Below are 112,253 nucleotides of genomic sequence, written 5' to 3'. Positions count from 1 at the left end.
CATGCGGGTGACCGGATAGCTGCGGCGCTCCGGCGTCAGGGTGGCGATGTGCTTGCCGTCCTTGGTGACGGTGAAGACGCCCTCGTCCGCAGTGAAGTTCGGACCCTGTCGCACGCCGATGCTGTCGAAGCTGATGGAGTAGCCGGCCACGGTCGCCGTCTGGCCCGGCTTCATGGCCTCGATCACCTCCGACTGCCAGGCCGAAGTGCCGGTCATGCCGGCGATGGCGATGCCCATGAAGGCGTGCGCGATGGTCATGCCCCAGGCGCTGCGCGGCAGGTTGACGGCGCGGTTCCAGCTGTCCTTCAGGGGCACGCGGAACAGGCGGATGCGCTCCGCGAACTCGGCCAGCGAGCCGAAGAAGGCCCAGGCGGCCAGCGCCACGCCGACCAGCGCCAGCAGCGGCCCGCCGCCGTTCGTGATGTAGGCGGCGATGGCGACGCACACCGTCGTGGCGACGGCGGCGCTCCACAGGCGGGTCAGGGCGCCGGTCAGGTCGGCGCGCTTCCAGGCCAGGAAGGGACCGACGACCATGGCGATGATCATCGGGATCGCAACCGGGATGAAGGTGGCGTTGAAGAAGGGCGGGCCGACCGACACCTTGCCCAGATTCAGCACGTCGAGGAACAGCGGGTACAGCGTGCCGATGAACACCGTCGCCGTCGCCGTGGACAGCAGCAGGTTGTTCAGCACCAGCGAGCCCTCGCGGCTGATCGGCGCGAACAGGCCGCCTGCCTTCAGGGTCGGCGCGCGCAGGCTGTAGAGCAGCAGCGAACCGCCGGTGGCGATGCCCAGCAGGACCAGGATGAACACGCCGCGCGCCGGGTCCACCGCGAAGGCGTGCACCGAGGTCAGGATGCCCGAGCGCACCAGGAAGGTGCCCATCAGCGACAGCGAGAAGGTGAGGATCGCCAGCAGGATGGTCCAGGTCTTCAGCGCGTCGCGCTTCTCCACCACGATGGCGGAGTGCAGCAGCGCCGTGCCGGCCAGCCAGGGCATGAAGGAGGCGTTCTCGACCGGGTCCCAGTACCACCAGCCGCCCCAGCCCAGCTCGTAATAGGCCCACCAGGAGCCCAGCGCGATGCCGGCGGTCAGGGTGGACCAGGCGGCCAGCGTCCAGGGGCGCACCCAGCGCGCCCAGGCCGGGTCCACGCGCCCCTCGATCAGGGCGGCGACCGCGAAGGAGAAGGCCATGGAGAAGCCGACATAGCCCGCGTAGAGGAACGGCGGGTGGAAGGCGAGTCCGGGATCCTGAAGCAGCGGGTTCAGGTCGTTGCCGTCGAGCGGCGCCGGGATCACGCGGATGAAGGGGTTGGAGGTGACCAGGATGAACAGAAGGAAGCCGACCCCGATCATGCCCTGCACGGCGATGACGCGCGCCTTCAGCGTCGGCGGCAGGTTGCGGCCGAAGAGCGCCACAGCCGCGCCGAACGCGGTCAGCATGACGACCCACAGCATCATCGAGCCCTCGTGGTTCCCCCACACGCCCGAGACCTTGTAGAGCATCGGCTTCAGCGAGTGGCTGTTGGCAACCACGTTCGACACGCTGAAATCGGACACCACATGCGCCCAGGTCAGCGCGCCATAGGCCACCAGCACCAGCAGCAGCTGGGCGATGGCGGCGGGGCGGGCGACGCCCATCCAGGCGGCGTTGCCGGTGGCGGCGCCGACGAGCGGAACGCCGGACTGCACCAGCGCCACGAACAGCGCCAGCACCAGCGCGTAATGGCCGAGTTCGGGGATCACGGTCCCGCTACTCCTTCTTCACCGTCTCGGTTTTCAACGGTTGGGTGGTCGCCTTGAAGTGTTCGGCCTCTTTCAGCGCGTCGGCCACTTCGGGCGGCATATAGTTTTCGTCGTGCTTGGCCAGCACCTCGCGCGCCTGGAAGACGCCGCCGGCCATCCTGCCTTCGGTCACCACGCCCTGGCCCTCGCGGAACAGGTCGGGCAGCTGGCCGCGGTAGGTGACGGCGACCGTGTTGACCGTGTCGGTCACGCGGAATTCGGTGGTGACGCCGTCGGGGAGCTTCTTGACGCTACCCTCCTCGACCAGCCCGCCCAGGCGGAAATTGCGGTCGCCGACGTCCTGCGTCTGCAACTGCGTCGGGCTGAAGAAGAAGACGATGTTGTCCTCGAACGCGGTCAGCGTCAGGGCGGTGGCCGTGCCGAGGCCCAGCAGGGCGAGGCCAAGCATGTAAAGGCGGCGTTTCTTGCGGGTCATCCTTCACCAACCTCCGCCGCGCCGACCTTGGGGGAGGTCGCTGCGGCATCGTTGCGGCGCGGGCGGCGGCGGGCCGGACGACTGCCTTCCAGCGCCTTCAGCGTCGTCTCGGACGAACGCAGGGTCTTGAAGGTGGCGACCAGGAGCCCGATCAGCACCAGCGCCGCCACCCCGTAGGCCGGCCAGACGAACGCGGCATAGCCGCCCATCGCGAAAAAATCGGACATGGTTCAGCCTTCCTGCCTTCAGCCCTGCGCCTCGGTCAGGCGCATCGTCTGGATCTTGCGCTGGACGATCTCCGCCTTCAGGCGCAGCAGGACCACCGTGATAAAATAGGTGGTGAAGCCGAACGCCATGACCAGAAGCGGGGTCAGCATCGTGCCGTCGATGGTCGGGCCGCCCATGCGGATCACGCTGGAGGGCTGGTGCAGGGTGTTCCACCAGTCCACCGAGAACTTGATGATCGGCACGTTCACGATGCCGACCAGAAGCAGCACGTTGCCCGCGCGCATGCCGCGCTGCGGATCGTCGAATGCGTTCACCAGCGCCATGTAGCCCAGGTACAGGAAGAACAGGATCAGCACGCTGGTCAGCCGCGCGTCCCACACCCACCACGTCCCCCACATCGGCGCGCCCCACAGCGAGCCGGTGACGAGGCAGATGAAGGTGAAGCCGGCGCCGACGGGTGCGGCGGCCTTGGCGAACAGGTCGGCCAGCGGATGCTTCCAGACGAGGCCGCAGGCGGCGGCGATGGCCATGTTGACGTACACGAACAGGCTCATCCACGCGGCGGGCACGTGGATGTACATGATCCGCACCGTCTCGCCCTGCTGGTAGTCGGGCGGCGAGCTGAACAGCGAGAAGTACAGCCCCACGATCAGCAGGACGACGGTCGCTCCGGCGCTCCACGGCAGAATCGCCGAGGACAGGCGCTGGAAACGGGCAGGGTTGGCGAAACGATGCATAGGACCTTTGGGCCTCTGGTCGCGTTCCGGACGATATAAGCGCACACATGCCAGAGCGCGAGGGGTTTCGCCTTGATCTTCGTCACGAAGCGTGGCGGTTTCAGGGCGGCTCAGCCTAAAGACCAAACGAGGCTCAACGTGATCGGGGCGCGGGGGCTTCTTCCACTGCTCGTTTCACCGCGGCCAGAAGACGGCGGCGAATGAAGCCGCTGAAGGGCCGGATGACCATCCAATAGGGCGCGAAACGGCGCCGGGACGGGGCGTCCGGACAAAAGACCCGCGTTTCCGTCGCCAGGAGGATCGCGCCGTTTTCCGGCGTGGCCGTAAAATTCAACGCCAGCTTGGGGACGCCCGGCTGATCGAAGGCGGCGAAGGCGGCCGCGTCCGCCATGGGAACGAGATCGAAATTCATCCGCCAGAAGCGTCCCACCAACCCATAGGCGACCTCGCGATCGCCATTGCGGCCGAGCGGCACGAAGTCGGCCATGCCGAACGGGCGCTGATCCACCGTCGTCATCTCGACGCCGAAGACACCGGCGATCCGCGCTGGAAGCTCCCGAGCCGCCATGATGCGGCGAACCAGGGGATCATCCGCCGGATCGAAGGCGACAGCCGCGTCCAGAACCCGCGCCGCCGTGGACGCGACCCGAATGTGGTGCCGTTCGGCGAACTGATGGTCGGGCAGATAATGCGACAGCAGTGACGCGGGCAGGGACATGGCGCCCCTACTCCAGCGCCTGCCTGAGCGCCGCAGCGCCCGCCCACGGCGCCAGCGGAAGCGCGCCGGCCAGCAGGCCGCCCAGCAGCAGCAGGTGCGGGCGCGGGGTGAGGCCGTTCAGCGCGGCATCGATGGCGCCGGCTCCGAAGATCAGCACGGGGATGTAAAGCGGCAGGATCAGCAGCGACAGCAGCACGCCGCCGCGCCGGGCGCCCAGCGTCAGGGCAGCGCCGATGCTGCCGATCAGGCTGAGGATCGGGGTGCCGACCGACAGGGTCAGGACCAGGACGCCGAAGCCCTCCGCGTCCATGTTCAGCAGGACCGCCAGCAACGGGGCGGCGACGATCAGCGGCACGCCGGTGACCAGCCAGTGGGCCAGCGTCTTCGCCAGAACCACCGCCTCCATGGGCAGGGTGGAGAGCGACAGAAGCTCCAGCGAGCCGTCCTCGTAATCGTTCTGGAACAGGCGTTCGAGCGACAGCAGCGAGGCCAGCAGGGCCGCCACCCAGATCACGCCGGCCGCGATGCGGGCGAGGATGTTGGGCTCCGGCCCGACGCCGAAGGGGAACAGGACCACGCACAGGACGAAGAACATCACGGCGATGGTGGCGTCGGAGCCCTGGCGCAGGGCCAGCCGCAGGTCGCGCGCGACAAGGCGCAGGAAGCGGGTCATGCCGCGTCCTCCTCATGCATGTCGTCTTCGTCGTGCTCGTCGTGGTAGGGAGTGAAGTCGTCCAGATGCAGGTCGCGCGCGCCGGGGGTTGCGATGTCCGTGTGGGTGGACAGCGCCACCATGCCGCCGGCCGCCCGGTGTTCGGCGATCATCCCCTCAAACAGGGCGATTGCTGCGCGGTCCAGCGCCACGGTCGGCTCGTCCAGCAGCCACAGGGTGGCCGGGGCGGCGATGATGCGGGCGAGGTTCAGGCGGCGCTTCTGCCCGGCCGACAGATAACGGCCCGGCACGTTGGCGATGTGCGGCACGCCTAGGCGGTCGAGCGCGGCCAGGGCGCTGGCGCGCGGATCGGGGGCGCCGCCCAGATTGGCCCAGAAGGTCAGGTTCTCCACCGCGCTCAACACCGGCTTCACGGCGTCAAGGTGGCCGACGTAATGGATTTTCGCGCGATGGCCGTCGGGATCGTCGGGAACCGGGACGCCGTCCCAGGAGAGCTGGCCGCGAAAGGGCTTCAGCAAGCCGGCCATGACGCGCAGCAAGCTCGACTTGCCGCTGCCGTTGGGGCCGAGCAGGACCAGCGCCTCCCCCGGCCCGATTCGGAAATCCAGCCCGGTGAAGACCAGCCGGTCGCCGCGAAGGCAGGTCAGCTCGGAACCGGCGAAGACGGGCATGGGCGGGGGCGCGCTCTCTCGATGAATGGGCAGGGAGCTATAGCACAGGGATTCCGGAGGCCCAAAAGAAACGGATTCCAAAAGAAACGGCCGCCGCAAGGGGGTTCTTGCGGCGGCCGCGGAACCAGCCGGGGCCTGGCTGGTGGCGCCGTGGGGCTGGCGCCCGTGGTCGCAGAGGTGGGATCGCGGGGGTCACGTCCCATGGCTTCTTAAGGTGCCAAAATGGCTGCGTTCCTTCTATGCGAAGAAAGTGGCGAAATTTTGATGGGCTGCGGTGGACGGATCGGTTGGGCCGGGTTGACCGTTGCTCCGGGCGGCTTGTCCAGGCATTCATAGCAACCACGAACGCGCGAACCGAAACAGTCCGGAAACGCCCCATGACCCTGCTGCTCGACCTGTTCAATGGGCTGCCCGACATCGCCCGCCTCATGCTGGTGCTGAGCGCCATCGCGGCGGCGGGGCTGGCCTTTGGCCAGATCAAGGTGAAGGGCGTGGGGCTCGGCATCGGCGGCGTTCTGTTCGCCGGCCTCGCCGCCGGGCACATCGCCAAGCAGGTGGGCGTCGATTTCGACCACCATGTGCTGCACTTCCTGCGTGAATTCGGGCTGATCCTGTTCGTCTACACCATCGGCATCCAGGTCGGACCCGGCTTCTTCGCGGCGCTTCGGCGGTCCGGCCTGACGCTGAACCTGCTGGCGGCGGCGCTGGTGCTGCTGGGCGTGCTGACGGCGGCGGCGATCCACCTGATCGCGGACGTTCCGCTGCCCGCCGTGCTGGGCGTCTTCTCGGGCGCGGTCACCAACACGCCCTCGCTGGGCGCGGCGCAGCAGATTTTGCAGGAGGTCGGGGCGTCCGAGGCCGACATCAGCACGCCCAGCCTGGGCTACGCCGTGGCCTACCCGTTCGGCATCCTGGGCATCCTCATCACCATGGGGCTGGTCCGCTTCGTCTTCCGAATCGACCCGGTGGCCGAGGCCGAGGCGTTCGAGAAGAAGCGCAAGGCGGAGGTGGAGAATCTGGAGACGCTGGACGTCGCCGTGCGCAACCCGGCGGTGGTCGGCACCGCGCTGAAGGACATCCATCTGTTCGGTGACTTGGGCGTGATGGCGTCGCGCATGCTGCGCGAGGGACGGCTTCAGGTGCCGCACCCGGACACCACGATCCAGCCGGGCGACGTGTTCCACCTCGTCGGGCCGCGCACCAAGCTGGAGAAGATGAAGGCCTATCTGGGCCAGGAATCCGACGTGACGCTGACCACCAAGGGCACCGACATGCGGTGGGACCGGCTGGTCGTCACCAACGAGCATGTGCTGGGCAAGACCATTGCGCAGCTGAACCTGGCCGACACCCACCGCGTGGTGGTCAGCCGCGTGAACCGCGCGGGCGTGGAGCTGGTCCCGAACCCGGCGCTGCATCTTCAGTTCGGCGACATCGTCACCGCCATCGGCCGTCCGGCGGATTTGCAGAAGGTCGCCCCGCTGCTCGGCAATTCGCAGAAGCGCCTGCAGCAGGTGGAGTTCATCCCGGTCTTCATCGGCATCCTGCTGGGCGTGATCCTCGGCTCCATCCCGCTGTATGTGCCGGGCATGCCGGCGCCGCTGAAGCTGGGGCTGGCCGGCGGGCCGCTGGTCGCCGCCATCGTGCTCGCGCGAATCGGGCACATCGGGCCGCTGGTGTGGTTCATGCCGCCGGCCGCCAATCTGGCCCTGCGCGAGATCGGCATCGTGATGTTCCTGGCCGTGGTCGGCTTCCTGTCCGGCGGGCGGTTCCTGGAAACGTTGGTGCACGGCGACGGGCTGGCCTGGATGGGCTACGGCGTGCTGGTGACGCTGGTGCCGCTGCTGATCGTCGGCTTCTACGCGCGCGTGGTGAAGAAGCTGAATTACCTGACCATCTGCGGCCTGCTGTCGGGAAGCATGACCGACCCGCCGGCACTGGCCTTCGCCAACGCCATGAGCCCGTCGGAAGCGCCGGCGCTGGCCTACGCCACCGTCTACCCGCTGGTGATGTGCCTGCGCATCCTGTCACCGCAACTTCTGGTCCTCTTCCTTTGGTGAGGGATGAGGATTTCCCAGGGTAGTCGCGCAAAATCCGCGTTGCGGGGGACGGGCCGGCGGTCTAGCCTGTGGCTCAATCCATGATTGGTCACACCATTGGCCCCCACCGACAGCGACGCATGCACCGACATCCGCCCACCAACCCCAACGCGCCCGAAGCCGTCGTCATCGAGGATTTGCACAAACGGTTCGGAGAGTTGGAAGTCCTGAAAGGCGTGTCGCTGACCGCGCGCGAAGGCGACGTCATCACGCTGATCGGCTCCTCCGGTTCGGGCAAGAGCACGCTTCTGCGCTGCATCAACATGCTGGAGGTGCCCGACGAGGGACGCGTCGTCATCGGCGGCGAGGCCATCGGGCTGAAGAAGGGGCGCGGCGGACGCACCGTTCCGGCCGACGTCCGGCAGGTGGACCGCATCCGCACCCGCCTCGGCATGGTGTTCCAGAACTTCAACCTCTGGACCCACATGACGATCCTGGAGAACGTCATCGAGGCGCCCGTGCATGTGCTGGGCGTGTCCAGGGCCGAGGCTATCGACCGCGCCCGCATGCTTCTGGACAAGGTCGGCATCCTGTCCAAGGCCGAGTCCTACCCGATCCAGCTGTCGGGCGGGCAGCAGCAGCGCGCCGCCATCGCGCGGGCGCTGGCCATGCAGCCCAAGGTCATGCTGTTCGACGAGCCGACCTCCGCCCTCGACCCCGAACTGGTGGGCGAGGTGCTGCTGGTCATCCGCCAGCTGGCGGAGGAGGGCAACACCATGATCCTGGTGACGCACGAGATGGGCTTCGCCCGCGAGGTCGCGTCGGAGGTGGTGTTCCTGCACCAGGGCCGGATCGAGGAGCAGGGGCCGCCGGACAAGGTTCTGGTGAACCCCGATTCGGAGCGGGTGCGGCAGTTTCTGTCGCGCCACCTGTCCGGAGCCGCTTGACCAAACTGTAACCCGTCAAAGTTCAAAGACCGGCCCGGCAACAAGGGCCATCCGAACAGAGGAGGTTGATCCGTGAAGAAGATCGTTGCGGCGAAGAAGATCATTGGGGCTCTGGCGCTCGGCGCCATCGTGGCGGCCGCCGGCGGCGCTGCCGAGGCCAAGGAGTGGAAGAAGGTCCGCGTCGCCACCGAGGGCGCCTACGCCCCGTGGAACGCCACCGATCCGTCGGGCAAGCTGATCGGCTTCGAGGTCGATCTGGCCAAGGAACTCTGCAAGAAGATGAACGCCGAGTGCGAGATCGTCGCCCAGGATTGGGACGGCATGATTCCGGCGCTGCAGCAGGGCAAGTACGACGCCATCATGGCCGCCATGTCGATCACCGACGAGCGCGAGAAGGTCATCACCTTCGCCGGCCCCTACGGCACCGAGCCGTCGATGTTCGGCACCATGAAGAACTCGCCGCTGGCGCAGGTGAAGTTCGACGCGGAGCGCATCGACCTCGCCGCCGACGCCCCGGCCAACAAGGCGGCCATCGACAAGATGGCGGAGGCGCTGAAGGGCAAGACGGTGGGCGTGCAGACCTCCACCATCCAGGCCAACTTCATGGAGAAGCACCTGCCGAAGGTGTCGGTCCGCACCTACGACAAGCTGGACAACGCCGGCATCGATCTGGCCGCCGGCCGTGTGGACGCTATCTTCGGCGACCGTTCGGCGACCGAGGCCATCGTGAAGACCAACAAGGACATGACCCTGTTCGGTCCGGGCTTCGCGCGCGGCGTGCTGGGCAAGGGCGTGGGCGTCGGCCTGCGCAAGGCCGATGGCGACCTGAAGGAGCTGTTCAACAAGGCCATCGCTGAGGCCAACAAGGACGGCACCATCACGAAGCTGAGCACGCAGCACTTCGGCTACGACATCTCCATCAAGTAACGTTTTCCCTTCGCTCCTTCGGGGCTTCGCGAAAGCTGTCTTCCTCCGTCATTCCCGCGAAAGCGGGAATCCAGGGCATTCCGGCGAGTGTCCGAGTTGCCCTGGGTCCCTGCCTGCGCGGGGATGACGGGAACGGTGAAGCACACTCCTTTCGCAAGGCCTTCCCGATGGGGAGAGGGAACGGCGCCCGGTGCTCATGTTCGAACTTCTTTCATTCGGTCCAGGCGGGTGGGGCGGACAACTCCTGTCGGGGGCGGCGATGACCGTCGCCGTGTCGCTGTCGTCCTTCGCGCTCGGCATCCTCTTCGGCTCGGCCGGGGCGGCGGCGAAGCTCAGCCACAGCCTGATCCTGAACGGCGTTGCCGAGGTCTACACCACCGTCGTGCGCGGCGTGCCGGAACTGCTGGTCATCTACCTGCTGTTCTTCGGCGGCGGCGGCATGGCCATGGCCTTGGCCGGCGTCTTCGGTTACGAGGGCTACATCGAGCTGAACGCCTTCACCATCGGCGTGCTGGCGGTGGGGCTGATCTCCGGCGCCTATTCGACGGAGGTGATCCGGGGCGCCGTGCAGGCGGTCCCCATGGGCCAGATCGAGGCGGCGCGCGCCTGCGGCATGAGCCGCTGGCTGATCCTGCGCCGCATCCTGGTGCCGCAAACGCTGCGCTACGCGCTGCCGGGGCTCGGCAATGTGTGGCAGCTGACGCTGAAGGACACGGCGCTGATTTCCGTGACGGCGCTGGCCGAGATCATGCGCGTGGCGCATGTGGCGGCGGGGTCCACCCGCCAGCCGTTCCTGTTCTACACCACCGCGGCGGCCCTCTACCTCGTGCTGACGACCGTTTCGACGGCGGCGTTCGAACGGGCGGAGCGCTATGCCAGCCGTGGCGTGCGGAGGGCCTGAACCGGTGAATTGGGAACTGATGTGGGACAGCGTGCCGACCCTGCTGGGCGGCGTCCCGGTGACCCTGGAACTGGTCGGGCTGGCGCTGCTGTTCGGTGCGGTCGTGGCCTTCGCCGTGGCGATGCTGCGCCTGTCCGGCAACCGAATCGCCGAGCGGGCGATGGCCGCCTACGTGTTTGTGTTCCGCGGCACGCCGCTGCTGGTGCAGATTTTTCTCATCTACTACGGGCTTGGGCAGTTTGCGTTCGTTCGCGACAGTTTCCTGTGGCCCTTCCTGCGCGAGCCCTTCTGGTGCGCCATCCTGGCGCTGACCCTCAACACCGGGGCCTACACCAGCGAGATCCTGCGCGGTGCCATCCTGTCGGTCCCGCTGGGGCAGGTGGAGGCGGCGCGCGCCTGCGGCATGTCGCGGACGCTGGTGTTCCGCCGCATCGTGCTGCCGGTCGCCATCCGCCAGATGCTGCCGGCCTACGGCAACGAAATCATCCTGATGGTCAAGGCCAGCTCGCTCGCCAGCACCATCACGCTGCTGGAGATCACCGGCATCGCGCGCAAGGTGATCGCACAGTCCTTCGCCGTGTTTGAGATCTTCATCGTGGCGGGGACGATCTACCTGCTGCTGAACTTCCTCGCCTCGCGCGCCATCCGCTACGCGGAGTGGCGCATGACGCCGTACCTGCGGGCGCGGGGGTAATTCGCATATTTCGCATATGTGCTGTTGGGCCGCCCTTTGGTTGGCCCAACCTGCAATGCGGGCAACAAACGACGCGGGCAACAAAAAAGCGGCCGAAAGGCCGCTTGCGCATTTTACGTCCGGGAAATTGGTGGAGCCGAGGAGGATCGAACTCCCGACCTACGCATTGCGAACGCGTCGCTCTCCCAGCTGAGCTACGGCCCCACACACCGTCACCGGCGTGGGCGGGATAATGGTCATGGCAGGGGGGCGTGTCAAGCCTTCTCGCTCGCATGAGCGTGCTCGCGCGAAAGAGGTGTGGGTGCACCCTCCGCGCGGCACTGGACAGGCGTCAAAGCTTGTGATTAGGGTGCCCCAAAATCGGAACAAAATGGGACGGGCCGGGCATGATTGCACTGTACCTGCTGATCGACACCGTTCTCAGCCTCTTCGTCTGGCTGCTCATCGCATCGGCGGTGTTGAGCTGGCTGGTGGCGTTCAACGTCGTCAACACGCGCAACCGCGCGGTCTACGCGATCGGCGACTTCCTCTACCGGATCACCGAGCCGGTGCTGCGGCCGATCCGCCGGGTCATCCCGAACATGGGCGGCATCGACATTTCGCCGATCGTTCTGATCCTGATCATCTTCTTCATCCGCAACCTGATGGCCGAATACTGGCCGCGCTTCTGATGGCCCTGGATTCGAAGGCGGGTGCGATCGAACCCGTCGCAGACGGCGTCCGGCTGTCGTTGCGCGTGACGCCCAAGGCGTCGCGCAACGCGATTGGTGGGCTGGCCGACACGGCGCCCGGGGGCAAGGTGCTGAAGGTCTCGGTCACCGCCGTGCCGGAAAACGGCAAGGCGAACGAGGCGGTGGTGAAGCTGCTGGCGAAGGCGTGGAAACTGCCCAAGACCAGCCTGACGGTGGTGGCCGGCGCCACCGACCGGAACAAGATTGTGCATGTGGCCGGTGACCCGGCCGAGTTGATGCGCCGCCTGCCGGCGCTTGTGGAGACGGAGAATTCCGATGGCTGAAGCCAAGATCATCGACGGCAAGGCATTCGCGGCCGGGCTGCGGTCGCGCGTTGCCGAGGGCGTGGCCGCCCTCAAGGCCAGCCATGGCGTGACCCCCGGCCTCGCCGTCGTGCTGGTGGGCGAGGACCCGGCCAGCCAGGTCTATGTCCGCTCCAAGGAACGCGCCCTGGTCGAGCTGGGCATGAACAGCTTCGACCATCACAAGTCCGCCGACATGACCGAGGCGGACATGCTGGCCCTGATCGACACACTGAACGCCGACCCGGCGGTGCACGGCATCCTGGTGCAGCTGCCGCTGCCCAAGCACATGGACACCCAGAAGGTGCTGGCCCGCATCGCGCCGGAGAAGGACGCCGACGGCTTCCACGTCGTCAACGCCGGCCTGCTGGCGACCGGCAGCCCCGGCGCCACCATCCCCTGCACGCCGCTGGGGTGCCTGCTGCTGATCCGCGACGTGCTGGGCCGTGACCTGTCGGGCAAGCGGGCGCTGGTCATCGGCCGTTCCAACATCGTCGGCAAGCCGATGGCGCAGTTGCTGCTCCAGGCCGACTGCACGGTGACCATGGCCCATTCCCGCACCAAGGATCTGGCCGAGGAATGCCGGCGCGCCGACATCGTCGTGGCGGCGGTTGGCCGGGCGGAGATGGTGCGCGGCGACTGGATCAAGCCGGGTGCCGTGGTGATCGACGTCGGCATGAACCGCATTCCGGCGGCCGAAGAGGGCAAGACGAAGCTGGTCGGCGACGTGGCCTATGATGAGTGCGCCAAGGTGGCGGGCGCCATCACGCCGGTGCCGGGCGGCGTCGGGCCGATGACCATCGCCTGCCTGATGCTGAACACGCTGACGGCGGCCTGCCGCGCGGCTGGGGCTCCGGTCCCGGCCGAAGCTGTTGCATGATCACCGTCTACGCCCGGACCGGCGGTCGGGTCGTCGAGCAGCCGCTCGGCGTCGGCGATCCGCTGCCGCCGGGCACGGTGTGGATCGATCTGCTGCGCCCGGACGAGGCGGAGCGCGCGCATGTGGGGGCGGCCACCGGCTGCGACCTACCGACGCGCGAGGAAATGAAGGAAATCGAGGCGTCGAGCCAGCTCTACACCGAGGGCGACGCGGTCTACCTGACCGCCACCGTCATCGTGCGGGCCGACACGCCCTACCCGGAGCAGGGCGAGCTGACCTTCGTGCTGACGCCCCGGCACGTCATCACGCTGCGCTATTCCGAGCCGCGCTCCGTCGCCACCTTCGCGGCGCGTACCGGGCGCCAGCCGGAGCTGCTGGCGAGCGCGGAGGACGCGCTGCTCGGCCTTCTCGACGCGGTCATCGACCGGCTGGCCGACGTGCTGGAGCTGATCGGTGCGCGCATCGACGGGCTGTCGGCGCGCGTCTTCAACGAATCGCTGGACAGCAAGGGCTTCGGGCGGGCGGCCAAGAAGCCGGACGAATTGCAGGACGTGCTGCGCGGCATCGGGCGCGCCGGTGACCTGACGCACAAGGTGCGGGACAGCCTCGCCGGGCTCGATCGGCTGGTGGCGTTCCTGACCTCGGTCACCGCCGGGCGGCTGAGCAAGGAGCAGAAGGCCGCGCTGAAGACCCTGACGCGCGACCTGCGCTCCCTGAACGAGCATGCGGGGTTCCTGGCGCATGAGTCCAACTTCCTGCTCGACGCCACGCTGGGCCTCATCAACATCGAGCAGAACGCCATCATCAAGATCTTCTCGGTGGTGGCGGTCGCGCTGATGCCGCCGACGCTGATCGCCTCGGCCTACGGGATGAACTTCCACCACATGCCGGAGCTGGACTGGGAGTTCGGCTATCCCATGGCGCTGGTGCTGATGGTACTGTCGGCGGTCGTGCCGCTCTGGTACTTCCGCCGGCGCGGGTGGCTTTAAAGGTCACTTCGGCGCCCAAGGTCACTTCGGCGCCCAAGGTCACTTTGGCGGTGGCGTGATCCCGTCGATGGTCAGGTAGACCAGAGTCTGATTCACCAGCACATAGGCAATCTCGCCGAAGGTCAGCGGTCCGGAGAAGGGCGCTACCGGCGCGCCGGGAAAGCCGGTGTACTGGTAATTGCGGATGCAGTTGCAGGCGAAGACCGGCTCCCCCGACGCCTCGGCCGCCGCCGTGCGGAAGGCGGCGTCGTAATCGTCGAGCGGGGCGGCGAAGCGGTAGGCGATGCCGGGGAACACCGGCGCGTAGAAGCGGACCTGCCCCGCGGCCTCATCGATGCTTTCGATCGAGACGTTGACCGGCGTCCCGAAATAGTCGGCGACCAGCGGCAGTTTCCGATCGATTCCCTGCTCACGGATGTAGCGGACGAGATTGACCGGTTCCCCATCCACCATGCATTCGGACGCGGTGAAGCTGCGCTCGGCGAAGCTGATGGCGGGGCCGTCGCCCTGGCGGAACGGGTTGACAATGCCGACCTTTGCCGACAGCCCGGCCGGCAGGGGCATGTGCATGGCCAGCGCCATGGTCGCGGAGGATTCGCCGGTCGCGCCGTTGAACACCTTTGGCGGGCGCTTGCCGACATCCTCGGCCGCGACGCCGGCGATCCAGCCGACCAGCGGTGCGTTGAAGACCCCCTCGAAGCTGAACACACCCTGGGCGAAGGCGGTGTGCGGTTCCGAAAAGGCGGGGATGATCAGGGCGGTGAAGCCGTTTTCCGGCGTGTTGGCGCCGATGCCGGACAGCGCTTCGGTGCCGTAGAAGCGGATCAGCGGGCTGGTCGCCGGCTCCGGCAGGGCGGCGGCGAAGACGCGGTCGCGACTGGCCACGCCGCCCGTCTCGGTCATGAAATAGGGGATGGTGCCGGCGATCCAGCGGCCGCGCGGCAGGCCGGTCAGCAACGCCTCGTCACCGGCCAGGAGCAGCGTCCGTCCGGATTCGATCAACGTTGCGGCCTCGTCTCGTTCGATCAGTCCAGGCGTCAAGCGGACATCCCCGTTTGCGCGAACAATCTCGTCATTCTGCACGGCGCCGTATGGCGCGCAAGCCGCCATGGCTTAGACCATGGTCGCATGGCAAACGCCTTTACACGCAGACCCAATCATGGTGCCCCGCCATAAAGGAATGGTAAAAGCCCTTGTTGTGTAAGGGATTTGGTGTGGGCTATATAAGATCACTGAGTTGATCTTGCCAGGACGCCATGCGGATTCTGACCGAAGCCGAGATGATGGGCCGCGTGGCGCTCGACAATCCCTGGTGGGACGGCTCACGGCGGGATGGCGGCGCGCCGGAGGCCGAGATGGCGGCCCTGCCTCGCCGAGCCTTCTTCGACACCTTCCTGCGCCGGGTCAGCCGAGCGGAGGGCGCTCCGCCGCTGGTGTTGGCCGGTCCCCGGCGCGTCGGCAAGACGGTGCTGATCCGTCAGGCGATCCAGCGTCTTCTGGAGACCGGCACACCAGCCGACGCCATCGCCTACGCCGCGCTGGACGCTCCGGCGGTGCAGGGACTTTCGCTTGACCGGCTGGTCGTGGCCTTGCGCGGCCGTGCGCCGGGGGCGGGGTTGGTCGTGCTCGACGCCATCCACCACGCGCGCGGCTGGGAGGAGCAATTGCCCGCCATCGCCGCCGCGCATCCGGATGCGCGGATCGTCGCCGTCTCCAGCGGGGGCGCGCGGCGGGAGGTGCCGGCGGGCTGCGAGGAGTTCGTGCTTCCGCCGCTGACTTTCGCCGAATACCTGCGCTTGACCGGGGCGGAGCGCGACCTGATCGAGCCCATGTTCTTCGGCAAGGGGACGCCGATGTATGTGGTGCACGACGTGGCGGCGCTGAACGCGCGCTTCCTGCACTACATCAACGGCGGTGGCTTTCCGGAGGCGCTGCTGCTGCGGTCGCATGGGGATGCCGCGCGCCTGCTGCGGACCGAGGTGCTGGGAGCGCTGCTGCACCAGGACCTGCCGGGGCTGACCAGCATCGGCGGTACGGCGGAGCTGAACGCGTTGCTGCTGCTGCTGGCCCGCAACACGGGGCGCGAGGTGTCCATTGAGGGCATTGCCGAGCGGGCCGGCATCGCCAAGAACACGATCCGCCGCTATCTCGATTACCTGGAGGCATCCTTCCTGATCGTCCGCATGGCGCGGGTGCACCCGGAAGGCGGGCGGTTCCAGCGCATGCGCACCTTCAAGATCCACCTGACGACGCCGTGCCTCTACGCCGCGCTATTCGGGCCGGTGGCGGCGGACGATCCGGTGCTGCCGGCGCTAGCGGAAAGCGCCGTGGTCGGGCAGTGGCTGGCCTCCCGCGAGTTGCCGCGGCTGCATTACGCGCGGCTGCCGGAAGGGCCGGTGGACCTCGTCTCCCTGTCGGCGGAGAACGGGCGGCCGTCCTGGGCCTGCGCGCTGGCCGGAATCGATGCGGCGGTCACCGATGGGGCTACGATCAACGGGCTGATCCAATTCGCCAAGCGTAACGCGCCGCTGCGCTGGGTCGGTGCCACGACGCAGACCGCCGCGTCGCTGAAGGCGCACGACGGGGTGGAGGTCTGGCACCGCCCAGCCAGCCAATACTGCTACGAGGTCGGCCGCCGCGTGGCCGACGAAGTAGGATCAGGAGGCTGATCTTAGCGGTCGTGAACCGGCGCGATCTGGTCCAGGCGGTGGGCGAAGTCCACATCGGCCTGGGTCACGCCGTCCACGGTGCGGGTGTAGAGGATCACCTCCACCCGGCCCATGTCGTTGAACCATTCGGGATGGTGGTCGGCGCGCTCGGCCAACAGGGCGACCTGGCTCATGAAGCCCCAAGCGGCGGGGAAGTTGGGGAAGTGATAGGTCTTGCGGATCGCGTCGCGCTCCAGCACCTCCGACCAGCCGTGCAGTTCTTTCAGGGCCGTCTGGCGCTTGGCGCCCACCAGCTTGTCCGACATCGACCTGTTTCCTCCCCGATGGTTTGAGTGCGAATTCCGGTTTACCGTCGCTTGGCCTCGCGGGCAAGTGTCGCTACCTTTCCCGTCATGACCCGCAAACCGGCACCTTCCCACACCATTCCGCCCTCCATGGACGACCTCGAACGCATGGCCGAGGACGCGCTGGAGACCATTCCGGGTGAGCTTCTGGCCCCGGTCGGCAACGTCATCATCCATGTCGAGGACTTCCCCGACGAGGAGACCGAGCGCGAGATGGAGCTGGAAAGCCCGTTCGACCTGCTGGGCCTCTACCGGGGCGTGGACCTGACGCGGCAGAGCGTCGCGGACGTGCGCAGCACCCCCGACATGATCTTCCTCTACCGCCGCCCCATCCTGGATTATTGGTGCGAGACGGGCGAAGATCTCTTCGCCATCGTCCGTCATGTCCTCATCCACGAGATCGGCCACCATTTCGGCCTGTCCGACGAGGACATGGATCGCATCGAAAGCATGGAGTGAATGCCGGTGGCGACGGAAATGGAGCGTTTTCTGGCCCTGCACGACGGGTTGCCGAGGCAGGCGCCGGGCTCCGACCCCGCCACCCAGGACGCCGTCCGTCGCTTGAGGCCCCATGGCTTGCCGGACGATCCGGCGGTGCTGGACATCGGCTGCGGGCCGGGGCGGTCGCTGATGATGCTGGGCCGCGTCACCGGCGGGCGCGTGACCGGCATCGACCTCCACGAACCTTTCCTGGCCGAGGCCCAGGCCCGCATCGACGAGGCGGGACTCGGCCGCCGGATGTCGGTGCGCAAGCATTCCATGCTGGAGCTGGACGGGTTCGCGGACGGCGGCTTCGACCTGCTGTGGGCGGAGGGCTCCATCTACATCGCCGGTTTCGACGAGGGGCTGCGGCGCTGGCGCCGTTTGCTGAAGCCCGGCGGGCTGGTCGGGCTGACTGAACTAACTTGGTTAGCTAAGGATCGGCCGGGGGAGGCGAAGGCCTTCTGGGACGCCGCCTATCCCGCGATGCGGACCGAGGCGGAGAACCGGACCGCTGCGGAGGCCGCCGGATACACGGTTCTGGACAGCTTTGCCCTGCCGGCCGAGGCGTGGTGGGACGAGTACTATGGCCCGCTGTCGGAGCGCGTCGCGGCCTATCGGCAGCGGCACGCGGGCGATCCGGACTGGACCGCCGTGCTGGACGCGGCGGCGGCGGAAATCGACCTCTATCGGCGCTTCGGGGACAGCTATGGCTACGTCTTCTACCTGCTGAAGCGGGTGGATTAGCCGTCCAACGCCTCCGCCACATGGCGTCGCAGGGCAGGAACCAGCTCTTCCTCGAACCACGGGTTCTTCTTCAGCCACGCGGTGTTGCGCCAGCTGGGGTGCGGCAGGGGCAGAAAGTCCGGCCGATAGTCGCGCCACGCGGCGACGGTCTCGGTCATGGTCCGCCGGCGGCGGTCGCCGAGATAGTGGGCCTGCGCGTACTGCCCGATCAGCAGGGTCAGCCGCACGCCGGTCAGGGCGGCGCGGAGCGGCGGGTGCCACAGCGGCGCGCATTCCGGGCGCGGCGGATAGTCGCCGCCTTTCGGCGCCGTGCCGGGGTAGCACAGGCCCATGGGCACGATGGCGATGCGGGACTCGTCGTAGAAGGCGGCGCGGTCCATGCCCAGCCATTGGCGCAGCCGGTCGCCGGACGGGTCGTTCCAGGGGATGCCCGTGGCGTGCACCCGCGCCCCCGGCGCCTGCCCGACAATCAGCAGGCGCGCGGTGGTGGAGCCGCGCAGGACCGGCCGGCAGCCGTGCGGCAGATGCGCCTCGCACAGCCGGCAGGCGCGCGCCCGCTCCAGAAGCTCCGAAAGCTCGGCCATCACGCCAGGGCGAGAAGGTCTTTGACGAAGGCCGGGACGACTTCGGTTGCCGGGCCGTGGATGGATTCGGCGAACTGGGTGGCGCCGAGCGAGGGTTCCAGGTTCAGTTCCACCGTGTAGGCGCCGGCTGAGCGCGCCTCGGCGACGAAGCCGGCCGCCGGATAGACGTTGCCGGACGTGCCGATGGACACGAACAGGTCGCAGGCGCCCAGGGCGCGGTAGATGCGCTCCATTTGGTAGGGCATCTCGCCGAACCACACGACGTCCGGGCGCATGCCGCCCTTGCGGGTGCAGGTCGGGCAGATGTCGTGCACCGACAGGTCGCCGTTCCAGTGCTCCACCGTGCGGCAATGGGCGCAGAAGACCTTCCGCAGCTCGCCGTGCATGTGGATCAGGTTCTGGGAGCCGGCGCGCTCGTGCAGGTCGTCGATGTTCTGGGTGACGATCAGCACCTCGCCGGGCCAGTTGCGTTCAAGCTCCACCAGGGCGGCATGGGCCGGATTCGGCTGGATCGCCGGGGCGAGCAGGCCGCGGCGGCGGTCGTTGTAGAACTGATGGACCAGGGCCGGATTGCGCTGGAAACCCTCCGGGGTCGCCACGTCCTCCAGATCCACCTTGGCCCAGATGCCGTCGGCGCAGCGGAAGGTGTCGAGGCCCGATTCCTTGGAGATGCCGGCCCCGGTCAGGATGACGATGGAGTCGGTCGGCTTCAGTTGGGTGGTAAACTGCATGGGCGCCCTGGCGGGGTTGGGGTGCGGATGATAGCTCTTTGACCCGGAACGAAAGACACTGGCACGAAAGACGAGGGAGTGGGGATGGTCAAGGTCCTGTTCGTGTGCACGGGCAACATCTGCCGGTCGCCCACCGCGGAAGGTGTGTTCCGCCATCTGGTCCGGCAAGCGGGGCTGGAGGACCGAATCGCCACCGACTCGGCGGGCACCCACGGTTACCACGTCGGCGAGGCGCCCGACCCGCGCAGCCAGAACGCCGCCAAGGCGCGCGGCGTGGACCTGTCGGACCTGCGCGCCCGCAAGGTGACGGCGGGGGATTTCGCCGACTTCGACTACATCCTCGCCATGGACCGGGGGCACTTGACGCAACTCCAGCGCATGGTGACGCAAGAGAGCAGGGCGACCGTCAAGCTGTTCCTGGACTACGCGCCGGGGGCGGCGAAGCGCGAGGTGCCGGACCCCTATTACGGCGAGGGCACGCATTTCACGGAGGTTCTGAACCTCTGTGAGGCCGGGGCGAAGGGGCTGCTGGAGGCGATCCGGCGGGAGAGGCTGTGACCCCGGCGTCCGTCCGGGACGGCATCGAGCGGGCGCTGAGCTGTCCGGTGGCGGCGCTCGACCGGATGGCCGATGGGCACAACACGGTGCTGTGGACGGTGCGGCTCGGCGACGGGCGGCGGTTGGTGGCGAAGGCGGGGACGGGGCTGGAGCCGGAAGGCTTCATGCTCCGGTACCTCGCGGCGAACTCCTCCCTGCCGGTGCCAGCGGTGCATGTCGCCGATGACCGGCTGCTGGTGATGGACCACATCGCCACGGACGGTGGCATCACGGCGCGCGTCGAGGAGCATGCGGCGGAACTGATTGCGGCGCTGCATGGCATCGGGGCGGATGTTTACGGCTTTCCCCGCGACACGCTGATCGGGCCGTTGCCGCAGCCGAACGACGAGGATGCGGACTGGATCACCTTCTTCCGCGACCGGCGGCTGCTGTTCATGGCGCGCAAGGCGCTGGAGGAAGGGCGGATCGACGCCGCCCTGATGGCGGGCATCGAGCGGCTGGCCGGGCGCCTGCCGGACCTGATCGGGGAGCCGGTGCCGCCGTCGCTGATCCACGGCGACCTGTGGGGCGGCAACGTGCTGGCGGGTGGCGGACGCGTGGCGGCCTTCATCGACCCGGCGCTCTATCACGCGGATGCGGAGATCGAGTTGGCCTTCACCACCCTGTTCGGCACCTTTAGCGAGGCGTTTTTCCGCCGCTATGGGGAAATCCGGCCGATCCGTCCGGGATTTTTCGAGCTGCGGCGGGACCTCTACAATCTCTACCCGCTGCTGGTGCATGTGCGGCTGTTCGGCGGATCCTACGTCGGGTCGGTGGAGCGGACGGTGCGGCGTCTGGCTGGGTGATTCCGCACGCGCGGTCGGACAAATCGGTGACATCTGGCGTCTCGCCGTGGGGTGGGGCGATGGGCTATGCTGGCGGGGTAACTCTTCGGAAACGGTCCTTTCCATGCCCAGCCCGCCCGGCGTCCTCGACGGGGTCGCCCTGTTCGAATCCTTCACGCCCGACGAGCGCGAGGCAGTGGCGGCGCGCGGGCGCGTGCTGGAGTTGCCCACGGGCACGGTTCTGATGCGCGAGGGCGACGAGGCCGATGCGCTCTACGTCCTGCTGGACGGCACGGTGCGGGTGATGCGCGCCGACGCGGTCGGCAACCCGGTGGAGGTCGGCTTCCGCCTGACCGGCGAATGCTTCGGCGAGATGGCGCTGATCGACGGCGGCCTGCGTTCCGCCACGGTGGTCGCCGCGTCGCGGGTGCGCGTGTTCGAGTTGGAGCGCGCGCTGTTCATGGAGGTGATGACGCGCGCGCCGGACCTGATGTCCAAGCTGCTGCGCGAACTCAGCCGCAAGATCCGCGACGTGTCGGAACGGGTGGTGCGCGAGGACTTGGAGCGCCGGACCCGCGCCGCCGAGACCGAACTGGCCCGCCACCGCGCCATCACCCAGGTGGTGACCGGGCTGGCGCACGAGATCAACACGCCGCTCGGCATCTGCGTGACGGCGGCCAGCCACTTGCAGGAACTCGCCGAGTCGGAGGCCGCGTCCTTAAGGGAACCGGCGGCCCTGCTGGTCGGCAACCTGGATCGCGCGGCGGGGCTGGTCCAGGCCTTCACCGCCATCGCCGCCTGCCACCACGCCGAACCTCTGGAAACGCTGGACATTCTGGAACTGGCCGAGCAGACGGCGGCGATGTTCGCCATGGAACGGCCGGACGCCGGCATCCTCATCCGCGTCGATGTGGACGGCCCGCGCCCCTGGGTCGGCTACCGCGCCCATCTGGAACGGGCGCTGCACCAGCTGTTCGCCAACGCGGCGGCGCACGCCTATCCCACCGGTTCGGGCGACGGCGTCGTGGAGGTGACGGTGGACAGCGACGCGCTGGACGGCAAGCCGGCGTGGCGCTTGACCGTCCGCGACTCCGGCGTCGGCATCCCGGAGCGCGAGTTGCCCAAGCTGACCGACGCCTTTTACACGACCGCGCGCGGGCGGGGGCACAAGGGGCTTGGCCTGACCATCGCCTTCAACACGGCGACCGGGCCGCTGGCCGGCCGGATGCAGGTGGACAGCGCCCCCGGCGCCGGCACCACGGTGACCATCACCGTCCCGCAAGAGCTTTAATCCTTCCAGAAGGGCCGGCGCGCCTCCATCATCGCGTCGTAGCGGGTGAGGCCGATGTCCTTCAGCTCCCGCTCGGTGAGGGAGAGCAATTGCGCGCGTTCGCGGCGCAGTTCCCACAGGTGGGCGAGGCGCTGGAGAAGGGACGGCACGACGCGGGGCGCGCGGCGGGGAAATTCCAGAACGGCCATGGGGTGCCTCCGGCAACGGGTCCGAACGGCGTTCAGCATCCTCCCGCCGGGCGGCTCCCGGCAAACGAGACCTCCTCACGGTCGGATGAGCGGATTTCACCCGAAGCGGGTCAGCGGATCTCGCCGAACTCCGCCCGCATCCAGGCGCGGAAGGCGGCGACTTCCGGCCGTTGCAGGCTGTCCGGCGCGCAGACCAGCCACCAGGCGGCGCGGGCGCGCGCACGCGGCCCGAGCACCTCCACCAGCCGGCCGGACTCCAGGTCCGGATCGATGGTCGGGCGGCGCCCGATGGCGACGCCGAGCCCTTGCGCCGCCGCGTTCGTCGCCATGTGGAGGGTGTCGAACCGAAGGCCCCCGCCAAGCGCCGAAGCCGGCAGGCCGGCGGCTTCGGCCCAGGCGTTCCAGTCGTCCGAGACGTTGGCGACGTGCAGCAGCGGCAACGCCGCGAGATCGGCGGGCGAGGAAATCCGGGCGGCGACATCGGGCGCGGCGACCGGGACAAGCTCCTCCTCGAACAGCTTCAGCGCGGCGAGGTCCGGCCAGGGACCGTGGGCGAGGCGGATGCCGAAGTCGATGCCGTCGCGCGGGAACTCCACCGGGCGGTGCGACGTGTCGAGATCCACGGTGATGGTCGGGTGCCGCTCGCGAAAGGCGGGCAGGCGGGGTATCAGCCAGCGGACCGCGAAGGTGGGGGCGGAGCTGACCGACAGCCGGCCGCTGGGCGCGCGGCCCGGCACGCTTTCGGTGGCGAGCGCCAGACCGTGCAGGGCGTCCCGCACGCGGGGAAGGTAGGCCGATCCGGCGGGGGTCAGCGACAGGCTGCGGTTGCCGCGCAGGAACAGTTCCACCCCCAGCCAGTCCTCCAGAGTCTGGATGCCGTGGCTGACGGCACTGGGGGTCAGGTGCAGCTCTTCCGCCGCCGCCTTGAAGCTGAGGTGGCGGCCGGCGGCCTCGAACAGGCGCAGGGTGTTGAGGGGCGGCAGACGGTAGGCCATCGCCGGCAGCTTAACGCAAAAAGCCCCGCCGTGGGGCGGGGCTTTTCGACAGGTTCAGCGCTGGGGCGGTCAGGAGAGAGCGCCGTCCACCCACTGGAACAGCGCGCCCTTCGGCAGGGCGCCGATCTTGGTGGCGGCGACGTTGCCGTTCTTGAACAGCATCAGCGTCGGGATGCCGCGCACGCCGTACTTGGTCGGGGTGTTGGGGTTCTCGTCGATGTTCAGCTTGGCAACGGTCACCCTGCCCTGATACTCGGTCGCGAGGTCGTCCAGCGCCGGGGCGATCATCTTGCAGGGGCCGCACCACTCCGCCCAGAAATCGACCAGAACCGGCCCGGACGCCTTCAGAACATCCTGCTCGAAGCTGTCGTCGGTGACCTTGATGGTGGCGCTCATGTGACCTCTTGCCTGGGTTCAGGGGTGTCGCCGTCGGTTGGTGTCCGGTTCGCGGCGAACCCGTCCCTGTCTGTGGAATTCGGGCAAAATGTAGGGCCGTCCCCCCTCCCCGGTCAAGCCACCACGCAAGCCCTTGTGGTTGAGGGGTTATGGTCAGCGGGATTGGCCTGTGCCCGAAACCCCGCCCGCATGAAAAAGTTCCCCCGGCAGTTCCATCAGGAACGGCCCGTCCGTCCACAGCAGCACGCAGCGCACGTCCTTGCCCGGATAGACCGAGGCGAGCGCCCCCCGGTAGGCGGCCATCTGGCGGACATAGACGGCGGGCACCTCCTCCACCCGGCGGGGCGGCGGGCGGTTGGTCTTGTAGTCCACGATCCACACCGTGTCGCCGTCCACCACCAGCCGGTCGATCCGGCCGGACAGAGCGCGCCCCTCCACCACGCCGACCACCGGCACCTCGGCGCGGGAGTTGGGGCCGAACAGGCGGGCGAACTCGGGATGGTTCAGGACGGCAATCGTTTCGGAAGCGATCGCGTCCTGCTGTTCCGGCGGCAGATCGTGCGCCGGGCGGGCGAGGAAGCGGCGGCAGGCGGCCTCCCGCGCGCCGGGCGCCAGATCGGGCAGGGACTGCAACAGCCGGTGCACGAGGATGCCGCGCTTGAAGCGCGCCCCGTCGTCCTCGCCCAGGGGGGAGCGCACCGCCGGCTCGTCCCCATCGGGGCGGGAGGGGGTGAGGGGGCGGGACGGCTCCGGCTCCACCGGCGCCGGCGCGGTCAGCCAGGGTGCCGGGGCGTGCGTGCCGAGAACGCGGCCATGGCCGGCGCCGTCCGGCTTGGGCGCGGCGGTCTGCGGTTCGGACAGGCGCCAGCCGTCGCCGGCCCAGCCGTCGGGGCAGAGCGCGGCGAAGTCGAAGGCGTGCGGGACGCCGACCTCCTGCATCGCCGCCTCGACCAGCTTGTACCAGCAGCTTTCCGCCGGCTCGCGCTTGCCCTGATAGCCGCAGACATACAGCCGGTCCTCCGCGCGGGTCAGCGCGACATACAGCAGGCGGCGGTATTCCTGGTCGCGGCGGCGGTTGGCGCGCCCGCGCGCCTCGGCGCACAGCGCGTCCTCCTGCCCCCGGCGGGCGGCGAAGAGGGGGACGGCGCAGCCCTCGTCCGGCCACAGGATCGGCGGGCTTTGCGTCGGGGACCCCAGCGTGTCGGGCAGGAAGACGATGGGGGCCTGCAAGCCCTTGGATCCGTGCACCGTCATGATGCGCACGCGCCCGCCGCCCTGCTCCAGCTCGCGCTTGATTTCCGCCTCGCTGGCGGCGAGCCAGGCAAGGAAGTTCTGCAACGACGGCGGCTCGGTCTTTTCGAAGGCGAGACAAACCGCCAGGAACTCATCCAGCGGGTCCTGCGCGTCGGGGCCGAGTCGTTTCAGGATGGCGCGGCGGCCCGACCGGGTGTCGGCCGGGCAGGGCGCGGCGAGGATGCCGGCGAACAGCTCGTAGGGCGCGCGGAAGTCGGCACGGCCGAGCTGGTCGCCCAGGTAACGGCGGGCCGGGCGGTAGGCGGGGTTTTCCTCAGCCTTCTTCACCAGCGCGTGCCACAGCGTGCCGCGCCGGCTGTGGGCGAGGTCGAACAGCTCCTCCTCGGTCAGGCCGATCAGCGGGCCTTTCAGGACCGTGGCCAGCGTCAGGTCGTCCTCGGGCAGCAGCAGGAAATCGGCCAGCGCCATCAGGTCCATGACCGCAAGCTGTTCGGTCAGGATCATGCGGTCCACGCCGGCCACCGGCACGGCGCGGTCCTTCAGCGCACGGACCAGCTCCGTGACGAAGCCGGTGCGGCGGCGGACCAGAACCATCACGTCGCCGGGCTGGATCGGCCGGCCGCGCGATTCCAGCGTCTCGCCGCGTTGGGTCCAGTCGCGGATCGTGTCGGCGATGACCGACGCCAGACGCGCGGAGGGCGAATCGGCGGCCTCGCGGGCGACCGGCGGCGCCCAGGCGGGCGGATCCGCGACCTCGGCCGGCTTGACCGGGGGCCACAGCTCGACCAGACCGGCGTGGCCGCGCCGGAAGGCGCGGTGGCGGATCACCGGGTTCGTTTCGGAAGCGACACCATCCTTGGCGGCGTCCAGCCGGAACACCTCGTCCACCGCTTGGAGCACGGCCGAGGTGGAGCGGAAGGAGATGTCCAGGTCCACCGCGTGCCACGTCTTCTCGGCGGCCTTGGCGCGGGTCTGGAAATGGCGGCGCATGCGCGCGAATTCGGCGGGGTCGGCGCGCTGGAAGCTGAAGATCGACTGCTTCTCGTCGCCCACCGCGAAGACGGTGCGGGTGACCGGGGCGCCGTCTTGAACGCCGGTTTCACGGGCGCTGAGGCCGGCGAAGAACTCCTCGGCGATGGAGGCCACGACCTGCCACTGCTCCGGGTTGGTGTCCTGCGCCTCGTCGATCAGGATGTGGTCGAGGCCGCCGTCGAGCTTGAATAGCACCCAGGGAACGGCGGGCACCCCATCCTTGCCGCGCAGCAGGGCGTTGGCCGCCAGGATCAGGTCGTCGTAGTCGAGCAGCGCCTTCCCCTGCTTCTTCGCCTCATAGGCGCGCAGCAGGGCTTCGGCGAGGGTGAGCAGGGCGGACGTCGACGCGGCGACGCCGGCCGACTTCACCCGTTGCATCAGCGAAACGAGCCTTTCCGCCTCGCGCTCCAGCGCGGTCAGGGCGGCGGGGTAGGCGGTTGCCGGCTTCTTGGTGATCAGGGTCTTGCGCGGGCTGCCCTCGGCGGTCAGGAACAGGCGGGTGTAGGCGTGGAAGGCCTTCACGCGGGTCTCGGCGGCGTCCAGCCATTGCTGGATGCCGATGCCGCGCTCCTCGTCCGTCTTGGTGCCGGTGGCGAGCGCCCGGCAGGCCTCGCGCAGGGTCGGCACGTCGAGGGACGCGTCGGAGCAGGCCTCGTGCAGGATCGAGGCTTCGGTCGTGCCGGGCTCGACCTTCAGCGTACGGTAGACCTCGGCGACGGCACCGTCCAGGCCCTTGGAACGCTCGAAAATGCGCTGAATGCGCCCGCGCTCGTTGGCGAGTTCGGCCAGGATGTCGGCGAATTCCTCCGCGTTCAGGTCGGCGGTCAGGCGGGCCATCGCCCTGCCGAGCGGTGTCTCGGGCGCCGCGCGACCGGCGTGCAGCACCTCGTCGCGCGACTCGGTCAGCAGGCCGGCGGCCGTGCGCTCGTCCATCACCTCGAAATGCGGGGCGAGGCCGGCCTCCAGGGGGAAGCGGCGCAGCAGCGACTGGCAGAAGGCGTGGATCGTCTGGATCTTCATGCCGCCGGGGCAGTCCACCACCTGGGCGAACAGGCGGCGGGCGGCGGTGCGCGTCTCCGCGCCGGGGCGCTCGCCGCACAGGTCGTAGAGACGGTCTTCCAGATCGGCGTCGGGCAGGGTCGCCCAGATGCCCAGCGTGCGGTTGATGCGGATCGACATCTCCGCCGCCGCCGCCTTGGTGAAGGTCAGGCAGAGGATACGCGCGGGCGGCGTGCCGGCCAGCATGAGGCGCAGCACGCGGTCGGTCAGCACCTTCGTCTTGCCGGAGCCGGCGGACGCGCCGACCCAGACCGACGACAGCGGGTCGGACGCCCGCCGCTGCGCCACGTTGGGGTCGAGCGGCAGGTCGCGGGCGGGCAGGGTGGTCAGGGTCATGGCGCGGCCTTTGCGGGGGTGGTCGCGGTGGGCCCCCATCCCGACCTTCCCCCACCTTGCGGCGGGGGAAGGAGATCAATTCCCTCCCCCGCCGCAAGGTGGGGGAGGGTTAGGGTGGGGGCCCGCTGGCCGACGCCTGTCTGGAGGCCATGCCGCATCACGCCTCACCCCCGTCGCCACCCGCCGACCATTCCTGAACGCGGGCCAAGTGGGCGTAGTCGGTATAGCGCGGGGCCATGGCGGGGCGGGGGCAGGAGCGGTAGGGGGTGGCCGGGTCGTCGAAGTGGCGGATCAGCTCTTCCAGGCCGGCGCGGGCGTCGGCGGCCAGCGCGGCGGGGTCGCCCTTCACGGGCTTTTCCTCGCCGGCCGGGTCGCCGCCGGACAGGCGCCAGAAGGCCAGCTCGGCGACCCGGTTGGCCGCGACGCCGCCGAAGCCGCCGGCCTCGGCGATGGCGGCCTCCAGGGGAAGCTGCGGGGCGAAGCCAAGCTCGATCTCGCGGGTCGAGGGCGGGGTGCCGGTCTTGTAGTCGATCAGGACCAGCCCTTCGCCGGACGAGTCGATGCGGTCGGCCTTGGCGGTCAGGGTGAAGGGGCCGGCGGGGCCGTTCAGGACCAACTGGCCGGACACCTCGGTCGCCAGGGGCTTGGTGGTCAGGCGGCGGTCGCGCTCCAGCCCGATGAACCATTCGGCGATGCGCTCGAACCGCGGCCACCAGAAGGCCCACACGTCGGGGTGCGTGCGCAGAAGCGGGCCGAACGCCTCGCGGCCCAGGTCGAGCAGGCGGGGCAGGGCGTCGTCGGGCAGCGGGCCGGGATACTCGCGCACGAACCGGTCGAGGGCGGCGTGGATGAACTGGCCCCGGTCGGCGGCACCCGGATCGGCGGCGATGGGGTCGAGCTTCGACAGGCGCAGGACGTGGCGCGCGTAGACGGCGTAGGGGTCGCGCATCCAGGTTTCAATTTGGGTGACCGACAGCTTGCGCGGCCGGGCGGCCACGGGCGGGCGTGGTTCCGGGGGCGGAATGGGCCGCACGGCGTCCGGTTCGTCCAGGCCGCGCGCCCAGGCGAGCCAGGGTTCGCCCGCCAAGTCGATGCGGCCGTCGAGGTTCAGGGCGCGCAGCACGGTTTCCAGGCGCAGCAGCCAGCGGGACGGAACTGTGGGCGTGCCCTCCACACGCTCGGCGCGGGTCAGCACCACCTCGGGCGCGCCGCAGGCGTGGGTGAAGTCGTGGGCGGACAGGCCGACCATGCGCTCCGGGCTGGGCAGGCCGAAGTCGCGGCGCATCGGGCGCGACATCCAGGGGTCAGCGGCGGGGTCGGGCGGCCATGTGCCCTCGTTCAGCCCGCCGAGGATCATCAGGTCGAAATGCTGGAGGCGGGCCTCCATGGGGCCGAGGATCGACAAGCGCGGGTGCCGGCCAAAGCGCGGACGCACCGCGCGCATCGCCATCAGCGCGTCGAGCAGGGCGGGGTAGTCGGTGCCGGGAACGGCGGGGAAGCCGTCGGCGGCTTCCAGCAGTTCGTGGACGAAGCGCGCCGCCTCCTCGCCGTCGTCATGCAGCCAGAGATAGCCGGCGCCGGGCTGCCCGGCCTGGGCGGCGAGCTTCTCGGCGAAGGCGATGTGCGCGCGGACGAGGTCGCCGATGGGGGCGTTGCTGAACAGCACCTCCATGAAGGGGGCGGCGAGGCGGGCGAGGTCCTCCAGCCAGTCGATCAGGATCGCCTGCTGGTCCTTGTGCTCGAACCGCTCCGTGGCCCGGACGGCGGCGAGCAGGCCGTCGAAGCCCTCGGCCGGGCGGGGGCCGCGCAGCACGGTGCGCTCCAGCGCGCGGGCGGCGTGGCGGAAGTCGGACGGGTCGCGCCCGCCGGCCGCCAGCGGGTGCTTGGCGAGCGCCAGGAGATCCAGCGGGTGCGCGCGGCTGGCCGCCAGCTCGGCGGTCAGGCGCAGGTAGGTGCCGGCGGCGGTGTGGACGAGCGGCTGGCCCGCCGAGTCGTCCACCACGATGCCCCAGCGCGACAGCGCCATGGCGACGCGGCGGGCGAGGTTTCGGTCGGGCGTGACCAGCGCCGCGCGCTTTTCCGGCGTTTCCAGCGCGTGGCGCATCAGCAATGCGATGACCGACGCCTCCTCCTCCGACGTCGGGGCGTCGATGCGGGTGAGGTTGGCGAGGGCGGTCTCGTCGAAGCCCTCCAGGTCCCGCCAGCCTTCCGTCGTCGCGGCGGGGCGCATGGCCTCCGCGATCAGGCGGGCGCGAGGCGCGCGCGGTTCCTCGGCATCGTTCCACAGCCGAACCGAATCTCGCGGGGAACCAAGCGTGTCGAGAAGATGGGCAAGCCCGTGCTGCGGGTGCGATTCGTCGCGGCGGATGGCGTCCCAGGTCGTGTCGTCGGCGCTCTGATCCAAGCCCGGCAGGACGACCGCGCCCTGCGGCAGGCGGGCGATGACGGCCAGAAGGTCGGCGGAGGCGGGGATGGAGCCGGTCGAGCCGGCGGCGATGACCAGACCCTGCGGCGGGTCGGCGCGCCACAGCTTGGCCTGGGTTTCCAGCACGATGTTGCGGCGTTGCGCCGGGTCGGTCAGCTCGCTCTCGCCGAGGATCGCCGGCCAGTGCTCGGTGACGATCTTCAGGAATTCCAGCGTGACCTGCCAGTGCTGGGCGTAATCCGCCGGCACCAGCGAACCCAGCCGGTCGAAGGCCACGCGCTCCGTCCACACCGCGTCGATCAGACGGCCGAGGTCGGCGCCGAGGCGCACGGCCTGCGCGGTGGTGGCGGAAACGCCCTTGGCCGACAGGATCAGGCGGGCCAGCATCAGCTGGCGCTTCAGGCCGCTGACCGCGTCCGGCAGTTCCAGGGGCACGCCGGGCAGTTCCTCCGCCGTCAGGCTGAGGGAGTCGGCGTCCAGCTCGCCCAGCGGGCTCATGCGCGGCAGCAGCATCGGCCGGCCGCCGGAGCGGCGCAGGAAAGCGTCCCGCAACGACCGGCAGGACCGGCGGGTCGGCAGCAGGACGGTCACGCCCGCGAGCGCCAGCGGGTCGTCGCCCACGCGCTCCACGATGCCCGCCGCCAGCGTGTCCACGAAGGACACGCCGGACGGAATCGTGAAGACCTTGGCCGCCGGATCGCTCATCATCGGATTCTCAGGATCGGATACTCAGGTGGTGACGACGACGGTGTCGCTCTTCGACAGAAGCGCTTCGGACTCGGCGAGGGCTTCCGGCGTGCCGACGTGGAACCACAGGCCGTCGTGGGCGAGGCCGTAGAGGCGCCCGGCCTCCTGCGCGCGGTCCCAGACGAGGTTGGTGGAGAAGGGGCCGTCCGGCATGTCCTTGAACAGTTCCGGCTTCACGATCTGGACGCCGGCGAAGACGAAGGGGGCGATCTCCATCTCGGCGCGGCGGGTCAGCCGACCCAGCGGGTCCATGTGGTAGTCGCCACGGCCGTCGTAGCCCACCGACTTGGTGGTCGCCATCAGCAGGAGCAGCGCGTCCATCTCGTCCGGGTTCCAGTGCGCCGCCAGACGGCGCAGTGTCGGCGACGGGCCGTCGAGCCACAGGATGTCGGCGTTGACCACATAGATCGGCGCCTTGCCCAGTTGCGGCAGGGCCTTCTTCACGCCGCCGCCGGTTTCCAGCAGAACGTCTTCCGGCGACAGGGTGATGGCCGGCTTTTTCCGGGTCTTCAGATGCTCGGCGATCATCGCGCCTTTGTAATGGCTGTTCACCACGGCGGAGGTCACGCCCGCCTCCTCCAGCCGGTCGAGCGCGTGGTCGAGCATCGGCTTGCCCAGGATGGGGATCAGGGGCTTGGGGCGCTCCAGCGTCAGGGGGCGCATGCGCAGGCCCAGACCGGCGGCCAGCACCATCGCCTTCTTGGGCGCGTTCTTGGGCATAGACACAGCAGAGGACATAATCAATCCGGCTCCGGAACGACAAAGTCCGCGCGGGTTCCCGGCGGAAGATGCCGGGCGAACCAGTCGGCCACTGGGGCAAGCTCGGGCTTCGCGAGCTGGCCTTCCAGCAGCCGCCAGACGCGCGGCAGGTGAACGAGGTATCCGCGGCGGCGCTGTTGCAGCGCCAGCCGCAAGAAGATGGCGACGATGCGCGCGTGCCGGACGGCGCCCAGCACGGCGTAGGACCGGCGGAACGCGTCGGCGTCCAGGTCCGGGAAGGCGGCGAGGTAGCGGTTCAGCAGGGCGGCCGTCAAGTCGGCCGGCACGTCGCGCCGCGCGTCCTCCAGCAGCGACACCAGATCGTAGGCGACGGGGCCGAGCCCGGCGTTCTGGTAATCGATGATGCCGGCGGCCTGGACGCCGGGGCGCGGCAGCCGCATCACGTTGTCCACATGGTAATCGCGCAGCAGCAGCGATTGCGGCCCGGCGCAGGCGGCGGGGATCACCGCGTCCCACGCCGTTTCGAGGTCGGAACGAGCCCTGTCGGACAGCGGTTGTCCGGTCGCGGCGGAGACGTAGACCTCGGCGAACAGGGCGACCTGGGCCTTGAATAGGGCGGCGTCGTAGGTGGGCAGCTCCAGGCGCGCCGCCTCCTCCACCGGAAAGCGGCGGTGCAGCTCGATCAGGACGTCGGTGGCGAGTTCGTAGAGGGCGCGCGGGTCCGCGCCGCCGGCCAGCAGGCGCGACAGGGTGTCGTCGCCGAAATCCTCCTGGATGGCGAGGCCGGCGGGCACGTCCGCCGCCAGGATCCCGGGGACCGAGAAGCCGAGCCGCCGCAAGATGTCGCCGATGGCGATGAAGGGGACCAGATCCTCGGCGGGGGCGGGCGTGTCGACGAGGATGACCGTGCCGCCGCCAGGCTTCTCCACGCGCTCATACCGGCGCGCGGAGGCGTCGCCGGCCAGCGGGTGACGCCTGGCGGCGCCCAGGCCGTGCCGGGCGAGGAAGGCGGCGATGGCCTGCGCGCGGTCGGTCATGGGGCCAACTCCAGGGCGGCGAGGCGTTCGGCCCACGCGCCGTGGCCGGTCAGCTCCGCCTGGCGGGCGGTCGGGCCGGCAAACGTCATGGTGAGGTCCAGCCGGTCGGCGGGCAGCAGGGGGCCCAGCCGGTCCGGCCATTCCACCAGCAGAACGGCTTCGGCGCGGGCTTCGTCCCAGCCGAGTTCGGTGACCTCGTCGGGGCCGGACAGGCGGTAGAGGTCGAAATGCCAGACCGGGCCGATGTCGGTGTCGTAGGTCTGCACCAGCGTGAAGGTGGGGGACGGCACCTCCGCATCCTCCTCCGTCACCGCGCGGATCAGGGCGCGAGACAGCGCGGTCTTGCCGGCGCCTAGGTCGCCGCGCAGCGCCACGAGGTCGCCGGGGCCGAGCGCGCGCGCCAGCCGGCGGGCGAGGTCCACGGTTGCGGCCTCGTCCGGCAAGGGGACGGTGCGGTGAATGGTGGGGTGCGTCATGGCGCCGGATTGTGGGCGAACGGCGGCACCCGCCGCAAGCCGGAAAGGCGGGCTGTTGCAGAGGTCACGGGGCGCAAAAGATGGGCATTGCCTCCCGCACGGGCGCATGGCCGACTCGACGGGGTTGACCGCCGGGCCGAAACCGGACAATTGAAAGCCATTTCGCGGGCTTCCGCCGCACCACCCCCGTCAATAAGGTATCGCGTCCATGTCGCAGACCGTCCACCGCACCGATGTCGTCATCGTCGGCGCCGGCCCCGTGGGCCTGTTCGCCATCTTTGAATGCGGCATGCTGAAGATGAACGTCCATGTCGTGGACGCGCTGGACATGGTGGGCGGCCAGTGCACGGCCCTGTACCCGGAAAAGCCGATCTACGACATCCCGGCCCACCCGGCCATCGAGGCGGCCGACCTGATCGACAGGCTGGCGCAGCAGGCCGCCCCCTTCGCGCCGACCTACCACCTGGGCCAGCAGGTCGAGAAGCTGACCCGCACGGACGAGGGGCGCTGGCTGGTCGAGACCAACATCGGCACCAAGATCGACACCCAGGCGGTCATCATCGCCGCCGGCTGCGGCGCCTTCGGCCCGAACCGCCCGCCGCTGGACGGGCTGGAGCAGTATGAGGGCAAGTCGGTCTTCTACATGGTTCGCCGCCGCCAGGATTTCGCCGGCAAGCGCGTGGTGATCGCGGGCGGCGGCGACTCGGCGGTCGATTGGACGCTGTCGCTGGCCGACGTGGCGGAGAAGGTCTACGTCGTCCACCGCCGGCCGAAGTTCCGCGCCGCCCCGGAAAGCGTCGCCCGCATGGACGTGCTGGCGCGCGAGGGCAAGATCGAGATGGTCGTGCCCTACCAGCTCTCCGGTCTGGTGGGCGAGAACGGGCAGCTGTCGGCGGTGCGCGTCGCCACGCTGGACGGCGAGGAGAAGGACCTGCCGGCCGACGCGCTGCTGGCCTTCTTCGGCCTGTCGATGAACCTGGGACCCATCGCGGATTGGGGCCTGAACCTGGAGCGCAACCACATCGACGTCAGCCTGCCCGGCTGCGCGACCAGCGCCCCCGGCGTCTTCGCCATCGGCGACATCGCCACATACCCCGGCAAGCTGAAGCTGATCCTCTGCGGCTTCTCCGAGGCGGCGCAGGCGGCCCACGCCATCCACCCGCTGGTCCGTCCGGGCGAGGCGCTGCACTTCGAATACTCCACCTCCAAGGGCGTTCCGGGAGCGGAATAAAGCCTGCCGGTCAAAGAAAACGAGCCGCCGGTGGGGGCCGGCGGCTCGCTCTTGCGGTCAGCTGACGGGAGGCACCCGATCAGCCGCCGCGGGGGCCCTGGCCCGGTTCGCCCGGACCGTGGTGGCGCATGCGGTGTTCGCCCATACCGCCACCCATGCCGCCGCCCATACCGCCCATATGGCGGCTGGCGCGGTTCAGGAACTGGTCGGCGGTCTTCTGCTGCTCAGGGGTGAGCTGAGCGTAGAGATCGGTCAACGCCGGACGCACCTGCTGGAGCTGCTGGAGGCGGGCCGACATCATGGCGTCCATCCGCTCAAGCTGCTGCGGCAGGGCCGTCGGCATCGGCTGGTCCTTGTACTTGGTGCAGAGGTCGTCCGTGACCTTCTGGCTCGCCTTCGCGGTGTCGGCGAACTTGGTCCAGGCGGCGCGCTGCTGGTCGGTGATGTTCAGCTTCTTCTCGGCAAAGGCCAGCATGCCGGCCAGACGGGCGTCCTGGTCCTCGCACATGCGGGCGAAGTGGCGGCTGGGGTCGCCGCGGCCGGCACTGGCGCCAGGACCGGGCTGCTGCTGGGCGAACACCGGAGCGGCGATGCCGAGGCCGATCACCAGCGCGGCGGTGGTCATGAGGGCGCGTTTCATGGATGGTGCTCCTTGCTCAAAGGGGAGTGTGCCTTCCCGATGGCCCCAGGATGGGCCCCGAACTTTGCGGGTTGATGTCGGCAAATCCGTCACTTGGTAACGCTGTGTAACAGCCGCCGCGGCCGTAACGTGGCGTTACACATTTTTCCTTCACCCTCGCGCGCGCCCGTTCGATCATGGGGCCATGGACCGCACGCCTCATCTCCTGGTGGTCGATGACGACCGCGAAATCCGCTCCCTCGTCGCGCAGTTCCTGACGCGGCACGGCTACCGCGTCACCGGCGTGAAGGACGGGGCCGAGATGATGCGCGCGCTGGAAACGGCGCGCGTCGATCTGATCGTGCTCGACCTCATGCTGCCGGGCGAGGACGGCCTCAGCCTGTGCCGCCGCCTGCGGGCTACGCCCGACACGGCGCAGACGCCGGTTATCATGCTGACCGCCATGGGCGAGGAGACCGACCGCATCGTCGGGCTGGAGATGGGCGCCGACGACTATCTGGCGAAGCCCTTCAGCCCGCGCGAGCTGCTGGCCCGCATCAAGGCGGTGCTGCGCCGCGCCACCGCGCAGCCCGTGGCCGGCGGGGCGACGGGCAAGACCTTGCAGTTTGAGGGCTGGTCGCTCGACGTGGCGAAGCGGGAGCTTCGGTCGCCGGACGGGGTGCTGGTGCAGCTGTCGGCCGGCGAGTACGACCTGCTGGTCGCCTTCGTCGAGCATCCGCAGCGCGTGCTGACCCGCGACCAGCTGCTCGATCTGGCGCGGGGGCGGTCGGCGGTGCCCTTCGACCGGTCCATCGACGTGCAGGTCAGCCGCCTGCGCCGCAAGATCGAACCCGACCCCGCCGACCCGACGCTGATCAAGACGGTGCGGGGCGGCGGCTACCTGTTCACCCCGGCCGTGGTGGCGAGCCCGTGACGAGGCTGAGCATACGTCGTTTCCTGCCGGACAGCATCGTCGCGCGCATGGCGCTGACGGTGGTGCTGGCGCTGCTGTTGACGCAAGCGGTCAGCGCGCTCGTCTACCTGACCGACCGGCCGGAAGGGCGGCCGGTCCACGGGTTCCGTGTGCTGGTCCAGCGGGTGTCTTCCATCGTCCAACTGGTGGAGAGCACGCCCGTCACCGAGCGGGGGCGGCTGGTGCGGGCCATCGACGATCCGGTGCTGCGGGTTGACTGGCAGCGGGAGAAGCCCCGTTTCGGCGACGTGCGCGAGGGTTTCCCGTTCGAACGACTGCGCCGCGCCGTCCGCAACGCTCTCGATGACCCGCACCGGACCGTGGTGGTGGAAACCCGCCGCGAACGGCCGCTGCCCGGTCCTTTCCCGGTGGAGGAGCATCACTGGGGTACCGATGTGCGCCTGTCGGTGCAGCTGGTGGACGGGACGTGGCTGGTCTTCTCCGGCGGCGACCCGCTGGAAGGGCCGTTCCGGCTGCTGCGCTTCGTTCTGTGGATGGCGGGCATCGTGGCGGCCATCGCGCTGGTCTCGCTGTGGACGGCGCGTCGGCTGACCGCCCCCATTGCCCGCTTCGCCGAAGCGGCCGAGCGGTTGGGCGTGGACGGCGAGGCGCAGCCGCTGCCCGAGGCCGGCCCGCGCGAGCTGCGCGCCGCCACCCGCGCCTTCAACCGGATGCAGGCGCGGCTGGCCCGCTTCGTCGCCGACCGCACGCAGATGCTGGCCGCCATCAGCCACGACCTGCGCACCCCGCTGACCCGCCTGCGCCTGCGCGCCGAGCTGGTCGAGGATCCGGAGATGCAGCGCAAGATGCTCGCCGACCTTGATGAGATGGAGGCGATGATCAAGGCGACGCTGGCCTTTGCCCGCGACGACGCTCAGCGCGAACCGCGAGGGCCCCTCGATCTCGCCGATCTGCTGCAGAGCCTGTGCGACGACCGGGTGGACGCCGGCCACGACGCCGCCTACGAAGGGCCGCCGCACGCCGTGGTGGACGGGCGGCCGGTGGCGTTGCGGCGGGCTTTCGCCAACCTGATGGACAACGCCATCGCCTATGGCGGCGGCTTCACCGTGCGGCTGGTGCCGGAGGACGGGCAGGCCCGCATAGAGATCGAGGACGGCGGCCCCGGCATCCCGGAAGACGAGTTCGAGAAGGTGTTCACCCCCTTCTACCGGCTGGAGCGGTCCAGGTCCCGCGACACGGGCGGCGTCGGGCTGGGCCTGTCCACCGCCCGGACCATCCTGCGCGGGCATGGCGGCGACATCGCCTTGGCCAACCGGGTAGGGGGGGGCTTGCGGGTGACGGTGATGCTGCCGCGCTGATGCCCGGCTGGGTGGCTTCTCCTGTTACCGAAATGCCGCTAGCCCCTATTAGGTCGTGGTGTGATTACCGCGACAAGGTGGCTGTAAATTACAAATACAGAAGTCTGATCAACTCGATAAATCATTTTTAGTTATTTAATTGTGTGTCGCTGTCGTTAATCATGAAGCCGGAGTCTGTAATAAATTTGGGAGTAAACGCCATGGCGACTTTAACGGGCGGTGAGGGAGTTGATCGTATCAAGGGCACGTCCGATGCCGACGTGATCTCCGGGCTTCAAGGGAATGACGTGTTGCTCGGCTGGAGAGGGGATGACTTCGTCAACGGCGGGACGGGCAACGACTATATTCAGGATGGTGATGGCAACGATGTCGTGATTGGCGGTCTGGGGGCGGACACCATCGATGCCGGGAATGGAGCCGATTTCTTCTATCTTGGAGAAAGCGAATTGCTCGGAGACGACGGTGCGGCTGACATCGTCTACGTTGAAAGTTCCCGCTGGGGCACTGGGCAGGACATCGTGAACGGCTTCGTGCTGGAGCAGGACCACGTCAAGGTGAAAGGCGTTAAGTACGCGGATGTGGGGCTTGAAGCCTATGACTACGGAGGCACGGCCAGCACCTTGGTGACCATCGACGAGCAGTCGTCCCTTCTCCTGGTCGGCGTGACCTACGACAGCAATCTTCGAAATATTCTCTTTGCTACGTGATATCGCCGAGCGGAAGTCCTGACACACCTCAAACCGTCATGGCCGGGCTTGACCCGGCCATCCACGTCGTTGCGAATGCGTGCCGGAGCCGCCGTGGATGCCCGGCTCAAGGCCGGGCATGACGATGAAGAAAGAGCGGGTGTGTCAGCGCTTTAGCGCGACGGTATGACACGCTTCCGAGAGGCGAGGGACAAGGCTGCATGTGTCCTTCGACCTCGGCGCCTGCGTCCGATGCGGTGCAACAAAGGGTGGCACGGACGGTTCTTCAGTTGGGATAGTGACCAACTGGAGATTCCGGGCCGTGCCCCATCTCGACCGAACGCCCGCGCCCGTCAATAACAGCCCGCATGTGGTCATCGTGGGCGCTGGCTTCGGCGGGCTGGCTTGCGCGGAGGAATTGGGCGGCACCAACATCCGCGTCACGGTGATTGACCGGCACAATTATCACCTGTTCGTTCCGCTGCTGTACCAGGTGGCGACCGCCGCCCTGTCGCCGGCCGACATCGCCGAGCCGATCCGCCGCATCCTCAGCCGCCACCCCAACATCGACGTGGTGATGGGGGAGGTGACCGGGATCGACCTTGCGCAGAGAAAGGTCATGCTGGCCGACGGCAGCTTCGTCCCCTATGACCGGCTGGTGCTGGCGACGGGGTCTTCCTACAACTACTTCGGCCACGACGAGTGGGCGGAGGTCGCCCCCGGCCTGAAGACCATCGAGAACGCGCGGGCCATTCGCGCCCGGCTGCTGATGAGCTTCGAACAGGCGGAGATGTGCGAGGATCCGGCTCGGCAGACGGCGCTGATGACCTCCATCATCGTCGGGGGCGGACCGACCGGCGTGGAAATGGCCGGGTCCATCGCCGAGTTGGCGCGGCACGCCCTGGCCCGCGACTTCCGCCGCATCGACCCGCGCGCGGCCAAAGTGCTGCTGGTCGAGGCGGGGCCGCGCATCCTCGCCGCCTTTCCGGAAGACCTGTCCAACTACGCCCGGCGGAAGCTGGAGGAGCTTGGGGTGGTGGTACTGACCGGCCAGGCGGTGGAGAAGATCGAGCCGGGCGGGGTCACCATCGGCGGGCGCTTCATTCCGGCCGGGACCATCGTGTGGGGCGCGGGCATTAAAGCGTCTCCGGCCGGGCAATGGCTGGGGGTGGAGACCGACCGCGCCGGTCGCATTCCGGTCGCCCCGGACCTGTCGGTGCCCGGACTGGAGGGCGTCTATGCGCTGGGCGACACGGCCGTCCTCGCGGGCGACGACGGCAAGCCGTTGCCGGGGCTGGCGCAGGTCGCCAAGCAGCAGGGCGAACATCTGGGCCGGGCGCTGGAGGCCAGCCTGTCGCGGGGCGAGGCGATGCCGGCCTTCTGCTTCCACAACCGGGGCAACACGGCCATCGTTGGGCGGAGTGCTGCGGTGTTCGACTTCGGCAAGCGCAGGCTGAAGGGCTGGTTCGCCTGGGTGCTGTGGGCCATCGTCCACGTCTATCTGCTGGTCGGCTTCGAGAAGCGGGTGCTGGTGACCATGCAGTGGCTGTGGCGCTACGTGACCTACCAGCGCGGCGCGCGGCTGATCACGAGGGACGCACCGGCCTCGCCACTGGGGCAGGAGGCCCAGCCCTTCGTCGAACCAAAACGGCGGCAGGGGTAATCACGGGTTTCGGATCGGCAGCACGCAGCAGACGCGGGCGCCGTTGCCGGGCCATTCCTCCACCTCCAGCCGGCCGCCGTGCAGTTCGAGCACGTTGCGGACCAGCGACAGGCCAAGCGCCGCGGCGCCGCGCGGGTCGGTGCGGTCGTAGCGGGACGGCAGGCCCATGGCCTCGGCCGAGGTCACGCCGCCGCTGACGGTCAGGGTCAGGGTGGTGTCGGTGCGCTCGCCGGACAGCAGGATGCGGCGGTCGGTCGGCGGATTGCGGATGGCGCCGACCACCAGGGTGAACAGCGCCTGCTTCAACCGCTTGGCGTCGCCCTCCACCTCGCCCAGCGCGGTCGGGGCCTCGACGTCGAGCTTCAGCCCCTCGCGCCGCGCCCATTCGCGGGTCAGGCCGGCGACCGTCTCGATCAGGTCGGTCACGTCCACCGGGCCGCGCTCCAGCGTCGTCACGCCGGCGCCCAGGCTGGTCATGTCCACCACGTCGTCGATCAGCTCCAAAAGCCGCTCGCCGGCGTTCAGGACGCTCTTCACATACTCCAGCTGGCGGGCGTTCAATTCGCCGAAATACTGGTTCGCCAGCACCTCGGCGAAGCCGATGATGCCGTTCAGCGGTGTGCGCAGGTGGTGGGAGACGTTGGCGATGAACTCGCTCTTCAGCTGGTCGGCGGCCTCCAGCGCGGCGTTGGAGGCGCGCAGCGCCTGCTCCAGCCGGGCGCTGTCGGTCACGTCCAGATAGCTGTTCAGCACCGCCCCGTCCGGCAGCGGCAGGGTCGAGAACTCCACCACCGAGCCGTCCGCCCGCTCCAGCCGGCCGGAGCGCACGGCCCGTTCCAGCGTGGCGCCGATCATCTCGTCCTTCAGGGAATCCCAGTCGCCGCCGTTCTCCAGGAAGGGCCGCATCCGCTCGAACAGGTCGGAGATGTGCGGCTCGCCCTGCAAATCGTCGTCGTGCAGGTCCCAGATGCGGGCGAAGGCGGGGTTGGACAGCTTCAGCCGGCCGTCGCCGCCGAACACGGCGATGCCTTCGGCGAGGTTGTCCAGCGTCTCCTGCTGCACCGCCATCAGCGTGTTGTAGGAGGACTCCAGCGCCAGCGTGTTGGTCACGTCCTCCATGATCAGCATCAGCCCGCCCATGGGGTGGGGCGCGGCCAGAAAGCGCAGCGTCGTGCCGTCGGGGAGGTGCATCATTTCCTCCGCCGGCTCCATCAGGCGGGTGTAGCGGCCGAGCCGTTCGCGCTTGAAGGTCTGGTAGTCGGCGTATTCCGGCAGGCGGCGGCGGGCGCGCAGATCCTCCAGCACCTCAGAATGGGTGGGCTCGCCGCGCAGCCATGCCTCGTCCAGTTCCCACAGCTGGGCGTAGGCGTGGTTGAAGAACGTCAGCCGCATGTCCGGCCCGAAGATGGCGATGGCGGTGCCGAGCTTCTCCAGCACCTCCGCGTGGGCGGCGAGATGGCGGTTCAGCTCCGTCCGCAGTTCCTCCGCCTGGGTGAGGTCGAGGGCGTAGCCGACCACCAACGTGCCGGTCCCGTCCGGGGCGGGCAGCGGGGCCTCGGTCACCTCCAGCAGGCGGCGTTCGGTGCCGACGACCACGGTCACCCGCTCCGACTGGGCCACCCCGGCGTCGCGCGCCCGCTCGGCCAAGGCCCGGCCGGCGCCGGCCGAGGCCAGCTCCGTCCGCGCCTCCAGCACGGCAGCGGGGTCGGCGTCCACGGCGCGGGCGTAGGCGCGGTTGCACCAGGCGAGCCCGAGGTCGGCGCCGCGCAGCCACACCGGCACGGGCAGCGCGTCCATCGCCGCCCGCAAGTCGGCCAGCGCCGACTGGGCGGTGTCGCGCGCCTGGGTCAGTCCTTCCTGTTCGCGGCCCTGCTCGGTCAGGTCTTCCAGCCAGACCACGTCGAGTGAGGAGCCGTTGGCATTCTCGCCAGAGGCCGGGCCAGCGCGCCGCCCGGCAAGGCGCAGGCGGCGGCCGGTCTTCGTCACGGCCTCCAGCCGGAAGCTGTCGCCCTTCGCGCGCAGCCGCCGCACGGCCTCGGCGACGCGGGGGGCGTCGGTTGGGGAGAAGGCGGCGGACAGGTCGCCCGTCACCGTCCCAGTCAAGGCGCCGGTGCCGAGCAGAGTCGCGCAGTCGGGCGAAGCCAAAGTCGTCCCTTCCGCGTCCCAGGCGCACCAAGGGTGGGGGCAGGCGGTCAGCAGGGCTTCCAGCCGCGCGATCTCCGACGACAGCCGGTCGGTGTCGCGGCGGTTCCGCTTGGCGCTCCAGAAGAAGCCGCCGAAGCTGGCGGCCCCGAGCACGCCGGCCATCCCCAGGACGAGCGGCGACGAGGGGTCGGCGGCCGCGCCGAAGCCCGCCGCCAACCCGAGCGCTGCGAGGGCGTATGGTTTGGTAAACGCGTTCACGAGGCAGAGACTAGTCCAGGCCTTTCGTCGGGACAAGCGGGGGTGGCACGACCGTCCGTTCGAGGTAGGGCGCGGTGGTGGCGCGTTACGGCCCCTGCACCCCGAAGAGTTGATCGTAGGCGTTCCGGATGTGCGCCTGCATCGCCGACTTGGCGGCTTCTGCGTTGCGGCCTTGCAGCGCGCCGAGGATGGCGCGATGGTCGGCGCACATGCTGCGGGCCACCGTTTCCCCCGAAAACTGCTTCTCGAAGGCGGCGTAGTGGAGGGATTGCCGCTTCTTCCATAGCAGGTCGGTGATCTCCACGAACACCGGGTTGCCGGTCATGGCGCCGATCAGCTGGTGGAACTGCCGGTCGTGGCCGTGGAAGGCGGCGCGGTCGGCCACCTCGCTCTCCATGACATCGACGAGGCGGGCGATGTCGGCCAGTTGCTCGTCGGTGCCGTTCCGGGCGGCCAGCGCGGCGATTTCGCCCTCGACGACCTCGCGGGCCTCCATCAGGCAGGCGACTCCGACGCTCTCGTCGGACGGGACCTCCGACGCGTCGGGAAGCCGTTGCGACACGAAGACGCCGTGCCCGGTCCGGATCTCCACCCAGCCGTTGATCTCCAGCGCGATCAGCGCCTCGCGGACCGAGGAGCGGCTGACCCCCAGCTGCTTCGCCAAGTCACGCTCGCCCGGCAGCAGCTGTCCGGGCGCGAAGTGGCCCTCGCGGATGTACCGGATGAGGATGTTGGAAATCTGGCGGTACAGACGCTCGACCTTGACCGTCGGCAGATCCATGGCAGGCGACTCCGGAACATGGGGCTCCAAGGCCCAGCGGCGATAGCAATGCGTCTGGACCGGCGCAACATCAAGGGCGATCGCGCCACCAATGCGCCATCGCTTCCATCTTGCGGCAACCGTGCGTGAGGCGTAGGCTGTGGTCCACTGGTCAGGCCAGTAGACCACTGGACCGGTTGGCCGGCAATCGCTCATTCGAGATGGTGCATCATGAAGATGACGTTCCGGTGGTACGGCGACAGCGATCCGATCCCGCTCAGCCACATCCGCCAGATCCCCGGCGTGCAGGGCATCGTGTCCGCCGTGTACGACGTTCCGGTCGGCGAGGCTTGGCCGGTCGAGAACATCCAGGCGCTGAAGGACAAGATCGAAGCGCATGGCCTGACGCTGGAAGTGATCGAGAGCGTCCCGGTCCACGAGGACATCAAGCTGGGCAAGCCGACCCGCGACCGCCTGATCGAGAATTACTGCACGACCCTGAAGAACCTTGCCCGGTGCGGCATCAAGGTTGTCTGCTACAACTTCATGCCGGTGTTCGACTGGACGCGCACCTCGCTGGAGATGCGGCTTCCCGACGGTTCGACGACGTTGTCCTTCGAGGTCGAGACGGTGGACCGGATCGACGTCAGCCAGGGCATTTCCCTGCCGGGCTGGGACGCCAGCTACCGCCCCGAGGAACTGCGCGCCCTGCTGGCCGAGTATGAGGCGGTCGACGAGGAGGCGCTCTGGGGGAACCTGGAGTATTTCCTGAAGAAGGTCATCCCGGTCGCGGCCGAGGCCGGCATCCGCATGGCGATCCACCCGGACGATCCGCCGCGCCCGATCTTCGGTCTGCCGCGCATCGTGAAGAACCGCGCCGACCTGCTGCGCCTGCTCGACATCGTGGACGATCCGGCCAACGGGCTGACGCTGTGCTCCGGCTCGCTGGGCGCCTCGTGCAAGAACGACATTCCGGCGCTGGTGCGGGAATTCGCCGGGCGCAAGCGCATCCACTTCGCGCACCTGCGCAACGTGAAGGTCACCGAGGCGGGCGACTTCTACGAGACCAGCCACCGCTCGGCGGACGGTTCGCTCGACATGGCGGAGATCGTGAAGGCCTATTACGAGGCGGGCTTCGACGGCTACGTCCGCCCGGACCACGGCCGCATGATCTGGGGCGAGACCGGCAAGCCGGGCTATGGGCTCTATGACCGGGCGCTCGGGGCCGTGTACCTGAACGGGCTGTGGGAAGGCATCGCGAAGGCCGAGGGGTAACAGGATCCGCGGCGTGCCTTTCGGGGGAGGGCGGCTTACGGCGCGAAGGCGATGCTGGTCACCCGCCCGCGCCAGAAGGGATGCCGCTCGCCCTTGGCGGCCCGCGCGATCTCGAATCCCATGGGGATCATCATGCCATCGACCAGACGGTAGTCCGTGCGCGTGACGTGCTCGCCGGAGCCGTGATAGGGCGTGTCGAGATCGCCATCGGCCTCGGCGTCGAACCGCTCCAGGCTGCCGTCCGGCCGGAAGGTCGCGACGAGGGTAGCTTCCAGCCCGCCCGAGGACACGACGGCGCGGGCGCGCGTTGCGTCCACCGACTCCCACCGCACCGGGCCGCCCGGCAGCAGCGCCATGGGATAAAGTGGGCTTTCCAGCAGCCAGCGGCGCAGCGACATGCGGTTGAGCGCGTCGTTCTCGCGTTCATCGACCACGGTGACGGTCGACAGGATTCGGGCCTTCATCTCCATCCTGCCATCGGCGAAGGCGTCGTAGGCGCGTGCCCAGACGCCGGGCAGGATCGGTGTCGTGGCGGCGAACAGCAGGGCCGGGGTGCCGACCGCGATGGTCTGTTCGGCGGTGGTCGGCGCGAAGCCCTCGCTGCGCGGGCGGCGGAACTCGCCTTCCTGGGCGAGGGTGACTGTCCGAAACGGACGCGGCGGCTGCGGGAAGGTAAAGCGGAAATAGGCCTGCACGGGAGGCGGCAGCGTGGCGAGCGTCACCGGGTCGAGCGCTGGCGGCAGGGCCGTCCGCGCGGTTTCCTGGACCTTGGCCGCGTGGGCGGCGATGTCGGCTTCGGTCCTGGCCGACGATAAGCCGACCGTGCCGGCGGCGGCGAGGATGGGGGCGGCCACCAGCAAGGCGGCCAGGGACATGCGCATAGGGACCTCCTGTCCGTACGGGGAGCGGGCGGCGTCTCACGGTGGCGGTGCCGGGGGGCGCGTCGCTCCGATCATGTCCATGACCGCATCGACGGTGGCGGTGGCCAGTGCCGTCCGGTCGCCGATGCCGGCGGGAACGCGGTCGCCGATCATCAGCGACGCGGCGCCGTGAACCGTGGACCACAGGGTGAAGGCGACGACATCCGGTTCGCGGCCGGGCAGATAGCCCAGCGCTTGGCACCCGGCGATGCTGGCCCGCAGAAAGCCCAGCAGTCGCAGGCCGATGTCGGTTGCGAACGGGTTGTCTGGCAGGCCGGCGACGGGCGGGGCGTTGAACATCAGCTGATAAAGCGCTGGATTTTCGAGCGCGAAGCGCAGGTAAGCCATGCCGCCCTCACGCAGCCGGGCGATGGCGTCCTTGCCGGTGTTCGCCGCGACCGCGAGTTTTTCCGCGTAGAGCTTTTCGAAGCCCGCGTCATGCACCGCCCGCAGAAGCGCGTCCTTGTTGCGGAAGTGGTTGTAGAGGGCGGGCGCCCGGCAGCCGACCGCGGCGGCCACGTCCGCCATGGTGATCGACCCGACGTCCCGGTGCGCGAGCAGGCGGACGGTTTCCGTTACAGCGCGGGCAGGAATGTCGATCGCCTCTTCCTTGCGGGGCCGGGCCATGCGTGCGCTTTCAGCGTCGTTGGATAAAATGAACGACATTAATTTAATCCCGTTCAGTTTTTACGTCAAGGGAGACGCCGGCCCCTTGTCCCGCCCCGTCATGTCCCCATGTTGCGGGGCATGGTGGGCGGACGCTTCAAATCCGTGGCGACCGCCGCTATGGTGGCGCCTTCCGGGTGCCGTGCGACCCGCTTCAGGCAGTTTCCCAGGCGATGACCAGACCCAACACCTTCCGTTCCGGTCCCGACGAGCGCGGGCATTTCGGCATCTATGGCGGACGTTTCGTCGCCGAGACGCTGATGCCGCTGATCCTTGAGGTGGAGAAAGCCTACAAGGCGGCCAAAGCCGATCCCGCCTTCGAGGGCGAGATCCGCCAGCATCTCAAGCAGTATGTGGGCCGGCCGAACCCGCTCTATTATGCGGAACGGCTGACGGAAAAGCTCGGCGGCGCGAAGATCTACTTCAAGCGCGAGGAGCTGAACCACACCGGCGCGCACAAGATCAACAACTGCATCGGGCAGATCCTGCTGGCCCGCCGCATGGGCAAGACGCGCATCATCGCCGAGACGGGCGCCGGGCAGCATGGCGTGGCGACGGCCACGGTCTGCGCGCTGTTCGACATGCCCTGCGTCATCTACATGGGCGAGACCGACATCGCCCGGCAGCAGCCGAACGTCTTCCGCATGAAGCTGCTGGGGGCGGAGGTCGTTCCCGTCACCTCCGGCGCCAGGACGCTAAAGGACGCGATGAACGAGGCGCTGCGCGACTGGGTCACCAACGTCGCCGACACCTATTACCTGATCGGCACCGCCGCCGGTCCGCACCCGTACCCGGCCATGGTCCGCGACTTCCAGTCCGTCATCGGCGACGAGGTCCGCGTTCAGATGCAGGAACTGGAAGGCCGCTTGCCGGATTCGCTGGTCGCCTGCGTCGGCGGCGGGTCGAACGCCATCGGCCTGTTCCACCCGTTCCTGGACGACCCGTCCGTGGCGATGATCGCGGTCGAGGCCGCCGGCCACGGCATCGAGAAGGGCCCGCTGGAGCACGCCGCCTCCATCACCGGGGGGCGTCCGGGCGTGCTGCACGGCAACCGCACCTACCTGCTGCAGGACGAGGACGGGCAGATCATCGAGGGCCACTCGATCTCCGCCGGCCTCGACTATCCGGGCGTCGGGCCGGAGCACGCGTGGCTGAACGACGTCGGCCGGGTCGAGTATGTCTCGGCCACCGACCAGGAGACGCTGGACGCCTTCCAGCTCTGCGCCCGCACCGAGGGCATCATCCCCGCGCTGGAATCCGCGCACGCGCTGGCCGAAATCGTCAAGCGCGCCCCGAAACTGCCCAAGGACCACCTCATGGTGCTGTGCCTGTCGGGCCGCGGCGACAAGGACATCTTCTCCGTCGCCCAGCACCTGGGAGTGAAGCTGTGAACCACGACACCGGTCGTATTGCCCACCGCTTCGCCAAGCTGCGGGCGGAGGGGCGCGCGGGCCTCGTCACCTTCATCACGGCGGGCGATCCGGACCTGGAGACCTGCCGGACGATCCTGGACGGCCTGCCCGACGCCGGCGCCGACCTGATCGAGCTGGGCCTGCCCTTCTCCGACCCGATGGCCGACGGCCCGGCGATCCAGGCCGCCAGCCTGCGCGCGCTGAACGGCGGCATGACCACGCGCAAGGTCCTCGACCTCGTGCGCGGCTTCCGCGCCAAGGACGGCGCGACGCCGATCATCCTGATGGGCTATTACAACCCCATCCACGCCTACGGCGTGAACCACTTCCTGGCCGACGCGGTGGAAGCGGGGGTCGACGGCCTGATCATCGTCGATCTGCCGCCGGAAGAGGACGAGGAGCTGTGCATCCCGGCGCTGAAGGCCGGGGTGAACTTCATCCGTCTGGCGACGCCGACCACCGATGACCAGCGCCTGCCGGTGGTGCTGCAGAACACGTCGGGCTTCGTTTATTACGTGTCGATCGCCGGCATCACCGGCACGGCCAGCGCCGACAACACGGCCGTCGGCGCGGCGGTGGGGCGGCTGAAGCGCCACACCGACCTGCCAGTCGCCGTCGGTTTCGGCATCAAGACGCCGGATCAGGCCGCCAACATCGCCCGCATCGCCGACGCGGCGGTGGTGGGCTCCGCCATCGTCACCCGCATCGCGGACGGAATCGACGCCGAAGGCAAGGCTCGTCCGGGTCTGGCCGAGGATGTGCTGGGCTTCGTGCGCGAATTGTCGGCCGGCGTGCGCAAGGCGCGCATCTGAGAGCGGGAAAAGAGGAAAGACTTCGATGAACTGGCTGACCAACTACGTCCGCCCCAAGATCCGCGCCCTCTACGCCCGCAAGGAGGTTCCGGACAACCTCTGGCACAAGTGCCCGAACTGCGAGGCGATGCTGTTCCACCGCGATCTGGAAGAGCACCTGAACGTCTGCCAGCACTGCGGCTTCCACATGCGGCTGGACCCGATCAAGCGCCTGACCACGCTGTTCGACGACGGCGCCTACGAGACGGTGGAACTGCCGAAGTCGGTGGTCGATCCGCTGAAGTTCCGCGACCAGAAGCGCTACACCGACCGCCTGAAGGAGGCCCAGTCGAAGACCGGGCGCCATGACGCCATCGTCGTCGGCTCCGGCTTGATCGGTGGGCAGCCGGCGGTCGTCGCGGCCTTCGACTTCGGCTTCATGGGCGGTTCCATGGGCATCGGCGTGGGCGAGGGCATCCTGACCGCCGCCCGCACGGCCATCGCGCTGAATGCGCCGCTGATCGCCGTTCCGGCCTCGGGCGGCGCGCGCATGCAGGAAGGCATCCTGTCGCTGATGCAGATGCCGCGCTCCACCATCGCGGTGGAGATGGTCAAGGAAGCGGGCCTGCCCTACATCGTGGTCCTGACCGACCCGACCACCGGCGGCGTCACGGCCTCCTTCGCCATGATCGGCGACATCCACATCGCCGAGCGCGGCGCGCAGATCGGCTTCGCCGGCGCCCGCGTGATCGAGAGCACGATCCGCGAGACCCTGCCGGAGGGCTTCCAGCGCTCCGAATATTTGCTGGAGCACGGCATGGTGGACATGGTCGTCCATCGCCGCGACCTGCGTCCGACGCTGATCCGCACGCTGGGCCTGCTGATGCAGCCGAAGCTGGGCGTCGCGTCGGACGGGGAGGAGATCATCCCCCCGGACCACGCGGAGAAGACGGCGGCCCAGGCCGAAGCGGCCGACGCGACGCCGACCCAGGCCGGAGCCGTGAAGGCGGGCGCCGAGCAGCCGGCCTGACGCCCGTCCACCCAAACTTAGGAAGCATCCGTGGGGACCAAGCCTGAGGGGTCGCGCGCCGACCCGGTGCTCGACCGCTTGAAGGGGCTGCACCCCAAGGTCATCGACCTGTCGCTGGACCGCGTGCACCGGCTGCTGGCGGCGCTCGGCCATCCCGAACGCCAATTGCCGCCGGTCGTCCATGTGGCGGGGACCAACGGCAAGGGCTCCACGGTCGCCTTCCTGCGCGCCATGCTGGAGGCGGCGGGATACCGCGTTCACGTCTACACCTCGCCGCACCTAGTGCGCTTTCACGAGCGCATCCGGCTGGCCGGCAAGCTGATCGACGACAACCGGCTGGCCGCCCTGCTGGAGGACTGCGAAGTCGCCAACGCCGGACAGCCGATCACCTTCTTCGAGGTGACCACCGTCGCCGCCTTCCTAGCCTTCGCGCGGGAGCCGGCGGACGTGGTGCTGCTGGAGACTGGGCTCGGCGGGCGGCTGGACGCCACCAACGTGGTGGACCGGCCGGCGGTGACGGCGATCACGCGCATCTCCTACGACCACCGCCAGTTCCTGGGCGACACGCTGGAAGCCATCGCGGGCGAGAAGGCTGGCATCTTCAAGCCGGGCGTCCCCGCCGTGCTGGCCCCGCAGCCGCAGGAAGAGGCGGAACGGGCGCTGACCGCGCGGGCCGCCGAGGTCGGAGCGCCGGTCTACAACTGGCGCGTCACGCCGACCGAGGGTGGCTTTCGGTTCGAGAGCGCCCGGCGCGCGCTGGACCTGCCGCCGCCGGGGCTGGCCGGGGCTCACCAGATCGTCAACGCCGGGGTGGCGCTGGCTTGCCTCGACCATCTGCCGCTGACCGTGGACGACGAGGCGATGCGCCGGGGCCTCGCCGCCGTGGAGTGGCCGGCCCGCCTGCAACGGTTGACCCGTGGTCCGCTGGCCGACAGCCTGTCCGAGGGCTGGGAACTGTGGCTGGACGGCGGTCACAACGATTCGGCGGGCGAGGTGCTGGCCGTGCAGGCTGCCTCCTGGGCCAAGGAGGAACCAGTCCGCCCGCTGCTGCTGGTCTACGGCATGCTGGCGAGCAAGGAGCCGCAGGAGTTCCTGGGGCCGCTGGCGCCCTTCGTCACCGCCGCGCGCACCGTCTCCATTCCAGGCGAAGAGGCGTCGCTGTCCGCCGAGGACACCGCTGTCGCGACGCGCGCCTGCGGCATCGCCGACTCGGCCGCTGCGGAAGGTGTGGCGGAGGCTCTGGCCGACCTGAAGGGCCGCGTGCCGGGTCCGGCGCGCGTGCTGATTTGCGGGTCGCTCTATCTGGCCGGGACGGTGCTGGCGGAGAACGGGTAAGGCGGCGGCCGGTTACCGGCCGCGCTTGCCGTCCAGTTCCAGCATGCCGCGCAGGGCGGCGATGGTCTTGTCGAGCGGGCTGGGGGCTGACTTGGCCGACTTTTCGTCGTCCTCTTCGTCCTTGACCTCGTCCACCAGATCAACGGTCGTGGCATCGTCGTCCCAGGGCGCCCGTTCGCCGGGGGCGTAGATGTCGGTCGGCGACAGCGCCTTCGAATCCCTGTCCGACGGGTCTTCCTTCTGCCGGACGATCTCGGCGAGCGACAGGGGGCGGTGCTCCTCCTCCTCAGGATCGTCGGCCTCGACGAGGGCGCGCAGGGCCTTCAGCGCCTCTTCCATCTCCAGTTCCTGGGCGGATTTCCGGGGCTTGGGCGCCTCGTCCGGCTCGGGTTCGGGGGCTTCGTCCGTCAGCGGTCGCATGCGGGGGGCATCGTCGGCCCTGCCGGCAATGTCCCCAACGGCAATGTTCTCGACCCCGATGTCTTTGGTGTCGTCGTCCTCGAAAGCGGAATCCACGATGGCGAAACGCGGGCGCGCGGGCGGCTCGTCGTCCTCGGCATCCTCCTCCGCACCGGCGGGTTCGGCGGCGGCTTCCTGCACCATGTTGCGGAGCGCCGCGATGGTCTTGTCGAGCGGCTGGTCGTCGGGTTCGCGTTCCCAGCCGCGGTCCCGCTCCCAAGGCGGCGGGGCCTTTTCCGGGTCGCGGATGGCGAAGGCGAGGATCTCCTCCTCCGACGGCTCCTCGTCCGCGTCGGGGAGTTCGTCGCCGAAGCCGGCGGCGTCGTCGAACTCGTCTTCGTTCTCGTCCTCGTCGAAGTCGCTGCGCACCAGGGCTTTGGGCGAGAAGACGGGCGGCAGGGCGTCCTCTTCGTCCTCTTTGCCCTCGTCGTTTGTCCTCTCGTCCTTGTCACCGGCGTCGATCATGCCGCGCAGGGCAGCGATGGTCCAGTCGAGTGGCTCTTCCTCCACCGTTGCCGGTTCTGCCTGTTCGGGAAGGGTGCCCTCATCGGCCGGAGGCTCATCGGCTTCCAGGCGGGCCGCCATGTCGGCCAGCGAAATGGGCTCCCACAGCGGGCGGCGCCCCGACTCGGGTGCTGGCGGGCCATCGGCAATCAGCGCTTCAAGCGGTATGTCGTCCGGCTCGGCCGGCTTATGCTTTGCCGGCTCCGCCGGCTTGTGCTTGCCCGGCTTCACCGGTTCGCAGGGCGGTGGCTGGACGGCCTCGCGCGAGTCCGCCTTTTCATCCCCTTGCTCCTCCCCGTCGCGGCTGCGCACCGCGTCGAGCAGCCCTTGCAGGGCGGCGAGCGGGCCGGCGAAGGTGGGGGCCTGGGCGGGTACTTCCGCCTCCGCCGCCGTCACGACGGACAGGTGCGCGGGCGCCGGCCGAGTCTCCGTGTCACGGGAATCGCACTTCGAGCAGCGGTAGTGCGGGGCGATGGAGAGCACCGGGTAGTTGGGTCCGAACCGCCGCTGCAGCCTGGCGCGCGGCAGCACGCCTTCATGTCCGCAGGCGCAGCAGCGGACGTGCACATCGACCTCGATGTCGCGTAGGTACAGCATGCGAGCCATCGGCGCAGTATACGCAGCGGCGTTGCCTTGCCCAGCGGATTCCGCCCGCCGGACCATGCGGCGGACCGCTGCCCGTGGTGACCTTTTCCGTCCGACGATGTTACCCGATTTGCCGCTGAACCTTCGCGCAAAGCATGCTATAAACGCGCGCAGTGCGTCCGTAGCTCAGCAGGATAGAGCACAGGATTCCTAATCCTGGGGCCGTGGGTTCGAATCCCGCCGGGCGCACCATTTCTTCTGGCGCGTTGGGTGTCTCCCATCGCATGGCGTGTGGGATGATGGGTATGGCATCCATCGAAGAAGCGCTTGCGATCGCGGTCGATCTGCATCAGGCCGGGCGGAGCGACGAGGCGGAGGCGCTGTACCGGCGCATTCTGGATGCCGATCCCGATCTGCACGGCGCCCTTTATTTTCTCGGTGTTCTCCTGGCCCAGAACGGCCGGCTTGCCGAAGCCGGAGGGCTGATCGGGCGGGCCGCCGCGCTGCGGGCCGATATCGCCGATTATCACGCCATGCTCGGCAAGGTGATGCAGGCGCTTGGGCGTGCGGAGGAGGCTGTCGGGTGCTACCGCCGCGTCATGCTGTTGCAGCCGGACGCGGGGGAGAGCTTCGCGTCGGCCGGCGTGATGCTGCAAAATCTCGGTCGTGGCGACGAGGCCATCACCGCGCTCGGCCGGGCGGCGGCGCTGGTGCCCGCCGACGCCGACATCCGGCAGCGTCTGGCGCTGCTTCTGCAGCTTCGGGGCGTTCGACACATCGAGGCACGGCGTTCGGGCCAAGCGGTGTCGGACCTGTCCCGCGCGCTGGCGTTGGGCGGGGCATCGGTGGATCTTTTCTTCCAACTCGGCAACGCCTTCGCCAGGGATGGGCAGAGCGAGCGGGCGATCACCAGCTATGCGAAGGCGATCGCGCTACAGCCCGACCACATCGGTGCGGCTTTCAACATCGGCGTCCTGAAGAAGACGTCCGGTGACCTGGAGCAATCCATCACGATGCTATCGAGGGTGGTCCGGATTGTTCCCGACTATCTCGATGCACGCGAGAATTTGGCGATCGCGCTTTACATGGCGGATCGTGTTCCGGAGGCGACGGCGCAGAGCGCGGAACTTTTGGCGCTCAAGACGCGGACCTTGCGGGTCGAGGCGGCTGCCCTTGGCCTGCCACCCCTTCCGGAAGCCCCTTCGGCCCCGCAGCGGCGCACACGGAACGTCGTCGCCTTCAGCCTGTGGGGCGATAAGGACATCTATTTGCGGGGAGCGGTGGAGAATGCCCGTCTGACCCCCGCCGTTTATCCGGACTGGACGTGCCGGTTTTATCACGACGATTCCGTGCCGGCCACGGTCCTTGCCGAACTGGCCGCACTTGGTGCCGACCTTGTCGCCATGCCGCCGGGGAGTGGGGCGACCAGCGGGCTTTATTGGCGCTTTCTCGTTTCGGACGATCCGGAGGTCGCGCGGTTCGTCTGCCGGGATTGCGATTCCCGGCTCGGGGCGCGGGAGAGGGCTGCGGTCGATGCCTGGATCGCCTCCGGCCTGCCGTTCCACGTCATGCGCGACCATGTCCTCCACACGGAGGTGATCCTGGCCGGGATGTGGGGCGGCATGGCCGGGCTGCTGCCGGCCATGGCTCCGGCGGTAGCCGATTTTTCGTCGTCGGAGGCCGACCGCTGGCAGGACCAGAGATTCCTGCGCAGCCGTGTCTGGCCGCTGATCGAGGCGCGGTGCCTCGTGCACGATAGCGTTCACCAGGAACACGGTGTGCCGTTTCCAGGCGGTGCCGCTGGGACGAAACCCTATTCCGTCGGTTGCCGTATTCTGTAAACGGCCCGCTTTGAAGCGGTAAGTCTTTCCGCATCCATTCTCATTAGGTCGACCTGATATGCCGGACCGACATTTGCGGCGGCCCGAGGCATGGTCCTATGACGTCACCCAACCAACAAAAACAGAGCTTTTGGAGCGAGTCGTTCACCTCGAACGCTCAATAATTTCAAAAATGGGACGCCCAATGTACCGAGATCGCATTCGTTTGAAATCGCTGTGGGGCAAGGTCGTCACGCCTGAGGAAGCCGCCTTTCTCATCAAGGACGGCATGACCATCGGCATGAGCGGCTTCACCCGCGCCGGCGACGCCAAGGCCGTGCCGCTGGCGCTGGCCGAGCGCGCCGCGTCGGAGAACATCAAGGTCACGCTGATGACCGGCGCCTCGCTTGGCAACGACGTGGACAAGATCTTGACAGAGGCCGGGGTGCTGGCCCGCCGCCTGCCGTTCCAGGCCGACCCCGTGCTGCGCAAGGCCATCAACCGGGGCGAGGTGATGTTCGTCGATCAGCACCTGTCGGAAACGGTGGAGCTGCTGCGCTCGCGCCAGATGGGGCCGATCGACGTGGCGGTGATCGAGGCCTGCGCCATCACGGAGACCGGCGGCATCGTGCCGACCACCTCCATCGGCAATTCGGCGACCTTCGCCATGCTGGCCGAGAAGATCATCGTCGAGCTGAACCTGACCCAGCCGCTCGACCTGGAAGGGATGCACGACGTCTACATCCCGACGCGCCGCCCCTTCCGCGAGCCGATCCCGGTGGTGACGGCGGAAAGCCGCGCCGGCCTGCCTTACATCCCCATCGACCCGTCGCGCATCGCCGCCATCGTGGTGACGCGCAAGCAGGACAGCTCCGCCAGTATCCTGCCGCCCGACGACGAGACGCAGGCCATCGCCGGCCACCTGATCGAATTCCTGGGCCGCGAGGTGCGGCAGGGCCGGCTGGGCCGCTCGCTGGCGCCGCTCCAGGCCGGCATCGGCACCATCGCCAACGCCGTGCTGCACGGGCTGATCGACGGCCCGTTCCATGACCTGACCATGTACAGCGAGGTCTTGCAGGACAGCACGTTCGAGCTGTTCGACGCCGGCAAGCTGAATTTCGCCTCGGGCTCCTCCATCACGCTCAGCGCCGGCAAGTACGCCGAGGTGCTGCCCCGGATCGGGAGCTACAAGGGCCGGCTGCTGCTGCGTCCGCAGGAGATCTCCAACCATCCGGAGGTCATCCGCCGACTGGGCGTCATCGGCATCAACACAGCGCTGGAGTGCGACATCTACGGCAACGTCAACTCCACCCACGTCAACGGCACCCAGATGATGAACGGCATCGGCGGTTCGGGCGATTTCGCGCGCAACTGCCACCTTGCCATCTTCGTCACCAAGTCGCTGGCCAAGAATGGGGCGATCTCCAGCGTCGTGCCGATGGTCACTCACGTCGATCACAACGAGCATGACGTGGACGTGCTGGTGACCGAGATCGGGTTGGCCGACCTGCGCGGCCTTGCCCCGCGCGAGCGCGCCGAGACGATCATCCGCAACTGCGTCCACCCGAGCTATCGGGAATTGGCGGCCGACTATCACCGCCGTGCCTTGCAGCGTGGCGGGCACACGCCGCACCTGCTGGAGGAAGCCTTCGCGTGGCACCAGCGCTTCCAGCAGACGGGCAGCATGCGGCCGCGCGCCCTGGCCGCTGAGTAAGGGGCGGCTGAGTAAGGGCTGCGGAACGACCTATTCTGACGGCAAAACGGGCGGGTCGCCGTGGCGGCCCGCCCGAGCTTTTCGAGAGCGCGTCGGTCAGTGGTGGCCGGCGTGCCGCTCCAAATAAAGAAGAAGCGCTGGATAATAGTGCTTCTGAGACGCGGTCACCTGCTTGCAATAGCGGCGCGCAAGACCGCTGTCGAACCATGCTTGAAGCTCGCCGCTCTGGCGTTTTTGCGCGACCATGCGGTCGATTTTGTCCAGAATCTTGTGGATCACGGTGGAGCCCTGTCTATGATTTTGCGCCGGGGCGTCCGGCATTGTCTTGGTTGCGCGTGCGTCGGCACGTGCGTCATTATGACCCCTGCGGCCGGGCGCAGATGCGCATTATCAGCATGTCTGCATATTGCGATGCACAAAACCGATTGAAGCAGGGCGGCCGGAAGCGGACTAAGTGACTTAGCCAACCGCGATTGGGCGTACGGTCGCCTTCGTCGCGCGGGCCAGATCGGCGGGGGCAAGCGCGATCTGCAGGCCGCGACGGCCGCCGTTGACGACCATTTCGGACAGAGCCTCGGCGCTGGCGTCGATAAAGGTCGGCAGGGCCTTGCGCTGGCCGAGCGGGCTGATGCCGCCGACCGTGTAGCCGGTCGTGCGCTCCGCCAGGGCCACGTCCGCCATGTCGGCCTTCTTCGCCCCGGCCGCCGCCGCAATCGCCTTGAGGTCCAGCTTCGCCGCGACGGGAATGACGGCGCAGGCCAGCGCCTTCGGCTCCAGTTGGACAATCAGCGTCTTGTAGACGACGGCGGGGTCGAGCCCCAGAGCCGCCGCCGCGTGCAGGCCGATGGCGTCCGCCGACGGATCGTAATCATATTCCAGCAGGCGGAAGGAAAGCCCCGCCGCCTTGGCCGCGTTCACCGCCGGTGTGCCCTTCGCCGCCATGGCGCCCATCGCTCCCGTCCGTTCGAGAGCGGGACCTTAGCAGACCGGACACGGGCGGGGGAGGGGCCGTTGCCAGGGTATTGTCGGGGAGTGGCAAGGGAGTAGCGGTGCACCCCCTTTGATGCCTCAATTTTGCCGAAATTGCGGACGGCTTCATGCCAACGCGCCTTGGACAGGACGGGCTTCGAACGCGATTCTGGCGACCACCTCGACCATCGCACCTTGACCCCGTTGACCCGAACCGTCCTTCCCCCCTCCAGGAGCATCATGGTCCCGCGCACGCTGCTGCTCGTCGATGACGATCCCTCGCTGGAGGGGCTGGTGCAAGGCGTTCTGCCGGTGTGCCGGGTGGTCGCCATCGGCGGGGCAGGGAAGGCGCTGGACGCGGTGCGGGAACACCGGCCGCCGGTCGTCGCCCTAGCCGTCAACGACGACTCCGAGCAATCGCAGGAGGGGCTGGATGCCCTGTCGCAAATTCTGGGGGAGGCGCCGTCCACCAAGGTCATCGCCCTGACACCGGCGGATCAGCGGCTGACGGCGGTGCGTGCGGTGGCGCGCGGGGCGCACGAGGTGTGCTGCAAGCCCATCGACGCGCAGGAATTGGCGAGCGTGGTGCAGCGGGCCTTTCGCCGCGCCGACCTGGAACTGGAAGGGCGGCGGCTGAACAGCGGTGATGTGCCGCCCACCCTGCGGGTGCTGCGCGACGAGACGGAGCGTCGGGCTTTGCTGGACGCGCTGGCGCGGTCGGGCGGCAACCTGTCGGCGACCGCCCGCCTGCTGGGTGTCAGCCGGCCGACACTCTACAGCCTGCTGCGCCAGCACGGCATCCGCGCGGACTAGAGTTCATTCGCCCCGCGACGACGGGTTGCCGATCATCGACAGGAACTCCCGCCGGGTGGACGGGTCGGTGCGGAAGGCGCCCAGCATGCGGCTGGTCACCATGGTCACGCCGGTCTTGTGCACGCCGCGCGTGGTCATGCACTGGTGCTGCGCCTCGATCACCACGGCGACGCCCTCGGGCTGGAGCACCTCGTCGATGGTGTTGGCGATCTGCGCCGTCATCTTCTCCTGGATCTGCAGGCGCTTGGCGTAAGCTTCCACCAGACGCGCCAGCTTGGAGATGCCGACCACGCGGTGGCGCGGCAGGTAGGCCACGTGCGCCTTGCCGATGATCGGCACCATGTGGTGCTCGCAGTAGGACTCCAGACGGATGTCGCGCAGGATGACCATCTCGTCGTAGCCGTCGGTCTCCTCGAAGGTGCGCTGGAGGATGTCGACAGGATCGATCTCGTAGCCGGCGAAGAACTCTTCATAGGACCGGACCACCCGGTCCGGTGTGCCGACCAGCCCTTCACGCGTGGGGTCGTCGCCGGCCCAGCGGATCAGCGTGCGCACGGCCTCCTCCGCCTCGGCGCGCGACGGGCGTGCCTCGTCGGGGGCGCCGTGGCGCAGCGAACCGGAAGTGCTGCCGTGGCCGGGGCCGCGGACGACGTTGTCGGCGTGCGGAGTTTTGGGGGGCGTCACGGAAAAACCTTTCGAAGCCTGAGCCATGGTGTCGGGTATTTGTACGGACCCTACCCGTTTCGGATCACTCGGGCGAATCCGAATTTCCGCCAGATGGCGTCCCAGGCCCCGCATTCAAGACGCTTGTATGCGCCTGCGGCGATAAGTTGCAGAAGTTTGAGGCTAATTCAGCTGACGCGGCTGGTGCGGGCTGTCCAGCGAAAAGGCGGGGATGGCGATGTCGAACGTTTCGCCGCCCCTGGTCTCCATCTGATAGCTGCCGACCATGATGCCGGACGGGGTGGGGAGCGGCGTGCCGCTGGTGTATTCGAAGGATCCGCCGGGTTCCAGCACGGGCTGCTCGCCCACGACACCGGGGCCGCGCACCTCCTGCACGCGGCCGAGCGCGTCGGTGATGCGCCAATAGCGCGTGCGCAGCTGGACCGTCTCCGGTCCTTCGTTCTCGATCCGCACGTGATAGGCCCAGACGAAACGGTTTTCAGCCGGCATCGACTGTTCTTCCAGAAAGACCGGCTGGACCGTAACGCGGATTGCGCGGGTGACTTTCGTGTACATGGCGGCACTCCCCTGCAAAGAATAGGGGTGCGAAGAAGCGGCTGTCCAGGGGGAGGCGGGGGGATTGCGGCTACGCCCGGTGTCGTGCTCCCAACGTTGGGGCGATGCGCGTGGGACACACCCCGGTCGGATTGGTCGGCGATGCGCGCCGGCGTGGGCTGGGGCGCATTTCGGTCTCTTGAACCCCCTGCCCAGCGGTGATATATGCCGATGTCCCAGCAACGGCCAATGAGCCTGGCCCATGTCTCGTTCGCACGAAATTCGCATCCGACGACGCTGCTTCGCCCCGCTGTGCGCGGGTGCGGCCGTCCTTGGGTCGCGTGCGGACGCCTTGGGTATCCGCCGGCACTAGCCGGCGACGCTCCCCCGGCGGCGGCGCGATCCGCCCTTCAAGCACCTTCTTCCCGCCGGGAGGACCCCGTCCATGATCATCTCTCTCGAAGAGTCGCGGCACGCCGCCGCGATCGAAGACCTGCTCGACCGGTCCTTCGGTCCGGATCGGTTCAAGAAGACCGCCTACAAGCTGCGCGAGGGCGTGGATCCGATCCCGGAGCTGAGCCTCGTCGCCATTGAGCATGACGAGCTGGGCAACGAAATCCTGCAAGGCACCATCCGTTTCTGGCCGGTGACCATCGGCGGCACGGTGCAGGCGCTGCTGCTCGGCCCCATCGCGGTGTCGGAGCGGCTTCAGGGCGGCGGTCTCGGCAGCAAACTGATCCGCATGAGCCTGAACAAGGCGGCGGCCCTGGGGCACGAGGCGGTGATCCTGGTCGGCGACGCGCCCTATTACGAGCGGTTCGGCTTCACGCGGCAGCTGACGCTGGGCATGCAGATGCCGGGCCCGGTCGATCTCGAGCGCCTTCTGGGCCTGGAACTGGTGCCGGGCGCTCTGGCCGGAGCCGCCGGCATGATCGGCAAGGTGGAGAGTGCGCCAGTTCTCGACACGGCGGCCCCCTTGTCCACCCTGTTCTCGGCCACGGTCTCGTCTGCCGCCACCTCCACGGGGCGGGCGATTTCAGAATCCCGCCTGTGGCGTGCTTGCACCGCTTGAAAGCGGCGTGAGCGTCGCCTATAAACAGGGGGCGGCGCGGGTGTAGCTCAATGGTAGAGCAGAAGCTTCCCAAGCTTACGACGAGGGTTCGATTCCCTTCACCCGCTCCAATCTCTCCTTAAAAACCGAAACGATCCGGAACATCGACGCTGATGTTTCCAGCCTGCTGGCGATAGGCCATGCGGGGCCGTGCTCGCTTCACGCTTCTCATATGTGGGTTTAAGCCGCGCCCAACGTTAATCCCTGCTCAAAAGAAAACGGCGCTTCCTGTGGAAAGCGCCGTTTTTACTTTGTCAGTGCTTAGCTGGCCGATTGGGGAAGGGCCGCGCTATGGGGCTGGTGGGCAATGGCCGGAGAGGTCTCGGGCGCCATCAGGGACACCGTCATGGTCGGGGCCTTCCATTGCAGGCTGTCGAAGGCGCCGCAGTGGCCGCACAGGCCGCCCCAGCCGTGGCTGACCGCGTTGCAGGCGTCGCAGGTCCAGGCCGGGTCGGATGGTGCCGCCGCCGCCTGGGCCAGCCAAGCGCGCGCGGCTTCCTCGTCGTTGTGCTCGGCCCGCTCCAGATCCGCCAGCAGGCGGTAGAGGCGGCGCGAGGGCTGGATTTCCAACGCCTTGTTCAGATGCGCGCGCGCCTCGCCCCAAAGCTGCGCGTCGAGGGAGGCGCGGGCCACCGAAATGTGCGATTCGACATCGTTGGGGGCGAGGTTGCGCAGCTTCTCGAACAGCTTCACACGCGTCAGGGGATCGTAGCCGTCGATCACCTCGCGGTAGGCGTCGGTCAGGTCCGGGTGCGGGCCGGCGCGCCACGCGCGTTCGACCGTCTTGGCGGCGTGCTTGTGCTTGCCGGCGCGAACCAGCAGGCGCGCCGCGCGGGCCGCCGCCGGGATGAAGCCGGGCAGCAGGTCGTGGGCCGCCTGGGCGTGCGACAGGGCGGCGTCGCCACGGCCCCGGCGCTCGGCCTCGAAGCTGCGTTCCAGCAGAAGGGCGGCACGGTGGCGGCGGCCTTCCTCGGGGTTGATGGCGCCGGCCTGGATCGCCTGCTGCAGCGTGCCTTCGGCTGCCGCCCAGTCGCCCGCACGGGCTTCCAGATCATAGAGCGTACCGAGCAGCCAGGGCGTGTTGGGCTGGAGCGACTGCGCCCGGCGGGCGAGTTGCAACGCTTCCACCCGGTCGCCGGACTTGATCGCCTGGGTCAGCAGGCCGCGCAGGCCGAGGAAGGCCGTTTCCGGCCGGTCGAGCATGGCGGTGAAGTATTCCTTCGCCGCACGGTCGTCGCCCTGAAGCTGGGCGGCCTGGGCCGACAGCAGCATGGTCAGCGGCGGCTCGTTCAGCAGCCCGTCGGCCTTGCGCGCCATCTTGCGCGCGGTGGCCGCGTCACCAGCGGCGACCGCGACCATGCCGCGCGTCAGCGCCTTGTAGCCGCGCTCGCGCCGGCGGGAGCGGCTGTAGCGGCCGATGTTGCGCGGCGCGCGGATGAGGGCGCGCACGAAGCGGTAGAGCAGGGCGGCGGCACCGAGCGCGGCCACGGCGATGAGCACGGCGATGCCGAAGCTCGTCTCCACCACGTAGCCCTGCCAGTTGATGCTGACGGTGCCTGGCCGATCGGCCAGCCAGACCGCGATCGCAACAACGATCGCGACCTTGGCGAGGAACCAGAGCGCGCGGATCATTGGCCGTTCCCCTTGCCGGAGGCGGCCCCGCCGGCCGCCTGCGACAGCAGGCCGATGGCGCGGGAGGTCAGCTGCTGGCCGGCCTGGTTGGCGGCCAGACGGGCCTTGGCATCGGCGATCCACGGGGCGGCGGTGTCGGCCGCCGGACCCTTCAGGGCGGCCAGCTCCTCCACCGCCTTGGCGAGGTTGCCTTCCTGCACGGCGGCCTCGGCGCGGGCGGCCACCGCGTCGGCGCTGTCGCCGACCACGCCGCCACCCTGGCGGCGCACGGTCACCAGCGTGGCCAGCTTGCCGGTCACCTGATTGACCCAGTCGTTGCCTTCGCCTCGGTTGGCGGCGCGCACGACCTCGGGAGCCAGCGCCTGGAAGCGGTCGGCCAGCTGCGGCTGGGTCGGCACGCCCTTACCGGCGTAGGCCGCCACGGCGTCGAGCGGCTGGGCGATCTGCGGATCGCTGACGCCCAGCGCGCGCACGGCCTGGAGTTCCTGCTGGAACGGCTGGCCGGTCGCGAGCGCAGAGCGGAGCTGACCGGCGGCGAGCACCAGGGCCTGGGCGGAGGCGGCGGCGTCGCGGCGCGTCTCGACCGTCTGGTTGACCGTTTCAACGGTTTGGTTGACGGAGGCGAGCTGCTGCTTCAGGCCGTCGACCTCTTTGCGGAGTTCCTCGGCGGCCTGCGTGTTGCTGCCCACGGCGGCGACGCGCTGTTCGATGCCGCCGAGCCGTTCGGCGAGCTGGTTCACGCGCGGGTCAGCCTCGGCGGTGGCGCCGCCGGCCTGCTGCACGCGCTGGTCAAGCTGATCGATGCGGCCGGAGAGCTGGCGCAGGGCGTTTTCCAGCGTCTGCGGATCGACGCCGCCAGAGGCCGGGGCGCCATTGGCGGCGGCCGGACGCTGTTCCAGACGGCCGACGCGCTCGGCGATCTGCTGAAGCTGGGCGCGGACCGCCGGGTCGGCTTGGGCCGGTTGGGCAGGCTGCGCCGCCGTCTGGGTGGTCGTGGCGGTGCGGGCGGGCCAGCCCGGAACGCGCGGACCCCACCAGGGCTCCGACAGGGCGGCGGCACCGACCAGCAGGGCAATCAGCGAGACGGCGGTGGCGAAGCCAGCGCCGGAGCGGCGCTCCTCGCGCGGGTATTCGGGGGTGGTGTAGACCGGGGCGGCGGGCTCGACCGTCTCCGTGCGGGGCGGCTCGGAGCGGAGCGGTTCCGTGATAGCCGGTTCCGTGGCCTTCGCGTCGGCATTGGCAGGTTCGGCGGGGGCCGGCTCAGCGGTGGCTGGCTCGACCGCCTTGGGCTCCGACACGGTGTCCGAATCGGCGGGCTTGGCGATGATGACCGGCTCGGCGGTCACGGTGTCGGCGCCCGGCAGGGTGTCGGCCGGCTTGGCGGCGTCCACACCCTCGGGGGCGGAGACAGCGGCGGCTTCCGAAGGCAGCGGCGTCACGGAGGCGGCGGCATCGATGACGGGAGCGTCCGCAGCCGGAACGTCCGCGGCGGGGCGATCCTCGCTCGGCGTGGCGGCTTCCAGGTCCGCCTCGTCCAGCTTCACCCGATGCTTGGCGGCGGCGGTGCGCAGGTCGGCGTGGCGGGCCAGCGGGATGGCCCCGCGCTTCTTCCAGCCCTGCACGGTGGTCACCGGGATGTTCAGCTTGTGCGCCATGGGGCGGATGCCGCCGAAGCGCTCGATGATGCGCTCCACGGCCGCGCTGCCGGGGGCGGTGTTGTTGTGGTCCGAGGGCTGGTGGCCGTTCGGGTCGGCCTCGTTTTCGGAACCTGGGCGAGGGGTCATGAGGTGCCTTCTCGGTCGCTGTTATTCTTCGACGAACGCCGCCTTCTTGCGAAAGCCACCGCCCCCAAGCAGCAAGGCTCAGCCCGCTTCCCCGGATGGTTCCGGCAGCAGGCCGAGCAGAGCATCCTGCTCCGGCCGTGGCGCCACCCGTACGTCTTGCCACGGCGTCACTCCCTGGTCGCCGTACGTGCGGGCAGCCTCCGCGACCGCGGGGCTGAGGCAGAGCGCGTCCACTGTACGACAGCAGTCGATCAGCCCCGCCTCGTTGACCAGCCTAACAAACGAACGGGCGGTACGGGGAGAGAAAAACAACACGGCGTCGAGTGTTCCCGTACGCAGCGCGCGGCCCGTGTTTTCCGAAAGCCGCGTGCTCGGCACCGCGTCGTACAGCGTGGCGCGCCGAACGGAAAATCCGTCTTCCGTCAGCATTCCCGCCAGATCGCCGGCCAGCTTGGTGCCTGCGACATGAAGCAGCACCCCCGCCTTCGGCGCGACCCGCGCGCGCACCAGATCGGCCAGGGCGTACACGTCGCCCGACGCGCTTTCGACCTGGGTAAAACCGGAAGTACGAGCGGCATAGGCCGTCGCATCACCAACCGCATAGACCGGCAGGCCGCGCCGTCCTGTACGTCTGGCGTATCCGCGTACGCCGTTCATGCTGGTGAAGAGCAGGGCCTGTACGTCGTGGAGGTCCGGTTCCGGCCCGTCGAGCCAGACGATCTCCAGCATCGGTTCGGTGGACGCGTCAAAGCCCTGGGCGCGCAGATGCGCGGCCAGCGGTTCGGCGTCCTCCGCCGGGCGGGTGACCAGGATGTGCGGTCGCTTCCCAATGGACCCAGTCATGCCGACCCCCTCCTTACGGCAGGAAGAAGTTGGGAGGCAGGACCGCCTTGATCTCCGCGCCCGCGTCGGCGCCGAGCGCGGCGGCGTCCGTCGCGGCGCCGCTGCGCTCCGCCCGGAAGACCTGTTTGCCGTCGGGGGACAGCACCTTGGCCTTCAGGGACAGCCGGTCGCCGTCGAGTGTGGCGAGCGCCGCGATGGGCGTCCGGCAGGAACCGTCGAGCATGGCGAGCAGCGCGCGCTCCGCGCCCACGCGGGCCTCGGTGTCGGCGCAGTGCAGCGGCTCCAGCAGGGCGCGGGTCTTGTCGTCGGCGCTGCGGATCTCGATGCCGATGGCGCCCTGCGCCACGGCGGGCAGCATCACACCGGTTTCAAGGACGGCGGTGATGCGCTCGGTCAGGCCCAGGCGGCGCAGGCCGGCCAGCGCCAGCAGCGTGGCGTCCACCTCCCCGGCGTCGAGCTTGGCGAGGCGCGTCTGCACGTTGCCGCGGAAGGGAACGACCGTCAGGTCGGGGCGGCGTTCGAGGATTTGCGCTTGGCGGCGCAGCCCGGCGGTGCCAACGACGGAGCCGGTGGGCAGGCTGTCGATGTCGTGACCGTCGCGCGAGAAGAAGGCGTCGCGCGGATCCTCGCGTGGCAGCAGGGTGGAAATCTCCAGCCCGTCCGGCAGCCAGGTCGGCACGTCCTTCATCGAATGGACGGCAAGGTCGGCGCGGTTTTCGAGCAGCGCCTCCTCCAGCTCCTTCGTGAACAGGCCCTTGCCGCCGGCCTCGGCCAGCGTGCGGTCGAGGATGCGGTCGCCCGTGGTCTTGAAGACGACGATCTCGATGGCGCCGGGGGCGGCCAGATGCGGGTGCGCCGCGATCAGACGGTCGCGGGTCTCGTGGGCCTGCGCCAGCGCCAGAGGGCTGCCGCGCGTGCCGATGCGGAGCGGTTCGGTCATGCCGGAGTGTTCTAGGCAATCCGCCGCGCTTTGCAAGCGTTGGCAGCGCCCGTGCTACTCTTTGGCGAGAAGGCGCGCGGTCACCACCATGCGGCGGCTGTCCACGGTCCAGGATGAGGCCTCAAAGTCGCCAGTCAGCGATTCGATGGCGAAGCCGGCGGAGTCCAGCATCAGCTCCAGCTCGAACCGGAAGATCATGCGCCAGGTGAAGGCGAATTCGCTGACCTCGATCTTGCCGTCGGGCAGAAGCTCGTCATACCAGCCATACAGGCGCTGGCGCTGCTGCTCGTCCAGGCGCGAGGCGAGCGAGTTCTTGACGTACCGGTTGCCGGTGCGCGGGTTGCGGCGCGGCTCGGACGGGGAGGGCTTCTTCTCGGCGTCCAGCGACAGGGTCAGCGGGTTCATCACATCCAGCGCCAGTCGGCCGTCCGGGGCCAGATGCGCGGCGGCCGAGGCCAACGTGCGCCGCTCCGCCGTGAAGTCGGGGATCAGCATCAGAACGTTGAACGGGATCGCGGCGAGGCGGAAACCGCGCACCGGCAGGTCCAGCGCCGTGGCGTCCTGCTGGATGACATGGACGCGGGCCTGCACCTCCGGCGGTTCAAGGGCCAGCTTGGCGCGCAGCTGGTCCAGCATCGCGGCGGAGATGTCCACCGCCCACACCTTGTGCCCGGCGCGGGCCAGCGGGATGGTTAGGCGCCCGGTGCCGCAGCCGATCTCCAGGACTGGACCGCCTGTCGCCTCCGCCTGTTCCTTGTAGAAGGCGACGTCGCCCAGGATGCCGATGCGGGCCAGGGTCGCCGCATCCTCGGCGCGCACGTCGCCGATCTCCAGCGAGGGATAGTCGCCGTCGTAATAGAGGATGCTGGCGTCGGTGTCGGGCACGTCCTTATTCATGGGGCAAAACCCTATACCAGAGCGCCGGAGGCGGCTAGTTTGGCGGCCATGATCGTTCTTGGAATCGAAACGAGCTGCGACGAGACGGCGGCGGCCATCGTCACCGACGCGCGGGAGATCCGCGCCGATGTGGTGCTCTCGCAGCTGGACGACCACACGCCCTACGGCGGCGTCGTCCCGGAAATCGCCGCGCGCGCCCATCTGGAGCACCTGGACGGGCTGATCCGCCGCGCCATGGAGAATGCGGGCCTGGGCTTCGGCGACATCGACGCGGTGGCGGCGACCGGCGGGCCGGGCCTGATCGGCGGCGTCATCGTCGGCGTCATGACCGCCAAGGCCATCGCCGCCGCGCGCAAGCTGCCCTTCGTGGCGGTGAACCATCTGGAAGGCCACGCCCTGACCGCGCGGCTGACCGACGACGTACCGTTCCCCTACCTGCTGCTGCTGGTCTCCGGCGGGCATTGCCAGTTGCTGGTGGTGGAGGGCGTCGGGCAGTACCGGCGTCTGGGGACCACCATCGACGACGCGGTGGGCGAGGCCTTCGACAAGACCGCCAAGCTGCTCGGTCTCGGCTACCCCGGCGGGCCGCTGGTGGAGAAGGCGGCGGGGCGGGCGACCAACCCCGGCCGGTTCGACCTGCCGCGCCCGATGGTGGGGCGTCCGGGCTGCGACTTCTCCTTCTCCGGCCTGAAAACCGCCGTGCGTCGGCATGTCGAGGAACTCGGCAAGCCGTTGTCGGAAGAGGATCAGGCCGACCTTGCCGCCGCCTTCCAGAACACGGTGGCGGAGGTGATGGCCGACCGCTGCGCCCGCGCCATCCGCCAGTTCAAGGAAGCGCATCCGCAGGGCAGCGCGCTGGTCGTGGCCGGCGGCGTGGCGGCCAACAAGACTCTGCGTGCGCGCCTGTCGAGCCTCGCCGAACAGCAGGGCATGACCTTCGTGGCGCCGCCGCTGCGGCTGTGCACTGACAACGCGGCGATGATCGCCTGGGCGGGAATCGAGCGCCTGCGCCTCGGCCAGACCGACCCGCTGAACTTTGCCCCGCGCCCGCGCTGGCCGCTTGACCCCACGGCGAAGCCGGCCATCGGCAAGTCCGGCGTGGGATCCGGGGTGAAGGCGTAAAGCCGGCGGTTGCGAGCATCACAGCTGCCGTCCTAAACAGGCGTCCGAACATCGGAGCGAGCGGGGACACGACATGACGGCAGGCGGCACGGCGACTTACCGGCGCATCGGCGTCATCGGCGGCGGCGCCTGGGGCACGGCGCTGGCGCTGGCGGCCCTGCGCGCCGGGCGCGAGGCGTTGCTGTGGGCGCGCGAGCCGGCCGTCGTGGAGTCCATCAACACCGCGCACGAGAATCGCGACTATCTGCCGGGCGTGACTCTGCCGCCGGAGCTTCGGGCGACCGGCGATCTGGCGGAGATCGGTGCTTGCGACGCCATTCTGCTGGTGACCCCGGCGCAGCATCTGCGGTCGGGCTGCCGGCAATTGGCGCCGCATCTGCGGGCGGGCGTGCCGGTGGTCATCTGCGCCAAGGGCATCGAACTCGACAGCTTTGCCCTGATGAGCGAGGCGGCGGAGGTTGAACTGCCCGCCGGGACGCCCATCGCCGTGCTGTCCGGCCCGACCTTCGCGGCCGAGGTGGCGCGGGGGCTGCCGACCGCCGTGACGCTGGCCTGCGCGGACACCGCCATCGGTGCGGCTCTGGTCGAGGCGCTGGGCAGCCGCACCTTCCGCCCCTACCTGTCGGACGACGTGGTCGGCTCCCAGATCGGCGGGGCGGTGAAGAACGTGCTGGCCATTGCCTGCGGCGTGGTGGAGGGGCGCAAGCTCGGCGACAACGCGCGGGCGGCGTTGATCACGCGCGGTCTGGCGGAAATCACCCGGCTGGCGCTGGCGCTCGGCGGACGGGCGGAGACGCTGATGGGGCTGTCGGGTCTGGGCGACCTGACGCTGACCTGCTCCAGCCTGCAATCGCGCAATATGTCGCTGGGCGCGGCGCTGGGGCAAGGGCGTACGCTGGCGGACATCCTGGCCGAGCGCCGTTCGGTGGCCGAGGGCGTCTACACCGCCGCCGCCGTGGTCGGGCTGGCGCGGAAGAAGGGCGTGGACATGCCGCTCTGCGCGGCGGTGGACGCGATCCTTAACCGGGGCGCCGATCTGGACGAAACGATCGCCGGTCTGCTGGCGCGCCCGTTCCGGGGCGAGGGAAACTAGCCTTCCGCTCTCGGATGGGTTGCAAGGGCGGTTCTTTCCGTGGCACGCTGCCTGCGGTTCCCAACGAGGAGGCTCAATCCATGTCCGCCCTGACGTTCCTGCTGCAGACCCTTGCCGCGCTGGCGCCCCGCGCCGCCGCGCCGCTGGCCGTTTGGGGCGTGGGCGGCAAGGCCGGCGGACGAGAGGCCGTTAAACGCAGCACCGCCGGATGATCGGCCTGCGCCGTCCCGCCCGCGTTGCGCGCGCCTGCCGTTCTGGTGGGCGTATCGCGGCGGTTGAGCCCCGCTTTCCTGAAGCGTCTCCGCCGCTTCCCACCGGACCCCGGCTGCGCTAGGCTCCCCCGCCGAAAGAACGGGAGGGTCCCCAATGCTTTACATGTTCCACTGCACCGACAAGGCGGGTGCGGCGCAGGTGCGCCTCGACAACCGTGCCGCTCATCTGGCCTATCTGGAGTCCATCGGCGAGCGCCTGTACGCCGCCGGCCCGCTGCTGTCCGACGACGGTCAGGCGATGGTCGGCAGTCTGTTAATCGTAGATTGCGCCGATGGCGCCGCCGCCCAGGACTTCGCCGCCAACGACCCCTACGCCAAGGCCGGCCTGTTCGAAAACGTGACGATCCGGCCGTGGCGCCGGGTGTTCCCCAAGGACTGAGCCCCAAGGATTGAGCGGAGACGGACGACGATGGCCCGCTGGCTTCTGAAGTCGGAGCCCTTCAAGTATTCGTGGGACCGCATGGTCGCCGACGGTACCACCCATTGGGACGGCGTGCGCAACCACCAGGCGTCGAACAACCTGAAGGCCATGAAGATCGGCGACCGCGCCTTCTTCTACCACTCGAACGAGGGGCTGGAGGTGGTCGGCATCGTGGAGATCGCGCGGGAATACTACCCGGACCCCAGCGATCCGGCCGGCCGCTTCGGCATGGTGGACGTGCGGGCGGTGATGCCCGTGAACTCGCCGGTCACGCTGAAGACCATGAAGGCCGACCCGCTGTTGCAGGGCATGTCGCTGGTGCGCCAGTCGCGCCTGTCGGTCTGCCCGGTCACCGACGACGAATGGGCGCGCGTCTGTGAACTGGCAGGGATTGCGGCTTGATGTGAGGTGAGAAAAGCGGGCGCTACTCGGCCGGCTCGCAAATGGTCGCCTGGAGATCCTGGGTGGCCTGAAGCATGCGCCGGGCCAGCGCCCGCACCTCCGCCGCCGCGTCGGCGAAGCCCTGCTCCTCCCCTGTTGGGGGAGCGGCGCGCAGCACGGCGTCGATCACCATCAGGTTGGTGCGGTTGCCCATCTGCGTCAGACGGCTGGCCAGATCGATCCCGCCGGTCGTGGTGCCGTCCGCGTTGGTCGTGCTGGCCATGTCGATGCCCTTGCCAAGGTGGCGTGCTGTTTTCCTGTGCCGCACACACTAGGCGGTTTCGGTTAATGCGTGGTTAAGCTTGCACGAGGCGGGCCCGAAGGGGTCCTAGGCCAATCGGCTAGGCGCGACAAATAGTCGCGCGCTGACGTGCATTCTTCAATTCGGCTTTTTAAACAAACAGGCGCTGCACCGCAACAAAGGGGACTTCAAGACCCCTTTCGTATGAGTGTCCAATCGGCCGTTTTGCTTGTCGAACCGGGGACTTGTGTGGATAATGCCCGGCAACAGGGGCGGTGCTCGGCCGCTCTAAAGCCTGATCAGGGCACAACCAGAAGCACTACGGGGGAATCGCGAGCCAATGTCCGACAATACCTATTTTCCTGTGAAGCCGGAGATCGCCAAGGCCGCTCACATCGACGAGGCCGCCTACGCGCGCCTGTACGAGCAGTCGGTCAAGGATCCGGAGGCTTTCTGGGGTGAGCAGGGCAAGCGCATCGACTGGATCAAGCCCTACACCAAGGTCAAGGATGTCAGCTACACCGGCGACGTCCACATCAAGTGGTTCTATGACGGCACGCTGAACGTTTCGGCCAACTGCATCGACCGCCACCTCGCGACGCGCGGCGACCAGACCGCGATCATCTTCGAGGGCGACGATCCGTCGGTTTCCAAGCACATCACCTACAAGGAACTGCACGAGCAGGTCTGCCGCCTCGCCAACGTTCTGAAGAAGAACGGCGTCCGGAAGGGCGACCGCGTCACCATCTACCTGCCGATGATCCCCGAGGCCGCCTACGCGATGCTGGCCTGCACGCGCATCGGTGCCATCCATTCCATCGTGTTCGGCGGCTTCTCGCCGGACAGCCTGAAGGACCGCATCGTCGACTGCGACAGCCACTTCGTCATCACCTCGGACGAGGGCCTGCGCGGCGGCCGCAAGGTTCCGCTGAAGGCCAACGCCGACAAGGCCGTGGCCGGCGCGCCGGGCGTCAAGCACGTGCTGGTCGTCAAGCACACGGGCGGCGACGTCGCCTGGACCGAGGGCCGCGACCTCTGGTACCACGAGGAAGTCGCCTCGGTGTCCGCCGACTGCCCGCCGGAGGAAATGAGCGCGGAAGACCCGCTGTTCATCCTCTACACCTCGGGTTCGACCGGCAAGCCGAAGGGCGTGCTGCACACCACCGGCGGCTATCTCGTCTACGCGTCGATGACCCACCAGTACGTCTTCGACTACAAGGACGGCGAGGTCTACTGGTGCACGGCCGACGTGGGCTGGGTCACCGGCCACAGCTACATCGTCTACGGCCCGCTCGCCAACGGCGCGACCACGCTGATGTTCGAAGGCGTGCCGACCTACCCGGACATCTCGCGCTTCTGGCAGGTCATCGACAAGCACAAGGTCAACATCTTCTACACCGCCCCGACCGCCATCCGCTCGCTGATGCGCGAGGGTGAGGGCCCGGTGAAGAAGACTTCGCGCCAGTCGCTGCGCATCCTGGGTTCGGTCGGCGAGCCGATCAACCCCGAGGCGTGGCTGTGGTACTACAACGTGGTCGGCGATGGCCGCTGCCCGATCGTGGACACCTGGTGGCAGACCGAGACTGGCGGCATCCTGATCACCCCGCTGCCGGGCGCCATCGGCCAGAAGCCGGGTTCGGCGACGAAGCCCTTCTTCGGCGTCAAGCCGGTCATCGTGGACAACGACGGCCAGATCCTGGAAGGCGAGACCGAGGGCAACCTGTGCATCGCCGACAGCTGGCCGGGCCAGATGCGCACGGTGTTCGGCGACCACGAGCGCTTCGTCCAGACCTACTTCTCGACCTTCGCCGGCTACTACTTCACCGGTGACGGCTGCCGCCGCGACGCCGACGGCTACTACTGGATCACCGGCCGCGTGGACGACGTGATCAACGTGTCCGGTCACCGCATGGGCACGGCCGAGGTCGAAAGCGCGCTGGTCGCCCACCCGAAGGTCGCCGAGGCCGCCGTCGTCGGTTACCCGCACGACCTCAAGGGCCAGGGCATCTACGCCTACGTCACGCTCAACGCCGGCGAAGTGCCGTCGGAAGAGCTGCGCAAGGAACTGGTGAACTGGGTCCGCAAGGAGATCGGCCCGATCGCCTCTCCGGACCTGATCCAGTGGGCTCCGGGCCTGCCGAAGACCCGTTCGGGCAAGATCATGCGCCGCATCCTGCGCAAGATCGCCGCGAACGAGCACGACAGCCTGGGCGACACCTCGACGCTGGCGGATCCGACCGTGGTCACCGACCTCGTCGAGAACCGCATGAACCAGGCCTGATAAGGCCCGGGTTCACGGGGAACGTTACGGACCGGGGGCCTTCGTGGCCCCCGGTTTCGTTTCGGCTCCGGTTTCGTTTCGGAACGGGCTTGTCTCCGCCCTGTTGTGTCGCCGAACCCTCAAAGAGACGGCGATGCGGATCCATCACCTGAATTGCGGAAGCGCCTGCCCGGTGGGCGGCCGGCTGTTCGACGGCTACAGCCGCGGGCTGACCGCGCATCTCGTCTGCCATTGCCTGCTGATCGAAACCGACCAGGGGCTTGTGCTGGTGGACACCGGGTTCGGGCTGCGCGACGTGCACCAGCCGCGCCCGCGTCTCAGCCCCTTCTTCCTGGCGCTCAACAACATCCAATTGCGCGAAGAGGACACGGCGCTCCGCGCCGTCGAACGGCAGGGCTTCCAGGCGTCGGACGTGCGGCACATCGTGGTGACGCATCTGGACTTCGACCACGCCGGCGGCATCGAGGATTTTCCCAACGCCACCGTCCATGTCTTCGGGCGCGAACTGGAAGCGGCCCGCGCGCAGCGGCATGGCTTCATCGCTTCCCAGCGCTACCGCACGCAACAGTGGGACGAGGCGGTAAACTGGCAGGCCTACGAGGCCGGCGGCGAGCCTTGGTTCGGCTTCGAGGCGGTGCGCGACCTGAAGGGGCTGCCGCCGGAGATCCTAATGGTCCCGCTGGTCGGCCACACCTGGGGGCATTGCGGAATCGCGGTGGACACCGGCGGACACTCGAATGGCGGGCACTCGAATGACGGGCAATGGCTGCTGCTGGCCGGCGACGCCTACTTCTTCCATGGCGAGATGGACGTGAACAACCCGCACTGCCCGCCGGGCATGCGCGCCTATCAGGCGATGATGGAGGTGGACCGCAAGTCCCGCCTCGCCAACCAGGACCGGCTGCGCGGTCTGCTGCGCGGCCACGGCGGGGAGGTGCGGGTCATCTGCTCCCATGACAAGGTTGAACTGGACCGCTGCCGCTGAGGACGGCTTACCCCACGCCCGCGCCGTCGCACCAGGGCTGGCGGCGTTCGCCGTGATAGGGGCGGGCGAGCCCGGCCTTGATGAGCGATTGCGACAGGTCGTCCCCGCCGAAGGTCACCACGCGGGCGCGCACCCGGCCGCCGTACTTATCCGGCTGCACGTCCATCAGGCTGATCGTGCTGGCCCCGATCAGGCGCCGGGTCAGGTCGCGGGCGGCCTCGGCCAGTTCCTTTTCGCGGGGGCAGCGGGCGCGCATCTCCGGCGCATCCAGCCCATCCACCCGCACGTTGGTCTCGACCACCTGCCCCAGCCAGATCATGGCGCGCACGGTCAGCGTGTCGCCGTCCACCACTTCCAGAACCTCGGCTGGAATGGGGCCGGGCAGCAGCGGCGAGGCTCCGCTGGCCCTCTGCGGCAACGCGCCGCCGAACAGGGCCGCGCACAGGATCAGAACGCGCATTCCGGTTGACACGGCGGACCTCCCTGCACGCACAAAGCACCGTTGGCTTGGCCGTATCCTACGATGGCGGGCGAGGCGGAGCAATAACAAACAGGGACTATTGTCCTTTAATGCATATGTATGTGTTTTTGTTGTCCGGTTTATAGGTTTAATGTCATCGCTTTCGGCGGAAAGCCTGCCCAGCGCGCTCGGTCACTTTCCGCCGAAAGAAAGCACCGCGTTCCGGAAATTTATCGGTCCACTGTCGTGGCGCATGGTGCCGTTGCGATCATGCCCGAGCTCAGAAACCTGCGTTCCACGCTATACGACCGCCTTGCGGTGCTTTGCCGGTTGAACGGCACCGAACCATGTGCACTATAACGTTTGGCAGAGGCGTCTTCCGGAAAAGGCGCCGGCGTGCTGGATATGGCGATGAACACGCGCAAGGTTCAGACGAGCGACGGCACGATCGGTTCCAGCGAACTGATGATTGCCCTCAACGATCACAAGCTCTTTCTGAAGGGCAAGCCCAACGGGCGCCTGTTCACGGCCAAGGGCGTCTCCTTCGCCGGACGAAACCTGTCCGAACAGGTGCTGGTGGGGGCGGTGATGGCGGGCGCCGATTTCAGCCACGCCCGGCTGATGCGGACCAGCTTTCAGGGAGCCGACCTGTTCGGGGCCAACCTCGCCTCCGCCGACCTGACGGGGAGCTGCCTGCGTCAGGCCGACCTGCGCGGGGCGAACATGATGAAGGCGACCTTGCGCGGTGCCGACTTCCGCAAGGCCGACCTGCGGCCGGGCCAGCTGATGTTCTGGGTCGGCAAGGGACAGCGCGCCCTGGACAAGCCGGTCAATCTCAGCGGCGCGGATTTGCAGGACGCTGATCTGCGGGGTGCGGATCTGACCGGGGTCAACCTGTCCAAGGCGGTTTTGCGCGGCGCCAACCTGTCCGAGGCGAAGCTGTTCAGCGCCAACCTGTCCGGCGCCGATCTGTCGGGGGCGGACTTCACCGACGCCAAGATGAAGCACGCGCTGTTGAATAACGCGACGGTGGAAGGGGCCCATTTCCGCTACGCCGACCTGCGCCACTGCGAGCTGCGCAACGTGCCCCTCGGCGCGGCGGATTTCGACGGCGCGCAGCTCTACGACGCCGTGGCCCGCCGCAGCGGCGCGCAATTGCCGCCGGACGTGGAACAGCGGCTGGCCGACCATGTGCAATGGATCAACAGCAACGGCCAGGGTGGGCGGCGCTTCGAACTGGCCAGCGCCCGCTTCGACGGGATCGACTTCGAGGGCTGCGACCTGCGCGGGGCGGTGCTGAAGGGCTGCTCGCTGGCCGGAGCGTCCTTCCGGCAATGCGTGCTGCAAATGGCCGACCTGTCCGGCTGCAACCTGCGCGGCGCCTGCCTGGACGGCGCGGACCTGTCGGGGGCTTGCTTGCGCGGGGCCGACCTGACCAACGCGCGGCTGCTGTCGGCGGTGCTGCGGCCCATCGAACTGCTGGACGCGCAAGGCCGGGCCACGGGGCGGCGCTGGCCCTGCGACCTGCGCGACGCCGTGCTGTCGGGCGCGGACCTGCGCGGGGCCGACCTGGACGATGCGCGGCTGGACGGGGCGACGCTGGAGCAGACCAATCTGGCGAGCGCCAGGATGGCCCGCCTGCCGGCGCCCTGTGCCCCGTGCGCTCCCTGTGCCCCGGCGATCAGAAGTCCGAGCAGCGGCCCTTGAACTCCCAGTCGCCGTAGCGGGTCGGCTCCGGCCCCTTCGGACCGCCGATCTCGCCCGGCTTCTGCTCCGGTCCCTTGATGGCGGTGTCGGTTTCGCCCTGTACGGAATCGACGGGCGCCGGATCGATGGGCGCCGTTCCGGTGGCGGGCGGGGTGGTGTCGGTGGTGGGTGTCTTGTCAGTCATGGCCGTCATATGGGATGGCTGCGGCGGCAAACCATCTTGAACGCCGCCTTCGCCAAGGCCCATATCACCACCGATGCGCGGCGGGAAGCCCCATCGGCGTACTTCGTTGAGACAAGCAAGACCGACCATGACCAGCTACGTGAAGACCACCGTCCTCCTTGCCGGCCTGACGGCCCTGTTCATGGGCATCGGCTATCTGATCGGCGGCAAGGGCGGCATGATGATCGCGTTCATCATGGCGCTCGGCATGAACCTGTTCAGCTATTGGAACTCCGGCGACATGGTGCTGTCCATGTACGGCGCGCGGGAGGTGGACGGCTATTCGGCGCCGGAATTCTACGGCATCGTCGCCCGTCTGGCGGAGCGCGCCGGCCTGCCCATGCCGCGCGTCTACATCATCGAGAACGACCAGCCCAACGCCTTCGCCACCGGCCGCGACCCGGACCACGCGGCGGTCGCCGCCACTACCGGCCTTCTGCGCATGCTGAGCCCGGAGGAGATCGCCGGCGTCATGGCGCATGAGCTGGCGCATGTGAAGAACCGCGACACGTTGATCATGACCATCACCGCGACCATCGCCGGCGCGATCTCCATGATCGCCAACTTCGGCATGTTCTTCGGCGCGTCGCATTCGAACAATGAGGAAGGGCAGGGCGGCAGCCCGCTGGGCATGATCGGCGGCATCCTCGTGGCGATCCTGGCGCCTTTCGCCGCGATGGTCGTGCAGATGGCCATCAGCCGCACCCGCGAGTACGAGGCCGACCGCATCGGCGCCGAGATCTGCGGCCGTCCGCTGTGGCTGGCCGACGCGCTGACCAACATCCACAACTACGCCCACCAGATCCCCAACCATCAGGCGGAGGCCAACCCGGCGACCGCCCACCTGTTCATCGCCAACCCGCTGCACGGGCGCAGCTTTGACAGCCTGTTCTCCACGCACCCGGCGATGGAGGAACGGGTTCGCCGCCTGCACGAAATGGCCGGCGTGGCCACCATGTCGCGAGGGCCGTGGGGCTGAGTAGGGCCGGATAAGGATTGCGTGGAATAGGTGGTCCGACTACCCTCCGGTTGCCGTAAACAGCGGGGCAACACGGGGGAACGCATGTCCGAAGTCACGAAGTACCGTCTCGTCACCCGGTCCGATTTCGACGGGCTGGTCTGCGCCGTGCTCCTGAAGGAGCTGGGCATCCTAGACGAGATCAAGTTCGTGCATCCCAAGGACATGCAGGACGGCAAGGTCGAGATCACCGATCGCGACATCACCACCAACCTGCCCTACGTGCCCGGCGCGCATCTGGTCTTCGACCATCACCTGTCTGAGACCATCCGCGTCGGCGGGCAGACCAACCACGTCATCGACGCTTCCGCCCCGTCGGCCGCGCGGGTCGTCTACAATTATTACGGCGGGAAGGAACGCTTCCCGACCATCTCCGACGAGATGATGGCGGCGGTCGATCAGGCCGACTCCGCGCAGTATTCGGCGGGCGACATCCTGGCGCCGAAGGGTTGGGCGCTGCTGAACTTCATCATGGACGCGCGCACCGGGCTGGGCCGATTCCGCGATTTCCGGATCTCCAACTACCAGCTGATGATGGAGCTGATCGACCACTGCCGGACACTCACCATCGAGGAGATCCTGGCCCTTCCCGACGTGAAGGAGCGCGTGGGCCTCTATTTCGAGCATGAGGCGAAGTTCTCGGACCAGCTGGCGCGCTGCTCCAAGGTCCACGGCAACGTGGTGGTCATCGACCTGCGCAAGGAAGAAACGATCTACGCCGGCAACCGCTTCATGATCTACGCCATGTACCCGGAGATCAACGTGTCGATCCACGTCCTCTGGGGCTTGAAGCAGCAGAACACCGTGCTGGCCTGCGGCAAGTCGATCATCAACCGCAGCTCCAAAACCGACATCGGCCCGCTGATGCTGGAATATGGCGGCGGCGGCCATCAGGCGGCCGGCACCTGCCAGGTGGACAACGATCAGGCGGACGCCGTTCTGGAAACCATCATCGGCCGCATGCGGGCCGACGGCTGAAATCCTTGGCCGTTTATGGTTTATCCGGGGGCGAAGAAGCCCCTCCGTGTGGATCAGGTATGTGGTTTAAGTCGTTGCTGGGCGGCCGGCGGCGCGGTGTTCGACCCGCCGCCGTCGCGCCCACACCCGTTTCCCTGTTCGAGGCCGTGTGGCTGACCGCCCCGGCGGATGATGACATTCTCGCCCGCATCGACGCGGTGGAGCGCCGGGCGGACGAGGCGCTCGCCCGCTTCCGTGACGAGGCCGCGCGCCAGACCATCGACGCTCTGCTGGCCCTGGAGACCCGCGACATCCCCCGGAGCGCCGCCGCCGCCGACCAGGCGGTGGAGCGTTTCATGCTGGACGTGGGCTTCCGCAAGCGCGACCTGATGCCCCGCTTCCACGAACTGGCCGACCATGTCCGGCGCGTCCATCGGGACGCCCTGGTGATCTGTCGCGACCGGCGTTGGGAGTTGATGGTCGAACGGGCGCTGAGCGACCCCGGCGGGCCGTCCAGCCCGATCCACGGCAACGGCACCCGCTACGTCAAAAGTGACCGCTACGATGACCGCGCGGCGCGCAACCTGCCGCCCGACGACCGCGTGCGCGCCGACCGCGCGCTGAAGCGGCTGGGTGAGGACCCAACGCCGCCGGAACTCGACCTGTGCCCCATGGAAGAGCAAAGAGGCCTCCTCTGGACCATGAAGGCCGGCGGCGCCAACCGCTTCATCCTGCGGCGCGGGGAGCATCGGGAGACGCCTTGCTTCTTCGTGGAGGACGTCGGTCCGTACCCCAATTACGACGGTTGGGCCGCGCGGCGTTAGCATCCCCAACACGCGCTCCCAACACCCGCCCTCGACACTGGGCGCCATGCGCGCTACATCCAGCGGCATGACCGAAGCCACCCTCGCCGCGCGCGCCGCCGCGCTCGATCTGCTGCGCGATGTTCTGCGCAAGTCCATCCCCTTCGACGACGCGTTCGACGCGCACCCGGAGCTGCGCGGGCTCGACCCGCGCGACCGTGGCTTCGTCCGCCTGCTGGTCGCCACGGTGCTGCGCCGGCTCGGCCAGATCGACGAGCTGGTCCAGGGCAGCCTCGCCAAGCCCGGCCTGCCCAAGGCCACCGTGCACGACATCCTGCGCCTGGGCACCGCCCAGCTCGTCTTCCTCGGCACGCCCGCCCACGCCGCCGTGGACACGGCGGTGGAGCTGGCCGCCGCGCGCGGGGCGGAACCCTACAAGGGCCTGATCAACGCCGTCCTGCGCCGCATCGGGCGCGAGGGGGCGGCCCTGGCCGTCAGGCAGGACGCCGGGCGGCTGAACACGCCGGACTGGCTGTGGTTGGCGTGGCGGCAGGCCTACGGCACCGGCCGCACCCGCGCCATCGTCGAGGCGCACCTGCACGAAGCCCCGCTGGACATCACCGTCAGGCGCGACCCTGGCGCCTGGGCGGAACGGCTGGAAGCCACGCTGCTGCCGACCGGATCCTTGCGCCGCCCGACCGGCGGCAACATCACCGAACTGCCGGGCTTCGCCGAGGGCGAGTGGTGGGTGCAGGATCTCGCCGCCTCCCTGCCGGCGAAGCTGTTCGGCGATCTGGCGGGCAAGCGCGTCTACGACCTGTGCGCCGCCCCCGGCGGCAAGACCGCGCAGCTGGTCGCCATGGGCGCCACGGTGACCGCCGTGGACCGCTCGGCCAAGCGGCTGGAGCGGGTGCACGAGAACCTCGCCCGCCTGAAGCTGACCGCCGAGACCCTGACCGCCGACGTGGCGACCTGGAATCCGGGGGAGCCCGCCGACGCCATCCTGCTGGACGCGCCCTGCTCGGCCACCGGCGCCATCCGCCGCCATCCGGACATCCTGCGCGTCAAGACGCCGGAGGACATCGCCAAGCTGGCCAAGGCGCAGAACCGCCTGCTGGCCCACGCGGTCGATCTGGTGCGGCCGGGCGGCACGCTGATCTACTGCACCTGCTCCATCCAGCCGGAGGAGGGCGAGGCGCAGATCGACCGCATCCTGGAGCGCGACCCCCGCGTCGAGCGCCTGCCCATCGAGCCCGGCGAGCTGGAAGGCATGGCCGAGCTGATCAACGACCGGGGCGAGGTGCGTTCCCTGCCCGGCATGCTGCCGGAGCTTGGCGGCATCGACGGCTTCTTTGTGGCAAGGCTGAGACGGTCTCCCGAATAGTTCGCCGCCTCCTTGCGGTAACTGCGGCGAATTTGGTACCACACACGGATGCCCTTCCCCGTCCGCCGCATGAACCTGACCGCTCATCGGACCGGCTCCCCCCTTCGCGAGACGAGGTGAGCCGATGTCCGGCGCGCGCGACACATTCGGCCGGCTGCGGGAGGGCGTCGCCCAGATCGCCTTCGGCAACCCGATCTACAAGCTGACGCTGGGCGGCCGCGCGCCGACCGCGCTGGCCGTCGTGCCGCCCGACCCCTGGCCGGGCGACGCCACCGAAGGCTCGGCCCTGCTGGCGGGCGTGATGCGCTTCGCCGGCCACACCGTCACCATCGACCCGAACGGGGAGCCGCACTGGCGCGCCGGCAACCCCGGCTGGCTGGATGCTCTGCACGGCTTCGCCTGGATGCGCGACCTGCGCGCGGTCGGCGGCGACGCGGCGCGGCGGCGCGCCCGCGCTCTGGTGCTCTCCTGGCTCGACCACAACGCCGGCTGGAATTCCCAGACCTGGGCGCCGGAGGTGCTGGGCGCGCGCGTCGCCAACTGGATCGGCCTGCACGACTTCTACTGCGCCTCGGCCGATGACGAGTTCCGCGCCCGCGTCTTCGACAGCCTCGCCCGGCAGCTCCGCCACCTGACCCGCGTCGTGCCCGGCGCCCTGGACGGGGAATCGCTGGTCACCGCCGCCAAGGGCCTCGTCTACGGCGGTTACTGCCTGCCCGAGTCGGAAAAGATCGGCAGCGACGCCCTGCGCCTGCTGGAGCGCGAGCTGCCGCGCCAGATCCTGCCGGACGGCGGCCATGTGGAGCGCAGCCCGTCCGTGCAGCTGCGCATCCTGCGCGACCTGATCGACGTGCGCGCCGTGCTGCGCGTGGCCCGCGCCGACGTGCCGGAGTCGCTGCAGCACGCCATCGACCGCATGACGCCGGCGCTGCGCTTCTTCCGCCACGGCGACGGCGGGCTGGCCCTGTTCAACGGCAGCCGCGAGGAGGAGCCGGCGCTGGTGGACACCGTGCTGGCCCAGGCCGATGCGCGCGGCCGTCCGCTGAAGAGCGCGCCGCACACCGGCTTCGAACGGCTGATCGCCGGCCGCACCATGGTCCTGATGGACACCGGCGTGCCGCCGCTGCCGGGCCTCGACGCCGCCGCCCACGCCGGCACCCTGTCGGTGGAGGTCTCCATCGGCAAGGAACGGCTGATCGTCAATTGCGGCAGCCATCCGGTGAAGACCGGCGTCTGGCGCTCGGCGCTGGCCGGCACGGCGGCGCATTCCACCGTCGTGATGGCCGAGACCAACTCGTCCGAAGTGTTCGAGGCCGGCGGGCTCGGTCGCCGCCCGGCCCACGTCGGCTGCGAGCGGCAGGAGGCCGACGGCGCCGTCCTGGTCGTCGCCACGCACAACGGCTACAGCCGCAACTTCGGCTATCTGCACCGCCGCCGCGTCTACCTGGCTGAGAACGGCGAGGATCTGCGCGGCGAGGACACGCTGGAGCCGGTGATCGGCGCGACGCCGCAGCCGCAGCCCTTCACCATCCGCTTTCACCTGCACCCGTCCGTGCAGGCCTTGCCGACCCAGGATCCCTCCCAGGTGCAGCTGCGTCTGCCGAGCGGGGCGGTCTGGCGCCTGCGCGTGTCGGGCGGCACGGTCGAACTGTCCGAGAGCATCTATCTGGGCAGCGGCGACGAGCCGCGCCGCACCACCCAGATCGCGATCGCCGGCCAAGCCGGTGCCGGGCATGGCGGATCTGAGGCGATCACGGTCAAATGGGCCTTGCGCCGCGAGCGCAAGGGGGCGTAAATCGCGCGCATCCGCGACGGTCGAGCCGTTGGGACACGGATCAACACGGATTTCGCACGGATGAACACGGATTAAAAGTCATCTGTGTTTATCTGTGTTTATCGGTGTCAAATCCCCGTTTTGCGCGGCAGGATGTGTGACACAGATGGACACAGATAAACACAGATAAAAAGTTATCCGTGCTCATCCGTGTTTTTCATCCCTGTACATCCGTGTCTCTCCTTGATCCGCCGCAACCGGTTCAATGACAGACCAGGATGCCCCGATGAGCCCGCCGAAGACCGCCCATTCGCCCGCCCCCGATCAGGTCCGCATCACCCGCGCGCTGATTTCCGTCTCCGACAAGACGGGCCTCGTCGCGCTCGGCCAGGCGCTGGCGGCCAAGGGGGTGGAGATCCTGTCCACCGGCGGTTCGGCGCAGCGTCTGGCCGAGGCCGGCGTCCCGGTGAAGGAGGTCTCCGACCACACCGGCTTCCCGGAGATCATGGACGGCCGCGTCAAGACGCTGCACCCGCGCGTGCACGGCGGCATCCTGGCCCGCCGCGACATCCACGCGGACGCCATGGCGGCCCACGACATCCCGGCCATCGACCTCGTCGTCGTGAACCTCTACCCGTTCGAGGCGACCGTCGCCAAGGGCGCGTCCTACGACGATTGCGTGGAGAACATCGACATCGGCGGCCCGGCGATGATCCGTGCCGCCGCCAAGAACCACGACTTCGTCACCGTGGTCACCGACCCGGAAGACTATGAGGCGGTTCTGGACGAGCTGGCGACCCACGACGGCGCCACCACGCTGACGCTGCGCCGTACGCTTGCCCAGCGCGCGTACGCGCGTACGGCCGCGTACGACGCCGCCATCTCCGGCTGGCTGGCCGGCCAGCTGGGCGAGACCTTCCCGCCGCGCACCACCCTGTCGGGCAAGCTCAGCCAGACGCTGCGCTACGGCGAGAACCCGCACCAGCAGGCGGCCTTCTACGTGACCGGCGAGCAGCGTCCGGGCGTCGCCACCGCCATCCAGCTCCAGGGCAAGGAGCTGTCCTACAACAACCTGAACGACACCGACGCCGCCTTCGAGCTGGCCGCCGAGTTCGAGCGCCCGGCCGTCGCCATCATCAAGCACGCCAACCCCTGCGGCGTCGCGGAAGGCGACAACATCCTGGACGCGTACAAGGCCGCGCTGCTGTGCGACCCGGTCAGCGCCTTCGGCGGCATCATCGCCGTCAACCGTCCGCTGGACGCCGCCACGGCCGAGGAAATCTCCAAGCTGTTCGCCGAGGTGGTGATCGCGCCGGACGCCGACGACGCGGCCCGCGCCCTGCTGGCCACCAAGAAGAACCTGCGCGTTCTGCTGACCAAGGACGTGCCGAACCCGGCCGAGCCGGGCATGATGGTGAAGCAGCTGTCGGGCGGCTTCCTCCTTCAGAACCGCGACAACGGCCGCATCACCCCGGCCGACCTGAAGGTCGTCACCAAGCGCGCGCCGACGGAGCAGGAACTGGCCGACCTGCTGTTCGCCTTCCGCGTCGCCAAGCACGTGAAGTCGAACGCCATCGTCTACGCCAAGAATGGTGCGACGGTCGGTGTGGGGGCCGGTCAGATGAGCCGCGTGGACAGCGCGCGCATCGCCGCCATCAAGTCGGGTGAGGCCGCCAAGGCCGCCGGCCTGTCGGAGCCGCTGACCAAGGGCTCGGTCGTCGCCTCCGACGCCTTCTTCCCCTTCGCGGACGGTCTGCTGGCCGCCGCCGAGGCCGGCGTGACCGCCGTGATCCAGCCGGGCGGCTCGATCCGCGACAACGAGGTCATCGCCGCGGCCGACGAGAAGGGCCTCGCCATGGTCCTGACGGGCATGCGCCACTTCCGGCACTGAAAACGGCACTGAAAAGGCTACGGAAAAGCCCCTCTCCCGCCGCGCGCGGGGGAGGGGTTTTTCTTTACCCCCGCCGCACGCCGAGCATGCGGGCCATCATGCCGGCGAGGCTGGCGTGACGGTGATGGGCAACCTCCGCCTCTTCGGACCGCTCCCCGCCCGGCTCCTCGGGCTGGAGGCGGCCGGTCGCGACCATCGCCAGCAGCAGCGCCGGATGCGCGGCCGGCCGGTGGTCGTCGGCGGCGGTTTCGGCGCGCGAATCGCTCGCCAAAGCCTCGTTGATGTGGGCGAAGGCCTCGATGTCCTTGATGTGCAGCATATCCGTTCCGCCCCCAGCCGGGACTGTTGTGCGTCGCAGCAAAAAGGAAGGTAGCAGCTTCGGCCGGATGAATCAGCCTTCAGGCGGCGGCGGACTGTCGCACGTGCCCGTCACGCCCGGGGGCCGGTTCCCGAACCAGCAGCATAAGCCCAAAACCGATCACGAAAAAAGCCACAACGGTGGCCATGCCCGCGCGTTGGCTGGCAAAGGCTTCGGTGGCGAGCCCCAGCGCCAGCGGACCGAAGAATCCGACCACCCGGCCGGTCAGGCTGTAAAGCCCGAACATCTCCGTTTCCATATGCGGCGGCGACAGGCGCGCCATCAGCGACCGCCCCGACGCCTGCGCCGGCCCGAAGCAGGCGCCGAGGCCCAGCGCCAGTACCCAGAACCACTCCTTCTCCGTCACCAGCAGCAGCGGCACGCCGCAGGCGGTCAGCCCGGCGAGGCTGAGAAGGATGGTCGGCTTGGCCCCGATCCGGTCGTCCAGCCACGCGCAGACGATGGCGCCGACGCCGGCGACCACGTTCAGGGCGATGGCGAAGACGATGATTTCCTCGAACGTCATGCCGAAGGTGCCGGCCGCGTAGATGCCGCCGAAGGCCGTGATGGTGTTGATGCCGTCGCGGTAGAAGGCACTGGCGATCAGGAAGCGCATGGCCTGCTTGTACCGGCGCGCTTCCACCAGCGTCCGGCGCAGCGTGGACAGCCCCTCGCGCACGGCGGCGCCCAGCGGGCGCCCGGTGGCGGGTTCGTCCGGAACCCACAGGAAGAAGGGCAGGGCGAACAGCGCGTACCACATGGCGACCAGCCACGCGGTGGCGCGGACGTTGGCCTGCTCCGCGGTGCCGACCAGACCGAACAGCGGGTCGGTGGCCTTCACGAAGGCGAACAGCGCGACCAGCAGGCAGGCCAGCCCGCCGAAATAGCCGACGCCCCAGCCCCAGCCGGACACGCGCCCCAGCATGTTGGGCGGGGACACGCTGGGCAGGGTGGCGTTGTAGAAGACGTTGGCGAGTTCGAAGGCCACCGTGCCGACCACCACGCAGACCAGCGCGAACAGGGCGAAGGACGGGTCCGGCTTCGCCCACCACAGGGCGGCGGTGAAGATCACCGTGATCGCGGTGAACAGGGCCAGCCAGGGCTTGCGCCGGCCGACCCGGTCGGCGACGGCGCCCAGCACCGGGCTCAGCACCGCGATGCACAGGCCGGCGACGGTCATCGCGGCGCTCCAGCGGGAGGTGCCGGCGACCGGATCGCCGACCACGCCGCGGGCGAAATAGACGGAGAAGACGAAGGTCGTGATGACCGTGTTGTAGGCCGACATCGCCCAGTCGTAGAGGCACCACGACGTTATGGCGCGGCGGTCGGGGGCGCGGCGGTCGGGCGACGCGGACGCCAACGCCGTCACCCGCCGATGCCGAAGGAGATCTGGTTGTTGTCGTAGCGCGCGACGATGGTCAGGGTGTCACCCGGACGGACGCGGATCGGGCTTTCCAGGAAGGTCATCGCCTGCTTCCAGTGGTTCGTCCGCGACCGGCTGGCCGAGTGGTAGACGACCTCCTCGTCCATGAACAGGTCGAACCAGAAGGCGACGCCGTGGCAGGTGCCCTCGGCGGTGACCTCCACGGCGATCTCGCGCTCGCCTTCCTCCGGCATGTTGCGGGTGAAGTCGAAGTCCAGCGCAGTGAACGGATCCGACAGCGGCGTGTGCGCGTCGGCGGCCAGATCGATCTGCTGGTAGCCGGGCGAGCGGAACACGTCGAAGGTCGACATGTCGAAGCCGTCGATGGTCTGCACCGGGTTGATGCGCGCCAGCTCCGGCGTTTCCACCAGCATGGCGTAGACGGTCGAGGCGCGCGGGATGATGGCGCCGCCCGGCTTCACCAGATGGGTGCGGGCGTGTTGCAGCACCGACAGCATGCGCGGGGCCAGCATGCCGACGTTGATGAGTTCGGAGACGAAGACGTCGGCCTTTTCCGGCAGGTCGCCGTCCGCGCCGACGCTCAGCTGGGTGGACAGCTTCGGCACGACCTTCACGCGGTCGGCGTAGCCGTTGTTGGCGACCGTCTCCTTGGCGACGCGGGCGAGGATCGGGTTGACCTCGCAGGTCACGACCTTCTTCGCGCCGGCGCGCGCCGCCATCATGGCGACGATGCCCGAGCCCGTGCCGATCTCCAGCACCAGCGAGTCGGGCGTCACCGCGCGCTTCAGCGACTCCTCATAGGCCTCGTTGCGCTCGAAGTCGTTGATCATCGGCAGGTGCCAACCGGGGATCGCGTTCGAATAGATCAGCCGCCGCGTGAACTGCACCAGCGGATGGTCCGGCGCCATCTCGCGGGCCTTCTCGATGACCTCCACCGCCTCGGCGGCGCGGTCGAGGCTTTGCAGCACGTGCGCCAAACCGACCTGCGCGGGGATGAAGCGGGACGCCGCCTGCAGAACCTTGCGGAAGGCGATCTCCGCCTCCTCCAAATGGCCGCGCGTGCTGAGCAGTTCGGCGAGGTTGTAGCGGGCGTCGAGATAGTCTGGCGCCAGGTCCAGCGCCTTGCGGAAATGCTTCTCCGCCTCTTCCAGCCGGCCGAGTTCGCGCAGCGTGGTGGCCAGGAAGTTGTGCATCTCCGGCGCGTCGGCGCGGATGTCCAGCGCGGCGCGGAAGGCGGCCTCCGCCTCCTCCGGCCGGCCCAGCGTCTTCAGCGCGTTGCCGAGGTTGCCGTGCAGCTCCGGCAGGCGGTCGTTGATGGCGAGGCCGGCGCGGAACGCCTCCTCCGCCTCCGCCGCGCGGCCGAGCTGGAAAAGCAGGCTGCCGCGGCTGTTGTGGAAGGACGGGTCGTTCCCCACCTCGGCGATGGCCTTGCCGAACAGCACCAGGGCCGAGTCGGGATAGCCGGTGTGCGCGGCGATGAGGCCCAGCAGGTGCAACGCCTGGGCGTTGTGCGGATCGTTGGCCAGCAGCGCGCGGCAGGCCGCTTCCGCCCCTGGAAGGTCGCCCGCCCGGAACAGGCGGATGGCGTCGTTCAGGTTGGGCGGGGTGTCGGTCATCGCGGCGGCTCCGGATCGGCATCAGGCACGGGGTCGCCGCGCACCATAGCGGGAAAGTGCCGTCTTCTACAGACCTAAAGCGGATCGCGGCGTGCCGGGCCGGCGGCACCGTGTGTCCGCAAGTTCCGCAACCGGTGCGCGATGAAATATTGCCGTCCGTGGATTTCCTGTGCATCGTCCGCAAAATTTCGAGCGGTTTTGGAGAATGACGATGGCGGGCGCGCGTTTTGGGATGGTCCCGGCCCTGGCGATCCCAGTCCTGGCAATGGCGTTGCTGACCGGTGGCTGCGCCGGTCTGGCGTCGGTGGGTGAACCGGGCTCCGCCCCGACCTCGGGCAGTGCCGCGCGGCGGCTTGAGGCGGTGCGCAACAGCCCGCCGGAACTGCGCGCCTTCCTCGCCCGCATGCCTAAGGGCGCCGACCTGCACAGCCACCTGTCCGGTGCGGTCTACGCCGAGACCTACATCCGCCTGGGCGCCGAGAAGGGGCTGTGCTTCGACAAGCCGTCGCAGTCGCTGGCCCCGCCGCCGTGCGACGCCAAGGCCGGCAGGCTTCCGATGACGCAGGTGGCAACCGACCGGGAGATGTACCCGAAGGTGATCGGCGCGCTGTCCATGCGCGACAACATCGCGGTCACCGGCTACAGCCAGCACGACCAGTTTTTCGCCACCTTCGGCCGCTTCGGCGCGGCGACCGATTCGACCGGCGACCTGCTGGCCGAGGTGGTGGACCGCGCCGCCCGCCAGGGCGTGCACCATCTGGAACTGATGGTCTCCTTCAACGGCGACGGCGCTTCCGGCATCGGCAAGAACACCCCCTGGACCGATGACCTCCCAGCCATGGCCGACCGGTTGCTGGCCGCCGGCCTCGCCGACCTCGTGCCGGGTGCGCGCCAGAAGATCGACGCCGCCGAGGCGCGGATGCGCGCGCTGCTCGGCTGCGGCACGCTGCAGGCGAAGCCGGGCTGCGCCGTGTCGGTGCGCTATCTTCAGCAGGTCTCCCGCACTGCCCAGCGCGGGCCGGTCTACGCCCAGACGCTCTATTACGGCCTGCTGGCGAAGGCGGAACCGCGCGTCGTCGGCCTCAATTTTGTGGCGCCGGAGGACAATCCGGTGGCGCTGGCCGACTACGACCTGCACATGAGCTTCCTGAACGAGCTGCACCGCCGCATGCCGGACGTGAACGTGGCCCTGCACGCGGGCGAGCTGACGCTGGGCCTCGTCCCGCCGGAGCGGCTGCGCGACCACATCCGCAAGGCGGTGGAGATCGGCCACGCCAAGCGCATCGGCCACGGCGTGGACGTGATGTACGAGGACGACCCGCAGGGCCTGCTGCGCACCATGGCGGCGCGTAAGGTGGCGGTGGAGATTAACCTCACCAGCAACGACGTGATCCTGGGCGTCGCCGGCAACGACCATCCCTACCCGCTCTACCGCGCGGCCGGCGTGCCGACGGTGATCTCCACCGACGACGAGGGCGTCAGCCGCAGCGACCTGACCAACGAGCTTCAGCGCGCCGTGACGACCTACGGCCTCACCTACGCCGATCTGGTCGAACTGGCCCGCGCCAGCTTGGAGCACAGCTTCCTCCCCGGCGCCAGCCTGTGGCGCGACGGACGCTACGGGCGCGCGGTGGAGGCCTGCGCGGGAGCGGTGACCGAGGTTCCGGTGGCGGAATGCGCGGCGTTCCTCGCAGGGAACGAGAAGGCCCGCGTGCAGTGGAAGCTGGAGAATTCGCTGTCGCGGTTCGAGCGCGAGGCGGGGGAGGGGCGGGTGTAATGAAAGCCCTTCTCCCCCTTGGGGAGAAGGGTTGGGATGAGGGGGCGGCCGACAGGCCGGCAAAGTCCTGCGGGCGTCCGCGTTTCCCCCTCACCCTAACCCTCTCCCCAGGGGGGAGAGGGAATAATCACCCCGCCGTTAGGCCCCGCAGCTGCCTATTCGCCACGGCCAGCATGGACAGGTCCACGTTCGGCTGGGTGCGCAGTTCGGACAGAAGCTGCTCGACCCGTTCCACCACCGTGCGGCGGCGGGCGATCCAGCCGTCCACCGGGGCTTCCGCCGGCAGTTCGTCGGCGGCTTCCAGCACGCGGACGGTCAGCGCGGTCTGGTGGGCGAACAGGTCGTCCACCAGGGCGGCGATCGCCTGCTTCTGCCAATGGTTGTCCGCCTTGGCCGTCGCCGCCTTGTCGCGCAGCCATTCCAGCCCGAAGCGCCGGCCCAGCATGAAGTAGACCGCCGCCACCGCCGACACGTCCTGCCCTGTGCGCCCGGCGATGCGGACTAGGTCGGGAGCCGCCGCCAGCACAGGCAGGGCCGCCACCCGGCGGGCGAGGTCGTCCGGCACGCCCTGCTCGGCATAGGCCGCCACGCGGGCCGCCAGCCGCGCCGCCTCCTCCGCGTCGAGGACGTTGTCGAGCCCGCCCATCAACGCCTCGATGCCGGGGCGGAAGGCCTCCGTCTCCTTCGCGATGTCCAGCGGTTGATGGCAACTCGCCAGGAACCAGGCGGTGGCACGCTCCATCAGGCGGACCGCCTCCAGGATCATCGCGGTCTGCAAGGTGGCCGGCACGACGTTGTCGAGATCCTCGATTTCCGTCCACAGGGACCGCAGGCCGAAGGCATCGCGCACGATGGCGTAGGCGCGCGTCACGTCGGCCGGACCCATGCCGGTCTTCTCCATCATCTCCTTGACGAAGGTCGGGCCGGTCCGGTTGACGAGGCTGTTGGTGATGCTGGTCGCGACGATCTCCCGCCGCAGCCGGTGCCGGGCGATGGCGTCGCCGTGGCTCTTGCGCAGCGGTTTGGGGAAGTAGCGGATCAGGTCGTCGGCCATGAACGGGTCGTCCGGCAGGTCGGACGCCAGCAGGTCGTCGTACAGCGTGATCTTGGCGTAGGCGAGCAACACCGCCAGTTCCGGCCGGGTCAGCCCCTCCCGGTTGGCGAGGCGGGCGGACAGTTCCTCCTCGTCCGGCAGATACTCGATGGCGCGGTTCAGGCGTCCGGTCTTCTCCAGCGCGCGGATGAAGCGCGCCTGCGGCTCCAGCAGGTCGGGCCCCTGCGCGCGGGCGACGGTCAGCGCCTGGGTTTGCAGGTAGTTGTCGGAGAGCACCAGCCCCGCCACCTCGTCGGTCATGGCGGCCAGCAGCTGGTCGCGCTGCTTGACGGTCATGTCGCCGCGCGTCACCACGTCGTTCAGCAGGACCTTGATGTTCACCTCGTGGTCGGAGGTGTCCACGCCCGCCGAATTGTCGATGGCGTCGGTGTTCAGCCGGACGCCGTGCAGCGCCGCCTCGATGCGGCCCCGTTGCGTCACGCCCAGGTTGGCGCCCTCGCCGACCACCTTGGCGCGGAGATCGCGGCCGTCCACGCGCAGCGCGTCGTTGGCCTTGTCGCCGGCCTCCGCGTTGGTTTCCTCCGAGGACTTGATGTAGGTGCCGATGCCGCCGAACCACAGCAGGTCCACGTCGGCCTTCAGCAGGGTCTGCATCAGCTCCTGCGGGGTGACGTGGGCCTTGTCGATGCCGAAGCGGCTGCGGATTTCCGGCGTCAGCTCCAGCGACTTGGCCGTGCGGTCGTAGATCCGCCCGCCCGGGGACAGCAGCCCGGCGTCGTAGTCGGCCCAGGAGGAACGCGGCAGATCGAACAGGCGCTTGCGCTCCTCCCAGCTCCGCGCCGCGTCGGGATCGGGGTCCAGGAAGATGTGCCGGTGGTCGAAGGCGGCGAGCAGCCGGATGTGCCGGGACAGCAGCATGCCGTTGCCGAACACGTCGCCGGACATGTCGCCGACGCCGACCGCGGTGAAATCCTGGCTCTGGATGTCGCGGCCCAGTTCGCGGAAGTGGCGCTTGACCGATTCCCAGGCACCACGCGCGGTGATGCCCATCCTCTTGTGGTCGTAACCGGCCGAGCCGCCCGAGGCGAAGGCGTCGCCCAGCCAGAACCCGTAGTCGATGGAAACGGAGTTCGCGATGTCGGAGAAGGTCGCGGTGCCTTTGTCGGCGGCGACCACCAGATAGGGATCATCGCCGTCATGCCGCGCAACATCCTCCGGCGGCACCACAGCGCCCTCAGCGTCGAGGTTGTCGGTGATGTCCAGCAACCCGCGCATCAGCGTCTTGTAGCACTCGATGCCTTCGGCCAACTGCGCCTCGCGCCCCGCGCTGGCTGGCGGCGGGCGCTTGACGACGAAGCCGCCCTTGGAACCCACGGGCACGATGACCGTGTTCTTGACCATCTGCGCCTTCATCAGGCCCAGGATCTCCGTGCGGAAATCCTCGCGGCGGTCGGACCAACGGATGCCGCCGCGCGCCACCTTGCCGCCGCGCAGATGCACGCCCTCCATGCGCGGGCTGTAGACGAAGACCTCGACCATCGGCCGGGGCAGCGGCAGATCCTCGATGTTGCGGCTGTCGATCTTGAAGGAGATGTAGGGTTTCGGCTTGCCGTCCGGTCCCTTCTGGTAGGCGTTGGTGCGCAGCGTGCAGCGGATCAGGTTCAGGAAGCGCCGCAGGATGCGGTCCTCGTCCAGGTTCTTCACGCCGTCCAGCGCACGCTCGATCTCCGCCACATGGCCGGGATCGTTGTGGACGCGCCGCGCCGGGTCGAAGCGGGCGTGGAACAGCGCCATCAGCATGCGGGCGATGCTGGGGTATTCGGCCAGCGTGCTTTCCACCACGTCCTGGCCGTAGGCGATGCGGGCCTGGCGCAGGTATTTGGCGTAGGCACGCAGCACCGTCACCTCCCGCGCGGTCAGCCCGGCGCGCAGGACCAGCCGGTTGAAGCCGTCATCCTCCATCCGGCCGTCCCAGACGGCGGCGAAGGCCTCCTGGAACTTCTCCTTCACCATGGCGCAGTCGATGGGCAGGCCGTTCTGGCTGCGCGCGGTGAAGTCATGGATCCACACCGGCGCCGCGTGGCCGGCCACGGCGACCTCGAAGGGCGATTCGGTGATGACCTTCAGGTCCATGTGCTCCAGCATCGGCAGCACGTCGGACAGCGGGACCGGCCGTCCCTCGTGGTAGATCTTGACGTGAAGCTCGTGTTCCTCCGCCTCCAGCGGGCGGTAGAGGTTGATGCCGAGCCCGCCTTGCGCCATCGCCTTTTCGACGCGCTCGATGTCGTGGACGGCGCTTTCGGCGCTGAACAGCTCGCGGTAGCTGGTTGGGAAGGCGTCGGCGTAGCGGCGCAGCAGGGCGCCGCCCTCCTCCTCGCCGCGCGCCTCGACCAGCGCGTCGCGCAGGTGATCCTCCCAGCCGCGCGACGCCTGGACCAGCCGCGCTTCCACGTCGTTGACATCAACGGCGGGAACATGGCCGGGCTCGGTCCGGATGATGAAGTGCAGCCGCGCCAGCACGCTTTCGGTTAGCTGCGTGGTGAAGCCGGCGCAGGTGCCGTTGAAGGCCGTTTCCAAAATGGACTGGATGCGCCGCCGCAGGTCGGTGTCGTAGCGGTCGCGCGGCACGTAGACGAGGCAGGAGGCGAACCGCTCGAACGGGTCCTTGCGCACGAACAGGGCTAGGCGCTGGCGTTCCTGCAGATGCAGAATGCCGATGGCGATGTCGAACAGCTCCGGCACCTGAATCTGGAACAGCTCGTCGCGCGGGTAGGTGTCCAGGATGTGCAGCAGTGCCTTGCCGTCATGGCCCTGCGGGTCGAAGCCGGCAAGATCCATCACTTCGGCGACCTTGCGGCGCAGGAACGGGATCTCGCGCGGGCTGCGGTTGTAGGCGACGGAGGTGAACAGGCCGGCGACCAGCCGTTCGCCGACGATCCGCCCCTCCGCGTCGAAGCGCTTGATGAGGATGGCGTCCATCGGCACCGAGCGATGCACGGGGGAGCGGCGGTTGCTCTTGGTCACCATCAGAACGCGCGGGTTGCGCAGGAAGTCGCGCACGTCCGGCGGCAGGGTGGCGTAGTTGCGCAGCCCGTCGAACACCGTGACCGAATCGTCGCGCAGAATGCCCAGCCCGCTGTTCGGCACCAGGGACAGCGACGGCTCCGTCCCGTCCCCGCCGCCTTCGAAGCGGTATTCGCGGTATCCCAGGAAGGTGAAGTGGTCCTCGTCCACCCAGGTCAGGAAGGCCTTGGCCTCGTCCACCTCGTCGGACGGCACGGTGGCGCGAGCGGCGTCGGCGTCGTTGACCGCGTCGCGCACCTGACCGCGCATGTCGCGCCAGTCGGCGACGGCGGCGCGCACGTCGGCCAGCACGCGCTCCAGCCCCTCGCGCGCCTGGGTCAGGGCGGCGGCGTCGGTGACCGCGCCGACCTCCACATGCATGAAGGATTCCGGCGTGGCGTCGGTGGGGGCGGCGGCGGCCTCGTACAGCTCGGCCAGCTGGCCGGCCCCGTCGCGCTTCACCCGCACCACCGGGTGGATGACGAGGTGGACGGTCAGGCCCTGGCGGTTCAGCTCCGCCGTCACGGAATCCACGAGGAAGGGCATGTCGTCGTTGACGATCTCCACCACCGTGCGGTGGGACTGCCAGCCGTGCTCCTCGATGCGGGGATTGTAGACGCGGACCTTGGCCCGCTCCGGCGCCTCGCGCTGCTGGCCCCACTGCCACATGGCCAGCGCGGCGCCGTACAGCTGTTCCGCCGGGGCCTGGATGATGTCGTCGGGCGGCACGTTGTCGTAGAACTGCCGCACGAAGCGTTCCGCCGGGGCGGCGCGGCCGCGGCCCAGCCGCTCGCGCACCTGCCGCACGACCTCTTCGGTCAACTCGTCCTTGAGCTGTTCGGCCCTGAGAGCCATCGCCCTATTCCTTCCCTTTATTCGAAGACCTTGGATCTTCTTGTTCTGGGAAGAGGGTAACCGATCCGTGCGCGCTGGCAACTGGCGGTGGGGCATGGCTGTACCTCTGCGGAACTATGCCCTTAGGATGGGTTGTTGGAACAAGCGTTTATGGCCGATTGTTGAGGGTGCCTGCGCTTCCTAGCCGCATTTGAGAGGTTCTCGGGATGGACACCACCATCGCGCTCCTCGCCGTGGCAACCTTGGTCCTGGGCTCGGGAGCCGTGGGATGGCTTCTGCGCGGACGCCGGCAGACCTCCCCGATGGCCGCATCCCCGATAGCCGAGTCCCCAAGGCCCGAATCCCCGGCCCCGGAGCCCGAAACGCCCGCCCACGCCGCCATCCGCGACGACGGGCCGGACGCGGTGACCAAGGCGATTCTCGGCGCCACGGTGGACGGCATCATCATCATGGACTCCGCCGGCATCGTCCGTTCCTTCAATGCGGCGGCCGAGCGCATTTTCGGCTACGCGGCGGCGGAGGTGATCGGCCGCAACGTCAACATGCTGATGCCGGAGCCCTACCGCTCCGCCCACGACGGCTATCTGCGTCATTATATGGCGACCGACGAGGCCCGCATCATCGGCAAGGGCCGCGAGGTGAAGGGCCTGCGCAAGGACGGGCACGTCTTCCCCCTGGATCTCGCGGTGGGCGAGGCGCTGGTGGACGGCGAGCGAGTGTTCACCGGTATCGTCCGCGACATCTCCGTCCGCAAGGAAACGGAAGAGCGCCTGCGCCACAGCGAGGCGAAGAACCGCGCCATCCTGGAAGCGGCGGTGGACGGCATCATCACCATCGACGAACAGGGCCGCATCGAAAGCTTCAACCGCGCCGCCGAACGCATCTTCGGCTACACGGCGGCGGAGGTTCTGGGCCGCAACGTCAGCATGCTGATGCCGCCGCCCTACCGGCAGGCGCACGACGACTACTTGAAGAATTACCTGACGACCGGGCAGGCCCGGATCATCGGCGCCGGGCGCGAGGTGCAGGGCCGCCGCAAGGACGGGCGGACCTTCCCCATGGAACTGGCGGTGGGGGAGGGCTTCCTGGCCGGGAGGCGCATCTTCGCCGGCACCGTCCGCGACATCACCGAGCGCAAGCAGGCCGACGCCGACCTGCGCACCGCCAAGGAGGAGGCGGAGCGCGCCAACATCGCCAAGACCAAGTTCCTGGCAGCGGCCAGCCACGACCTGCGCCAGCCGGTCCAATCCCTCGTCTTCTTCACCTCCGCACTGTCCGCGCAATTGCCGGAGGGCACGGCCCGCACGGTGGTGCGTGACATGGAACTGGCGGTCGATGCGCTGAAGATGCTGCTGGACAGCCTGCTGGACGTGTCGAAGCTCGACGCCGGGGTGGTCACGGTGCGGCCGATGATCTTCAGCATCGACAGCATCCTGGCGACGACGCGGGTCAACTTCACGGCGCTGGCGGCGGCCAAGGGGATCGAGCTGCGCGTGCTGCCGAGCAGCGCCATGGTGCGCACCGACCCGGCGCTGTTCGGGCGCATGGTGCAGAACCTCGTGGACAACGCCGTGCGCTACACCGATCGCGGGCGCATCCTGGTCGGCTGCCGGCGGCGCGGCGACGCCCTGCGGCTGGAGGTGTGGGACACCGGCATGGGCATTCCGGCGGGCCAGACCGAAGAGATCTTCGAGGAGTTCACCCAGATCGGCAACCCCGAGCGGGACCGGGAGAAGGGCCTCGGCCTCGGCCTTGCCATCGTGAAGCGGCTCAGCCGGCTGCTCGGCCACCCGGTCGGGGTGCGGTCGGTGCCGGGGCGCGGGTCGGTGTTCTGGGTCGAGGCGCCGTTCCAGCCCTCCGCGCGCCCGCGCCCGCCGGTGCGGCGGACCGAACTGCCGGTGGGGGACAGCGGCGGCCGCATGATCGTGCTGATCGACGACGAACCGGTGGTGCTGTCCGCGCTGCGGGCTGTGCTCCAGGGCTGGGGGTACGAGGTCCTCGCGGCGGAGTCGGCGGAAGAGGCGGTGCGCCTGCTCGCCTCCCGCGAGCGACCGCCCAACATGATCCTGGCCGACTACCGCCTGCGCGAGGGGCGCACCGGGACCGAGGCGATCCGGGAGCTGTGCGACCTGTACCACCACGCCATCCCCAGCATCATCATCACCGGCGACACCGCCCCCGAACGCATCCGCGAGGCGGAGGCCAGCGGCATCAGCGTTCTGCACAAGCCCGTGACGCCGCCGGTGCTGCTGAGCGCCCTGACGCAAACCATCGGCAGCGCTTAGGCGAAGCGCCTGTCCCTTTTTCCGGAAATACATGCGTAGGGGTGCGAACGGCCTCGCGCCATTGTCGCGCTATGGCACAATCATTTCCATAATACTCTTTTATGGTTGTGCCTTGCCCGCTATCGCATCCGATAAATTGTGATACTCTCCGCCGATCATCAATCGCTGTTGCAGCCTGCCGCACCGCAGGATCGTTTCGGCAGCAAACGGCGGAGTGGACAATGAATGCAAAAAAAATCCTCAGCACCCTCCTGACGTCCTGTGCGTTGCTGCTGGGAGCCTCGGCGGCTCAGGCGGCCTATCCGGAGAAGCCGATCACCATGGTCGTCGCCTACGGCGCCGGTGGATCGACCGACGTGACGGCGCGCATGCTGGCCCCCTACATCGAGAAGTATCTCGGTGGCGGCGCGCGCATCGTGGTGATGAACCGTGGCGGCGCCGGCGGTGAGATCGGCTTCGCGGCCATTGCCGACGCCGCCCCGGACGGCTACACAATCGGCTTCATCAACACGCCCAACGTCATCACGATCCCGATCGAGCGCCAGGCCCGCTTCTCGCTGGACCGCCTCGACGCGCTGGTCAACATCGTGGACGATCCGGGCATCATGACCGTCCACGCGGACAGCCCCTACAAGACGCTGGGCGATCTGGTGGAGCACGCCAAGGCGAACCCGAACACCATCACGGTCGGTTCGACCGGCGTGGGCTCGGACGACCATCTGGGTATGCTGCTGCTGCAAAAGCAGGCCGGCGCGCGCTTCACCCACGTCCCGTTCCCCGGCAGCGCGGAGAACTACCGCTCCATGCTTGGCCGCCACACCCAGGTCTGCGGCCAGAACCTCGGCGAAGGACTGCGCGGCAAGGCCGGCGGCGACGCGGTCCGCATCCTCGGCGTGATGAGCAACGATCGCTGGAGCATGGCGCCGGATCTGCCCACCTTCAAGGAACTGGGCTACGACATCACCATGGTGTCGATGCGCGGCATCGGTGCGCCAAAGGGCCTGCCGGCGGACATCCGCGCCAAGCTGATCGACGCCGTCACCCAGGCCGCCAACGATCCGGAATTCCAGAGCAAGGCGAAGGAAACCTTCCAGCCGCTGCGCATCCTTGGGCCGGACGCCTTCACTGCCGAACTGAAGCAGCTCGACGCCGACTTCCGCGTCCTGTGGCGTGACTTCCCCTGGTTGAAATGATCGGCGCTTTGCAGGCTGGGCCAAGCGCGAGCGCGGTCCGACAGCGCCGGCACGCAAAAAGCCCCTCTCCCGTGGGAGAGGGGCTTTTTGCTGGAAACGCGGGGCTTCCTTACGCCGCTGTGATGCGGGTGATGAAGGCCTCGATCTCGTTGTCGAGCTTGTTGAAGCTGCGCGACAGCTCCTCGGTGGTGTTCTGCACCGAACCGGCGGAATGGCCGGTGGTCTCCGCCGCCTGCTGCACCAGCCGCATTTCCTGCAACACGGCCGCCGTGTCGGTGGCGGCGCGCTGCGAGCGCTCGCTGATGTCGCGGGTCGCGGCGTCCTGCTCCTCCACCGCCGCGGCGACGGTGCTGAGCGATTCGTCCACCTGACGGATCGTGTTGACGATGGCGCGGATGGCGTTGACCGCCGCCGTGGTCGCCGCCTGCACCGCCGCGATCTCGGCGCCGATCTCGTCGGTGGCCTTGGCGGTCTGGTTGGCGAGGCTCTTGACCTCCGACGCCACGACGGCGAAGCCCTTGCCGGCCTCGCCGGCCCGCGCCGCCTCGATGGTCGCGTTCAGCGCCAGCAGGTTGGTCTGCCCGGCGATGTTGTTGATGAGGCCCACCACCTCCTCGATCTTGCGGCTGGCCTCGCTCAGGCCCTGGACGATGCCGTCGGTCCGGCCGGCCTCCTCCACCGCGCCGCGCGCCAGTTGCGTGGACTGGGCGATGGAGCGAGTGATCTCGTCGATGGAGGCGCGCAGCTCTTCCGCACCGGCGGCGACGCTTTCCACTTCGCTCGTCGCCTCCTGCACCGCGTGGGCGACGCTGTCGCTGTGGTGGCTGGTCTGGCGGGCGTTCTCCAGCATGACGTTGGCTTCGCTGCGCATGCTGTCGGCGGAGCGCACCACCTCGCCCATCATCGCCTTGACCGACGCCTCAAGGTCGGCGGCCAGCCTGTTCATGGCGCGGCGCTGTTCCTCCGCGGAGCGGACGTGCATCTGTTCCTGCTCGCGCGCCATCTCCTGCACGCGCAGCGCGTTGTCCTTGAACACGCGGACAGTGCGGGCCATCTGGCCGATCTCGTCGCCGCGCTCCGCGGCGGGAATCTCGCTGTCCAGCCGCCCTTCGGCCAGCCGCTCCATGACCATGGTCAGGCGGACGACCGGGCGCGCGATGTGGAAGCCGATGAAGAGCGCGACGCCGACCGTGATGAGCAGGGCCAGCACGGCGACGGCGATGAAGGCTTGGGTGACGGCGTCCACCGAGGCGTTCACGGTGGCGTAGGCGCTGGCCGACTGTTCGCGCTGATAGGTCAGAAAGTCACGCGACGTGGCGTGCAGGCGCGCGTAGCCCGCTTGGACCTCCTGGAGGAAGTCGAGCGGATCGACGCCCATCTTCAGCAGGTCGAGAAAGCTGCCCACTTTCGCCAGGTAGACGGCCGAGTCGCTGCCGAAGCGTTGAAGCAGCTTTTCCTCGTCCTCGGTGGACGGCTGCTGCCCCTTCAGCTTGTCGGCCTGGCCCTTCAGCTTGCCCAACTGTTCGAGCAGCAGCTTCGACTCGTCCTCGATCGCCTTCGGCGATGCGTTGGCCGTGCTCAGGATGACGGTCCGGTACAGGCCGGCGTGCGCGACGGTCAGGGTGTCGGTCAGCGCCTGGACGTCCACTTCCCGCGTGAAGGAGCGGTTGAACAGCGTGTCCAGCAGGCGCGACTGCTCCGTGATGGCCGAGCCGCCGAGCAGCGCGATGGTCAGCATGCCCAGAATCGCGGTGGCTGCCGGAATCCCCATTTTGGTGGGAATGTGAAGGTGATTGAGAAGGGTCATGGGGCACCTGCTTCAGCCATCGCCCGGTCCGGCGCAGCGGGTCGGGCAACGGAAAGGAAATCTGCCCTGCCACCGGCGGAAACACCGGTGGTGGGCGCTGAAACGCTTGGCCGCTCGGCCGCTCACTTGAGCCAGAGGGTGGTTTGCCGGAGAGGCCGCAGTTCGGCGGCCGGCTTCCAGCGCTCGGTGCTCATCACGCCAACGATGCAATGGTGATGCAGACGTCAACGCCAGATCGATTTGACAGAAATTGGTCGTTGAGGACTTTTGTTGGATTATTGCCGAGAATTTTCGCGAAATACCGGAATGTGCGCTTGAGCATGATTGGCCATCGGCCAGATGGCGGGGTAGCAAGGGCGGGAGCCCTGCCGGTGGCTCATGCTCGCGGGAACTGATCAAAACACGTTCTGCAACTTCATCCCTATCCTTGGGGATAATAATGCATACTTGGGATGGAATATGTAATGAATTTTTCTCTCATCGATAGTGCAATAGGTTGTGCTCCCCTCGTTTTCTGAGCGTATTCTGAGCGTATAAGGATCTGTTCTTGCAGGATTTTTTGACCGGCGCGCACACAATTGTAGTCAATTCTCCACCGTGTCAAATAGACGCATGATGCAGGGCCAGTGCTCGCATCGAGGCTGTCCGTATCACGCGCGTTCCAGCTTCCGCTCCGGGGCGACGATCTCCAGTTCGCGAACGCCGCGCACCTCGACCAGGGGCTTGCCGGCCTCGATCCGCTGGGTCCATTGACATCCGCGCTCCAGCCGCTTCAGGCTGGCCTCCAGCGTCTCCTCGGCGATACCCAGCGGCACCACGACCACGCCGTCCTCGTCGCCCAGGATGATGTCCCCCGGATTGACTGGAACGTCGCCGACCGAGGCAGTCACGTCCATCCGGCCGCCGACGTTCTTGTGCGGGCCGCGCGGGACCGCGCCCTTGGCGAAGACCGGGACGCCCAGGCTGCGAATCTCGTGCAGGTCGCGGATCGCGCCGTCGACGACCAGCCCGCCCAGCGCGCGGCGCTTGCAGCAGCGCACCACCCACTCGCCGGCCAGCGCCACATCATTCCGCCCGCCACCAGCCACGACCACGACGTCGCCGGATTCGGCCAGGCTCACCGCGTGGTGGATCATGCTGTTGTCACCGGGCATCGGCATCACGGTGCGCGCCTGTCCGCAGAGGCGCAGGCCGGGAACCATCGGCATGATGCTCACGCTCATGCGCTGGCGGCGATTCATCGCGTCGGAGGCGACACCGCTGGGCACGACGCGCCATTTCTCCAGGATGTCGCTGGTCAGGCGCGGGTAATCGACGATGTAGCGTTGTATAGCCATGGAATCTTGACCTCTTGTCGTCAGGGGGGCCGTACGAAGCGGGGGCGAAGCGCGACCAGCGACACTGCGGGTCGATACGCACGACAGCGGAACCGATGACGATCAGGGATCAGTGGACGGGGGTTGCCGGACCGGGCGCGCCGTCAAGGCCGCGCGCCCTTCATCCGGAAAATTTCCCGGCATAGCCCATCCACGGAACAAGATCGTGCACGAAACACACAACCCCTGGCAGACAAGATCGTGTTTGTTTCGCATTTGAAGCATAATCGGATATGCGGCGATGCGCAATCGGGTTGCAAAACCGAAAGTTTGCACAAGCGTGTTTGTCACGGCGTTGCGCGGGTGATGGTGTGATGCGCGGTGCGTGGACAAATCTGCGGGCCACGCGCGCATTTGTCGCGCGGCGCGTGCAAGGCGGCGGATTGGAGGGGGGCAGATTGGAGAGGGATAAAATGCGAAGGGCCGGCGCCCTGTTCAGGCCCGGCCCTTTGATCTTCGCATCTGTTCTTCCTCGAAGGGAAGATGGAGCGGGCGAAGGGATTCGAACCCTCGACCCCAACCTTGGCAAGGTTGTGCTCTACCCCTGAGCTACGCCCGCGCTCCGTGTCGTCGTCCGGTCCTTATCTCGGCGTTTCGTACCGTGATCGGTGCCGTCCGGCGGCGTGCGGCGGACTATACTCATCGCCGAACGCAATGCAAGCGTCATGTTTCATTTTTTTGCGCGGCTGGACGAAATTTCCGCCGCCCTTTAAAAACGCCTGCATGGACAACGCGTCGACCCCCGAGGGCACGGCCCAGCTGCCGCTGCCGCCACCGCCGACCAGCCCGGAGCAGCTCCTGGAGCATCTCGCGGCGCTCGGCATCCAGACGGTCACCCACAGCCATCCGCCGCTGCACACGGTGGAGGAGAGCAAGGCTCTGCGCGGCGCGCTGCCCGGCGGCCACTGCAAGAACCTGTTCCTGAAGGACAAGAAGGAGCAGCACTGGCTGGTCGTGGCGCTGGAGGACGCGGCGGTCGAGCTGAACCGTTTCGACAAGGTGATCGGTTCGGCCCGCCTGTCCTTCGCCTCGGCCGACCGGCTGTGGCGGCATCTCGGCGTGCGGCCGGGTTCGGTGACGCCCTTCTCCCTCATCAACGACCGGGAGCATCGGGTGAAGGTCGTCCTGCAAAAGGCGATGCTGGAGCACGATCCGCTGAACTATCACCCGCTGCTGAACGACCGCACCACCGCCATCCGGCCGGACGATCTGTTGCGTTTCATCCGCGCCTGCGGGCACGAACCGATGATCGTGGCCTTCGGCGAGGACTCTTGATCCAGCGGGCGCTTGCTTAGCGCGCGCCTTGCGCTCATTTATCACGCAAGATCGCAAAGGGATTCGTGAAAGCCATGTTCTCAACTCCGCCCGCCAAGCCGCCCGCCGGTTCCCTCACCGGTTTCGGTGCCGCCTCCTCCGCCCCCGCCGCCGGCGACCTCATCAAGGACAGCAGCGACCGCGCCTTCATGGCCGACGTGATCGAGGCGTCGCGCGATGTCCCGGTCATCGTCGATTTCTGGGCGCCCTGGTGCGGCCCCTGCAAGCAGCTGGGCCCGATCCTGGAAAAGGCGGTGCTGGCGGCCAAGGGCAAGGTGAAGCTGGTCAAGATCGACACCGACAAGGACCCGATGATCGCCGGCCAGCTGCGGGTGCAGTCGATTCCGGCGGTCTACGCCTTCTTCCAGGGGCGCCCGGTGGACGGCTTCATGGGCGCCCTGCCGGAGTCGCAGGTGAAGTCCTTCATTGAGAAGCTGGTGAAGCTGGCCGGCGCGGCCGGCGGCGGTGCCGGCGACATCCTTGAGGAAGTGCTGACCCAGGCCAAGGAGGCGCTGGAGGCCGGCGACATCCAGACCGCCTCGGAGATCTACGGCGAGGTGCTGGCCGCCGATCCGGAAAACGTCAACCCGGTGGCCTACGCCGGGCTGGTCCGCTGCCTGATCGCCGCCAACGACGTCGAGCGCGCCAAGCAGATGCTCGCCCAGGCGCCGGAATCGATTGCCAAGGACAAGGAGCTGGCGGCCGTCCGCAGCGCGCTGGAGGTGGCCGAGCAGGCCGCCAACGCCGGCCCGATTCCGGAGCTGATGGAGAAGGTCGCCCAGAACAAGGACGACCATCAGGCCCGTCTCGACCTCGCGCTGGCGCTGTTCGCCGCCGGCAAGCGGGAAGCGGCGGTGGACGAGCTGCTGGAGAGCGTGCGCCGCGACCGCGAGTGGAACGATCAGGCCGCCCGCAAGCAGCTGGTCAAGTTCTTCGAGGCGTTCGGCCCGACCGATCCGCTGACGGTGCAGACGCGCCGCCGGCTGTCCTCGATTCTCTTCAGCTAGGGCGGGGCGGAGTCTGTTCGCGGTGGCGGGCGGCTCTATATTCGTCGGCATGAGCCGGAACCCGTTCGACCCGTCGCTTGACCGCCTGCCGCGGACGCTGCCGATCTTCCCGCTTGCGGGGGTTCTGCTGCTGCCGCGCGGGCGGTTGCCGCTCAACATCTTCGAACCGCGCTATCTGGCGATGGTGGAGGATGCCATGGCCGGCGACCGCATGATCGGCATGGTCCAGCCGACCGACCCCGCCAGCCGCGAGCGCGAGCCGTCGGTTTACGAGACCGGCTGCGCCGGGCGGATCACCACCTTCGCCGAGACCGAGGACGGCCGCTACCTGATCACCCTCACGGGTCTGTGCCGCTTCACCATCCTGCGCGAGGTGGACGGGGTGCACGGCTACCGCCGCGTCGCGCCGGCCTGGGAGCGTTTCGCCGACGACCTGAAGACGGAGCCCCGCGGCGAGTTGGACCGTCCGCGCCTGCTGGCCGGGCTGATGTCCTACTTCAAGGTGCAGGGCATCTCCGTGGACTGGAAGGCCATCGAGTGCACGCCCGACGAACGGCTCGTCACCTCGCTCGCCATGATCTGTCCGTTCGAACCCAGCGAGAAGCAAGCCTTGCTGGAGGCGCCCGACCTTTCGGAGCGCGCGAAGCTCTTGATCGCCTTGATCGAGATGGCCATTCTCGACGGGCGTGAGGGCGACGGCGCAGCCGTGCCGCGTCACTGAATTTTGACTTTCACCACGAGGCCCGTTCCATGAGCGCCCACCCCGCCGACGACACGCCGACCGAAGGCAAATCCCCTGAAGGCAAGACGGCGGCCCGTGTCGATCCGAAGCTTCTGGAAATCCTCGTCTGCCCGCTGACCAAGGGTCCGCTGCGCTACGACGCGGAACGCGGCGAGCTGATCAGCGAGCGCGCCGGTCTCGCCTACCCGATCCGCGACGGCATCCCGATCATGCTGATCGACGAGGCCCGCCGGACCGACGACAAGCCCGGAGCCGCCTGATGACCGAAGAGCGTTTCTCCACCGATGCGTTCGGCACGAAGCACTGGCCGGTGGAGATCCGCCTGAAGAAGGAGGACAAGCGGCTGGAGATCGACTTCGACGACGGCCGCCGCTTCTCCTACCCGGCCGAATTCCTGCGCGTCCACAGCCCCTCCGCCGAGGTTCAGGGCCATGGCCCCGGCCAGAAGCAGACCGTTTCCGGCCGCGCCCACGTTGGCATCATGAGCCTGGAGCCGATCGGCAACTACGCCATCCGCATCGTCTTCGACGACCTGCACGACAGCGGCATCTACTCCTGGAAGCTGCTGTACGAGCTTGGCGAGGACCAGGACGAACTGTGGGCGGAATACCTCGCCGAACTGGAGGCCAAGGGCCTCAGCCGCGAACCCAAGGGTCGGCGGTAGCTTCGCGATCCCTCATGCCCCAGGGGGTTCGCAAGGCTGGGGTTCTTCAACATTTCCGTCATCCCCGCGCAGGCGGGGATCCAGGGCAACTCGAGAACTCCTCGGAATGCCTTGGATTCCCGCTTTCGCGGGAATGACGAGGAGACGTTGTTTTTTGACCCTTGCCTCGGAGGGTGGGAGAGGGACCTTCCCCCTGCGCCACCCTGCCGCACCGGTATCGCCGCACTCCTCCCAAGTTGTTCTTGCGCATTCTCATAAAATTTTATACAAAAGAGAGACGAATTGACGATGCCTCCGAGGGGAGGGGGACATGGCTTCGACAGACTGGATCGATGAACGGCTCGACCGTCGCCAGCGCGATGCAAGAGCCCGGATGGCCGCTCGGAAACTGTCGAAAATCCGCAAACAGCGCGTTTGGGCGCGCGACATCGCCCGCGTGATGCTGGTGGCCTCCATCCTGGTGCTTGGGGTGTTGGCCGTCGAAATCAGCCGCAAAGCGGTCGTCGTCCTGAACCACGCCGATGCCGGTCCGATCTCCTCCGCAACGACCGTGCTTGACTAAGTCCGTGGACTAAGTCGCCCCTTCTATCCAAGTCGCCGCCCCCATCGCGGCCCCTCTTCCGTCCGGCGCGGACGGGTTCCTCCTTTGGCCAGGCTCCGAATCGCGGCCGGCCGGTGGAAGAGGGGACGCGATGGGGGCGGTCTCCTTTTGGTTATGGCAGAACCACCACGTACCGCTTGGTCGTCGTCTCCACGACTTCCCAGGTCCCTTCAAAGCCCGGTTCCAGCGTGAAGCGGTCGCCGGGGCGGACGGTCCAGGACCGGCCGTCGGCGTGGGTGATGGTGCTGACGCCCTCCAGAATCTCGCAGTATTCCCACTCGTCATAGATGACCCGCCAGGCGCCGGGCGTGGACCGCCACACCCCGGCGAAGCGTTTGCCGTCCGGCGATTCGTACTCGTTCCAGGTGGTGAAGACCGGCGCGCCCGACAGCGCGCGGTCGGGGGCGGGGCCGCCGGTGTCCGGTTCGGCGGCGTCGTTCAGCAGTGTGAAGCTCATCGGTTCCCCCTCACCACGCCGCCAGCAGCGGCGGCAGTTCGCGCACCGTGTCGATGCGGCGGTAGTTCTCCGTCGGCGGCTCGGCCTCCTCGTGCGCCCAGGTCAGGTGATAGGGCACATGCACCGCGTGGCCGCCGATGGCCAGCGCCGGCAGGATATCCGACCGCACCGAATTGCCCACCATGACGAAGCGCGCCGGGTCCACCCCATGGCGATCCAGCACGCGGCGGTAGGTATCCGGATCCTTCTCGCTGACGATCTCCACCGCCGCGAAGCGTTCGGCGAGGCCGGAGCGCGCGACCTTGCTTTCCTGGTCGAACAGGTCGCCCTTGGTGATCAGCAGCAGCCGGTAGCGGGAGGACAGCGCCTCGACCACCTCCGCCACGCCGTCCAGCAGGTCCACCGGGTGCTCCAGCATGGCCTTGCCGAAGTCGATCAGGCTCTGGATGTCGCGGCCGGCCACGCGCCCGTCGGTCAGGTCCACCGCCGTTTCGATCATCGACAGGACGAAGCCCTTGATGCCGTAGCCGTAGAAGCGGAGGTTCGCCCGCTCCGCCTCCAGCAGGCGCTTGTCCAACGCGGCCGGATCGACGCTGTGGGAGAGCATCGCGCGGAACCGTTCCTGCGTCATCGAGAACAGCGACTCGTTGTGCCAGAGCGTGTCGTCGCCGTCGAAGGCGATGGTGTCGATCATGGGACCGCTTCCAAATGTGTCGTGCCGTCCACAGGTATGACGCCGCCGCCGGGGTGTCTAGCGACGGCGCATCTCCCCGACTCATCGGGGATCGCATAGACTGCCCGCACAACAAAAAAACCGAGAGGGTGGGACATGCTTCCCGAGTACGACATCCGGCCCGGCATCCAGGCCCTTCCGGCCAGCGCCATCGTGACGGTCGCCAACCACGGCCGGGGGCGGGAAGGGCTGATCCCCCTGTGGTTCGGCGAAGGCGATCTGGCGACCCCCGACTTCATCGGCGAGGCCGCCGCCCGCGCCATCCGCGACGGGCATGTCTTCTACACCTACCAGCGCGGCCTGCCGGAACTGCGCGAGGCGCTGTCCGCCTATCTGGAGCGGGTGCACGGCGTGCCGGTGCATCTCGACCGCATCACCGTCACCAGCTCCGGCATGACGGCGATCATGAACACCATGCAGATGCTGGTCGATCCCGGCGATGAGGTCGCCATCGTCAGCCCCGTCTGGCCGAACATCCTGGCTTCCGTCCGCATCCCCGGCGGCGTGCCGGTGGAGGTGCCGATGACGCTCGGCAACCAGGGCTGGACGCTGGACCTCGACACGCTGTTCGCCGCCTGCGGCCCGCGCACCAAGGCGATCTTCGTCAACTCCCCCGGCAACCCGACCGGCTGGGTGATGCCGAAGGAGGACATGGCCCGCGTCATGGCCTTCGCCCGCGAACGCGGCCTGTGGGTGATCTCCGACGAGGTCTACGCGCGCCTGATCTATGACGGCAGCATCGCCGCCCCGTCCTTCCTCGAAGTGTCGGAGCCGGACGACAAGCTGATCGTCGTCAACAGCTTCTCCAAGAACTGGGCGATGACCGGCTGGCGGCTGGGCTGGATCGTGGCGCCCGCGGCGCTGGGTCCGGTGCTGGAGAACCTCGTGCAGTTCTCCACCTCTGGCAGCCCGGCCTTCGTCCAGATCGCCGGCGTCGCCGCCCTGACCGAGGGCGAGCTCTGGGTGGCCGAGACGCTGGAGCGCTGCCGCAAGGCCCGCGACCTCGTCTGCGGCGCGCTCGCCAAACTGCCGCGCGTGCGCGTCCAGCCTGCCCCCGGCGCCTTCTACGCCTTCTTCCAGGTGGAAGGGGAGACGGACAGCGTGGCTCTCGCCAAACGCATCATCGACGAGGCGGCGGTCGGCCTCGCGCCCGGCGCCGCCTTCGGCCAGGGCGGGGAGGGAGCGCTCCGCCTCTGCTTCGCCAGCCGCCTCGACAAGCTGGAAGAGGCGATGGGCCGCCTGACCCGCGTCCTGGGATAAGGGAAGGTTTTCTGCCCCAACATTGCGGAAGGACTGAAGTAAGATGCGAAGAGGCCGCTCCCTTTTGAAAACATTCGACGCGGGTGGCTTCTTCGTGTTTTCCTTTCCAAACGCGGTCCGGCCGGCGGAAAACATGCGCGGGGCAAACAATGCGGCCCCAAACCGGCAACAAACCTTGCAACGGTGATATTCCTAGGGCAGGTATCGAGAATCCGCACGACCGGCATGCCCACACGGCGTTGGTGGAATTACGGAAAGTCGGGTAATAATCTTTCCTATCGAACGAGGGCGCGGTCGTCGGTCCCGACAGACCCCTTCACCAACATCACGATGGGATTTACCACCATGTCAATGGCTCTGCAGACGGGCGCTGGCCGCACCTCGTGGGCCGCTTCGGTGGCGCATGTGCTGGACACCACTCTGGACACGATCGCGCTGTGGCGGCAACGGGCTCTCACCCGCCGGGAACTCTCCCGCCTGGACGACCGGATGCTCCAGGATATCGGCATCACCCACTACGACGTGGAATGCGAAGTCACGAAGCCGTTCTGGAAGGCCTGATGCCTTCCCGGCCGTCCGAGGACGCAAAAAGGGCCGCCCCTGTGTAAGGGAGCGGCCCTTTTCATGTCCGGGACATAGCTACCGAAGAGCCCTTCTCCCCTGTGGGAGAAGGGCTCTTCGGTATCAGATGCAGTACGACTGGAGCGGCGCGAAGCCGTTGAAGCAGACGGCCGAGTAGGTCGTCGTGTAAGCACCCGTGGCGTGGATACGCACGCGGTCGCCCGCCTTCAGGTCCAGCGGCAGCTTGTACTCGGCGCGCTCGTACAGAACGTCCGCGCTGTCGCAGGTCGGGCCGGCCAGCACGACGGCTTCGTTTTCCGCGTCCTCGGCCTCGCCCAGCACCTCAATCGGGTACTGGATGGCCTCGTCCATGGTCTCGGCCAGGCCGCTGAACTTGCCGATGTCCAGATAAACCCAGCGCTTCACGTCGTTGGCCGACTTGCGGGAGACGAGGACGACCTCGCTCTCGATGATGCCGGCGTTGCCGACCATGCTGCGGCCCGGCTCCACGATGGCTTCCGGCAGGCGGTTGCCGAAGTGGGTGCGCAGCGACTCGAAGATCGCCTCGCCGTAGGCGGTGGTCTCCGGCACGTCGGTGCGGTAGCGGGTCGGGAAGCCGCCGCCCAGGTTGATCATGCCGAGATCGACGCCCAGCACCTCAAGCTCGCGGAACAGCTGCGCCACCTGGAAGATGGCCTGGTCCCACTGCGTCAGGTCCTTCTGCTGCGAGCCGACGTGGAACGACACGCCGTAGGGCTCGACCGTCATGCCCTTGGCCTTCAGCAGCAGCTCGCGCGCCATGGCGAGGTCGCAGCCGAACTTGCGCGACAGCGGCCACTCGGCGCCCTCGCCGGAGGTCAGGATGCGGCAGAAGACGCGGGCGCCGGGAGCGGCGCGGGCGATCTTCTCAAGCTCCGCCTCGCTGTCGAAGGCGAACAGGCGCACGCCCAGCTCGTAGGCGCGGCGGATGTCCGCTTCCTTCTTGATGGTGTTGCCGTAGGAGATGCGCTCCGGCGCGCAGCCGGCGGCCAGGACCATCTCGATCTCCGGCACGCTGGCGGTGTCGAAGGCGGAGCCCAGGCGGGTCAGCAGGCCCAGGATCTCCGGCGCCGGGTTGGCCTTCACGGCGTAGAAGATCTTCGCGTCCGGGAGGGCATCCTCCAGGTCGTGATAGTTGCGCTCGACCACGTCCAGATCGACGACGAGGCAAGGGGTCTGCGGGCGCCGCTCTTCGAAGAAGCGCGCAATCTTATCGGTCATCTCAGTCTCCCGGACGCAAGATGAGTGGAACGGACGAATTGTGAAAAGTCGGGGTACGGAGCGGCCGCGCGCGACTGACCAAAAACAAAGGTCAGGCGTTCAGGCCGCCCATACTGGACTGCCGTTCGACCTGCGCGTTTTTCGCGGAGACTGTGTGAACGGAGAAATTTCGAAGACGGGTGAGCCGGCGCCCACCCACAACAACATGAACCATCGTAACCTCCAAGACGCCGCCTTGCTTAAGGGACGGTCGGGGATCACGCGTTACGTCGTTGCATAACCACATCTCGAATAGACGAGGGCGGGCCAGCGGCACGTGCGCTTGCGAGTTCGCGTTACATAGATCCAAAGGCCGGGCGTTTAAAGCGAAAAATGCGCTCTGCCGCAAAAAAGTCGTAACCCTTGGCAAAATGCTAAAAACCGGAGGAATATCATGGACTTGGCGACCGCGATCCCGGTTGGTGAGATGGCTATCCGCTTGGCGGCCGCCGCCATTTGCGGCGCGGCGCTGGGCCTGGACCGGGAGATGCGCGGCAAGGCCGCCGGCCTGCGCACCCACACGCTGGTCGCCATCAGCTCGGCGGTGACCACGCTGGTCGCCCTGGAACTCTATTGGGAGCTTGCCGGCGGCGAGCAGTCCGGCGACATGGACCCGACCCGCGTCATCCAGGGCGTGGCGCAGGCCATCGGCTTCATCAGCGCGGGCGTCATGATCCGCGCCGGCGCCGACGTACGCGGGGCGACCACGGCGGCGGTCATCTGGATGGCGGGCGCGCTCGGCATCGCCTGCGGGGCAGGCTTCTACGCGCTGGCCGGGATGGCGCTGGCGCTGTGCCTGATCGTCACCATCGTCTTCACCGCCGTCATGCGCTGGCTGCCCGACACGGCTGCTCCCGACACCGCCGCTAAGGACGAGGAGTGACCAGCGCCCGGTGCGCCACGACGGCACCCAGCGCCACCAGTCCGATAGCCCCCATCATCGGCAGCGGCGTGCCGCTGGGCAGGTGCCCGACCAGAATGCCGATCAGCGCCGCGATGGACATCTGCGCGAAGCCGACCAGGGAGGAGGCGAGGCCCGCCATCATCGGGTACGGCCCGACCGCGCCGGCCATGGCGTTGGGCAGAGTCAGTCCCGCCCCGACCATAAAGACGAAGACCGGCGCCACCACCGCCGCCAGCTGCGTCCGGTCGGCAATCGCCAAACCCACGCCAAGCAGCCCGCCAACCAGCGACACGGCGGTGCCCAGGCGGATCATCTTCGGCCCGCCCAGCCTGTGGCTCAAACGCCCGGCCAGGAAGGACCCCACCGCATAGCCCAGCACCACCACGCCGAAGCTCGCCCCATACTGCGCGGGCGTCAGATGCAGCCGGCCGATCAGCACGAAGGCGGAGCCGGAAATGAAGGCGAAGATGCCGCTGTAGGCGAAGGCCACCACCAGCATGTGCCCGATGAAAGTCCGGTCGCGCAGCAGCATCAGATAGTTGGCGACCAGCCGGTCGGGGCGCAGCGCGTCCTCGTCCCGGTGCGCGTTGGTCTCACCCATCCAGGCCCAGGTGGCGGCCAGGATCACCACGGCGAATCCGGCCAGCAGCACGAAGTTGCCGCGCCAGCCGAACAGCTCCGTGATGACGCCGCCCAGCACCGGCCCGACCGCCGGGGCGAGCGTCATCGCCATCGCCATGTAGGCGAGCACCGTGGCCGCCCGGTCGCGCCCGAACACGTCGCGCACCACCGCCCGCGCCACCACCGGCCCGCAGCAGGCGCCCAGCGCCTGGAAGAAGCGGGCGACAATCAGCCCGCCGATGTCGTTCGTCAGGGCGCAGGCGACGCTCGCTGCCAGATAGATGACGATGCCGCCCAGCAACGCCGGCCGCCGCCCGAACCGGTCGGACACCGGGCCGTAGACCAGCTGCGACACCGCGAAGCCGACGAGGAAGACCGACAGCGTCAGCTGCACGGTGGCGATGTCCGTCCCGAACACCGTCACCAGCGTTGGCAGGGAGGGCAGGTACAGGTCGGTGGACAGCGGCCCGAACGCGACGAGCGCGGTCAGCAGCACGCGGATGGTCAGGGAATCAGGGCGGGGCATGATCGCAGTGGAAATGCGGCGGGGCCCGATGCATAGCACCGCGCCACCCCGCCGAACATGGCCTTTGTTGCAGGCGAAACGATCACCGCCGCCGGGCGTGAGATCCGTTTGCCGCCCGCCGCCGTACATCCTTCATGTTATCCGTAACGCAGCAACCGGGCCCCGTTCGTCTTCAGCCAGGCGCGTGGCGCCGTCACATCGGCGGTCAACTGCGCGCACAGCGCCCAGAAGCGCGGGGAGTGGTTCATCTCCCGCAGGTGGGCCACCTCATGCCCGACGACGTAATCCAGCACCGGCTCCGGCGTCAGGATCAGCCGCCAGGAAAAGGACAGGCGGCTGGTGGCTGAACAGCTTCCCCAGCGGCTGCGCGTGTCGCGCACGGTCACGGCGGCCACCCGCGCGCCGATCAGGGCGGCCTTGGCGCGGGCGCGCTCCGCCAGTTCCCGCTTCGCCTCGGCCATCAGGAAATCGCGCACGCGGCGGGCGACATGCTCCGGCTGGCCGCCGACCAGGATGACGCCGTTCTCCCGTTTGGTCCCGCCGCGCAGTTCCGGCGCGTGGCGGATTACATGGTCGATCCCCAGGAAGGGCACCACCGCCCCGTCGGTGAAGGGCAATTGCGGCGGCAACGCCGCCAGCCGCGCGCGGACCCAGCCGTCGTGCCGGCCGACGAAGCGCAGCGCCTCCGCCTCCGCCACGCCGACGGGGATCACCACCTGGATCAGCCCTCGCCCCGCATCGACGCGTAGCGTCATCCGCCGCGCGCGGGCGCTTTCCCGCAACTCCAGCGGCACGGGCAGGCCGGCCACCGCCAGAGCGCGCGGGGCCTTGGGCCGGGCTTTCACGGACGGGCTGTTGGCTTTGCGGCGAAAGAACATGCCATCTTATAGACCGCCATCCGCTCGGGAGCCAGCGGCCGGGCATTCCTTGACATTCGAACGAAATTTGTCTCAGCCGAAATCTGCATGTGACATTTGACTCGAATAGCACAGTCACAACATAAATCAGAGGTAACCCGAGGAGACCGGTGAAGTCGTGGCCGAGTATACCTTAAACACACTGCCCGAAAGTCATATGACGGAACGGGCCGTCTGGCTCGACGCCTTGGTTTCGGCCAACGGCGCGCCCCACGCTTTGCTTTCTCCGGACGGGCGGCTGCTCGTCGTCAACAGGGCTTTCGCCGCCGCCCACGGTTGCCTTCCCGATGCGGTCGAGGGCAAGGCGCTGGCCGACCTCGGCATTCCCGCCGCCTTGGTGCCGCAGTTGGAAGCCCAGCTTCGCCGAGTCGCCGCCACCGGCACCCCCGTCACCATTCCCGGCCTGCTGCCCGGCGCCGAGGCGACGCTGACGCCCGTGCGCGACGCCGACGGCGCCGTGACCTCCATCGCCGCCATCGGCGGCATGATTGCCATCGCCGCCATCGGCGATGCGGACGCGGCCCTGCTGGCCGCCCGCGAGGAGGCCGAGCGCGCCCGCGCCGAAACGGAAAAGGCGCGCAGCGCGCAAGGGCGCTTCCTGTCCGCCGCCAGCCACGACCTGCGCCAGCCCTTCCAGGCGATGCACCTGTTCCATCACCTGCTGATGGGCCGCTTGGCCGACCCCGCCTCGCGCGAGCTGGGCGACAAGCTGGAACAGGCAATCACCGCCGGCGAGACCCTGCTGCGCGCGCTGCTGGAGGTCTCCGCGCTGGAGGCCGGGCTGGTCAAGCCGCAGGCGCAGACCTTCCCCGTGGACGATTCGCTGGGCCGCCTGCTTCAGGAATTCGCCCCTCAGGCGGAGGCCAAGGGCCTGCGCTTCAACGCCCGCCCGGCCGATGTGGAGGTGACCACCGACCCGGTGCTGCTGGAACGGCTGCTGCGCCCGCTCCTGTCCAACGCGATCCGCTACACGGAAAAGGGCGGCGTCCTGCTGGCCGCCCGGCGCCGGGGCGACGCGCTGCGCATCGAGGTGTGGGACACCGGCATCGGCATCGCCGAGACGGACCTTCAGGTCATCTTCGAGGACTTCAAGCAGCTCGGCAATCCCAGCCGCGACCGAAAGCAGGGGCTGGGCCTCGGTCTCGGCATCGCGCGGCGTCTAGCCGAGGTGCTGGGGCTGCCGGTCACGGTGCGGTCAAAGCCCGGCAAGGGCTCGGTCTTCGCGGTGGACGTGCCGCTGGCCGATGCCGAGCGCGGCGGCGACGACCGCGAGGACGAGCCGGAGGCGACCGATTCCACCTCCGGCGCCAACTCCGACAAGGGCACGGTTCTGGTCATCGAGGACGATGCCATTCAGTTGGAAGGCATCAACCTGCTGCTGCGCGACTGGGGCTACGACGTGATCCCCACCCGCAACCTCGCCGAGGCCTACGCCAGCCTGGCGGCGGCCCCGGCCGCCCCGGACCTCGTGCTGTCCGATCTCGGTCTCAACGGGCCCGAGACGGGCATCGAGGCGATCAAGGCCGTGCGCGCCCGCTGCGGCCGTGTGGTTCCCGGCGTGATCGTCACCGGTGACACCGATCCCGACCGCCTGCGCAGCATCGACCGCTCCGGCTTCGGCATCGTCCACAAGCCCTACGATCCCGTAGCGTTGAAGTCCCTGCTCGCCCGCACCCTGTCCGGCGCCGGAGTCTCCTGCCGGGTCTGACTTTCCTGCCGGGCCTTACTCTCCCGCCAGCCTGAGCGGCTTTTCGGACGGCGCATGTCCGATTAAACTGCTCAGGTACATAATACTACTGTGTCATAAATCTGATCCCATATAGGGTCTATGACACAGGCGAGTTTGGATAGGCAGGACGCGGCGGAGCGTCGGTTTGAGGAGTATC

104 protein-coding genes and 4 tRNA genes (1 of these 108 running past the window's edge) are annotated in these 112,253 nt (G+C 68.5%); 58 read left to right on the top strand and 50 right to left on the bottom strand.

The genetic code is table 11. The features are described from left to right. The 7 genes from J2852_RS03495 to ccmA form a co-directional block, all read right to left on the bottom strand. Positions 1-1,746, bottom strand: the 5' portion of a protein-coding gene (locus J2852_RS03495; protein WP_209871011.1) for a heme lyase CcmF/NrfE family subunit. 246 nt of this gene lie to the left of the window's left edge; 1,746 of the gene's 1,992 nt are visible here — the first part of the coding sequence; the start codon lies at positions 1,744-1,746; its stop codon lies beyond the left edge, outside the window. Between the two features lie 7 nt (positions 1,747-1,753). Continuing rightward, positions 1,754-2,221: a cytochrome c maturation protein CcmE gene (gene ccmE / locus J2852_RS03490; protein ID WP_209871008.1), complete on the bottom strand. Its 468-nt coding sequence runs from the start codon at positions 2,219-2,221 to the stop codon at positions 1,754-1,756. Beyond that, positions 2,218-2,448 (bottom strand): heme exporter protein CcmD, encoded by a 231-nt coding sequence (ccmD, locus tag J2852_RS03485; protein WP_209871005.1) that lies wholly within the window; start codon positions 2,446-2,448, stop codon positions 2,218-2,220. The genes ccmE and ccmD overlap by 4 nt, the downstream gene beginning before the upstream one ends. Positions 2,449-2,466: 18 nt before the next feature. Continuing rightward, on the bottom strand, positions 2,467-3,186 hold the full coding sequence (locus J2852_RS03480; protein ID WP_209871002.1) for a heme ABC transporter permease: 720 nt from the start codon (positions 3,184-3,186) through the stop codon (positions 2,467-2,469). Positions 3,187-3,319: 133 nt separating this feature from the next. Next, a complete protein-coding gene (locus J2852_RS03475) occupies positions 3,320-3,904 on the bottom strand; it encodes a hypothetical protein (RefSeq protein ID WP_209870999.1) in 585 nt (194 codons plus the stop codon). Positions 3,905-3,911: 7 nt separating this feature from the next. Next, positions 3,912-4,577, bottom strand: coding sequence for a heme exporter protein CcmB (gene ccmB, locus J2852_RS03470; protein WP_209870997.1), 666 nt, complete (start codon positions 4,575-4,577; stop codon positions 3,912-3,914). Continuing rightward, the gene (gene ccmA, locus J2852_RS03465) at positions 4,574-5,248 is read right to left on the bottom strand and encodes a heme ABC exporter ATP-binding protein CcmA (RefSeq protein WP_209870994.1); all 675 of its coding nucleotides are present in this window, start codon (positions 5,246-5,248) and stop codon (positions 4,574-4,576) included. The genes ccmB and ccmA overlap by 4 nt, the downstream gene beginning before the upstream one ends. Before the next feature lie 377 nt (positions 5,249-5,625). Between ccmA and J2852_RS03460 the strand changes: the two genes are divergently transcribed. The 5 genes from J2852_RS03460 (at position 5,626) to J2852_RS03440 (ending at position 10,753) form a co-directional block, all read left to right on the top strand. After that, positions 5,626-7,305 carry a putative transporter gene (locus tag J2852_RS03460; RefSeq protein WP_209870991.1) on the top strand — a complete coding sequence of 560 codons (1,680 nt, stop codon included), beginning with the start codon at positions 5,626-5,628 and terminating at the stop codon, positions 7,303-7,305. Between the two features lie 119 nt (positions 7,306-7,424). Further along, on the top strand, positions 7,425-8,231 hold the full coding sequence (locus J2852_RS03455; RefSeq protein ID WP_209870989.1) for an ABC transporter ATP-binding protein: 807 nt from the start codon (positions 7,425-7,427) through the stop codon (positions 8,229-8,231). A 72-nt stretch (positions 8,232-8,303) separates the two neighbouring features. Then, the gene (locus J2852_RS03450; protein WP_343206674.1) at positions 8,304-9,158 is read left to right on the top strand and encodes a lysine/arginine/ornithine ABC transporter substrate-binding protein; all 855 of its coding nucleotides are present in this window, start codon (positions 8,304-8,306) and stop codon (positions 9,156-9,158) included. Between the two features lie 196 nt (positions 9,159-9,354). Continuing rightward, the gene (locus J2852_RS03445) at positions 9,355-10,059 is read left to right on the top strand and encodes an ABC transporter permease (RefSeq protein ID WP_209870985.1); all 705 of its coding nucleotides are present in this window, start codon (positions 9,355-9,357) and stop codon (positions 10,057-10,059) included. Positions 10,060-10,063: 4 nt separating this feature from the next. Next, positions 10,064-10,753 (top strand): ABC transporter permease, encoded by a 690-nt coding sequence (locus J2852_RS03440; protein WP_209870983.1) that lies wholly within the window; start codon positions 10,064-10,066, stop codon positions 10,751-10,753. Positions 10,754-10,881: 128 nt separating this feature from the next. Here J2852_RS03440 and J2852_RS03435 read toward each other — a convergent pair. After that, positions 10,882-10,957, bottom strand: a tRNA-Ala gene (locus tag J2852_RS03435). A 182-nt stretch (positions 10,958-11,139) separates the two neighbouring features. On the opposite strand from J2852_RS03435, the gene J2852_RS03430 reads away from it, so the two are divergent. From J2852_RS03430 to J2852_RS03415, 4 genes are read left to right on the top strand one after another with little or no spacing between them, the layout of a single operon-like run. Then, positions 11,140-11,424 (top strand): YggT family protein, encoded by a 285-nt coding sequence (locus J2852_RS03430; RefSeq protein ID WP_209870980.1) that lies wholly within the window; start codon positions 11,140-11,142, stop codon positions 11,422-11,424. Continuing rightward, on the top strand, positions 11,424-11,768 hold the full coding sequence (locus tag J2852_RS03425; RefSeq protein ID WP_209870977.1) for a DUF167 domain-containing protein: 345 nt from the start codon (positions 11,424-11,426) through the stop codon (positions 11,766-11,768). Before J2852_RS03430 ends, J2852_RS03425 begins: the two co-directional genes overlap by 1 nt. After that, positions 11,761-12,666 (top strand): bifunctional methylenetetrahydrofolate dehydrogenase/methenyltetrahydrofolate cyclohydrolase FolD, encoded by a 906-nt coding sequence (gene folD / locus J2852_RS03420; protein ID WP_209870974.1) that lies wholly within the window; start codon positions 11,761-11,763, stop codon positions 12,664-12,666. Before J2852_RS03425 ends, folD begins: the two co-directional genes overlap by 8 nt. After that, positions 12,663-13,655, top strand: a complete 993-nt coding sequence (locus J2852_RS03415; RefSeq protein WP_209870972.1) for a magnesium transporter CorA family protein — start codon at positions 12,663-12,665, stop codon at positions 13,653-13,655. The genes folD and J2852_RS03415 overlap by 4 nt, the downstream gene beginning before the upstream one ends. 39 nt (positions 13,656-13,694) lie before the next feature. Here the strand turns inward: J2852_RS03415 and J2852_RS03410 are convergent, their stop codons facing one another. Further along, complete coding sequence (locus J2852_RS03410; RefSeq protein WP_209870969.1) at positions 13,695-14,696, bottom strand: DUF6976 family protein; 1,002 nt, start codon at positions 14,694-14,696, stop codon at positions 13,695-13,697. Between the two features lie 215 nt (positions 14,697-14,911). On the opposite strand from J2852_RS03410, the gene J2852_RS03405 reads away from it, so the two are divergent. Next, positions 14,912-16,324, top strand: a complete 1,413-nt coding sequence (locus J2852_RS03405; RefSeq protein WP_209870966.1) for an ATP-binding protein — start codon at positions 14,912-14,914, stop codon at positions 16,322-16,324. Between the two features lie 2 nt (positions 16,325-16,326). On the opposite strand, the gene J2852_RS03400 is transcribed toward J2852_RS03405, so the two are convergent. Continuing rightward, positions 16,327-16,629: a 4a-hydroxytetrahydrobiopterin dehydratase gene (locus tag J2852_RS03400; RefSeq protein ID WP_209870963.1), complete on the bottom strand. Its 303-nt coding sequence runs from the start codon at positions 16,627-16,629 to the stop codon at positions 16,327-16,329. A 147-nt stretch (positions 16,630-16,776) separates the two neighbouring features. Here J2852_RS03400 and J2852_RS03395 point away from each other — a divergent pair, with 147 nt between their 5' ends. Next, a complete protein-coding gene (locus J2852_RS03395; protein WP_209872066.1) occupies positions 16,777-17,127 on the top strand; it encodes a metallopeptidase family protein in 351 nt (116 codons plus the stop codon). Positions 17,128-17,133: 6 nt separating this feature from the next. After that, a complete protein-coding gene (locus J2852_RS03390) occupies positions 17,134-17,895 on the top strand; it encodes an SAM-dependent methyltransferase (RefSeq protein ID WP_209870960.1) in 762 nt (253 codons plus the stop codon). Here the strand turns inward: J2852_RS03390 and J2852_RS03385 are convergent. Together J2852_RS03385 and cobB are read right to left on the bottom strand one after the other, a co-directional pair. Beyond that, on the bottom strand, positions 17,892-18,479 hold the full coding sequence (locus J2852_RS03385) for a uracil-DNA glycosylase family protein (RefSeq protein ID WP_209870958.1): 588 nt from the start codon (positions 18,477-18,479) through the stop codon (positions 17,892-17,894). The two genes, J2852_RS03390 and J2852_RS03385, sit on opposite strands and share 4 nt — an antisense overlap. Next, positions 18,479-19,210: a Sir2 family NAD+-dependent deacetylase gene (gene cobB / locus J2852_RS03380; protein ID WP_209870956.1), complete on the bottom strand. Its 732-nt coding sequence runs from the start codon at positions 19,208-19,210 to the stop codon at positions 18,479-18,481. The genes J2852_RS03385 and cobB overlap by 1 nt, the downstream gene beginning before the upstream one ends. Before the next feature lie 84 nt (positions 19,211-19,294). On the opposite strand from cobB, the gene J2852_RS03375 reads away from it, so the two are divergent. The 3 genes from J2852_RS03375 (at position 19,295) to J2852_RS03365 (ending at position 21,883) form a co-directional block, all read left to right on the top strand. Further along, positions 19,295-19,768: a low molecular weight protein-tyrosine-phosphatase gene (locus J2852_RS03375; protein ID WP_209870953.1), complete on the top strand. Its 474-nt coding sequence runs from the start codon at positions 19,295-19,297 to the stop codon at positions 19,766-19,768. Continuing rightward, positions 19,765-20,613, top strand: a complete 849-nt coding sequence (locus tag J2852_RS03370) for a fructosamine kinase family protein (RefSeq protein WP_343206673.1) — start codon at positions 19,765-19,767, stop codon at positions 20,611-20,613. The genes J2852_RS03375 and J2852_RS03370 overlap by 4 nt, the downstream gene beginning before the upstream one ends. 103 nt (positions 20,614-20,716) lie before the next feature. Beyond that, a complete protein-coding gene (locus J2852_RS03365; protein WP_209870951.1) occupies positions 20,717-21,883 on the top strand; it encodes a sensor histidine kinase in 1,167 nt (388 codons plus the stop codon). On the opposite strand, the gene J2852_RS03360 is transcribed toward J2852_RS03365, so the two are convergent. The 8 genes from J2852_RS03360 to tsaE form a co-directional block, all read right to left on the bottom strand. Then, positions 21,880-22,071 (bottom strand): DUF1127 domain-containing protein, encoded by a 192-nt coding sequence (locus J2852_RS03360; protein ID WP_209870948.1) that lies wholly within the window; start codon positions 22,069-22,071, stop codon positions 21,880-21,882. The two genes, J2852_RS03365 and J2852_RS03360, sit on opposite strands and share 4 nt — an antisense overlap. A 110-nt stretch (positions 22,072-22,181) precedes the next feature. Then, positions 22,182-23,066, bottom strand: coding sequence for a transcriptional regulator GcvA (gene gcvA / locus J2852_RS03355; protein WP_209870945.1), 885 nt, complete (start codon positions 23,064-23,066; stop codon positions 22,182-22,184). A gap of 69 nt (positions 23,067-23,135) precedes the next feature. Then, on the bottom strand, positions 23,136-23,462 hold the full coding sequence (gene trxA / locus J2852_RS03350; protein WP_209870942.1) for a thioredoxin TrxA: 327 nt from the start codon (positions 23,460-23,462) through the stop codon (positions 23,136-23,138). 153 nt (positions 23,463-23,615) lie between these two features. Then, a complete protein-coding gene (addA, locus tag J2852_RS03345; RefSeq protein WP_209870939.1) occupies positions 23,616-27,143 on the bottom strand; it encodes a double-strand break repair helicase AddA in 3,528 nt (1,175 codons plus the stop codon). A gap of 157 nt (positions 27,144-27,300) precedes the next feature. Then, positions 27,301-30,276, bottom strand: coding sequence for a double-strand break repair protein AddB (addB, locus tag J2852_RS03340; RefSeq protein WP_425514347.1), 2,976 nt, complete (start codon positions 30,274-30,276; stop codon positions 27,301-27,303). Positions 30,277-30,297: 21 nt separating this feature from the next. Next, entirely contained in the window at positions 30,298-31,053 is a 756-nt protein-coding gene (locus J2852_RS03335; RefSeq protein ID WP_209870936.1) for a nucleotidyltransferase family protein, read from the bottom strand. Positions 31,054-31,055: 2 nt separating this feature from the next. Next, a complete protein-coding gene (locus tag J2852_RS03330) occupies positions 31,056-32,072 on the bottom strand; it encodes an aminoglycoside phosphotransferase family protein (RefSeq protein WP_209870934.1) in 1,017 nt (338 codons plus the stop codon). Then, complete coding sequence (gene tsaE, locus J2852_RS03325) at positions 32,069-32,548, bottom strand: tRNA (adenosine(37)-N6)-threonylcarbamoyltransferase complex ATPase subunit type 1 TsaE (protein ID WP_209870931.1); 480 nt, start codon at positions 32,546-32,548, stop codon at positions 32,069-32,071. The genes J2852_RS03330 and tsaE overlap by 4 nt, the downstream gene beginning before the upstream one ends. Positions 32,549-32,756: 208 nt before the next feature. Between tsaE and J2852_RS03320 the strand changes: the two genes are divergently transcribed. Then, positions 32,757-33,779: an NAD(P)/FAD-dependent oxidoreductase gene (locus J2852_RS03320; protein WP_209870920.1), complete on the top strand. Its 1,023-nt coding sequence runs from the start codon at positions 32,757-32,759 to the stop codon at positions 33,777-33,779. Positions 33,780-33,858: 79 nt separating this feature from the next. Here J2852_RS03320 and J2852_RS03315 read toward each other — a convergent pair whose 3' ends face one another. Further along, a complete protein-coding gene (locus J2852_RS03315) occupies positions 33,859-34,419 on the bottom strand; it encodes a Spy/CpxP family protein refolding chaperone (RefSeq protein ID WP_209870918.1) in 561 nt (186 codons plus the stop codon). Positions 34,420-34,603: 184 nt separating this feature from the next. Here J2852_RS03315 and J2852_RS03310 point away from each other — a divergent pair, with 184 nt between their 5' ends. The 4 genes from J2852_RS03310 to J2852_RS03295 all read left to right on the top strand — a co-directional run bounded on the left by J2852_RS03310 (position 34,604) and on the right by J2852_RS03295 (position 39,039). Then, positions 34,604-35,332, top strand: coding sequence for a response regulator (locus J2852_RS03310; protein WP_209870915.1), 729 nt, complete (start codon positions 34,604-34,606; stop codon positions 35,330-35,332). Continuing rightward, a complete protein-coding gene (locus J2852_RS03305) occupies positions 35,329-36,690 on the top strand; it encodes an ATP-binding protein (RefSeq protein WP_343206672.1) in 1,362 nt (453 codons plus the stop codon). The genes J2852_RS03310 and J2852_RS03305 overlap by 4 nt, the downstream gene beginning before the upstream one ends. A 200-nt stretch (positions 36,691-36,890) precedes the next feature. Next, complete coding sequence (locus J2852_RS03300; RefSeq protein WP_209872055.1) at positions 36,891-37,397, top strand: calcium-binding protein; 507 nt, start codon at positions 36,891-36,893, stop codon at positions 37,395-37,397. A gap of 301 nt (positions 37,398-37,698) precedes the next feature. After that, positions 37,699-39,039 (top strand): NAD(P)/FAD-dependent oxidoreductase, encoded by a 1,341-nt coding sequence (locus tag J2852_RS03295; RefSeq protein ID WP_209870913.1) that lies wholly within the window; start codon positions 37,699-37,701, stop codon positions 39,037-39,039. Here the strand turns inward: J2852_RS03295 and J2852_RS03290 are convergent, their stop codons facing one another. Both J2852_RS03290 and J2852_RS03285 read right to left on the bottom strand, forming a co-directional pair. Beyond that, a complete protein-coding gene (locus tag J2852_RS03290) occupies positions 39,040-41,442 on the bottom strand; it encodes a sensor histidine kinase (RefSeq protein WP_209870910.1) in 2,403 nt (800 codons plus the stop codon). A gap of 85 nt (positions 41,443-41,527) precedes the next feature. Next, complete coding sequence (locus tag J2852_RS03285) at positions 41,528-42,223, bottom strand: FadR/GntR family transcriptional regulator (protein WP_209870907.1); 696 nt, start codon at positions 42,221-42,223, stop codon at positions 41,528-41,530. A gap of 210 nt (positions 42,224-42,433) precedes the next feature. Here J2852_RS03285 and uxuA point away from each other — a divergent pair, with 210 nt between their 5' ends. Continuing rightward, positions 42,434-43,477 (top strand): mannonate dehydratase, encoded by a 1,044-nt coding sequence (gene uxuA, locus J2852_RS03280; RefSeq protein ID WP_209870904.1) that lies wholly within the window; start codon positions 42,434-42,436, stop codon positions 43,475-43,477. Between the two features lie 35 nt (positions 43,478-43,512). On the opposite strand, the gene J2852_RS03275 is transcribed toward uxuA, so the two are convergent. Further along, positions 43,513-44,358 (bottom strand): DUF6920 family protein, encoded by an 846-nt coding sequence (locus J2852_RS03275; protein ID WP_209870901.1) that lies wholly within the window; start codon positions 44,356-44,358, stop codon positions 43,513-43,515. 36 nt (positions 44,359-44,394) lie between these two features. After that, the gene (locus tag J2852_RS03270) at positions 44,395-45,024 is read right to left on the bottom strand and encodes a TetR/AcrR family transcriptional regulator (RefSeq protein WP_209870898.1); all 630 of its coding nucleotides are present in this window, start codon (positions 45,022-45,024) and stop codon (positions 44,395-44,397) included. Between the two features lie 212 nt (positions 45,025-45,236). Here J2852_RS03270 and trpB point away from each other — a divergent pair, with 212 nt between their 5' ends. Genes trpB through J2852_RS03250 form a run of 4 tightly spaced genes read left to right on the top strand, consistent with a single transcriptional unit; the run spans position 45,237 to position 49,631 of the window. Next, positions 45,237-46,454: a tryptophan synthase subunit beta gene (trpB, locus tag J2852_RS03265; RefSeq protein ID WP_209870896.1), complete on the top strand. Its 1,218-nt coding sequence runs from the start codon at positions 45,237-45,239 to the stop codon at positions 46,452-46,454. Continuing rightward, positions 46,451-47,287 (top strand): tryptophan synthase subunit alpha, encoded by an 837-nt coding sequence (gene trpA / locus J2852_RS03260; protein WP_209870894.1) that lies wholly within the window; start codon positions 46,451-46,453, stop codon positions 47,285-47,287. Before trpB ends, trpA begins: the two co-directional genes overlap by 4 nt. Before the next feature lie 25 nt (positions 47,288-47,312). Beyond that, on the top strand, positions 47,313-48,296 hold the full coding sequence (accD, locus tag J2852_RS03255; RefSeq protein ID WP_209870891.1) for an acetyl-CoA carboxylase, carboxyltransferase subunit beta: 984 nt from the start codon (positions 47,313-47,315) through the stop codon (positions 48,294-48,296). A 30-nt stretch (positions 48,297-48,326) separates the two neighbouring features. Beyond that, complete coding sequence (locus tag J2852_RS03250; protein WP_209870889.1) at positions 48,327-49,631, top strand: bifunctional folylpolyglutamate synthase/dihydrofolate synthase; 1,305 nt, start codon at positions 48,327-48,329, stop codon at positions 49,629-49,631. Positions 49,632-49,643: 12 nt separating this feature from the next. On the opposite strand, the gene J2852_RS03245 is transcribed toward J2852_RS03250, so the two are convergent. Further along, positions 49,644-51,191: a DUF2339 domain-containing protein gene (locus J2852_RS03245; RefSeq protein WP_209870887.1), complete on the bottom strand. Its 1,548-nt coding sequence runs from the start codon at positions 51,189-51,191 to the stop codon at positions 49,644-49,646. A 163-nt stretch (positions 51,192-51,354) separates the two neighbouring features. Here J2852_RS03245 and J2852_RS03240 point away from each other — a divergent pair. The 3 genes from J2852_RS03240 (at position 51,355) to scpC (ending at position 54,713) form a co-directional block, all read left to right on the top strand. After that, positions 51,355-51,431, top strand: a tRNA-Arg gene (locus tag J2852_RS03240). A 53-nt stretch (positions 51,432-51,484) separates the two neighbouring features. Continuing rightward, positions 51,485-53,020 (top strand): tetratricopeptide repeat protein, encoded by a 1,536-nt coding sequence (locus J2852_RS03235; protein ID WP_209870884.1) that lies wholly within the window; start codon positions 51,485-51,487, stop codon positions 53,018-53,020. Between the two features lie 184 nt (positions 53,021-53,204). Continuing rightward, positions 53,205-54,713, top strand: coding sequence for a succinyl-CoA:acetate CoA-transferase ScpC (scpC, locus tag J2852_RS03230; RefSeq protein WP_209870881.1), 1,509 nt, complete (start codon positions 53,205-53,207; stop codon positions 54,711-54,713). Positions 54,714-54,809: 96 nt separating this feature from the next. On the opposite strand, the gene J2852_RS03225 is transcribed toward scpC, so the two are convergent. Together J2852_RS03225 and ybaK are read right to left on the bottom strand one after the other, a co-directional pair. Beyond that, on the bottom strand, positions 54,810-54,992 hold the full coding sequence (locus J2852_RS03225) for a hypothetical protein (RefSeq protein ID WP_209870878.1): 183 nt from the start codon (positions 54,990-54,992) through the stop codon (positions 54,810-54,812). A 180-nt stretch (positions 54,993-55,172) separates the two neighbouring features. After that, entirely contained in the window at positions 55,173-55,664 is a 492-nt protein-coding gene (gene ybaK, locus J2852_RS03220) for a Cys-tRNA(Pro) deacylase (protein WP_425514346.1), read from the bottom strand. Between the two features lie 258 nt (positions 55,665-55,922). Here ybaK and J2852_RS03215 point away from each other — a divergent pair, with 258 nt between their 5' ends. Beyond that, positions 55,923-56,495, top strand: coding sequence for a helix-turn-helix domain-containing protein (locus J2852_RS03215; protein WP_209870876.1), 573 nt, complete (start codon positions 55,923-55,925; stop codon positions 56,493-56,495). A gap of 3 nt (positions 56,496-56,498) precedes the next feature. On the opposite strand, the gene folE is transcribed toward J2852_RS03215, so the two are convergent. Both folE and apaG read right to left on the bottom strand, forming a co-directional pair. Next, positions 56,499-57,179, bottom strand: coding sequence for a GTP cyclohydrolase I FolE (gene folE / locus J2852_RS03210; RefSeq protein WP_209870873.1), 681 nt, complete (start codon positions 57,177-57,179; stop codon positions 56,499-56,501). Between the two features lie 162 nt (positions 57,180-57,341). After that, complete coding sequence (gene apaG / locus J2852_RS03205) at positions 57,342-57,734, bottom strand: Co2+/Mg2+ efflux protein ApaG (protein ID WP_209870870.1); 393 nt, start codon at positions 57,732-57,734, stop codon at positions 57,342-57,344. A 424-nt stretch (positions 57,735-58,158) separates the two neighbouring features. Between apaG and J2852_RS03200 the strand changes: the two genes are divergently transcribed. Beyond that, complete coding sequence (locus J2852_RS03200) at positions 58,159-58,785, top strand: GNAT family N-acetyltransferase (protein WP_209870867.1); 627 nt, start codon at positions 58,159-58,161, stop codon at positions 58,783-58,785. Between the two features lie 36 nt (positions 58,786-58,821). Next, positions 58,822-58,895: transfer RNA gene (locus J2852_RS03195), tRNA-Gly, on the top strand. Positions 58,896-59,085: 190 nt separating this feature from the next. Here the strand turns inward: J2852_RS03195 and J2852_RS03190 are convergent. The 5 genes from J2852_RS03190 to J2852_RS03170 form a co-directional block, all read right to left on the bottom strand. Further along, positions 59,086-60,456: a heme biosynthesis protein HemY gene (locus J2852_RS03190; protein ID WP_209870864.1), complete on the bottom strand. Its 1,371-nt coding sequence runs from the start codon at positions 60,454-60,456 to the stop codon at positions 59,086-59,088. After that, on the bottom strand, positions 60,453-62,240 hold the full coding sequence (locus J2852_RS03185; protein ID WP_209870861.1) for a COG4223 family protein: 1,788 nt from the start codon (positions 62,238-62,240) through the stop codon (positions 60,453-60,455). The genes J2852_RS03190 and J2852_RS03185 overlap by 4 nt, the downstream gene beginning before the upstream one ends. A gap of 78 nt (positions 62,241-62,318) precedes the next feature. Next, a complete protein-coding gene (locus J2852_RS03180) occupies positions 62,319-63,083 on the bottom strand; it encodes a uroporphyrinogen-III synthase (protein ID WP_209870859.1) in 765 nt (254 codons plus the stop codon). Between the two features lie 13 nt (positions 63,084-63,096). Then, positions 63,097-64,023 carry a hydroxymethylbilane synthase gene (hemC, locus tag J2852_RS03175; RefSeq protein WP_209870854.1) on the bottom strand — a complete coding sequence of 309 codons (927 nt, stop codon included), beginning with the start codon at positions 64,021-64,023 and terminating at the stop codon, positions 63,097-63,099. 54 nt (positions 64,024-64,077) lie between these two features. Next, a complete protein-coding gene (locus tag J2852_RS03170) occupies positions 64,078-64,920 on the bottom strand; it encodes a class I SAM-dependent methyltransferase (RefSeq protein WP_209870851.1) in 843 nt (280 codons plus the stop codon). Between the two features lie 48 nt (positions 64,921-64,968). Between J2852_RS03170 and tsaD the strand changes: the two genes are divergently transcribed. The 5 genes from tsaD to J2852_RS03150 all read left to right on the top strand — a co-directional run bounded on the left by tsaD (position 64,969) and on the right by J2852_RS03150 (position 68,230). Then, the gene (gene tsaD / locus J2852_RS03165) at positions 64,969-66,042 is read left to right on the top strand and encodes a tRNA (adenosine(37)-N6)-threonylcarbamoyltransferase complex transferase subunit TsaD (RefSeq protein ID WP_209870849.1); all 1,074 of its coding nucleotides are present in this window, start codon (positions 64,969-64,971) and stop codon (positions 66,040-66,042) included. Between the two features lie 73 nt (positions 66,043-66,115). Beyond that, positions 66,116-67,135 (top strand): NAD(P)H-dependent glycerol-3-phosphate dehydrogenase, encoded by a 1,020-nt coding sequence (locus J2852_RS03160; protein WP_209870846.1) that lies wholly within the window; start codon positions 66,116-66,118, stop codon positions 67,133-67,135. Positions 67,136-67,215: 80 nt separating this feature from the next. Continuing rightward, complete coding sequence (locus J2852_RS31945; protein ID WP_281418404.1) at positions 67,216-67,347, top strand: hypothetical protein; 132 nt, start codon at positions 67,216-67,218, stop codon at positions 67,345-67,347. A gap of 154 nt (positions 67,348-67,501) precedes the next feature. Continuing rightward, positions 67,502-67,786 carry a YciI family protein gene (locus J2852_RS03155; RefSeq protein ID WP_209870843.1) on the top strand — a complete coding sequence of 95 codons (285 nt, stop codon included), beginning with the start codon at positions 67,502-67,504 and terminating at the stop codon, positions 67,784-67,786. A 30-nt stretch (positions 67,787-67,816) separates the two neighbouring features. Continuing rightward, the gene (locus J2852_RS03150; RefSeq protein WP_209870838.1) at positions 67,817-68,230 is read left to right on the top strand and encodes an EVE domain-containing protein; all 414 of its coding nucleotides are present in this window, start codon (positions 67,817-67,819) and stop codon (positions 68,228-68,230) included. Between the two features lie 22 nt (positions 68,231-68,252). Here the strand turns inward: J2852_RS03150 and J2852_RS03145 are convergent, their stop codons facing one another. Next, positions 68,253-68,492 (bottom strand): hypothetical protein, encoded by a 240-nt coding sequence (locus J2852_RS03145; RefSeq protein ID WP_209870834.1) that lies wholly within the window; start codon positions 68,490-68,492, stop codon positions 68,253-68,255. Between the two features lie 358 nt (positions 68,493-68,850). On the opposite strand from J2852_RS03145, the gene acs reads away from it, so the two are divergent. Continuing rightward, positions 68,851-70,791 (top strand): acetate--CoA ligase, encoded by a 1,941-nt coding sequence (gene acs / locus J2852_RS03140; protein ID WP_209870831.1) that lies wholly within the window; start codon positions 68,851-68,853, stop codon positions 70,789-70,791. A gap of 133 nt (positions 70,792-70,924) precedes the next feature. After that, the gene (locus J2852_RS03135; protein WP_209870828.1) at positions 70,925-71,776 is read left to right on the top strand and encodes an MBL fold metallo-hydrolase; all 852 of its coding nucleotides are present in this window, start codon (positions 70,925-70,927) and stop codon (positions 71,774-71,776) included. A 7-nt stretch (positions 71,777-71,783) separates the two neighbouring features. Here J2852_RS03135 and J2852_RS03130 read toward each other — a convergent pair whose 3' ends face one another. Then, on the bottom strand, positions 71,784-72,248 hold the full coding sequence (locus J2852_RS03130) for a thermonuclease family protein (RefSeq protein ID WP_343206671.1): 465 nt from the start codon (positions 72,246-72,248) through the stop codon (positions 71,784-71,786). A 399-nt stretch (positions 72,249-72,647) separates the two neighbouring features. On the opposite strand from J2852_RS03130, the gene J2852_RS03125 reads away from it, so the two are divergent. Next, the gene (locus tag J2852_RS03125) at positions 72,648-73,943 is read left to right on the top strand and encodes a pentapeptide repeat-containing protein (RefSeq protein WP_209870827.1); all 1,296 of its coding nucleotides are present in this window, start codon (positions 72,648-72,650) and stop codon (positions 73,941-73,943) included. Here J2852_RS03125 and J2852_RS03120 read toward each other — a convergent pair. After that, positions 73,918-74,127, bottom strand: a complete 210-nt coding sequence (locus J2852_RS03120) for a DUF1674 domain-containing protein (RefSeq protein WP_209870824.1) — start codon at positions 74,125-74,127, stop codon at positions 73,918-73,920. The two genes, J2852_RS03125 and J2852_RS03120, sit on opposite strands and share 26 nt — an antisense overlap. A gap of 127 nt (positions 74,128-74,254) precedes the next feature. On the opposite strand from J2852_RS03120, the gene htpX reads away from it, so the two are divergent. The 6 genes from htpX to purH all read left to right on the top strand — a co-directional run bounded on the left by htpX (position 74,255) and on the right by purH (position 81,993). Continuing rightward, positions 74,255-75,145 (top strand): zinc metalloprotease HtpX, encoded by an 891-nt coding sequence (gene htpX / locus J2852_RS03115; RefSeq protein ID WP_209870820.1) that lies wholly within the window; start codon positions 74,255-74,257, stop codon positions 75,143-75,145. 84 nt (positions 75,146-75,229) lie between these two features. After that, positions 75,230-76,162 (top strand): DHH family phosphoesterase, encoded by a 933-nt coding sequence (locus J2852_RS03110; protein WP_209870817.1) that lies wholly within the window; start codon positions 75,230-75,232, stop codon positions 76,160-76,162. 59 nt (positions 76,163-76,221) lie between these two features. Continuing rightward, positions 76,222-76,965 (top strand): apolipoprotein L family protein, encoded by a 744-nt coding sequence (locus tag J2852_RS03105; RefSeq protein WP_246499280.1) that lies wholly within the window; start codon positions 76,222-76,224, stop codon positions 76,963-76,965. Between the two features lie 67 nt (positions 76,966-77,032). After that, complete coding sequence (locus J2852_RS03100; RefSeq protein ID WP_209872044.1) at positions 77,033-78,328, top strand: RsmB/NOP family class I SAM-dependent RNA methyltransferase; 1,296 nt, start codon at positions 77,033-77,035, stop codon at positions 78,326-78,328. Between the two features lie 124 nt (positions 78,329-78,452). Continuing rightward, entirely contained in the window at positions 78,453-80,123 is a 1,671-nt protein-coding gene (locus J2852_RS03095) for a heparinase II/III family protein (protein WP_209870814.1), read from the top strand. Positions 80,124-80,388: 265 nt separating this feature from the next. Next, positions 80,389-81,993: a bifunctional phosphoribosylaminoimidazolecarboxamide formyltransferase/IMP cyclohydrolase gene (gene purH, locus J2852_RS03090; protein ID WP_209870811.1), complete on the top strand. Its 1,605-nt coding sequence runs from the start codon at positions 80,389-80,391 to the stop codon at positions 81,991-81,993. Between the two features lie 64 nt (positions 81,994-82,057). On the opposite strand, the gene J2852_RS03085 is transcribed toward purH, so the two are convergent. The 3 genes from J2852_RS03085 to J2852_RS03075 all read right to left on the bottom strand — a co-directional run bounded on the left by J2852_RS03085 (position 82,058) and on the right by J2852_RS03075 (position 85,351). Next, positions 82,058-82,312 carry a hypothetical protein gene (locus J2852_RS03085; RefSeq protein WP_209870808.1) on the bottom strand — a complete coding sequence of 85 codons (255 nt, stop codon included), beginning with the start codon at positions 82,310-82,312 and terminating at the stop codon, positions 82,058-82,060. Between the two features lie 79 nt (positions 82,313-82,391). Then, positions 82,392-83,720, bottom strand: a complete 1,329-nt coding sequence (locus tag J2852_RS03080; RefSeq protein ID WP_209870805.1) for an MFS transporter — start codon at positions 83,718-83,720, stop codon at positions 82,392-82,394. Continuing rightward, a complete protein-coding gene (locus tag J2852_RS03075; protein WP_209870802.1) occupies positions 83,717-85,351 on the bottom strand; it encodes a tetratricopeptide repeat protein in 1,635 nt (544 codons plus the stop codon). The genes J2852_RS03080 and J2852_RS03075 overlap by 4 nt, the downstream gene beginning before the upstream one ends. Positions 85,352-85,562: 211 nt before the next feature. Here J2852_RS03075 and J2852_RS03070 point away from each other — a divergent pair, with 211 nt between their 5' ends. Beyond that, a complete protein-coding gene (locus tag J2852_RS03070; RefSeq protein ID WP_209870800.1) occupies positions 85,563-87,128 on the top strand; it encodes an adenosine deaminase family protein in 1,566 nt (521 codons plus the stop codon). Positions 87,129-87,255: 127 nt separating this feature from the next. Here the strand turns inward: J2852_RS03070 and J2852_RS03065 are convergent, their stop codons facing one another. Next, complete coding sequence (locus J2852_RS03065; RefSeq protein WP_209870797.1) at positions 87,256-92,100, bottom strand: NAD-glutamate dehydrogenase; 4,845 nt, start codon at positions 92,098-92,100, stop codon at positions 87,256-87,258. A gap of 206 nt (positions 92,101-92,306) precedes the next feature. On the opposite strand from J2852_RS03065, the gene J2852_RS03060 reads away from it, so the two are divergent. Both J2852_RS03060 and J2852_RS03055 read left to right on the top strand, forming a co-directional pair. Further along, complete coding sequence (locus J2852_RS03060) at positions 92,307-94,385, top strand: PAS domain-containing hybrid sensor histidine kinase/response regulator (RefSeq protein ID WP_209870794.1); 2,079 nt, start codon at positions 92,307-92,309, stop codon at positions 94,383-94,385. 221 nt (positions 94,386-94,606) lie between these two features. Continuing rightward, entirely contained in the window at positions 94,607-95,578 is a 972-nt protein-coding gene (locus J2852_RS03055) for a tripartite tricarboxylate transporter substrate binding protein (protein WP_209870791.1), read from the top strand. Positions 95,579-95,687: 109 nt separating this feature from the next. Here the strand turns inward: J2852_RS03055 and J2852_RS03050 are convergent, their stop codons facing one another. The 3 genes from J2852_RS03050 to J2852_RS03040 form a co-directional block, all read right to left on the bottom strand. Then, complete coding sequence (locus J2852_RS03050; protein WP_209870788.1) at positions 95,688-97,385, bottom strand: methyl-accepting chemotaxis protein; 1,698 nt, start codon at positions 97,383-97,385, stop codon at positions 95,688-95,690. Between the two features lie 650 nt (positions 97,386-98,035). After that, on the bottom strand, positions 98,036-98,722 hold the full coding sequence (locus J2852_RS03045) for an RraA family protein (RefSeq protein WP_209870786.1): 687 nt from the start codon (positions 98,720-98,722) through the stop codon (positions 98,036-98,038). A gap of 523 nt (positions 98,723-99,245) precedes the next feature. Then, a tRNA-Gly gene (locus tag J2852_RS03040) sits at positions 99,246-99,320 on the bottom strand. Positions 99,321-99,484: 164 nt separating this feature from the next. Here J2852_RS03040 and J2852_RS03035 point away from each other — a divergent pair. The 6 genes from J2852_RS03035 to J2852_RS03010 all read left to right on the top strand — a co-directional run bounded on the left by J2852_RS03035 (position 99,485) and on the right by J2852_RS03010 (position 103,050). Next, complete coding sequence (locus J2852_RS03035) at positions 99,485-100,036, top strand: prolyl-tRNA synthetase associated domain-containing protein (RefSeq protein ID WP_209870784.1); 552 nt, start codon at positions 99,485-99,487, stop codon at positions 100,034-100,036. A 74-nt stretch (positions 100,037-100,110) separates the two neighbouring features. Next, positions 100,111-101,082, top strand: a complete 972-nt coding sequence (locus J2852_RS03030; protein WP_209870781.1) for a thioredoxin family protein — start codon at positions 100,111-100,113, stop codon at positions 101,080-101,082. 49 nt (positions 101,083-101,131) lie between these two features. Continuing rightward, a complete protein-coding gene (locus J2852_RS03025) occupies positions 101,132-101,803 on the top strand; it encodes an LON peptidase substrate-binding domain-containing protein (protein WP_209870778.1) in 672 nt (223 codons plus the stop codon). Between the two features lie 29 nt (positions 101,804-101,832). Further along, positions 101,833-102,084 carry a Trm112 family protein gene (locus tag J2852_RS03020; RefSeq protein WP_209870776.1) on the top strand — a complete coding sequence of 84 codons (252 nt, stop codon included), beginning with the start codon at positions 101,833-101,835 and terminating at the stop codon, positions 102,082-102,084. Next, the gene (locus J2852_RS03015; protein WP_209870773.1) at positions 102,084-102,488 is read left to right on the top strand and encodes a gamma-butyrobetaine hydroxylase family protein; all 405 of its coding nucleotides are present in this window, start codon (positions 102,084-102,086) and stop codon (positions 102,486-102,488) included. Before J2852_RS03020 ends, J2852_RS03015 begins: the two co-directional genes overlap by 1 nt. 310 nt (positions 102,489-102,798) lie before the next feature. After that, complete coding sequence (locus J2852_RS03010) at positions 102,799-103,050, top strand: hypothetical protein (protein WP_209870771.1); 252 nt, start codon at positions 102,799-102,801, stop codon at positions 103,048-103,050. Between the two features lie 151 nt (positions 103,051-103,201). Here the strand turns inward: J2852_RS03010 and J2852_RS03005 are convergent, their stop codons facing one another. Together J2852_RS03005 and J2852_RS03000 are read right to left on the bottom strand one after the other, a co-directional pair. Then, on the bottom strand, positions 103,202-103,546 hold the full coding sequence (locus tag J2852_RS03005) for a cupin domain-containing protein (protein ID WP_209870769.1): 345 nt from the start codon (positions 103,544-103,546) through the stop codon (positions 103,202-103,204). Between the two features lie 10 nt (positions 103,547-103,556). Then, a complete protein-coding gene (locus tag J2852_RS03000) occupies positions 103,557-104,240 on the bottom strand; it encodes an HAD family hydrolase (protein WP_209870766.1) in 684 nt (227 codons plus the stop codon). A 135-nt stretch (positions 104,241-104,375) separates the two neighbouring features. Between J2852_RS03000 and J2852_RS02995 the strand changes: the two genes are divergently transcribed. Both J2852_RS02995 and J2852_RS02990 read left to right on the top strand, forming a co-directional pair. Next, a complete protein-coding gene (locus tag J2852_RS02995; protein ID WP_209870762.1) occupies positions 104,376-105,539 on the top strand; it encodes a pyridoxal phosphate-dependent aminotransferase in 1,164 nt (387 codons plus the stop codon). A 345-nt stretch (positions 105,540-105,884) separates the two neighbouring features. Then, positions 105,885-106,100, top strand: a complete 216-nt coding sequence (locus J2852_RS02990; protein ID WP_209870759.1) for a DUF1127 domain-containing protein — start codon at positions 105,885-105,887, stop codon at positions 106,098-106,100. A gap of 123 nt (positions 106,101-106,223) precedes the next feature. Here J2852_RS02990 and J2852_RS02985 read toward each other — a convergent pair whose 3' ends face one another. After that, positions 106,224-107,360, bottom strand: a complete 1,137-nt coding sequence (locus tag J2852_RS02985; RefSeq protein WP_209870756.1) for a type III PLP-dependent enzyme — start codon at positions 107,358-107,360, stop codon at positions 106,224-106,226. 433 nt (positions 107,361-107,793) lie between these two features. Here J2852_RS02985 and J2852_RS02980 point away from each other — a divergent pair, with 433 nt between their 5' ends. After that, positions 107,794-108,282, top strand: a complete 489-nt coding sequence (locus J2852_RS02980; protein ID WP_209870753.1) for an MgtC/SapB family protein — start codon at positions 107,794-107,796, stop codon at positions 108,280-108,282. Here the strand turns inward: J2852_RS02980 and J2852_RS02975 are convergent. Continuing rightward, complete coding sequence (locus J2852_RS02975; protein ID WP_209870750.1) at positions 108,266-109,450, bottom strand: multidrug effflux MFS transporter; 1,185 nt, start codon at positions 109,448-109,450, stop codon at positions 108,266-108,268. The two genes, J2852_RS02980 and J2852_RS02975, sit on opposite strands and share 17 nt — an antisense overlap. A gap of 137 nt (positions 109,451-109,587) precedes the next feature. Further along, complete coding sequence (locus tag J2852_RS02970; protein WP_209870748.1) at positions 109,588-110,328, bottom strand: M48 family metallopeptidase; 741 nt, start codon at positions 110,326-110,328, stop codon at positions 109,588-109,590. Between the two features lie 196 nt (positions 110,329-110,524). Here J2852_RS02970 and J2852_RS02965 point away from each other — a divergent pair, with 196 nt between their 5' ends. After that, a complete protein-coding gene (locus J2852_RS02965; RefSeq protein ID WP_209870745.1) occupies positions 110,525-112,075 on the top strand; it encodes an ATP-binding response regulator in 1,551 nt (516 codons plus the stop codon). The last annotated feature ends 178 nt before the right edge of the window (positions 112,076-112,253 follow it).

It is taken from the genome of Azospirillum soli (assembly GCF_017876165.1).
Lineage (GTDB): Bacteria > Pseudomonadota > Alphaproteobacteria > Azospirillales > Azospirillaceae > Azospirillum > Azospirillum soli.
Note: the sequence above shows the minus strand (reverse complement) of the source record. Positions and strands in the feature narration are given on the sequence as shown.

Excerpts from the sequence above, each read along its gene's own strand:
- J2852_RS03320 (WP_209870920.1), top strand. The coding sequence starts at position 32,757 with ATGTCGCAGACCGTCCACCGCACCGATGTCGTCATCGTCGGCGCCGGC.
- uxuA (WP_209870904.1), top strand. The coding sequence starts at position 42,434 with ATGAAGATGACGTTCCGGTGGTACGGCGACAGCGATCCGATCCCGCTC.
- J2852_RS03180 (WP_209870859.1), bottom strand. The coding sequence starts at position 63,083 with ATGACTGGGTCCATTGGGAAGCGACCGCACATCCTGGTCACCCGCCCG.
- J2852_RS03030 (WP_209870781.1), top strand. The coding sequence starts at position 100,111 with ATGTTCTCAACTCCGCCCGCCAAGCCGCCCGCCGGTTCCCTCACCGGT.
- J2852_RS03415 (WP_209870972.1), top strand. The coding sequence starts at position 12,663 with ATGATCACCGTCTACGCCCGGACCGGCGGTCGGGTCGTCGAGCAGCCG.
- ccmD (WP_209871005.1), bottom strand. The coding sequence starts at position 2,448 with ATGTCCGATTTTTTCGCGATGGGCGGCTATGCCGCGTTCGTCTGGCCG.
- J2852_RS03060 (WP_209870794.1), top strand. The coding sequence starts at position 92,307 with ATGGACACCACCATCGCGCTCCTCGCCGTGGCAACCTTGGTCCTGGGC.
- cobB (WP_209870956.1), bottom strand. The coding sequence starts at position 19,210 with ATGCAGTTTACCACCCAACTGAAGCCGACCGACTCCATCGTCATCCTG.
- J2852_RS03200 (WP_209870867.1), top strand. The coding sequence starts at position 58,159 with ATGATCATCTCTCTCGAAGAGTCGCGGCACGCCGCCGCGATCGAAGAC.
- J2852_RS03170 (WP_209870851.1), bottom strand. The coding sequence starts at position 64,920 with ATGAATAAGGACGTGCCCGACACCGACGCCAGCATCCTCTATTACGAC.
- J2852_RS03075 (WP_209870802.1), bottom strand. The coding sequence starts at position 85,351 with ATGACCGACACCCCGCCCAACCTGAACGACGCCATCCGCCTGTTCCGG.
- tsaD (WP_209870849.1), top strand. The coding sequence starts at position 64,969 with ATGATCGTTCTTGGAATCGAAACGAGCTGCGACGAGACGGCGGCGGCC.
- J2852_RS03405 (WP_209870966.1), top strand. The coding sequence starts at position 14,912 with ATGCGGATTCTGACCGAAGCCGAGATGATGGGCCGCGTGGCGCTCGAC.
- ccmA (WP_209870994.1), bottom strand. The coding sequence starts at position 5,248 with ATGCCCGTCTTCGCCGGTTCCGAGCTGACCTGCCTTCGCGGCGACCGG.
- J2852_RS03455 (WP_209870989.1), top strand. The coding sequence starts at position 7,425 with ATGCACCGACATCCGCCCACCAACCCCAACGCGCCCGAAGCCGTCGTC.
- J2852_RS03010 (WP_209870771.1), top strand. The coding sequence starts at position 102,799 with ATGGCTTCGACAGACTGGATCGATGAACGGCTCGACCGTCGCCAGCGC.
- J2852_RS03015 (WP_209870773.1), top strand. The coding sequence starts at position 102,084 with ATGACCGAAGAGCGTTTCTCCACCGATGCGTTCGGCACGAAGCACTGG.
- J2852_RS02995 (WP_209870762.1), top strand. The coding sequence starts at position 104,376 with ATGCTTCCCGAGTACGACATCCGGCCCGGCATCCAGGCCCTTCCGGCC.
- gcvA (WP_209870945.1), bottom strand. The coding sequence starts at position 23,066 with ATGGCCTACCGTCTGCCGCCCCTCAACACCCTGCGCCTGTTCGAGGCC.
- J2852_RS03100 (WP_209872044.1), top strand. The coding sequence starts at position 77,033 with ATGACCGAAGCCACCCTCGCCGCGCGCGCCGCCGCGCTCGATCTGCTG.
- J2852_RS03245 (WP_209870887.1), bottom strand. The coding sequence starts at position 51,191 with ATGCTGTACCTACGCGACATCGAGGTCGATGTGCACGTCCGCTGCTGC.
- J2852_RS03365 (WP_209870951.1), top strand. The coding sequence starts at position 20,717 with ATGCCCAGCCCGCCCGGCGTCCTCGACGGGGTCGCCCTGTTCGAATCC.
- J2852_RS03190 (WP_209870864.1), bottom strand. The coding sequence starts at position 60,456 with ATGATCCGCGCGCTCTGGTTCCTCGCCAAGGTCGCGATCGTTGTTGCG.
- J2852_RS03425 (WP_209870977.1), top strand. The coding sequence starts at position 11,424 with ATGGCCCTGGATTCGAAGGCGGGTGCGATCGAACCCGTCGCAGACGGC.
- J2852_RS03160 (WP_209870846.1), top strand. The coding sequence starts at position 66,116 with ATGACGGCAGGCGGCACGGCGACTTACCGGCGCATCGGCGTCATCGGC.
- J2852_RS02985 (WP_209870756.1), bottom strand. The coding sequence starts at position 107,360 with ATGACCGATAAGATTGCGCGCTTCTTCGAAGAGCGGCGCCCGCAGACC.
- addB (WP_425514347.1), bottom strand. The coding sequence starts at position 30,276 with ATGATGAGCGATCCGGCGGCCAAGGTCTTCACGATTCCGTCCGGCGTG.
- J2852_RS03310 (WP_209870915.1), top strand. The coding sequence starts at position 34,604 with ATGGACCGCACGCCTCATCTCCTGGTGGTCGATGACGACCGCGAAATC.
- ccmE (WP_209871008.1), bottom strand. The coding sequence starts at position 2,221 with ATGACCCGCAAGAAACGCCGCCTTTACATGCTTGGCCTCGCCCTGCTG.
- purH (WP_209870811.1), top strand. The coding sequence starts at position 80,389 with ATGAGCCCGCCGAAGACCGCCCATTCGCCCGCCCCCGATCAGGTCCGC.
- J2852_RS03000 (WP_209870766.1), bottom strand. The coding sequence starts at position 104,240 with ATGATCGACACCATCGCCTTCGACGGCGACGACACGCTCTGGCACAAC.
- J2852_RS03045 (WP_209870786.1), bottom strand. The coding sequence starts at position 98,722 with ATGGCTATACAACGCTACATCGTCGATTACCCGCGCCTGACCAGCGAC.
- J2852_RS03395 (WP_209872066.1), top strand. The coding sequence starts at position 16,777 with ATGGCCGAGGACGCGCTGGAGACCATTCCGGGTGAGCTTCTGGCCCCG.
- J2852_RS03360 (WP_209870948.1), bottom strand. The coding sequence starts at position 22,071 with ATGGCCGTTCTGGAATTTCCCCGCCGCGCGCCCCGCGTCGTGCCGTCC.
- J2852_RS03235 (WP_209870884.1), top strand. The coding sequence starts at position 51,485 with ATGGCATCCATCGAAGAAGCGCTTGCGATCGCGGTCGATCTGCATCAG.
- J2852_RS03070 (WP_209870800.1), top strand. The coding sequence starts at position 85,563 with ATGGCGGGCGCGCGTTTTGGGATGGTCCCGGCCCTGGCGATCCCAGTC.
- J2852_RS03375 (WP_209870953.1), top strand. The coding sequence starts at position 19,295 with ATGGTCAAGGTCCTGTTCGTGTGCACGGGCAACATCTGCCGGTCGCCC.
- J2852_RS03480 (WP_209871002.1), bottom strand. The coding sequence starts at position 3,186 with ATGCATCGTTTCGCCAACCCTGCCCGTTTCCAGCGCCTGTCCTCGGCG.
- J2852_RS03035 (WP_209870784.1), top strand. The coding sequence starts at position 99,485 with ATGGACAACGCGTCGACCCCCGAGGGCACGGCCCAGCTGCCGCTGCCG.
- J2852_RS03400 (WP_209870963.1), bottom strand. The coding sequence starts at position 16,629 with ATGTCGGACAAGCTGGTGGGCGCCAAGCGCCAGACGGCCCTGAAAGAA.
- J2852_RS03335 (WP_209870936.1), bottom strand. The coding sequence starts at position 31,053 with ATGTCCTCTGCTGTGTCTATGCCCAAGAACGCGCCCAAGAAGGCGATG.
- ccmB (WP_209870997.1), bottom strand. The coding sequence starts at position 4,577 with ATGACCCGCTTCCTGCGCCTTGTCGCGCGCGACCTGCGGCTGGCCCTG.
- J2852_RS03105 (WP_246499280.1), top strand. The coding sequence starts at position 76,222 with ATGTGGTTTAAGTCGTTGCTGGGCGGCCGGCGGCGCGGTGTTCGACCC.
- hemC (WP_209870854.1), bottom strand. The coding sequence starts at position 64,023 with ATGACCGAACCGCTCCGCATCGGCACGCGCGGCAGCCCTCTGGCGCTG.
- J2852_RS03135 (WP_209870828.1), top strand. The coding sequence starts at position 70,925 with ATGCGGATCCATCACCTGAATTGCGGAAGCGCCTGCCCGGTGGGCGGC.
- J2852_RS03185 (WP_209870861.1), bottom strand. The coding sequence starts at position 62,240 with ATGACCCCTCGCCCAGGTTCCGAAAACGAGGCCGACCCGAACGGCCAC.
- J2852_RS03475 (WP_209870999.1), bottom strand. The coding sequence starts at position 3,904 with ATGTCCCTGCCCGCGTCACTGCTGTCGCATTATCTGCCCGACCATCAG.
- J2852_RS03430 (WP_209870980.1), top strand. The coding sequence starts at position 11,140 with ATGATTGCACTGTACCTGCTGATCGACACCGTTCTCAGCCTCTTCGTC.
- J2852_RS03055 (WP_209870791.1), top strand. The coding sequence starts at position 94,607 with ATGAATGCAAAAAAAATCCTCAGCACCCTCCTGACGTCCTGTGCGTTG.
- ybaK (WP_425514346.1), bottom strand. The coding sequence starts at position 55,664 with ATGGGCGCCATGGCGGCGAAGGGCACACCGGCGGTGAACGCGGCCAAG.
- J2852_RS03050 (WP_209870788.1), bottom strand. The coding sequence starts at position 97,385 with ATGACCCTTCTCAATCACCTTCACATTCCCACCAAAATGGGGATTCCG.
- J2852_RS31945 (WP_281418404.1), top strand. The coding sequence starts at position 67,216 with ATGTCCGCCCTGACGTTCCTGCTGCAGACCCTTGCCGCGCTGGCGCCC.
- J2852_RS03005 (WP_209870769.1), bottom strand. The coding sequence starts at position 103,546 with ATGAGCTTCACACTGCTGAACGACGCCGCCGAACCGGACACCGGCGGC.
- tsaE (WP_209870931.1), bottom strand. The coding sequence starts at position 32,548 with ATGACGCACCCCACCATTCACCGCACCGTCCCCTTGCCGGACGAGGCC.
- J2852_RS02990 (WP_209870759.1), top strand. The coding sequence starts at position 105,885 with ATGTCAATGGCTCTGCAGACGGGCGCTGGCCGCACCTCGTGGGCCGCT.
- J2852_RS03215 (WP_209870876.1), top strand. The coding sequence starts at position 55,923 with ATGGTCCCGCGCACGCTGCTGCTCGTCGATGACGATCCCTCGCTGGAG.
- accD (WP_209870891.1), top strand. The coding sequence starts at position 47,313 with ATGAACTGGCTGACCAACTACGTCCGCCCCAAGATCCGCGCCCTCTAC.
- J2852_RS02980 (WP_209870753.1), top strand. The coding sequence starts at position 107,794 with ATGGACTTGGCGACCGCGATCCCGGTTGGTGAGATGGCTATCCGCTTG.
- J2852_RS03300 (WP_209872055.1), top strand. The coding sequence starts at position 36,891 with ATGGCGACTTTAACGGGCGGTGAGGGAGTTGATCGTATCAAGGGCACG.
- J2852_RS03110 (WP_209870817.1), top strand. The coding sequence starts at position 75,230 with ATGTCCGAAGTCACGAAGTACCGTCTCGTCACCCGGTCCGATTTCGAC.
- htpX (WP_209870820.1), top strand. The coding sequence starts at position 74,255 with ATGACCAGCTACGTGAAGACCACCGTCCTCCTTGCCGGCCTGACGGCC.
- trpB (WP_209870896.1), top strand. The coding sequence starts at position 45,237 with ATGACCAGACCCAACACCTTCCGTTCCGGTCCCGACGAGCGCGGGCAT.
- apaG (WP_209870870.1), bottom strand. The coding sequence starts at position 57,734 with ATGTACACGAAAGTCACCCGCGCAATCCGCGTTACGGTCCAGCCGGTC.
- J2852_RS03275 (WP_209870901.1), bottom strand. The coding sequence starts at position 44,358 with ATGCGCATGTCCCTGGCCGCCTTGCTGGTGGCCGCCCCCATCCTCGCC.
- J2852_RS03120 (WP_209870824.1), bottom strand. The coding sequence starts at position 74,127 with ATGACTGACAAGACACCCACCACCGACACCACCCCGCCCGCCACCGGA.
- trxA (WP_209870942.1), bottom strand. The coding sequence starts at position 23,462 with ATGAGCGCCACCATCAAGGTCACCGACGACAGCTTCGAGCAGGATGTT.
- folD (WP_209870974.1), top strand. The coding sequence starts at position 11,761 with ATGGCTGAAGCCAAGATCATCGACGGCAAGGCATTCGCGGCCGGGCTG.
- J2852_RS02965 (WP_209870745.1), top strand. The coding sequence starts at position 110,525 with ATGACGGAACGGGCCGTCTGGCTCGACGCCTTGGTTTCGGCCAACGGC.
- J2852_RS03025 (WP_209870778.1), top strand. The coding sequence starts at position 101,132 with ATGAGCCGGAACCCGTTCGACCCGTCGCTTGACCGCCTGCCGCGGACG.
- J2852_RS03155 (WP_209870843.1), top strand. The coding sequence starts at position 67,502 with ATGCTTTACATGTTCCACTGCACCGACAAGGCGGGTGCGGCGCAGGTG.
- acs (WP_209870831.1), top strand. The coding sequence starts at position 68,851 with ATGTCCGACAATACCTATTTTCCTGTGAAGCCGGAGATCGCCAAGGCC.
- J2852_RS03065 (WP_209870797.1), bottom strand. The coding sequence starts at position 92,100 with ATGGCTCTCAGGGCCGAACAGCTCAAGGACGAGTTGACCGAAGAGGTC.
- J2852_RS03020 (WP_209870776.1), top strand. The coding sequence starts at position 101,833 with ATGAGCGCCCACCCCGCCGACGACACGCCGACCGAAGGCAAATCCCCT.
- J2852_RS03460 (WP_209870991.1), top strand. The coding sequence starts at position 5,626 with ATGACCCTGCTGCTCGACCTGTTCAATGGGCTGCCCGACATCGCCCGC.
- J2852_RS03330 (WP_209870934.1), bottom strand. The coding sequence starts at position 32,072 with ATGACCGACCGCGCGCAGGCCATCGCCGCCTTCCTCGCCCGGCACGGC.
- J2852_RS03315 (WP_209870918.1), bottom strand. The coding sequence starts at position 34,419 with ATGAAACGCGCCCTCATGACCACCGCCGCGCTGGTGATCGGCCTCGGC.
- J2852_RS03125 (WP_209870827.1), top strand. The coding sequence starts at position 72,648 with ATGAACACGCGCAAGGTTCAGACGAGCGACGGCACGATCGGTTCCAGC.
- J2852_RS03285 (WP_209870907.1), bottom strand. The coding sequence starts at position 42,223 with ATGGATCTGCCGACGGTCAAGGTCGAGCGTCTGTACCGCCAGATTTCC.
- addA (WP_209870939.1), bottom strand. The coding sequence starts at position 27,143 with ATGACCCTGACCACCCTGCCCGCCCGCGACCTGCCGCTCGACCCCAAC.
- J2852_RS03085 (WP_209870808.1), bottom strand. The coding sequence starts at position 82,312 with ATGCTGCACATCAAGGACATCGAGGCCTTCGCCCACATCAACGAGGCT.
- J2852_RS03150 (WP_209870838.1), top strand. The coding sequence starts at position 67,817 with ATGGCCCGCTGGCTTCTGAAGTCGGAGCCCTTCAAGTATTCGTGGGAC.
- J2852_RS03095 (WP_209870814.1), top strand. The coding sequence starts at position 78,453 with ATGTCCGGCGCGCGCGACACATTCGGCCGGCTGCGGGAGGGCGTCGCC.
- J2852_RS03270 (WP_209870898.1), bottom strand. The coding sequence starts at position 45,024 with ATGGCCCGGCCCCGCAAGGAAGAGGCGATCGACATTCCTGCCCGCGCT.
- J2852_RS02970 (WP_209870748.1), bottom strand. The coding sequence starts at position 110,328 with ATGTTCTTTCGCCGCAAAGCCAACAGCCCGTCCGTGAAAGCCCGGCCC.
- J2852_RS03385 (WP_209870958.1), bottom strand. The coding sequence starts at position 18,479 with ATGGCCGAGCTTTCGGAGCTTCTGGAGCGGGCGCGCGCCTGCCGGCTG.
- J2852_RS03145 (WP_209870834.1), bottom strand. The coding sequence starts at position 68,492 with ATGGCCAGCACGACCAACGCGGACGGCACCACGACCGGCGGGATCGAT.
- J2852_RS03445 (WP_209870985.1), top strand. The coding sequence starts at position 9,355 with ATGTTCGAACTTCTTTCATTCGGTCCAGGCGGGTGGGGCGGACAACTC.
- scpC (WP_209870881.1), top strand. The coding sequence starts at position 53,205 with ATGTACCGAGATCGCATTCGTTTGAAATCGCTGTGGGGCAAGGTCGTC.
- J2852_RS02975 (WP_209870750.1), bottom strand. The coding sequence starts at position 109,450 with ATGCCCCGCCCTGATTCCCTGACCATCCGCGTGCTGCTGACCGCGCTC.